Source organism: Saccharomonospora sp. NB11 (assembly GCF_015910535.1).
Taxonomy (GTDB): Bacteria; Actinomycetota; Actinomycetes; order Mycobacteriales; family Pseudonocardiaceae; genus Saccharomonospora.
Map to the genome: position 1 here is coordinate 112,603 of NZ_JACBJG010000005.1, position 114,791 is coordinate 227,393.

Consider the following 114,791-nt stretch of genomic DNA (forward strand, 5'->3'; position numbering starts at 1 on the left):
AGCGCCCGAGTTCGCCAACCTGCCGCGCAAGTTCAAGACCGCGATCTCCGGACTGGCCGACGTCGCCCACGAGATCCACGACGTCGCGTTCGTGGGTGTCGAGCACCCCGAGCACGGCCCCGGGTTCGACCTGTGGGTCGGCGGTGGGCTGTCCACCAACCCCATGCTCGGCGTGCGCCTCGGCGCCTGGGTTCCCCTCGACGACGTCCCCGACGTGTGGGCCGGGGTGATCGGCGTCTTCCGCGACTACGGCTACCGCAGGCTGCGCTCGCGTGCGCGGCTGAAGTTCCTCGTGAAGGACTGGGGGCCGGAGAAGTTCCGCAGGGTGCTCGAACAGGAGTACCTCGGTCGCGCCCTGCTCGACGGTCCGGCCCCCGCCGTGCCCGACCGCCCGCTCGACCACGTCGGCGTGCACCGGCAGAAGGACGGGCTCTACTACGTGGGCGCGGCCCCCGTCGCCGGGCGGGCGTCCGGCTCGATGCTGCTCGCCGCCGCGAAGGCCGCCGAACGCGCCGGGTCCACGCGGGTACGGCTCACCCCGCAACAGAAGCTCGTGGTGCTGGACGTGCCCGAGTCGCAGCTCGACGGTCTCCGCACCGCGCTGGCCGAGGCCGGTCTGGACACCGACCCGTCACCCTGGCGACGCGGCGTCATGGCCTGCACCGGCATCGAGTTCTGCAAGCTCGCGATCGTCGAGACCAAGGCCCGCGCGGCGGCACTGGTGGCCGAGCTCGAACGCCGCCTCGCCGACCTGCAGGCCGGTCTCGACCACCCCGTGAGCGTGCACCTCAACGGCTGCCCCAACTCGTGCGCGCGCATCCAGGTGGCCGACATCGGTCTCAAGGGCCAGATCGTCACCGACGCCGACGGCAACCAGGTCGAGGGCTTCCAGGTCCATCTCGGCGGAGGTCTCGGGCTGGACGCCGGGTTCGGCCGCAAGCTGCGCCGCCACAAGGTCACCGCGGCCGAACTGCCGGACTACGTGGAACGACTGGTGCGTACCTATCTCACCCAACGGGCGGACGGCGAACGCTTCGCCCACTGGGTGGCCCGAGCCGAGGAGGCGGCACTGGTATGAGCGATTCGCCCTCGCCGAGCCGGGCCGCACCGTTCTACTGTCCGTACTGTGGCGACGAGGATCTTCGACCGGAGGAGGACACGGCCTGGCTGTGCGTCGCGTGTCGGCGGGTCTTCGCCGTGCGATTCGTGGGTTTGCGGACAGCGGAGGTGAGTCGATGACGGCATCGCGGGCCGAACTCGCAGCAGTGGCGACCGAGGCGGCCGAGACACTGGCCGAGGCCGACGCCGACGAAGCCGTGCGGTGGGCGGTGGAGCAGTTCGGCGACGACCTCATCGTCGCCTCCAACATGCAGGACGCCGTGCTCGTCGACGTCGTCGCGAAGATCAAGCCCGACGTCGACGTGCTCTTCCTCGACACCGGCTACCACTTCGCCGAGACGCTCGGGGTCCGCGACGCGGTCGCTACCGTCTACCCGGACGTCCGCATCATCGACGCGCGGCCCGAACAGACCGTCGCCGAGCAGGACGCCGAGCACGGGCCGCGGCTGTACGAACGCGACCCCAACCAGTGCTGTCACCTGCGCAAGGTCGTTCCGCTGCGCCGCACGCTCGCGGCGTACTCGTGCTGGATCACCGGCGTCCGCCGGGTCGACGCACCCACACGCGCGAACACCCCGATCGTGGCGTGGGACGACCGCAACGGACTTGTCAAGGTCAACCCGCTCGCCGCCTGGACGGACGAGGAGTTCGACGACTACCTGCGGCGGCACGGCGTGCTGCAGAACCCGCTCGTCGGTGAGGGCTACCTGTCGATCGGCTGCGCTCCCTGCACCGCGAAGGTCGCCCCCGGCGCCGACCCGCGCAGTGGCCGCTGGGCGGGTACCTCGAAGACCGAGTGCGGCCTGCACGCCTGATCCCGGCCCCGAGCCCTCGACAGCCTCAGGAAGGAACCATGACGACTGCGCAGACCGCGACGGACGCGGCGCGGGACAACCTCGCCGCACTCGAGTCGGAGGCGGTGCACGTCTTCCGCGAGGTCGCAGGCGAGTTCGACCGGCCGGTGATCCTCTTCTCCGGCGGCAAGGACTCCACCCTGTTGCTGCACCTCGCGATCAAGGCGTTCTGGCCCGCCCCCGTGCCCTTCCCCCTGCTGCACGTGGACACCGGCCACAACTTCGACGAGGTCATCGCCTTCCGCGACCGCGTGGTGGAGAAGTACGGCCTGCGACTCGTCGTCGCCAAGGTGCAGGACTGGATCGACGACGGTCGCCTCCAGGAGCGGCCCGACGGCACGCGCAACCCGTTGCAGACCCAGCCGTTGCTCGACACCATCGCCGAACACCGCTTCGACGCCGTCTTCGGCGGTGGCAGGCGCGACGAGGAACGCGCCAGGGCCAAGGAACGCGTCTTCAGCCTTCGCAACGCCTTCGGGCAGTGGGACCCGCGCCGCCAGCGCCCGGAGCTGTGGAACCTCTACAACGGCAGGCACCGTCCCGGCGAGCACGTCCGCGTCTTCCCGCTGTCGAACTGGACCGAGGCGGACGTGTGGCACTACATCGCCCGCGAGCAGGTCGAGCTGCCGTCGATCTACTACGCCCACAAGCGGAAGGTGTTCCGCCGCGACGGCATGTGGCTCACCGAGGGCCCCTGGGGCGGACCTCGCGACGGCGAGCAGGTCGAAGAACTCATGGTGCGGTACCGCACCGTCGGCGACGGCTCGTGCACCGGTGCCGTGGAGTCCACCGCCACCACCGTCGAGCAGGTGATCGCGGAGGTGCAGGCCAGCAGGCTCACCGAGCGCGGGGCCACGAGGGCCGACGACCGGCTCTCGGAAGCCGCCATGGAGGACCGCAAGCGGGAGGGGTACTTCTGATGTCGAGTCTGCTGAGGTTGGCCACAGCGGGCAGCGTGGACGACGGCAAGTCCACTCTCGTCGGACGTTTGCTGTACGACACCAAGTCGGTACTCGCCGACCAGCTCGACGCCGTCCAGCGCGCGAGTGTCGACAAAGGTCTGTCCACACCGGACCTCTCGTTGTTGGTGGACGGCCTGCGCTCGGAACGCGAGCAGGGCATCACCATCGACGTGGCCTACCGGTACTTCGCGACCCCGCGACGCAGTTTCGTCCTCGCCGACACCCCGGGACACGTGCAGTACACCCGCAACACCGTGACGGGTGCCTCGACCGCCCAACTCGCCGTCCTGCTCGTGGACGCCCGCAAGGGCGTGGTGGAGCAGACCCGACGCCACGCCGCCGTGCTGGCCCTGCTCGGGGTGCCGAGGCTGGTGCTGGCTGTCAACAAGATCGACCTCATCGACCACGACGAGGCGGCGTTCTCGGTCATCGCCAAGGAGTTCACGTCCCACGCCACGTCGCTCGGCTATCCCGAGGACGCCGTGGTGACCATCCCGGTGTCGGCGTTGCACGGCGACAACGTGGCGACCCGCTCGCAGCACACGCCGTGGTACACCGGCCCCACGTTGCTGGAGCACCTGGAGAACGTGCCCGTGGCTCCGGACCCGCACGAGGCGGCGTTCCGGTTCCCGGTCCAGTACGTGATCCGCCCGCGCACGGCCGATTACCCCGACTACCGCGGCTACGCCGGTCAGATCGCGGCGGGCACGGTGCGCCCTGGCGACGAGATCGTCGTCCTCCCCGCGGGCCTGCGCAGCACCGTCGAGCGCATCGACACCGCGGACGGCCCGCTCGACGCCGCCGGTGCGGGCACGTCGGTGACCGTCCTGCTCGCCGACGACATCGACATCGCCCGCGGTGACCTCATCGCAGCGGCCTCGGCGCCGCCGAGGGTCACCGACGAGTTCACCGCGACCCTGTGCTGGCTGTCGACGAAACCGTTGCGTCCGGGCGCGCGAGTGCTCGTGAAGCACGGCACCCGCACCGTGCAGGCGCTGGTGCAGCAGGTGGACTCCCGCTTCGACGAGCAGACGCTGTCCACGGTCGAGGCTCCCGAGACTCTGCAGCTCAACGAGATCGGTGCCGTCGTCGTGCGCTCGTCCGAGCCGCTTCCCGTCGACGACTACTCCGACAGTCCCCGCACCGGTGCGTTCCTGGTGATCGATCCCGCCGACGGGGACACCCTCGCCGCGGGCCTGGTCGGCGAGCGCTTCGGCGTGCTGCGCGGCTCGTGACACCGGCCCTGGTCGTGGTGGCGCACGGCAGCCGCGACGCCCGCTCGGCGGCCACCGTGCGCCACCTCGTCGCGGAACTCCGGGGGCGCGCCGCCGGGGTCGACGTGCGGGAGGCGTTTCTCGACCTGTCGACACCGCGGGTCGACGACACCCTCGCGGCTCTGCACCGCGACGGACACCGACACGTCGTCGCGGTGCCGTTGCTGTTGGGCAGCGCCTACCACGCGCGGGTCGACCTCCCCGCGCTCGTCGCGGAGGTGACGACCCGCCTGCCTCGCCTGCGGGTCACCGTCGCCGACGTGCTCGGCACCGACCCACGGCTGCAACGCGTGGCTCTGGACCGGGTGGCGAACGCGGGGGTGGACCTCACCGATCCGGAGCTGGGCCTCGTGCTCGCGGCGGTGGGCTCGTCGCACGGCCCTGCCAACGACGTCGTGTGCGCGCTCGCCCGTGACTGGCACGACCGGCTCGGTATCCCGACCGTCGCCGCGTTCGCCACCGCGACGCGCCCGGACGTGTCCTCGGCCCTGGCCGCGCTGCGCGCACGGGGCGCCCGGCGCTTCGCCGTCGCCTCGTGGTTCCTCGCCCCCGGCCTGCTGCTCGACCGCGTGGCGGATCGGGCGCGAGAAGCCGAGCCGGACGTGGCCGTGGCCGCCCCGCTCGGCGCCGACCCGCGAGTCGCACGCGTGGTGCTGCACCGCTACGCCGAGGCCCTGGTGCGGGCCGCCACAGCCACCCGGCGAACGGCCTGATTCGGCTCCCGCCGTGCGGGACGTGCGAACACGCGTGCACAGGACGCGGACACGCCGCAACCGGGTTTTGTGCGAAGGTGTGGACCATGGCTGACGAACTGGTGCACTACACCACCGCAGCGGGAGTCGCCACGATCACGCTCGACTCCCCGCACAACCGCAACGCCCTGTCCGCCCAGCTCCGCTCGGAGCTCTCCGACCACCTCGACCGCGCCCTCGCCGACGACGCCGTCCGCGTCCTGGTGCTCGACCACACCGGCCCCGTGTTCTGCGCCGGCATGGACCTCAAGGAGGCCAAAGGCGCGGGTGCGGAGAAGCAGGGTGTCAACGAGTTCCCCGCGTTGCTGCACCGACTGTGGACGAGCCCGAAGCCGGTGGTGGCCAAGCTCGCCGGACCTGCCCGCGCGGGCGGGGTGGGTATCGTCGCCGCCGCCGACATCGCCGTGGCCGTCGACACCGCCACGTTCGCCTTCACCGAGGTCAGGCTCGGGGTCGTCCCAGCGATCATCTCCGTGACCGTGCTGCCCCGCCTCACCGCCCGCGCGGCACACGAACTGTTCCTCACCGGTGACGTGTTCGACGCCGAGCGGGCCGCCGCGATCGGCCTGCTCAACGCCGCGGTGCCCGCCGACGAGCTGGACGCCACGGTCGACCGTTACGTCACGTCCCTCACCCGGGGCGGCCCGAAGGCGCTCGCCGCCACCAAGGAACTGCTCCAGGGCGACACGGCCCGCACGATGAGCGAGACCTTCGAACGCATGCAGGAGCTGTCGGCCGGGTTCTTCGCCAGTGAGGAAGGCCAGGAAGGCATCACCGCGTTCGCCGAGAAGCGCACGCCGAACTGGGTGCCCGAACGGTCCTGACGACGACCTCGGGTCGGGTCCGTCCGCACGCCGTGAGACGGACCCGCCTCGACCTTCAGTCGGCGAGAACTACAGTCAGGCTGCGGCCGTCCCGCTGCCCGTGCCGGGGCTTGAGCGCCCGCTGGGCGTCCGACAACACCCCGTGCACCGCCAGGTACGACCGGGGGTCGGAGCGCTTGAGCACCTCCGCGGCACGCCAGATCAGCACGTGCTCGCCCGGCGGCAACCACGACAGGTCCGTCAGCCCGTCGTACAGGGTGTCGAGGTTGCGCCCGAAGTGCTCGGGCAGCGAGAGAGCCGCCGCGATGGCATCGAGCGTGCTCGCGCGGTCGGCGTGCTCCGCCGTGTCCACCACGTGGGGGTAGGCCCCCCGTGCCCGCGCCTGGTCGGCGAGCGTCTTCGAGTCGAGCATGGGTTTGACGGTCATCACTGCGCGTCCACCATGACGTGCTGCGGGGTTTCCACCTCGCAGTGACCGGCTGAAGTGTGCACCAACGTCTCCCTTGTGCCGAGGATCGCACCGTCCGCTCGCGGCACCACGAGGAGATCGCACCGCGGCGCGTTCCCCGTCGTCGATACCGCGCCCGGCAGGCTACCGCTGCCGGGGGCCGCATTTCCAACCCCGAACGCCTGTTGTGCGAACCATCCCACGAGCGCCAGCACGATCAACGCGACGAGGGCGATCCGGATGCGCCTACGAGACAGCATCGGTCCTCCCTTCACCGTCGTCCGTCGTGTTCTCGGCGCGCGACGGGGCGTTGCGCAGGCCGCCGACCTGGTCGGCCACCACGTCCACTCCGCGGTGAATCACCCACGCCATCACGGCGCTCAGCGGAAGGAGCACGGCGGCCACCAGCACGAATTGAATCGGGAACCACTGTTGAGCGAGCCACAGCTCGAAGCCGTCCCACCAGCGGGCCACTCCGTCGAACACGCCGTCGAGCCTACGCCAGGTAGGTTGACGCCATGTTCGCCGTCTACGCCAAAGAACCGAACGCCGACGATCCGCTGTCCTCGCTCGTCGTGGGCGAGCGGCCCGACCCCGAGGTGCCCGACGGCTGGGTACGGGTGTCGGTCCGCGCGGCCAGCCTCAACATGCACGACATCTGGACCCTGCGGGGCGTCGGGATCAAGCCGGACCAGTTCCCGATGATCCTCGGTTGCGACGGGGCCGGGGTGCTCGACGACGGCACCGAGGTGGTGCTGCACTCGGTCGTCAACGCCCCGGGCTGGCAGGGGGACGACACCCTCGACCCGAAGCGCACGTTGCTGACGGAGAAGTACCAGGGCACGTTCGCCGACAGCGTCGTGGTGCCCGCCCGCAACGTGCTGCCCAAGCCCGCCGGGCTGTCGTTCGCGGAGGCCGCCACGATGGGCACCGCGTGGCTGACCGCCTACCGCATGTTGTTCGTCAAGTCGGGACTGCGGCCCGGCCAGACGATGCTGGTGCAGGGCGCCTCCGGCGGCGTGTCCACCGCGCTCGTGCAGCTCGGCAGGGCCGCCGGGATGCGCGTGTGGGTGACCGGCCGCACCGAGGAGAAGCGTGCGTTGGCCGAGCAGCTCGGCGCCCACGCGACGTTCGAGCCGGGTGCCCGGCTGCCCGAGCGGGTGGACGCCGTGTTCGAGACGGTGGGCAAGGCCACCTGGTCGCACTCGTTGAAGTCGCTGAAGCCCGGCGGCATCGTCGTGGTCTCGGGCTCCACGAGCGGCCCCGACCCGAGTGCCGACCTGCAGCGGGTGTTCTTCCTCCAACTCCGCGTGGTGGGCTCGACGATGGGCACGCGCGACGAACTCGCGGACCTGCTCTCCTACGTCGACCTCACCGGCATTCGCCCGCAGATCGGGGCCGAGCTGCCGATGAGCGAGGCCGCGACCGGGTTCACCGACATGCTGGAAGGCCGCACCGCGGGCAAGATCGTCTTCACCCGCTGAGCGGAGGGCGCGACGCGGTCACCCCGTGCCGCGTCGCGCCCTCCCGGGACTCGCGAAGGGTCACGCCATGAGCACACCCCGCCATCCCCTGTCCGGTCCGCCCGCCCACGTGACCGTTCGTGCTCTGCGACCCGACGACTGGCCTGCCGTCCTGGCCATCTACCGCGAGGGCATCGCCACCGGACTCGCCACCTTCGAGACCACCGTGCCCGACCACGCCACGCTCGATGCCGCCTGGCTCCCGGCTCACCGCTGGGTCGCCGAACTCGACGGCGCGGTCGTCGGCTGGGCCGCCGCGCACCCCTTCTCCACCCGCGCCTGCTACTCCGGAGTCGCCGAGACCTCCGTCTACGTCGCTGCAGGACACCACGGCCGAGGCATCGGCAAGGCGCTGCTGCGGCGACTCGTCACCGCCGCCGACGACGCCGGGCTGTGGACCCTGCAGGCGTCGACCTTCACCGACAATCACGCGAGCATCGCGCTGCACCACGCCGCCGGATACCGCACGGTGGGTGTCCGCGAACGCATCGCCCGGCTGAACGGGGTCTGGCGCGACACCACACTCCTCGAACGCCGCTCAGCCTGCATGAGTGACCCGCTACTCGACGCGGCGGGCCGCTCGCCGCAGAGCCTCGCGCGCCTCGTCCCAGAGGGTGTCGACGATCTTCTCGGCGGGACCACCGTCGGCGAGCGAGTAGGTCTGTCCCGCCCACAGCGACATGGCCTCGGGGTCCCCGGCCTCGGCGGCGGCGGCCCGGACCGGCCTGGTCAGTCGGTGGAGCTGCGGGTAGGCGGCCGGCGCGTGGTCGGAGTGCTCCCGCAGGAATCGGTTGACCAATCCTCGCGCCGGACGACCGCTGAACGCACGGGTGATCTCCGTGAGCCGACCGCCCTCGTCGAGGGCCTTGCGCTGCACGGCGTTCGTGCCCGCCTCGTCGGCCCGCAGGAACGCGGTCCCCAACTGCGCGGCCACGGCCCCGGCCGTGAGCACGGCGGCCAGGTCGGCGCCCCGGACGATCCCGCCCGCGGCCACCAGAGGCAGATCGGTGACCGTCGAGCACAACCGCAGCGCCGCCAACAGTCCGAACAGCGGTCCGCCGCACGGGTCGTCGGGCCGGTCGCTGAACACGCTGCGGTGCCCGCCCGCCTCGAAACCCTGCACGCACAACGCGTCAGCACCGACCTCGGCCGCCTCACGCGCCTCCTCGGGCGAGGTCACCGTGACGACCACCGTGGTGCCGACCTCGTGGAGCCGGTCGACGTCGGAGTCCGAGGGAACACCGAAGGTGAACGACACCACGGGCACGCGCGACTCGACGAGCAGGTCGAGTTTGGCCGAGTAGCCGTCGTCGTCCCACCGCGGTTCCCCGGCCTGCGTGCCGTACCGCTGCGCTTCGTGCCGCACCCGCTCGACGTACCCACTCAGGTCCACTGTGGAACGGATACCGGGGACGAAGAGGTTCACCCCGAACGCAGCCGTCGACAGGCGTCGGACGGTGGCGATCTGCTCGGCCAGGCTCGCGGCGGTGAGGTACCCACCGGCCAGGTATCCGAAAGCTCCCGCCCGTCCCACTGCGGCGACGAGTTCCGGCGTGGAGGGGCCACCGGCCATGGGCGCGGCGATCACGGGCACGCGCAGGCTGTCGAACATGGCACCAGCGTACGAAGAGCGCCGAACGCCGCGTGACGCGCCCACCGGTTTCGCACAGCGGTCCTGACGGACAGGTGTGGACCAGTCGGCGGCCTACTTCTTGCCCTTGCCCTTGCCCTTGTCGGTCTTGTCCCCGTCACCGGTCGACAGCGCCGCCACGAACGCCTCCTGTGGCACCTCGACACGGCCGACGGTCTTCATCCGCTTCTTGCCTTCCTTCTGCTTCTCCAGCAGCTTCCGCTTCCGCGAGATGTCACCGCCGTAGCACTTGGCGAGCACGTCCTTGCGGATGGCGCGGATCGTCTCCCTGGCGATGATGCGCGAACCGATGGCGGCCTGGATCGGCACCTCGAACTGCTGCCGGGGAATCAGCTCACGCAGCCGCGTGGCCATCCGGTTGCCGTAGCTGTAGGCCGCGTCCTTGTGCACGATGGCCGAGAACGCGTCCACGGGCTCGCCCTGCAACAGGATGTCCACCTTGACGAGGTCGGACGCCTGGTCGCCCGCCTCCTCGTAGTCGAGCGAGGCGTAGCCGCGGGTGCGCGACTTCAGGGCGTCGAAGAAGTCGAAGATGATCTCGGCCAGCGGCAGGTTGTACCGCAGCTCCACACGGTCCTCCGAGAGGTAGTCCATGCCGAGCAGTTGCCCGCGCTTGCTCTGGCACAGCTCCATGATCGCGCCGATGAACTCCGAAGGCGCGATCACGGTCACCTTGCTGACCGGCTCGCGAACCTCCGCGATCTTGCCGCCGGACGGCCAGTCCGACGGGTTGGTGACGACGTGTTCGGTGCCGTCCTCCATGAACACGTGGTAGACGACGTTGGGCGCCGTGGCGATCAGGTCGAGTCCGAACTCCCGCTCCAGCCGCGCCCTCGTGATCTCCAGGTGCAGCAGGCCGAGGAACCCGCACCGGAACCCGAAGCCCAGGGCCACCGACGTCTCGGGCTCGTAGCTCAACGCGGCGTCGTTCAACTGCAGCTTGTCGAGCGCCTCACGCAGATCCGGGTAGTCGGAGCCGTCCACCGGGTACAGGCCCGAGAACACCATCGGCACCGGCTCCCGGTACCCCGCCAGCGGCTCGGCGGCACCCCGGCGCTCCGACGTCACCGTGTCGCCGACCTTCGACTGCCGGACGTCCTTCACGCCGGTGATCAGGTACCCGACCTCGCCGACACCGAGCCCCGCCGACGCCTTCGGCTCCGGCGAGATGATGCCGACCTCCAGCAACTCGTGCGTGGCACCGGTGGACATCATCTTGATGCGCTCGCGCGGCGTGATCTTGCCGTCCACGACGCGGATGTAGGTGACCACACCCCGGTACGTGTCGTACACGGAGTCGAAGATCAGCGCGCGAGGCGGAGCGTCGGCCTCGCCCGTCGGCGCGGGCACCTGCGCCACCACCTGGTCGAGCAGCTCGCGCACACCCTCGCCCGTCTTGGCCGACACCCGCAGCACGTCGCCGGGATCGCAGCCGATGATGCCCGCGAGCTCGGCCGCGTACTTGTCCGGCTCCGCCGCGGGAAGGTCGATCTTGTTCAGGACCGGGATGATGTGCAGGTCCTTGTCGAGCGCGAGGTAGAGGTTCGCGAGCGTCTGCGCCTCGATGCCCTGCGCCGCGTCCACCAGCAGGATCGCACCCTCGCACGCCTCCAGCGCCCGGGAGACCTCGTAGGTGAAGTCGACGTGCCCGGGGGTGTCGATCAGGTGCAGCACGTGGTCCTGGCCCTCGTACCGCCACGGCAGGCGCACGTTCTGCGCCTTGATCGTGATGCCTCGTTCCCGCTCGATGTCCATGCGGTCGAGGTACTGCGCCCGCATCGTGCGCTCCTCGACCACACCGGTGAGCTGCAGCATCCGGTCGGCCAGGGTCGACTTGCCGTGGTCGATGTGGGCGATGATGCAGAAGTTCCGGATGAACTCCGGCGGCGTGAACGTGGCGTCGGCTGACGGGCGTGGCTGTGTCACTCGTACCTCGGGGTCACTCGTGGCTGGTGAGCCCTATGTTCCCATGCCATCCCTCGCCTCGATCCCGGGGTGATCCCCGATGCGCGTCCGACGTTTTCGTGCTGACCTCGGACTATGAGCTCTCTCGGACAGGTACTCGACCGCGCCTTCGGACATCCGCGCGGCCCGCTCGGCCGACTCGGCGGCGTGGTGATGGCTCGGGGCAACGCGGCCACGGAACACCACGTCGTCGAGGTCGCCAAACCGACGGAGCAGGAGTGCGTGCTCGTCGTGGGACCCGGCCCGGGTGTCGGACTCGCGGCGGCGGCCGAACGCGCCCGCCACGTGATCGGTGTCGACCCCTCGCAGGAGATGCTCGACCTGTGCGCGCAGCGCTGCGCCGACGCCGTCGAGGCGGGAACCGTGGTGCTGCGACACGCGACGGCCGAACACACCGGTGTCGACGACGAGTCGGTGGACGTCGTCCTCGGGGTGAACACCCTCCACCTCTGGGAGGACCGCGCGGGCGCGTTGCGCGAACTGCACCGGGCGCTGCGGCCGGGTGGGCGCATGGTGCTCTCCGCGCACGAGAAGTGGCTGCCCGTCGGCCGCCACGCGCTGGCGAGGGAGACGGAGGCGGCAGGCTTCACCGACGTGCAGACGTGGGTGTGGCAACCTCCGACGCCGTTCGCCGGACGTGCCGTGCAGCTCCGGGCCTGGCGGCAGCACTGAAGCCGGTCCCGCCCGTCGCCGCGTGATCCGTCACGGCGTGCGCACGTCGACCCGCAGCGGGTGGTCCGCGGGGATCTCGACGAGCACGATCCGGGTGCCGTCCGGGTCCGACAACCACGCCTCGTCGAGCCCCCACGGCTCCCGACGCGGTTCCCGATCGAGCACGACTCCCTTGGCCCGCAGCTCGCTCACGGTGGCGTCGAGGTCACGCACCTGCAACCACAGCGAGACGTTCTCGGCGGGCACCGTGTCGCTGCGCCCCACGATTTCGAGGAAGCCGCCGCCGAGGAAGAAGACCGTGCCCCCGGGGAACTCCCGATAGATCGCCAGCCCGAGGACGTCGCGGTAGAACGCCGTGGTGACGGCCGGGTCCTTCGGATTCAGCAGGATTCGGCTGCTCAACACATCCATGTGTTCCACCGTCTCACGTCGACCACCAGGGTGCGCCGTTCGCGACCGCGACCGCGTTGCTAGGCTGTTGAGCTGTTGCCGTGCGGCATTCCGCAGGGGAGGAAACCCGGTCAAGGCCGGGGCCGACACAGCGCGGCGACGCGAACGCCGAGAGACGAAGGAGCGCCCTCGTGGCCAACATCAAGTCCCAGATCAAGCGCATCAAGACCAACGAGAAGGCTCGTCTGCGCAACCAGGCGGTCAAGTCCGCCGTGAAGACCGCGGTGCGCAAGTTCCGCGAGGCCGCCGACGCCGGTGACAAGGCCAAGGCCGTGGAGCTGCAGCGCGAGGCCGCGCGCAAGCTCGACAAGGCCGTGACCAAGGGCGTCATCCACAAGAACCAGGCCGCCAACAAGAAGTCGGCGATGGCGTTGCGCGTCAACAAGCTCTGACTCGCCTCGCGAGCCCGAACCCCCGGTGTGGACGTCTCCACCCGGGGGTTTTCGTATGCCCGGGGTTTGTATCCCGACGTGGCGTCGACGACGCCCACCGCGCCCGGTCCCGTTCGGTCACGGCACGGACCCCGGCAGCCCCACGGGCCCGTGAGACGTCCACCGAGACCGCCACCTGCTCCGGGCACGGCCGTCCCGCTCTGCACAAACCCCGCTCGCCGCTGCGCGCCGTGGTCCCGCTCGGCACAACCCTGCTCGCCGAGACTTCGCTCGGCATGCCCGTGATCACCGTGCCGCCGTCGGCATACCCGCTCGCGCCGCGCCCCTGGTCGGCACGCCTCGCGTAACACGTGCGCCGCGACCGGTCCTCACGCCGTTCGGCTCGGCCGGTTCCCGGTGAGGTCGTGTGCACGCGACCTCACCCGGTGACACGCGGACCAGCCGAACGTCGCCCCAGCTCGGGCCCCGCGGTGGGCAGCCGCAGTCAGCGCAGGCGCCGGGCGGCCACGATGTCGAGCACCGCTCGTTCCACGGCGTAACCGGGGTCGGCGGCAGCGCCCTTGACCTCGGCGTTCACCCGCGCCGCCACGCGCATGGCCGCCGCGAGACCTGCGGCGCTCCACCCCTTCGACTGGCCTTGGGCCTTGCGGATCTTCCACGGGGGCATCCCCAGTTGGCCCGCCATCTGGTTCGGGTTGCCCCGACCCGCCGCCGAGACACGGGCGATCGTGCGCACGGCATCGGCGAGCGCGTCGGCCAACAACACGTGGGCGACACCGATCTGCTGCGCCCAGCGCAACGACTCCAGTGCCGCCGCCCGGTCGCCGGCGACCGCCTTCTCCGCGACCTGGAACCCGGTCACCTCGGCTCGGCCCCGGTGGTAGCGGCGGACGGCCTCCTCGTCGACGGACCCTCCGGAGTCGGCCACGAGCTGTGCCGCCGCCGACGCCAGTTCGCGCAGGTCGGTGCCCACCGCGTCGACGAGCGCCACCACACCGGCGGCGTCGATCCGCCCACCTGCGCGCCGGATTTCGTTGCGGACGAACGCTTCCCGCTCGGCAGGCTTGGTGATCTTCGCGCACTCGGTGACGACGGCACCGGCCTTGCGGAGTGCCGAGGGCAGTGCCTTGGCTGCTTTGCTGCGCCCGCCTCCGCTGTGCACGACGACGAGCACGATGCCGTCGGCGGGGTCGGCGACGTAGGACAGCACGGCGTCGGCGTTCTCCTGGCTGATGTCCTGTGCGGCGTCGAGGACGACGACCCGCCCCTCGCTGAACAGGGAGGGACTCACCAGCTCGACGAACTGCGCGGGCGTGAGGTCACTCACGCGAACCCGGGTGGCATCGGCCCCCGGGTCGGCCAGGCGGGCGGTGTCGAGCGCCTCGCGCACACCCCGTTCGACGAGCAGTTCTTCCTCACCGAGCACCAGGTGCAGCGGCGGCGGCGTGGTGGCTGGACGACTCACGTCTCGATCCTGCCACGGCTGCCCGGTCGCCTCCGGGGCATGGCGTCCGTCGGGGTCCGTGCCGTACGCTACGTGGCGTCGTCCCGGCCTTCCGGGGCGCTCACAAGTGAATAGCTCATCCAGAGGGGCAGAGGGACCGGCCCGATGAAGCCCCGGCAACCGGCGTCAGCCTGTCATCTCGTTTCCCGCGAGGTAGCTGACGACAGCGGTGCCAATTCCGTCCCGCGTCAGCGGGAAAGATGAGGAAGGACCTCGCGATGACTGCTGTTGTGCCCACACCCTCCCGTCGTTCGGTCGAGCTCGGCCCTGCCGTCGAACTGGTGTCGAAGGAGGAAGGCCACCGCCAGCCTCTGGCACCCGAGTTCGTCTCCCAGCACGACTTCTCCCCGCTTGAGGTCGCCTACGACTTCGGGCGCGTGCGGCGGGAGGACATCGAGTCAGGGCCGCGCAACATCTGGCGTTACAAGAAGCTCCTCCCCGTTCCGTCGAACGTCGAGGAGATCCCCAACACCGAGCCGGGCTGCACGCGGCTGGTGCGTGCCGATCGACTGGCGAAGGCACTCGGCGTCCGTCGCTTGTGGATCAAGGACGACACGGGCAATCCCACTCACTCGTTCAAGGACCGCGTGGTGGCCGTCGCCCTGGCCGCGGCACGCGAGTTCGGCTTCGACACCCTGGCCTGTCCCTCCACCGGCAACCTCGCCAACGCCGTCGCCGCCGCCGCGGCGAGGGCGGGGTGGCGATCCGTGGTGCTGATTCCGTCGTCGTTGGAGCGGGCGAAGGTGCTCACCACCGCCGTCTACGACGGCGACCTGATCGCCGTGGACGGCAACTACGACGACGTGAACCGGCTGGCCACGGAGCTGGCCGCCGAGCACGAGAACTGGGCGTTCGTGAACGTCAACGTCCGCCCCTACTACTCGGAGGGTTCGAAGACACTCGCCTTCGAGGTGGCCGAGCAGCTCGGGTGGCGTCTCCCCGAGCAGATCGTCGTCCCCATCGCCTCGGGTTCCCAGTTGACCAAGGTCGACAAGGGCTTCCGGGAACTCGGGCAGCTCGGTCTGGTCGACGAGAGCCCGTACCGCGTGTTCGGCGCCCAGGCGGCCGGGTGTTCCCCGGTGTCGGCAGCGTTCCGCGAGGGCCACGACGTGGTGCGGCCGGTGCGGCCCGACACCATCGCCCGGTCGCTCGCGATCGGTAACCCGGCCGACGGTCCCTACGTTCTCGACACCGTGCGCCGTACCGGCGGAGCCATCGAGGACGTCACCGACGACGAGGTTGTCGAGGGCATCCGGTTGCTGGCCCGCACCGAGGGCATCTTCACCGAGACCGCAGGCGGCGTCACCGTCGCCACGGCGAAGAAGCTCGTCGAGTCGGGTCAGCTCGACCCGGATGCCGAGACCGTGCTGCTGATCACCGGCGATGGGCTCAAGACGCTCGACGCCCTCGGCGACCGCATCGGCCCGAAGGCCACCGTGCAGCCCTCGGTGGAGGCCGTGCAGTCGGCGCTCGACGCCTGATCTCGACGGCGGGCCCGGGCGGCGACGTCGGGGGTCCGGGCCCCGTCTCACCACCGCCGGGTGCCCCGCGTCGACCACCACGGCCGTGTCGCCGTCGGTGTCGGTGCGCGCCACGACGGCCCCGGCGTCACGCAACACACCCAGCACCAGCGGGCTCGGATGGCCGTACGGGTTGTCGGACCCCACGCTGGTGAGCGCGACACGCGGTGCCACGGCGGAGAGGAATTCCGGCAGCGTGGATCGACTTCCGTGGTGCGGCACCTTCAGGATCTCCGCCCGAAGATCGTCTTCCGCCGACAGCAGCGCTGCCTGCGCCCGCAGTTCCACGTCACCCGTCAGCAGGACCCGCCCCGCCGACGTCGTCGCGCGCAACACCACCGACGCGTCGTTGATGGCGCTGCCGTCGGAACCGCCCGCGCCGGCGACGAGCTCCACGTCGTCCGACGACATCTCTGATTCCTTGGGCGCCACCACGTCCAGTTCCAGCGCCGTCCACGTCAACCGGTCGCCCGCTGTCAGCTCGACCACGGGGACTCCGTGTGCCGCCGCCGTCTCCACCACGGCCTTCCACGCCCAGCGCGGCTCGCGTCCTGTCCCCACGGCCACGGCCCCAACTGCCCTCCCCTCGAACACCGCCGACAACCCCCCGACATGGTCGGCATGGAGGTGGCTCAACACCACCAGCGGCACCCGGTCGACGTCGAGCCGGTCCAGGCACCGATCGAGCGCCAACGGATCGGGCCCGGTGTCCACGACGACCGCCCGCCGCGCCTCCCCGGTCGCGAGAACGACCGCGTCCCCCTGCCCGACGTCGCAGGCGACCAACGCCCAGCCCTCGGGCGGCCACCCGGGGCGGAGCAGTCGGGCCGGCACGGCGAGTACCAGCACCAGAACGATCAGCAGCCCGGCGACGGACCTGGTCCGGCGATACCGCACACCACTGACGAGCAGCACCACCACGAGCGCGGCGAGCGCAGCACCCCACCATCCCGACGGCCAACTCGTCACCGCGCCTGGCACGGCGGCAGCCGACCGCGCGACAAGCACGAGCCACTCGACACCGGGACCGACGACGTGCACCACGATCACGGCGGCGTCGGGCCACCACGGCGCAAGGGCCGCCGCCACCGCCCCGAGCACGGTGATCGGCGCCACCACCGGACTCGCCAGCAGGTTCGCCACGATCGAAACCAGACTGACCTCGCCCGCCATCCCGGCGATCACCGGCGCGGTCACGAGGAACGCCACGGTCGGCACCACCAGCGCGTCGGCGACGAGCCTGGGCAACCCTCGATCCGCCAGCGCCCGTGACCACCGCGGCGCGACCAGCACCAAACCGGCCGTGGCCACGACCGACAACACGAAGCCCATGCTGACGGCCATCTCGGGATCGGCGATGCCGAGTACGCAGACGGCCACCGCCAGTGCAGGCAGCGCCGAACCACGCCGCCCCAGCACCAGCGCCAGCAGCCCCACGGCACCCATCACCCCGGCGCGAAGCACGCTCGGCTCGTACCCCACGACGGCGACGAATCCGAGCAGGGCCAGCCCGGCGAGCAAGGCCGCGACCTGTGGACCACACCGAAGCACCCGTGCCAACACCAGCACCGCTCCACACACGATGGCCACATTGGACCCGGACACCGCGGTCAGGTGTGACATGCCTGCGTCGAGGAATTCCTGCTCGACCCGGCTGGGAAGCTCGCTGGTGTCGCCCACCACGAGCCCGGGCAGCAGCCCCGCCGCGTCCGCATCCAGTGCCCCGGCGACCGTGCGGAAATCCGCCCGCAACAACTCGGTCCACCGCTGCCACCACGGCTCCGACACGACCAGTTCCGGAGGACCTCGCACGTAGCCGACCGCCACGGTCATCTCGTGGGGGCGAGCGACCGCGAGCCTTGCCCGCACCGCGACACTCTGCCCGGCGACGACGTCGGACAGGTGCTCCGCCGCACCGATCAACAGGACTCGTCCCTGCGAGTCGACCCGCTCGTCGCCGGACCGCGCGGCCACGACGTCGGCGGGGACGAGCACCGACCGCACGCCACCGGCACTTTCGCCGTAGCCGTCGCTGCGCACCGCCCTGGGCCGCTGCGCAAGCTCCACCGTCATCGTCACCTCGCTCCTGCTCCGCGCCCACTCCCGCAGTGGGTCGTGCTCGACGGTGTGCAGTCGCGTCGTCGTGAGCCAGGCCGTCGCCACCCCCACCACCAGCAGAGCGCCCGCCGCAGGCCGCCACCGGCGACGTCCGGCGCCACCGCGTGGGACCCACCACCGCCACAGCACCGTGGCGGCCACGACGCCGACCACCCCGCAGAGCAGACTCGCCCACCACCCCCACAGCAATCCCAGCGCCGAGCCCGCCCACACCGTCGCGGCGGACGGGACCAACCGCCAGTCGTGGCGCCCAGCAGCAGTCTCCGTCGCACCCTGTGTGGCGTGAAGCATGACGTCTCATCCCACGGAGACGTGCTCACGCAGACGCGCGAACCGCTTGTCGCCGATGCCGTCGATTTCTCGAAGCTGCTCCACCGAGGTGAATCCTCCGTGGCGCTCCCGCCACTCGACGATGCGTGAGGCCGTCACCTCGCCGACGCCCGGCAGCGTCTGGAGCACCGTGTGATCGGCGGCGTTCAGATCGACCTTCGTCTGGTCCGAGGTGGACAGTGGCGTGCCGTCGCTCCCCGCGGCCGACCCGGGCACACCGGGAGGCGGTGTGACGCCGACGTAGATCTGCTCGCCGTCCGCCAGCTTCCGCGCCAGATTGACCGTGTGCAGGTCGTCGGCACGACGCGCGCCACCGGCCCGGTCGATGGCATCAGCCACCCTGGCTCCGGGCTCGACGGTGATCAGCCCCGGCTTCGCCACCGTGCCGACGACGCTGACGACCAGCGACGTGGGCGTGGCGGTTGTGGAAGCGGGAGTCGGGTCGGCGGACTCGACCGACACGGGACGCACCTCGGGCAATGGCGGAGCGCGTTCCGGTTCCGGACCACCCGCGAGAGCCATGGCGGTGACGACTCCGGCCCCCAGGACCCCGACGACTGCCGCGGCCACGGCCGTGCGACGCCGAGGTGGTGTCGCCATGTGCCCGTGGTCCGGACTCCACCGCTCGATCAGCCGCGCCACCCGGCGGGAAGACGACCGATGTCGTGGTGACGATCGCTCCGACGGCTGGCCACGCGCCTCGGCGGCCAACTGGGCCAGCCGGACGCGCGGCGAGCGCTCACGGTCGTCCTCGTCGCCCTCTGTCAGGTCGTTGTCATCGACGAGAGAGCGGGACCGGACGAACCGGTGATGGTCAGTAGGCTTGTCTGCTGTCGCTTCGAACACACGAGCGACGCTACGGACCCGACCTGCCCGTCCGCGAGAGACGGCTCCCGCACCTGTGGACAACTCCGGCGCTGTGGACAACTCGTGTCGCCAGCGGCGCCGCTCGCCCGTCAGCCCGTGGTCAACGCCTTCCGCACGACGACGCCGACGACTCCCGGCCCCGTGTGTGCACCGACCACGGCACCGAGTTCCGACACCACACAGCCCGACGATCCGGGCAACCGCTCGTCCAGCCGCGTGGCGAGCTGCGCCGCGCGGTCCGGCGACGCCAGATGGTGCACGGCGACCGTGGCCTGCCCGTCTCCGGCGACCTCCGCGGCGAGATCCACCAGCCGGTTCAGCGCCCGCTGCATCGTGCGCACCTTCTCCAGCGCCTGGATCTCACCGTCCCGCACCTGCAGCACGGGCTTGACCGACAACGCCGTACCGAGCAGCGCCGCCGCAGACCCGATGCGTCCGCCACGACGCAGGTACTCCAGGGTCTCCACCGCGAAGAACGTCTCCGTGGCCTCGGCCGCCGCCACGGCCACGGCCTCGACCTCGCCGACGTCCGCGCCGCGTCGGGCTGCCTCGGAGGCCTCCAGCGCCGCGAAACCCAACCCCATGGCGATCGACCGCGAGTCGACCACCCGGACCAGCTCCGGACCGACTTCCTGGGCCGCGAGCAGCGCGGCCTCCCATGTTCCCGAGAGTTTCTTCGACAGGTGGATCGACACGACGGCGTCGGCGCCACGCTCCAGAGCGGCCCGGAACGCCGCCGCGAAGGCCGCGGGCGTCGGGCGCGAGGTCGTCACGATCTTGCGCCGATCGAGAGCCTCGGCCAGCGCCGCCGGACCGAACTCGACCCCGTCGAGCGCGGACGCCCCGTCGACGAGCACGTGCAACGGGACGATGTCGATGCCGTTCCTCTCGGCGAAGCCCTCGGGCAGGTGAGCTGTGGAATCCGTGACAACCGCGACCGGCACGCGGTCAGCCTACGTGGCCCCAGTCGGCCGCGTCCGACCCGACGTTGCCCGCTCGGGTGAGAAGGGGCCGCAGCAACGACGCCATCGCCCTGCCCACGACCTCGTGACCTTCCCACCCCCAGTGCATCCCGTCGGGATTGCCGTGACCACCGAGGACGTGGGCCCCCACATGGGCGGGCACGTCCAGCACGGGGACGTCGGCCTCCGCCGCCCACCGGGCGATCGCCGCCGCCGTCCGGGCTCGGGTCGTGTGCACCTGCCCGTACGACGCCGCGCGGTGCACCGAGGGCAGCCACCCGACCACGGGCAGCGTGGGCCGCAGCACGCGCAGCGCCGACACCGCCGTGTCGAGGTAGCGCACGGTCAGTCGGGTCGGCAGCGCCGAGGGACGCCCTCGCAGGGCGATCGACAAGAAGGGTTGCGCCGCGAGGTACGCGCGTCGGGCGGCGCGGCGCAGCGGATCGGGCCGCAGGTAGCGCAGCCCGGTCCGCAGGTAGGTCGGCAACGGTGACGGCAGGGTGTCCATGCTGCCCACCGCGAGCACGACGACGTCGGCGCGGTGCAGCTCCGCCCACACCCTCGGGTCGCCGATCATGGCCCACCACGCGTCGCGCGCCGTCCAACCGGCACCGGCAACCAGGTCCGCGCTGCCGCCGAGGGCGGCCGCCGCGATGTTCGGCCACAACCGTGGCTCGTCCGCCGGATGACCCCCTTCGGGGCCGTGGAAGCTCAGCGAGTCACCGAACACCAGAATCCGCGGCGAACGAGGATCGGTCACCCCACGATTCCCGCGTTGTACGCACGCAGCTTCCAGGAGTCGTCCTGGCGCTCCAACACCACCCAGTGGCAGTTCCCGATGCCACCCAACGACGGCCACAACGCCACGGGCAGGTTCAGCAGCCTCGCGGTCAGCGCGAGGATCAGCCCGCCGTGGGCAGCGAAGAGCACGGTCTCGACGTCGTCGTCGCCGTGCAGCAGGTCGGCGACCACCTCGTGTGCCCGCTCGGCGACCTCGATCCGCGACTCACCGCCGGGCGGCGCCCACGTGGCGTCGAGTCGCCACCGGTTCCGTTCGCCCGGTGCCCGCTCGTCGACGTCGGCACCCGTCAGGCCCTGCCACTCGCCGAGGTGGGTCTCCCTGAGGCGCTTGTCGAGCCGCAACGGCAACGCGAACGCTTCGGTGAGGACGGTGGCCGTGTCGGTGGCCCTGCGCAGGTCGGAGGCGATGACGAGATCCGGCTCGAACCGCGCCAGCGCGGGCGCGGCGAACTTGGCCTGGTTCCACCCGACCTCGGTCAACGCCGAGTCGAGCTGCCCCTGCATACGCCCGACGGCGTTGTAGTCGGTCTCGCCGTGCCTCCACAGCACGAGCCTGCGCAACGTCACGACGCGTTCGCTCCCTGGTCGCCGTCCGCGTCGTCGCTCGGCTCGTCCAACCCGTCGACCTCGATACGCGGGCAGTCCTTCCACAGCCGCTCGAGGCCGTAGAACTCGCGTTCCTCGGTGTGCTGGACGTGCACGACGACGTCGACGTAGTCGAGGAGAACCCAGCGCCCCTCGCGCTCACCCTCCCTGCGCACCGGCTTGTGCCCGGCGATCCGCAGCTTCTCCTCGATGTTGTCGACGATGGCGCCGATCTGCCGCTCGTTGGGCGCAGACGCGATCACGAAGACGTCGGTGATCACGAGCTGCTCCGAGACGTCGAGCAGCACCACGTCACTGGCCTTCTTGTCCGCCGCCGCGCGCGCGGCCGCGGTCGCGAGGTCTCGAGCTTCAACCGTCGCTACCACGGTGCTCCTTCATCTGAGTGGAACGGTATGCCGAACGAGCGTACCCGCCGTCGCAGGTCGGGCGCGTGCGAGTTCAGGACTGAGACGGCAGGTACAGCTTGCGCTTGCTGATGTAACGCACCACACCGTCGGGCATCAGGTACCACACGGGCTCGCCGTTACGGACGCGTTCCCGGCAGGCCGTGGAGGAGATCGCCATCGCGGTGACCTCGACGAGACTCACCCGCCCCTTCGGCAGGTGGTGGTCGTCCAACCGGTAACCGGGGCGAGTGACGCCGATGAAGTGGGCGAGGTCGAACAACTCGTCCACGTCGCGCCAGGTGAGGATCTGCTCCAACGCATCGGCGCCGGTGATGAAGTACAACTCGTCGTCGGGGTACTCCGCCCGCAGGTCACGCAGCGTGTCGACGGTGTAGGTCTGGCCGCCCCGGTCGATGTCGACCCGGCTGACCGAGAACACCGGGTTCGACGCCGTGGCGATGACCGTCATCAGGTAACGATCCTCGGCCTTCGACACCTCACGGTTGGCCTTCTGCCAGGGCTGCCCCGTGGGCACGAAGATGACCTCGTCCAGCCCGAACCGGTGCTGCACCTCGCTTGCGGCGACGAGGTGCCCGTTGTGGACGGGGTCGAACGTGCCACCCATGACCCCGAGCCGGCGTCCGGACATGACTACCCACCTTAGACGTTGCGGCACGCCACCGGCGGTTCCGGCGGCCCCTGCAATGCAACCACCGTGCTGGTCGAGACCTTTCCGTAGTCCATTTCGTGTGGCACAGTTCACCGCCGGACACGATCGAGCCGGTGGGAGGGCGCATGGTCGAGTCGGGCGTGGACATCACCGGCGGGAAGGGCCGGAGCGGCAGGCACCGGCTTCCCGTGCGAACGCTGTTCGGCGCCAGCGCGGGCAACGCCCTGGAGTGGTTCGACTGGACCGTGTACGCGACGTTCAGCATCTACTTCGCCAGCGCATTCTTCCCGGGCGACCTCGCGCAGATCAACACGTTCGCCACCTACGCGCTCGCGTTCTTCTTCCGCCCGCTGGGCGGGGTCCTCATCGGCCGGTTCGCCGACCTCCACGGACGCAAACCCGCCATGATCTTCACCATTTCGCTCATGGCGGGCGGCTCGGTGGTGATCGGGGTGGTGCCGACGTACGACCAGATCGGCTGGCTGGCCCCGCTGCTGTTGCTCGTGGCGCGAATCGCGCAAGGTCTGTCCCTCGGCGGTGAGGTGTCCAACGCCTCCGCCTACCTGGCCGAGGTCGCCCCACCCGAACGACGCGGCCGGTACTCCTCGTTCTTCTACATCTCCACGGGTACGGCGGTGCTGCTCGCGTCCGTCCTGGGCTTCGTGCTCGCCCGGTCGCTGTCCACCGAGGAGCTGGAGTCGTGGGGCTGGCGGCTGCCGTTCCTCCTCGGCGGCGTGCTCGGTGTGGTGGCCCTGTGGCTGCGCCGCACGCTGGAGGAGACCGAACAGTTCCGCAGCAACGCCCCGGCGGCACGACGAGTGCGTCGGCCGCTGCTCACCACCCTGCGACGTCACCCGAAGGCCGTCGGCCGGCTCGTCGGCTTCAGCATGCTCTCCACGCTCTGCTACTACACGTTCTTCAGCGCGTTGACGCCGTTCGCGGTGAACTCACGCGGCGCCGACGCGGTGGACGTGTTCCTGGCGCTGTCCGTGGCGACGGCGTTGTTCGTGGCGCTGCAGTACCCCATGGGGGCGCTGTCCGACCGCATCGGCCGTCGACCACAGCTTCTGGTGTGGTCGGCCGCCACCGCGGTTCTCGTCGTCCCGTTGTCGTCCCTCGTCCGGCCGGGGCTGGTGAACCTGCTGGTCGTGTTCTGCGTGGGGCTCGCCCTCTACACGGCCATGACCTCCATCGCGCCCGCGATCATGAGCGAGTTGTTCCCCACCACGTTGCGCGGCCTCGGCATCGGCGCCTGGTACAACCTGACCGTCGCTGTGTTCGGGGGCACGGCCCCGCTGCTGATCACGGCGTTGTCCGACGCGGGACTCGGGACGGCCTTCTTCTACTACGTCGCCGCAGGCGCGGCGGTCGCCTTCCTCGTCATCCGGCGGCTGCCGGAGACCAGCGGGTCGGAGTTGCGCTGAGTCGCGCCGAGCGCGAACACGTGTGCATGACGTCGGGACACGCGTTCGCGAGGTGGGGACACGCCCGGGCAGGGCTCAGCGGCGGCGGCGCAGCGGCACCAGGTCGTCGGCGTGCACGACCTCGCGGCGCTGTTCCGGCGGCAGCTCGTGCGTGGAACGGCCGATCAGCTCGGGCAGTTCGGTGACGTCGAACGCCACCACCCCGCGCGCGACCACGGTCTGTTCCGGGGTCACGAGGTCCACCACGTCGCCCGCCTGGAAGTCACCGTCCACCCCGACGACGCCCGCCGCCAGCAGCGACCGGCGATGCCGCACCACGGCCGTCACGGCACCGTCGTCGAGCACCAGCCGTCCCTGCGACCCCGCCGCGTACCCGAGCCAGAACCTCCGCGCGGACATCCGGCTGGGCGCGGGCGTGAACGCCGTGCCGACGTCGGCGGCCTTCAGCGCCGACGGAGCGTCCTGAGCCGCCGCGATGAGCACCGGGATACCCGCCGCGGCAGCCGTGCGCGCGGCGGCGACCTTGGACATCATGCCGCCGGTCCCCAGCCCGGAGCTCGACCGACCGACAGCGAGCCCTTCCAGGTCGGCTTCCGACGCCACCTCGGTGATCTTGCGGCTGGCACCGGAGCGGGGGTCCCCGTCGTACAGGGCATCCACATCGGACAGCAGGACGAGCCCCTCGGCACCGACGAGATGCGCCACGAGCGCCGCCAACCGGTCGTTGTCACCGAAGCGGATCTCCTCGGTGGCCACCGTGTCGTTCTCGTTCACCACCGGCACGGCTCCGAGCGCCAGGAGCCGGGAGAACGTCCGCTGCGCGTTGCGGTAGTGCGCACGCCGCACGACGTCGTTCGACGTCATCAACACCTGGCCGACGGTGAGTGAGTACCGGCCGAACGACTCCACGTAGGCGTGCGCCAGCGCGAGCTGACCGACACTGGCCGCGGCCTGCTGGGTCGCGAGGTCCTTCGGCCGGGTCCCGAGCGCCAACGGCGCCAGTCCCGCCCCGATGGCACCCGAGGAGACGAGCACGATCTCCGTGTCGCGCGACACCCGGTCGGCGATGGCATCGACGAGGGCGTCGAGCCGACCGACGTCCAACCCGCCGCTCGCGGTCGTCAGCGAGGACGAGCCGACCTTCACCACCAACCGGCGCGCCCCGGCGAGCGCAGCGCGGACCTCACTCATCGGGGTCCTCGACCGCGACTCTCCCGTCGGCAGCCTCGGCGTCCTCCGGGGCTCCCCCACGCCGCAGGCGACGGGCTTCCTTACGTTCGGCGGCCGTGATCCGGTCGGACCGGTCGAGACGCGGGTCGGTGCCGCGTCCGGTGAGCTTGCTCGCCACTCCCGGAGTGGACGGCTCCCACTCGAAGGTGACACCCGCGATGGTGACCGAACAGCCGGGCTGCGCTCCGAGCTTGGCGAGCTGGTCCTCCACGCCGAGACGGTTCAACCGATCGGCGAGGTAACCCACGGCCTCGTCGTTGGCGAAGTTCGTCTGCCTGATCCACCGTTCGGGCTTGGCACCCCGCACCACGAACGCGCCGTCCTCCTCGGGGTCGGGTTCCACCGTGAACCCGCCGTCGTCGACGGCCTTCGGGGTCACGACGACCTTCGTCGGGGTCGGCGGCGGCTGGGACGCCCGGTAGCTCTCGACGATCTCGCCGAGGGCGTAGGTCAGTTCGCGCAGCCCCTTGTGGGCCACCGTCGAGATCTCGAAGACCCGCAGGCCCCGCGCCTCGAACTCGGGCCGCACCAGCTCCGCCAGCTCGGCGGCGTCCGGAACGTCCAGCTTGTTGAGCACCACGACGCGAGGCCGGGAGGCGAGGTCGCCGCCCAGCGCTGGGGTGTACCGCGACAGCTCCTCCTCCAGAGCGTCGACGTCGGACACCGGGTCGCGGCCCGGCTCGTACGTCGCGCAGTCCACGACGTGCACCAGCACCGCGCAGCGTTCGATGTGCCGCAGGAAGTCCAGCCCCAGGCCCTTGCCCTGGCTCGCCCCGGGGATGAGACCCGGCACGTCGGCCATCGTGAACACGACGTCGCCCGCCGTCACCACACCGAGGTTCGGCACCAACGTCGTGAACGGATAGTCGGCGATCTTGGGCTTGGCGGCCGACAGCACGGAGATCAGGGACGACTTGCCCGCCGAGGGGAAGCCGAGTAGACCGACGTCGGCGACCGACCGCAGCTCCAGGACGAGGTCGCGCTCCTCCCCCGGCTCACCCAGCAGGGCGAAGCCGGGCGCCTTGCGAGCGCGTGACGCGAGCGCGGCGTTGCCGAGTCCACCACGGCCGCCTCGGGCCGCGACGAAGCGCGTCCCCGCGCCCGTGAGATCGGCGAGCACCTCCCCGTCCTCGTCGAGGACCACGGTCCCGTCCGGCACCCGCAGCTCCAGCGTCTCTCCCGCGGCTCCGCTGCGGTGACCACCCTGGCCCTGCTTCCCGTTGCCACCACGGGCGTGCGGCCGGAAATGGAAGTCGAGCAGCGTGTGTACGCCGGGGTCGACCACGAGCACGACGTCACCGCCGTGGCCGCCGTTGCCGCCATCCGGGCCGCCGAGCGGCTTGAACTTCTCCCGGTGCACCGACGCGCAGCCGTTCCCACCGTCGCCAGCGGCGACGTGGATCACCGCACGGTCCACGAAACGGGATGCCATTGGGGCCGCCTTCCTAGGGGCAGAGAAACACCTGTCAAGCAAAACGAGGGACGGGGCCGGATGTGTTCCGGGCCCGTCCCTCGTTTCGAGTCGTGTGCTGGTCGAGCCGGTCAGGCCTCGACCGGCACGACGTTGACCGTCTTGCGGCCACGCTTCGTGCCGAACTCCACCGCACCGGGGGCGAGAGCGAACAGAGTGTCGTCGCCGCCACGTCCGACGTTCACGCCGGGGTGGAACTTGGTGCCGCGCTGGCGGATGAGAATCTCGCCGGCCTTGACGACCTGACCGCCAAACCGCTTCACACCGAGGTACTTCGGATTGGAGTCACGGCCGTTGCGAGAGCTGGACGCGCCCTTCTTGTGTGCCATGGCTGGTCAGGTTCCTCACTTGTCGATGCCGGTGACCTCAAGGCGGGTCAGCTGCTGCCGGTGACCCTGGCGCTTGTGGTAGCCGGTCTTGTTCTTGAACTTGTGGATACGGATCTTCGGGCCCTTGGTCTGCTCGACGATCTTGCCCGTCACCGAGACCTTCGCCAGCGCGTCGGCGTCCGTCGTGACCTTGCCGTCGTCGACCACCATCACGGCGGGAAGGGTGTGCTCGGTGCCCGGCTCGCCGTCGAGCTTCTCGACCTCGACGACATCGCCGACGGCGACCTTGTACTGCTTGCCGCCGGTCTTGACGACTGCATACGCCGACACGGAAGTCTCCTGATTACTCGACTACTTGGGTTGGGGCTACGACGACCCGCCTGGTCGCGGGCCGCCTTACAGCGTACTGACTGGTTCCCCCGCGCGACGCACCGGGGTCCACCTGGGGCTCCGGCGCGTCGCGCGGGCGACGTCAGCTGTTCTCCCGGACGGGCACGGGCGGCCCGGCGGGACGACTCGCGGCGCGACGCGGGCGTCGGGCCGCGCGGGGGGCGGGAGTGGGCACCGTGGGTTCCTCACTCGTCGCCCCGTCGTGCGACGACTGTCGCACGTCCGATCGATCGGTGGACGCGCTGGGCGTGGCCGGCGCGGCACCGTTGCGCTTCTGCTCGGGCTCGCGACGCTTGCTCGACTCCGTCGACTCCGTCGGCGTCGTCTTCGTGCCGGAGTCCCGACGTTCGGTGGTCTGACCGGCCTCCGACTCCGGCGACTTGGCCGCCGCCTTGGACGCGTTGGCCATCGCCTGCACCGCCGAGACGGCCGACTCGCGCTGTTCCTGCGTCGGAGCCTGGGCGGCCTGCGCCGCCTGCTCGGCAGCCTTGGCGGCCTCCCGCTCCTCGGCCTTCGCCTTGTTCCGCGACCGGCGCGAGCCCTGGCCGCCGTGCTGCCCGTGACCGCCCTGGTGCCCGTTGCCGCCGTTGCCGCGGTGCGGCTCCGTCGACACGATGACACCGCGACCCTTGCAGTGCTCGCACGTCGTGGAGAACGCTTCCAGCAGGCCGGTGCCCACCCGCTTACGGGTCATCTGCACCAGCCCCAGCGAGGTGACCTCCGCGACCTGGTGGCGCGTGCGGTCGCGGCCGAGGCACTCGGTGAGCCTGCGCAACACGAGCTCGCGGTTCGACTCCAGCACCATGTCGATGAAGTCGATCACGATGATGCCGCCGATGTCGCGCAGCCGGAGCTGCCGCACGATCTCCTCGGCCGACTCCAGGTTGTTCCGCGTGACCGTCTCCTCGAGGTTGCCGCCCGACCCGGTGAACTTCCCGGTGTTCACGTCGATGACGGTCATGGCCTCGGTGCGGTCGATCACCAGGTACCCGCCGGAAGGCAGCCACACCTTGCGGTCGAGCGCCTTCATGAGCTGCTCGTCGATGCGGTAGTCGGCGAAGACGTCGCCGGTGCCGACGTAGCGCTTGACCCGGTCGAGCAGGTCCGGCGCGACGTGCTGCACGTACGCGTGGATCGTCTCCCAGGCGGTGTCGCCCTGGATCTCCAGCTTGCTGAAGTCCTCGGTGAAGAGGTCACGCACGACCTTGACGAGCAGGTCCGGCTCCTCGTACAGCAGGACCGGCGCGCTGCCCTTCTTGCCGTTGGCGGCGTCCGCCTTCTCCTTGATGACCTGCCACTGGGCTTCGAGCCTGCGGACGTCGCGGCCCAGCTCCTCCTCGCTGACGCCCTCGGACGCCGTGCGGATGATCACGCCGGCATCCTCGGGGACGATGCGCTTGAGGATGTCCTTGAGCCTGCGGCGCTCGTTCTCCGGCAGCTTCCGCGAGATGCCGGTGGCACCGCCCGAGGGCACGTAGACGAGGAACCGCCCGGGCAGGGAGATCTGCGTGGTCAGTCGAGCACCCTTGTGCCCGACCGGGTCCTTGGTCACCTGGACGAGGACGTGGTCGCCGGTCGACAACGCCTGCTCGATCTTGCGGGCCTTGCCCTCCAGCCCGGCGGCGTCCCAGTCGACCTCACCCGCGTACAGCACGGCGTTGCGACCCCGGCCGATGTCGATGAACGCCGCCTCCATGGAGGGCAGCACGTTCTGCACCCGGCCGAGGTAGACGTTGCCGACGATCGAGCCGCTGCCCGCGGAGGTGACGAAGTGCTCCACGAGCACGCCGTCCTCCAGCACGCCGATCTGCGTGGAGTCGCCGCGCTCGGCGACGACCATCGTGCGGTCGACCGACTCACGCCGCGCGAGGAACTCCGACTCCGACAGGATCGGGGCTCGCCTGCGGCCCGCCTCCCGGCCGTCGCGACGCCGCTGACGCTTGGCCTCCAGCCGGGTGGAGCCACGCACGCTGCGCACGCCGTCTCCGCTCTTGCCCTCCTTCTCCTCGGCGGGCTTGCCCTCGCGGACGTGCACGACCGTGTTGGGCGGGTCGTCCGACGAGGTGGCGTTCTCGGCGTTGTCGTCGTCCCCGCTCTTGCGGCGACGACGGCGACGGCGACGCTTGCTGGCCGTCTCGGTCTCCGCCGGGCCCTGGTCATCGCCGGTGGACGCGGTCTCGCCACCGTCCTGCTGCTCGTTCGACTTCTCGGCGGACGCCGCGCGCTCGTCGTTGGAGTCGGTGCCCGACGAGGTCGACGACTCATCACCGGACTGCTCGTCGTTGCCCTTGCCCCGGCCTCGACCACGGCGACCGCGCCTGCGGCGACGACGGCTGCCACCCTCGGAACCTTCCTGCTCGTCGGAACGCTCGCCCGACGGACGAGTCTCGGCCTCGGCCGCCTCGTCGGTGGACTCGGAGTCGGAGGTGCTCGCCGGAGTGGGCGCCACCGGGGTGGCCGCCACCGGGTCCGGCGGCAGGAACAGCGGCGAGGGGGCTGCGAAGACCGGGGTGTGCGGCGGAGTAGCCGGCTCGGCCTGCTTCACGGGCGCGGCGAGCGCGGGCGGCACGACCGGCGGAACCTGCGGCGGTCGCCTCCGCGACGCCTCGGTGTCCGTGTTCTCGCTGCCCTTGCCGTCCTTGCGACCCTTGTTCTCCTTGCCCTGCTGCTCGGGCTTCGCCTGGGGCTTCGTCGCGTTCTTCGCGGCGGGCGCGGACTCGGCGACGTCGTCACTCGCCGAGGTGTCCGCCGCGTCGGCGGGCGAGCCGGGCCGCTCGGCGTCGGTCTCCGGCTGCTCGGCGGCCTTGGGCGGCTCACCGGTCTCGTCCGATCCCGCTGCGTCGGGCGCGGGCTCGGCCGACTTCGTCTCGTTCTCGTCCGCCGCGGTGTCCTCCGTCACCACGACACCGAGCGCTTCCGCCACCCGCACCGCGATGTCCTTCGCCACACCGGACTGAGGGCTGCGGGCGTTGTGTCCGAGGTCGGCCAACGTGGCCAGTACCTGACGACTACTCGTGCCCAACACCTTGGCGAGCACGTGAACCCGGGTCTTGGCGGGCAACTCGGCCAGTGCCTGTGCGGGGGTAGTGGCGGCAGTCCCGCCAGCGTTCTCGGCGGGTGTCTCCGCGTTCGTCATACATCTCCTTCGCCCCCGGGCGCGTTCGTCACGCGGCCGCGCAGGGGCCGTTTCTCTGTTGTGTACCGCCCTGGTGAGTCACCGTGACGGGAATCCTTGCCTGTCATGTCACCGAAGGGCCGGGTGAACCGATACCCCGATGACGGGTCCCGCGACGACGAACCGGTCGACCCACGAACGCCTCGCAAAGCGTCGCCACGCCGTCGAGCCGCCCGGCACGGGATGTGCGTGACGGCGCCCGACCCGCGGTTCTCCCAGCGCATCGCCGGGTCGCCCAGAGCTGTCCGCCACCTCCTCGGCGGCGGCGCCAACTCGGCAACCGACATCCAGTATCCCATACGAGCCGCGAGTCAACGTTCGCGTTCGACAACGAAAGCCCCGACCTGCACGGACGCGTTCCGGTTGTCGGCCTCTGACCTGCTCGTTACCGTGCGCTGACGAGGAGGAACACGCGACACGCGGGCCGGGCGACGGAGGTGGCGAGTGCGCAGGAGCGCAGGTGTGTGCCTGCTCACCATCGCATTCGTGCTGGGCGGCGGCGCGGCCCCCGCAGCCGCGCGGTCGACGACGGAGGCATGTGACACGACAGGTCCGACCGAGCGATATCTGGTGCTGTTCCCTCCCGGCACGCCGGAACACGAGGCGACGGCCGAGGTGGCCGACGCGTGCGGCGACCTCGACACCTACCACTCCGCGATCTCGGTGGGCGTCGCCACGTCCCCCGACGACGGCTTCGCGGAGCGGCTGGGACCACGACGCGCCCTTCGCTCGACCCAGACCGACTCGGCCCCGGACACCGAACTGGGTGTGGCACCCGTCTCACCGTTCGTCGGCCTCACCGACGGACGGTCGCGCGACCTGACCGAGCGGCAGTGGAACCTCCGCGCGATCCACGCCGACCAGGCCCACACGCGACACCGGGGAAGCCCCGACGTGGTGGTCGGCGTCCTCGACTCCGGCATCGACCCCACCCACCCGGACCTGCGCTCCGCGGTCGACTCGGAACGTTCGGTGGGCTGCCTGTCGGGCCGCTACGACCGCGCCCCGGAGAGTTGGCGAGCCACGACGTCGGCCCACGGCACCCACGTCGCTGGCCTGCTCGCCGCCTCCGACGACGGACGCGGGGTGACGGGAGTGGCGCCCGGCATCCGGGTGGCGTCGATCCGTGTGGTCGACGACCACGGCCGGGTGAGTCCGGAGGCGGCCGTGTGCGGCGTGATGTGGGCCGCCGAACAGGGCTTTCCCGTGGTCAATGGCAGTTTCCTCGTGGCCCCCTGGTCGGCGTCGTGCGCCCACGGTCCGGGGCGTGACGTCGTCCGGGACGCGTTGAGCCGCGCTCTCCGCCACGCCCACGAACGCGGCACGCTCACCGTCGTGGCGGCGTCCAACCACGGCCGACGGGTGACCCCCTCCCACACCGAGTCGACGACGGCGACGTGCGAGGTGCTCCCCGCGGCGCTGCCGGAGGCGGTGTCGGTCTCGGCGTCCGACCGCCGGGGACTCAAGGCGGGCTACAGCGCCTACGGACTCGGGGTCGTCGACCTCACCGCGCCGGGCGGCGGCCACGGTGACTGCCTGCTGTCGACCGTTCCCGGTGGGTACGCGTCCCTCTGCGGCACGTCCATGGCGGCGCCCCACGTCACCGGAGTCGCGGCGCTGCTGCTCTCCGCACACCCCGACGTCACTCCCGAGCAGCTACGTGCCGCACTGACCAGCACGGCGACCTCCGTACCCTGCCCCGACGACTACGACCTCAGCGGCAACGGCTTCCAGGACGCCTACTGCGAGGGCTACACCGACTACAACGGCTTCTACGGCCACGGCCGGGTCGACGCCGACGCCGCACTGGAAGCGCTCGGCGCTCCCGGATCGCCGGACGGAGCAGCCTCACCACGCGCTCCCCGGTAGCCGCCGGCGTTCAGCTCTGACGACGCTCCAGCACGTCGTCGAGCACCAGGGACGCGCCGATTCCCAGCATCCACACGTCCTTCGCCAGGGACAGCCCGTCCTGCGTGGGGCGAAGGCTGCCCTCCATCCGCATGCCCGGCGTCTTGAGGTACATGCCGACCAGGCCCGCGGCGAACACCGTGAGGCTCGCCCCCGCCACCACCGACGGCACCACGGGCACCACGAGTGCTGCCCCGAGCGCCATCTCGCCCACCGAGAGCAGCCGCACGAACGTGTTCGGCGGCAGCTTCTTCAGCGGTGGATAGGTCCCCGCCGCGAAACCGTGCAACTGTCCCGCCGTCGCCTCGTCCGCTCCCCATTTCGAGTAGCCCGAATTGAGGATGAAGGCACCGGTGGTGATTCGCGCCGGTAGGTGCGACGGCCTCGGCAACAGTCGCGTGCGGGCCCGGCTCGACCCGCACGCGCGCAGACCCCGTTTCCTGCCCACGTCGTGCTCCGTTCGCGCTCACGTCGACTGTGCCGGGGGACTTCCCGCAGCCGCGGTGCCCCAATCACGACGGACGCGCGACGGTTCAGCGCAGCAACGTGTGCAGCCGCCGGGACACGCCGTAGACCCCGACGGCCGCGAGCGCCAGCAGGTACGCCGCGTGCCCCGCCATCGACCAGTCCAGCACTCCCGCGGCGAACCCCCGGCTCAGCTCGACACCGTGGTACAGCGGCAGACACTGCACGACCACCTGCAACGGCTCCGGGTAGACCGACAGCGGGAAGAACGTCGTCGAGAAGAGGAACAGCGGCATCACCGCGAGCTGGACGTAGTCGAACTGCGACGTCGTGCGCAACAGCGTCGCGCACACCATCCCGATCGCGGCGAACGCGAACGACACGAGCACCGCCACGGGGATCACGAGCACCGCCCACGGTGTGGTGACCAGTCCCATGACCGCCATGACCCCGAAGAAGGACACCGCGTAGAGGGCACCGCGCAGCACCGCCCACCCGATCTCCCCGAGTGCGATGTCGAACGGACCCATCGGCGTGTTCAACACGGCCTCGTAGGTCTTGTCGTAGCGGAACTTGAAGAAGACGCTGAACGTGGCGTCGAAGATCGCGCCGTTCATGGCCGACGCCGCGAGCAGAGCCGGGGCGACGAACGCCACGTAGTCCATCACCTGCCCACCCGGTCCGGTCACCTCGGGCACCAGCCGCCCGAAGCCGACCTGGACGGCGAGCAGGTAGAGCAGCGGCTCGACGACGCCCGAGACGAACACGAGCCACGCCCGCGAATACACGAGCACCGAACGCTCGATGAGTGCGCTGGCCCGGCCGACGTACAGCGACGGCGGGAGGATGCGCAGCAGAAGTCCCCCGGTGCGGGCACGAGAGCCGGGCACGGAGGTCGCGCTGCCGGTGACGACCATCGCCTACACCACCAACCTGCGATAGAAGAAGTGCCGGGCCACGAGACCCCCGACGGCGAACAACGCCACGAGCACGGCCGCGTGTCCCAGCGCGGGAAGCAGGTCGAGGCCGCCCAACGCGAGCCCACGGGCGAGCTCGTTGCCGTGCCACAACGGCGAGACCCACGCCAGCCACCGCAACGCGAGCGGAAGCTCCGACACGGGGAAGAAGGTTCCCGAGAACAACACCATCGGCATGACCACGAAGCGGAACAGCGCCGAGAAGCGACCGCCCTCGTCGTAGGTCGTGGCGGCCAGCGCCGTCACCGGGGCGGCACAGGCCAGGCCCGTCACCACGCCCACCAGGGCCGCGCCCACCACCCCCGGCCCGGTCCAGGCGCCGAAGAAGCTCGCCACCACCACGTACACCACCGCCGCGAGCGTGACCCGCAACCCGACCCACAGGAAGTGTCCACCGAGGACCTGTCCCGGGGTGATCGGTGTCGCGGTGATCGCCACGTAGCTCTTCTGCCACTTGAAACCGGACAACACCGGCCAGCTCGACTCACCCACGGCGAACTGCATGGACCCGGCCACCAACAGGGCGGGGGCGACGTACTGCACGTACGAGACCCCGCCGGTGAGCGCACCGGGTTCGACCTGGGAGCCGAAGCCCACGCCCATCGCGAGCAGGAACAACAGCGGCTGCAACCCGGACGAGTACAGATTGGACGTCCAATAGCGTCGGTACCACGTCCAGAGCCCCTCGACGCGCAGCCACGCACCACGCCACGCACCCACGACCCTGACCTCGCGCTCCACCGGGGTGGTCCGGAAATCGGTGGTGGTCATTCGATCAGACTCCGCCCCGTCAACCGCAGGAACACGTCCTCCAGCGTGCTGCGACGCACGAGGCTCGACACCGGACGCACACCGCGAGCGTGCACCTGCTCCAGCGCCGCATCGCCCGAATCGGCGTAGACGAGGATGCGGTCGGGCAGCACCTCGGTGCGCTGACCGAGCCCCGACACCACGTCGACGGCCGCATCCTTCTCCCCGGGCGGCAACCGCAGCTCCAGCACCTCGCGCGTCGAGTACCGCGTGATCAGCTCGGCGGGAGAGCCCTCCGCGACGATCCGCCCGCCGTCCATCACGACGAGCCGGTCGCACAATTGCTCGGCCTCGTCCATGTAGTGCGTGGTGACGAGCAGCGTGACACCCTGCGACTTGAGCCGGAACAACTTGTCCCACAACAGATGTCGGGCCTGTGGGTCGAGGCCCGTCGTGGGCTCGTCGAGCAGGATCAGCTCGGGGTCGTTGACGAGGGACCGCGCGATGGTGAGCCTGCGCTTCATGCCGCCGGACAGCGACTCGACCTCGGCGTCGGCGCGATCGGTGAGCTGGGCGAAGTCGAGCAGCTCCTCCGCCTTCGCCCGCGCCGTGGCCCGCGACAGACCGAAGTACCGGCCGTACACCTGGAGGTTCTGCCGCACGGTCAGTTCGACGTCGAGGGTGTCCTGCTGCGGCACCACCCCCAGCCTCGCGCGGATCCGGGGTCCGTCGCGGTCGGGGTCCATGCCGAGCACCGACAGCCGTCCCTCGGACCGGGGCGACGTCGAGGCGATCATGCGCATCGTCGAGGACTTGCCCGCCCCGTTGGGCCCCAGGAACCCGAAGAACTCCCCTCGGCGGACCTCCAGGTCGATGCCCCGCACCGCCTCGAAGTCGCCGAAGCGTTTGACGAGCTTCTCGGCCTGGACGAGAGGCCCGGACTCGTCGCCGTAGGCCGCTACGCTACTTCTTTTGGACACGCCGGAAACCCTGCCAGAAGGCTCCGACAAGACGTCAACACAATTCCCTCGCGCGCAAGAAGGCGCGCGGCCGGTGGACGGGTCGTCGAAGCCGCCACTCGACGTCGGCCGTCACCGACGACAGGCCGAGGTGACCGGGTTCGAAAAGAGTCCCCGGTCACCGTGCGGCCATGATGCTCAGAGGTTGGGGAACCAGAGCTTCAGCTCACGCTCGGCCGACTCCGGGGAGTCCGAGCCGTGCACGAGGTTGTACTGCGTCTCCAGCGCGTAGTCGCCGCGAATGGTGCCCGGCGTGGCCTTCTCGACCGGGTCGGTGCCGCCGGCGAGCTGGCGGAACGCGGCGATCGCGCGCGGGCCCTCCACCGCGATGGCGACGAGCGGGCCGGACGTGATGAAGTCGAGCAGGTCGCCGTAGAACGGCTTGTCCTTGTGCTCGGCGTAGTGCTCCTCGGCCACCGAACGCTCGGCGGTGCGCAGGTCCATGGCAGCCAGCCGCAGGCCCTTGCGCTCGATCCGAGCGATGACCTCGCCGACGAGACCGCGCTCGACGCCGTCGGGCTTGACCAGGACGAGCGTGCGCTCACTCACGGTGCGGTTCTCCTTTGGTGATCAGGTACGGGAAGGGTCGAAGAGGACCCGTTGTGCGCAGCCTAACGGGCTGGACCGCGCCCACCGTGTTCCGGGCGGCCCGGCGAGCGTGATGGGCGTCGACGTGTCGTCACCGCGGCACACCCGTACGGGAACTGCGGACACGCGTGCGCAGGTGGAGGACACGCCGTGCATGGTCAGGAAGACTGCTGGCTGGGCAGTCGTCCTTCCGCCATGCGGCGGGCGACGTCGCGGCGCAGCCACATGAGCCAGAGCCACACCGCGAGGAACAACACGCCGATCACCGTCACCCACGGCAGGGTCACGACGAACCCGATCAACGCGACGTTGAGCGCGAGGATCACCCAGATCGACCACGGGTACCGCAGCAGTCCACAGCACACGAGCAGGGCCACCGCGATACCGCCCACGGTCCATCCCTGCATGCTGCTCAGTCCGTCGCCCAGTTGCGCGACGACCGGCAGGGCGAGTCCGACGACGATGGCCTGCAACACCAGCGTCCCGGCCTGCACACCGCGGAACCCCTTCATCGGGTCCTTCGCAGGCGGCGCGGGCGTCGACGACTGCGCGCCGGACGAGGCTGACTCACTCATGCGGGCTCCTTGCCGAACAACGTGCGGGCTTCTCCGGCCGTGACCACCGAGCCCGTGACGAGGACACCGCCACCGGAGACCGGTTCCTCGGGGTCGTCCGGCTGCTCGACGAGCGTGACCGCGGTTTCGACGGCCGTGTCGAGCCGAGGCTCCACGGTGACACGCTCCTCGCCGAAGACCGACACGGCGAGGGTGGCGAGTTCGTCCACCGGCATGGCGCGCGGCGACGAGTTGCGGGTCACGACGATCTCGTCGACGACGGGTTCGAGGGCCTCCAGGATGCCGGAGGCGTCCTTGTCGGCCATCACGCCGACCACGGCCGCGAGCCTGCGGAAAGCGAACTCCTCGTCGATGGTGCTCGCCAACGCCGCCGCCCCGTGCGGGTTGTGCGCCGCGTCGAGCAGCACGGTCGGCGCGGCCTTGACCCGTTCGAGCCTGCCGGGCGTCTCCACCCCGGCGAAGGCGTCGCGCACGGACTCCAGCACGAGCTTGCGTTCCTTGCCCGCGCCGAAGAACGCCTCGACGGCGGCCAGCGCGAGAGCGGCGTTGTTCGCCTGGTGCAGTCCGTGCAGCGGAAGGAAGACCTCGTCGTAGGCCCCGCCGAGACCTTGCAGGTTCAGCAACTGCCCGCCCACGGCGATGGTGCGACTCAACACCCCGAACTCGCTGCCCGCCCTGGCCACGACGGCGTCCACCTCGACGGCACGTTCGAGCAGCGCGCGCTCGGCGTCGGGCTCCTGTTCGGCGAGGATCGCGATGCCCTGGGGCTTGATGATCCCGGCCTTCTCCGCGGCGATCGCGCGCAGATTCTCGCCGAGGTAGTCCATGTGGTCGTAGCCGACCGGGGTGATCACGGAGATCTGTGCGTCGGCGACGTTGGTGGCGTCCCACCGGCCACCGAGCCCGGTCTCCAGGACCGCGACCTCGACCGGAGCGTCGGCGAACGCGGCGAAGGCCATGCCGGTGAGCACCTCGAACTTGCTGAGCCGTGGCCCCTTGTCACCTGCCGCGGTGTCCACCATCGACACGAACGGCTCGATGTCACGGTAGGTGTCGACGTACTTCTCCGGGCTGATCGGAGCGCCGTCGATGCTGATGCGTTCGGTGACCAGTTGCAGGTGCGGGCTGGTGTAGCGGCCCACGCGCAGGCCGAGCTGGCTGAGCAGCGCCTCGATCATGCGGGCGGTGGAGCTCTTGCCGTTGGTCCCGGCCACGTGGATCACGGGGAACGACTTCTGCGGATCCCCGAGCAGGTTCATCAGCGTCGAGATCCGGGTCAACGACGGCTCGATCTTGGTCTCGGGCCAGCGGGTGTTCAGCTCGGCCTCGACCTCGAGGAGTTCCCGACGGGCCTCCGCGTCGATCGCGGCCTCGTCCACCGGCTCGGCGTCGGTCTCGTCGTCAGGCAACGGACCGGCGACGAAGTTCTCCCCTTCGGTCAGTTCGGGAGGAAACTCCTGGTCGTCGGACGGCACGCACTCTCCTCAGAACTCGCGGTGATGCCACCCGAGTCTACGTCCGAAGCGGATACCGTGACCGCGTGCCCTTCGACCACAACGACGTCTACCACCCGCTGTTGCTGCGGCTCGCTCCCGCCGGGGCGCGGCGCGCACTGGACGTGGGCTGCGGCACGGGCACGCTCGCCCGCAAGCTCGCCGCCCGGGGCCTCGACGTGGACGCGGTGGACCCGGCGGGGGAGGTCGTGGCCGTGGCCGAAGCCCTCGGCTCCCCGGGGCCGGGAACCGTGTCGTACCGGCGAGCCGACGTCACCGCACTGTCGCTGCCGTCCCGGCACTACGACCTGGTCACGTGCGTGGCGTCACTGCATCACATGCCGTTCGGGACGGTGACGGCGTTGCGCGAGTCGCTGTCGCCGGGCGGTGTGCTCGCCGTACTGGGTCTCGCCCACGCCAGCACAATGCTCGACCGGGCGGTCTGGCTCGGCTCCGTGCCGATCAATCTGCTCGCGACCGCCGTCGTGGCGGCTGCGGAGCGGCTCGGAGGCGGACGGGACCCGCTCCCGCGAGCACCGATCCGCGACTGGGACATGTCGCTGGCCGACGTCCGCCGCGAGTCCGCCCGCCTCCTGCCGGGCAGCCGGGTACGCGTGCTGCCCTTCTGGCGTTACCTGCTCACCTACCGTCGGGCGTGAAGAGCGCCGGAGGGGCACAGGTCCACCGCGAGCCGCACCGCCTCGGCGCGTTCGGCCACGGCGTCGGGGCCACGCACGATCGACCTCCATCACGACCACTCCACCGGCAACGCGTGCACGCCGTAGATCGCCATGTCGTGACGCAGCGGAACCTCGTCGGCGGGAACGGCGAGGCGCAGCGTCGGGAACCGCCGGAACAGCGCGGTGTACGCGACACGCATCTCGATGCGGGCGAGCTGCTGCCCCAGACACTGGTGCACGCCGTGCCCGAAGGCGAGGTGACCGCGGGCGTCCCGACCGAGGTCGAGGGTGTGCGGGTCGGCGAACCGCTCGGCGTTCCGGTTGGCCGCCGGGATGGACACGATCACCATGTCGCCGGCCGCGATGCGCTCTCCCGCGAGTTCCACGTCCCCCAACGCGGCCCGGCCCGTGCCGAACTGGATGATCGACAGATACCGCAGCAACTCCTCCACCGCGGAGTCGGCCGAGACCGCGCCCGTGCGCAACGCCTCGACCTGGTCCGGATGGCTCAGCAACGCGAATGTGCCCAGCGCGAGCATGTTGGCCGTGGTCTCGTGTCCGGCGACGAGCAACAGCAACGCGATGCCCAGCAACTCGTCGTCGTCGAGGGTTCCGCTCGCGACGAGGCCACCGAGGATGTCGTCGCCCGGATCGCGTCGCGTCCGGGCGATCAGGTCGGTGAGGTAGCCGAGCAGGGTGGCCATCGCCTCGCTCGCCTCGGCGTCGGAGGAGTCCAACCGCAAGAGCACCGCACTCGCGTTCTGGAACAGCTCGCGGTCGGCGTAGGGCACGCCCAGCAGTTCACAGATCACGAGTGACGGGACGGGCAGCGCGAAGGTCGACACGAGGTCGCTGCCCGGTCCCGCCTGCTCCAGCGCGTCGAGCCGATCGGCCACGATGCGCTCCACCCGAGGCCGCAACCGGTTCATGCGGCGCACCGTGAACTGCCCCGTCAACGCCCGCCGGTAGCGAGTGTGATCAGGCGGGTCCATCGCGATGAAGAACCCGGGCGGGGCCGCGCGACCGGCCTGGAAGTCCGAGACCGTCGGGCGGCGGATGGGTGAGCGTCGATGTTCGAGCCCGCTGGAGAACCGCGGATCGGCCAGCACCTCCCTGGCGACGGCGTGATCGGTGACGAGCCAACCGACGTGTCCGTCCGGGAAGGCGAGTGGACGAATCGGGCGGCCGTCGACGAGTTCTGCGGGCGGATCGAACGGATTCTGCCTGGTGATCGGCAGCGGGTCAGCCATGGTGCTCTCCCTTCGACGAGAACACCCAAAGATTACACTCAATGTAAAGTTACATGCGATGAAACGAAACGGTGCCGGATTACAGTGATCCCCATGGCCGAGGTCGGGTTGCGGGAGCGCAAGAAGGAGCAGACACGCCAAGCCCTCCGACGGGAGGCGATGCGACTGTTCCTGGAGAAGGGCTACGCGGAGACGACCGTGGCCGAGATCGCCGCCGCCGCCGACGTCTCGACGAAGACGTTGTTCAACTACTTCGGCAGCAAGGAGGACATCCTCCTGGCCCACCGGAGACGCCGCGTCGACCATCTGGTGGCCCGCCTGCGCGAGCACACGGCGGCCCTGTCGCCCAAGGACGCACTCCTCGCCGCCGCCGAGGACCTGCTGCGGTGGATCGTCGACGGCGACGGCGAGCGACTCAGCACCACCGACCAACTCGCCCAGGGGCGGCTCGTCCTGGCGGTGCCCGAACTCCGCAGCGGCGCGCTCGCCCTGCTGTACGACGCCCAGCTCCGGCTGGCCACGGTGCTCCACGACGCCTACCCCGAGGTCCTGTCGCGGACGCAGGCCGCCGCGGCCGTCGGCGCGGTGATCGGCGCCATGCAGAGCGCCGGGCTCGCCGCACTCGCCGAGTCCACGTCCCCGACCGAGGTCGTCGACGCGGCACGCGACGCCGTGCGGGTCGTCACCGGCGGACTCGACGCCCTTCCCGGGACATGACGAGGCCGGTGTCGAACGACCCAGCCGTTCGGCACCGGCCCGTCGCGGGAGCGGCCCGGCAACCGCCCCGCGTCTGTCACCGCTCCGTCACGCGCGCCAGTGCTCGATCACCGCCCGCGCGTCCCGGACCAGTACGTTCGCCACCTCCTCGTCGGACACGTGCCGCTCCACACCGTCGACGAAGGTTCGCAGCACCACCGACGCCGCGAGACCGCTGACGCGCGTGAGCCCGTCCGCCACGGTGAGCTTCAGCGTGAGAGTCCCGGCCGTCCGTGCCGGGATCCGTCCCTCGTCGGCGAAGCGGTCCACCAACGTCCGCAGGTCCTCAAGGGACGTCGTCACGGTGAAGGTGACCCTCTGCTCGGTCGTGTTGCCCGCCTTGTCGACGGCTGTGACCACCAGCTCGTGCACGCCCAGGGCGAGGGTGTGCAGGGGAATCTCCACACCGTCGGCCACGGACTCGCCGTCGAGCGTCGCCTCGACCGACGCCACCCCGGCGCCGTCGTCGGTCGCCTCGAAACCGACGGTGAGCGAGCCGGAATCGCCGTAGGACGCGCCGTCCTCCACACCGGACACCGTGACGGTGGGGCCGTCCTCGTCGACCTGTGCGACACCGTCACCGACGAAGGTCAACGAGTCGAGGTCGAACGGGCTCGTGCCGCCACGGAACACGACGAACAACTCCGTCGTCCCGCCCGGATCGGTCACCGCGACCCCGGGCAATTGGACGTAGTTGTCCCACCCGCCCGTGGAGGGCACCTCCACCTCGGCGACCAGCGGACCGTCCGTCGCGCCCGCGCGCAGCTCCACGGCACCACCACCGCCGTCCGGAGCCGACACGCGCAGCGACACCTCGTCGATGCCCGTGAAGTTCACCGGGGTGAAGGCGATCCAGTCACCGTCGTCGATGTCGCCGATGCGCTTGCCGTTCTCCGCGCCCTCCTGAGCGACGACGCGAATGCCGTCCGAGGAGGTGAAGTACTCCGCCTGCTTGTGCTTCGGCTGCAGCACCACCGTGTCACGGCCGGTCAGTGCGGGCGCCCCGTCGCCGCCGTGGTCGGTATAGCTCGCGTCGACGGAATAGAAGATGTTCGCCCCGGCGTGCCCGTCGTCCACGATGGTCTCGATCGTGCCCTCACAGGCGTTGATCGGGTCCATCGGGTGCGCGTGCGCGTCGTGTCCCAGCGCGGGCTGGACGACCACCTCACCGCAGTCGATCTCACCGTCCTCCGGGTCGGTGACGTCGACGTCGAACGGCACCGCGTCGCCGAACTCGAAGAACCCACCGTCGACCGGCGTGGTGACGGTGACCGACGGGGCCGTGTTGCCCACCGTCACCGTCGTGTTGCCGACACCGCTCTTGCCCGTCGCGTCCGTCACCGTGAGCTGGACGTTGTACTGCCCGTTCTCGGTGTAGGTGTGCGTGGGGTCGGCCTCGGTGGACGTGGAGCCGTCTCCGAAGTTCCACGTGTAGGACAGCTCCGTCTCCTCGGGGTCGTACGATCCTTCGCTGCTGAAGGAGACCTCCAGCGGCGCGTGACCCGAGGTCGGCTCGGCGCTGAGGGACACGATCGGCCTGCGGTTGCCCTGGTTGTACTCGATGCGGTACAGCCCGGAGTCGGGGTTGTCACGCCCGTAACCGCCGCCCCATTCGAGCAGGTACAGCGCCCCGTCCGGCCCGAACCGCATGTCCATGGGCGCGAACGTCTCCTGGCTGGTCAGCCACGGGTCGAGGGTGAGCACCTCGCCCTGCTCGTCGAGCGTGATCGTGTAGATCCGGTTGCGCGCCCATTCGTAGAAGAACGGCTTGCCGTCGTAGTACTCGGGGAACTTGACCTCGGAGTCCAGGTCGGGGTCGTACCGGTACACCGGGCCACCCATCGGCGCGGCACCGCCCGTCTCCAGGATCGGGAACTCCTCGGACTCGCCGTAGCCGTACCAGACGTCGGCGGCCTGTGCGGGAGGCAGCTCGGTGAGACCGGTGTTGTTCGGAGAGTCGTTCACCGGGTTGTCGCAGTCGAACTTCTCCCCCGACGTGTTCGTGGCGAAGTCGTAGTCGTTGTAGGGAATGTTGTCGCCGATGCAGTACGGCCAGCCGTAGAAACCGGGCTCGGTCACGATGTTCCACTCGACCTTGCCGTCCGGACCGCGGTTCGGGTCGGCCGCGTTGGCGTCCGGACCGTAGTCGGCCAGGTAGAGCGTCCCGTCGACGTCCACCGTGAACCGGAAGGGGTTGCGGAAACCCATCGCGTAGATCTCGGGCCGGGTGTTCTCCGTGCCGGGAGCGAACATGTTGCCCTCGGGGATCGTGTAACCGCCCTCGGGTCGCGGGGTGATCCGCAGGATCTTGCCCCGCAGGTCGTTCGTGTTGGCCGAGGTCTTCTGCGCGTCGTACAGGTCGCGCCCGTCGCGCTCGTCGATCGGCGCGTACCCGCCGGACTCGAAGGGGTTGGTGTCGTCCCCGACACCGACGTAGAGGTCGCCGTTCGGCCCGAACGTCAGATAGCCGCCCGTGTGGCCGGGCTCGGCCCGGCGCGACGCCGGGATGTCGAGGATCTGCACCTCGCTGTCGAGCGCGATCGTGTCGCCCTCCACCGTGAACCGCGACACCCGGTTGATCTCCTCGTCTCCGGGCGGCGAGTAGTAGAGGTAGACCCAGCCGTTGTCGGCGAAGTGCGGGTCGAACGTCAACCCGACGAGACCGTCCTCGCCACCGGAGTACACCGGAAGCTCCAACGCCGTCGACGTGCTGCCGGACTCCGGGTCGTACACCATCACGCGGCCGAGGATCTCGGTGTAGAACACCCGACCGTCGGGCGTGACGTCCATCGCGGTCGGCGCCTGCGTGTTGGTGTCGAGTGCCACCTTCTCGAAAGCACTGTCCACAGTGGCCGAACAGTCGGCCTCCACGGTGCGCGCCGCCGTGCGCAACCCACCCAGGACGTGCTGGGCGAACAGCTCCTCGCTGTAGGCCGCCGTGTCGTGGCCCATGGCCGTGGCCCAGACACGCGCCAGACCCACGTCGCGGCACCACGAGATCGGGTGGTCGGCTCCCATCGCGTCGGGGCCGGGATCGTAGGTCGACTCGTCCGCCGAGACGAGGACGTGCACCTCGCCGCGCATGCTCTTGTCGAAGTTGTACCACTCCTCGGCCCGCTCCCAGCGCGCCGGAAGCCCCTCCGTCGACGGATGGTGGTGGTCGGTCACCAACGCCGTCCCGTCGAGCACCCCCGGGGAGTGCGACGGCATGTGGGCACCCGCGTTCACGAGGTCGTCCCAGTACGGGAACTCGTCCTCGATCCCCATGTCCGTGGCGTTGTGGATGGCAGCGACACCGCCACCGCCTTCCACGTACGCCTGCATGGCCTCGCGTTGCGCGTCGTTCTCCCAGACCATGCCGGAGGTCTGGAACATGACGATCACGTCGTACTTCGCGAGGTCGGCGTCGTTGAAGACGGCCGAGTCCTCGGTGTGGTCGAACGTGAAGTCGTTCTCCTCGGCGAGTCGTTCGAACATCGCGATCCCCGCCGGGATCGAGTCGTGCCGGTAGCCTTCGGTCTTCGTGAACAGCAGGGCGTGGAACTCGGCCTCCTGGGCCACCGCGGTCCCGGCGGGAAGCATCCCGACGGCGAGCACGCCGGCCAGCGCCGTGGCGCCGATACGCGACAACAACTTCTTGCGTCTACTCATGACATCCTCACGGTGCAAGGGGAATGAGTGATCACGGCGTGCCGGCGCCGTCGACGGTCGGTCGAGCTCAGGTGGTTCGGTCGAACATCACCTCCTTCAGGAACGCGAGTCCGTCGACCGCCAAGGCGTCCTGACTCGTGGCGAGCGGACGCCAGATCGAGGCCGCCGTGGCGATGCTGTCGTTGTGGGCGGTGAAGGACTCGATGCACAGCGGTCCGGTGTAGTCGGCCTCCTCGATCGCGGCGAGCAGCTCGGGCCAGTCGAAGTGGTCCCGCCCGGGTGAGCCGCGGTCGTTGGCACACACCTGGACGTGCGCGATCCGACCGTGCGCCGACCGGATGGCCGCGGCGACGTCGCGTTCCTCGATGTTCTGGTGGTAGACGTCGAGCGCGACGCCGCACGCGGGAAGCCCCGCCAGCGCACGCAGGGTCTGGTCCACGGTGTTGAACAGGCTCGTCTCGTACCGGTTGAGCGGCTCGACCCCGAGCGTCACCCCGACGTCGGTGGCGTGCTCCAACACGGGAGTGACGTTGTCCCGCCACTCCCGCACGCACTCCGCGCGTTGCCGCTCGGTCATCCGCCACGTGCGCCCCACGGACGCATAGGCGGGGCCGCTGAGCGCCGGCGCCCCGAGCAAGGCCGCGATATCGAGACACCGCCGCAGGTAGTCCTGGGTGGCGACGACAGTGCTGCGGTCGGCGCACACCAGCTCCCGTCCCTCGGGCATGACGAGCACGACCGACGCGTCGAGCCCGTGATCGGTCAGCAACCGGGCCGCCTCGGCGGGGTCCCAGTCCCCGAGGTTCTCCACGGGGAGTTCGGCGACGTCGAACCCCGCCGAGGCGATCGCCGGGATGCGATCGCGCAGGGCGGCGTCGTCCAGTGGTGAGGTCCAGACCCAGGTGTTCACCCCGACGGGATGCACGATGGACACTCGTGTCTCCTCGTCACTTCCAGCGCTGCGGGAAGTCCGGCATCTCCTGACAACCGCAGAGCGCGTAGTGCAGCGGCGGCATGCCCTCGACGAGGTAGTCGTCGATCGTCTCCGCCGTCACCACCGGCTGCGGCAGGATCCACTCGCTCGGCACCTCCTCGCCCCGGAGGATCTTCAACGCCGCGATCACCGGCGTGCGCCACTGATAGGTGGGATAGGTCGGGGCCTGCGCCGTGAGTCCCTCGGCCTTCCACTTCTCCAGGAACTGCTGCTGGTCCTCACCGGAGATCGCCGGGGCCTCCATGCCCTGGTCCTCGAAAGCCTCCAGCACCGCGACGGCCGCCGTGCCGTCGTCCATCCAGATACCGTCGATCCGGCCTTCCCGCTGGAGGTAGTCGCTCACGATGTTCTTGGCGCCTGCGGTGTCGTTCCCGGTGAATTCGACTCCCACGACGTTCACACCCCGCTCCGCGAAGATGCGCTCGGCCGCGGCCCAGCGGTGTTCCAGCACGTCGACGCCCGGCAGCACCCGCAGGGCCAGCACCGTGCCGCCCTCACCGACCTCGTCGGCGAGGAAGTCCGCCGCCGACGCACCGAACGCGTAGCCGCCGATGGGGTGAATGAAGGTCGTCGGGCAGTCGGTGTTCACGCCCCGGTCGAACACGATCACCGGAATGCCGGTGTCACACGCCTGCTCCACGGCGGGCGTCAGGGTGGACGTGGTGTTCGGCGACACGATCAGTGCGTCACAGCCCTGCGACGTCAACGACGCGATGTCGCTGATCTGCTTGTCGTCCTTGGCCTCCGCGTCGAGCACCGTGAACGTCTCGATCTCGTCATGCAGGTCGACCTCGGCCTGCATGGTCTTCCACCCGACCTGCCGCCACGGGTTGTCGACCGACGCATTGGAGAAGCACAGGTGGTAGGGACCGTCCTTGGCGTGGGACGCGGTGTCCACCATCTCCGGTTCGAGTGCCTGTTCCCACGGTGCGCCCTCCGGACCCTCGGGTGTGGCGTCCCGGAGCGCGAGCTGCCGCTCGTACTCGGCCTGGTCGAAGAACTCGCTCGACTCCGCCGACCGCGACGTGTCCCCGGGTCCGCTCTCGGCGGGGAGATCACTGGTACAGCTCGTCAACGCGAGCGCACCCACCGCCGTGACGGCGGTCAACCAGGTCCTTCTCATGTCGCTCTCCTTCTCCGGAACTTCGACCGCCCCAACGCCGCGTAGGCCACGGCGGCGATGATGATCACGCCCTGTACCGCCGACTCCAGTCCCCCGGACACACCGAGGAGGTTGAGCAGGGAGAACAGGGCTTCCAACGTGAGCGCACCCGCCATCGCGGCGACGACGGACCCGCGTCCACCTCCGAGCACGACACCACCGAGCACGACCGCGGTGATGACCTGGAACTCCAGTCCCTCGCCGACCTGCGCCGACACTCCGGCGAAGCCGCCGAGCAGGATCGCCGCCACGGCTGCCGACAACCCCGACAGCACGAAGGCCAGCGTGCGCGTCCCCTCGACGTTGCCGCCGCCGAGCCGCACTGCCGTCTCGTTGTCCCCGACCGCGACGAGCGTTCGGCCCCGACCACTGCGCATGAACAGCACCGCCGCGACCACGATCACGGCGAGCAGGAGCACCGACCACGGCACCTGTCCCACCAACGGCACCTCGAAGCCCTGGCGCCCCACCACGCGGAACGCCTCGGTGAGCGACCCTCGTGGGGCTCCGCCCGTCCAGAGGAACACCGCCCCGTCGAGCACCAGCAGCATGCCGAGCGTGACGATGAACGACGGCACCAGCAGCCGGGTCGTGACGAGCCCGTTCACCAGCCCCACCAGGGCACCGAGGACCAGCAGCAACGCGACGACCCACAGCGTCGCGGACTCGTCGCCGTCCAACAGCCGCGCGGCGATGACCACCTCCGCGGTCACCAACGAACCCACCGACAGGTCGAAGCCCCCGCTGACGATGACGAAGTACTGTCCGATCGCGAGGATCATCAACGGCGCAGCCCGCTTGAGCAGCGCGAGATAGCCGGACGGCTCGCTGTAGGCGGGGCCGACGAAAGCCAGTGCCACCAGCACGATCGCCAACACGGCCAGCACCGGACCGGTGCCGTCGGTGAGCCTCGGCAGGCGGCGGGTCGGCGTCTCGGTCTGCGTCATCGGACGGCCCTCCTGCGTCGGGCGTAGAGCGCCACGGCCACGATCAGCACCACGCCGCGCACGACGTCCTTGAAGAAGGAGTTCATGCCGAGGTCGTCGAAGACGGTGTCGAGCGTGGCGAGGATGAGGACCCCGCCGATCGTGCCCGCGACCCCACCTCGACCTCCGGCGAGGATCGTCCCCCCGAGCACCACGGCCGCGATCGACTCCAGGTCGTAGCCGCTGTCGGCACCCACCCACGGCGCGCCGGCACCGAGCCGACTCGCCAGGAACAACCCCGCCAACCCGGCCGCCACCGCACACAGCACGTGCACCATGACCACCGTGCGGTCGGTGCGGATGCCGGAGGAGCGCGCGACCTCCTCGTCACCGCCCACGGCGTAGACGTGGTAGCCGGGCCGAGTGCGATCGAGGAACCACCATGCGAGCACCGCCAGCCCCAGCATCATCAAGGCCGCCACGGGAACGGGCCCGATCCGGTCGTAACCCAGGTGCTGGAAGCTCTTCGCCACCTCACCGGCGGGGCCTTCGTAGTTGCTCTCCAGATAGCCCCGGATCACCAACCCGGTGCCCAGCGTGGCGATGAACGCGTTGACCTTCAGCTTCGTGACCACCAGGCCGTTGACCAGCCCCACCCCGGCCGCACACGCCAAGGTCAACAGCACGGCCGGCAGGATCATCGTCCCGTCCCCCGCCATCGTCTCCGCCGCGATCAGCGAACAGAGCCCGACGACGTAGGCCACCGACAGGTCGAGCTTGCCGGTGAGGATCACCATCGTCTGTCCGATCGCGACCAACCCGAGCGCCGTGCTGCGCGTGAGGATGTTCGTGATACCGCCCTCGTCGAGCAGCACCCCGCCCCGCAGTCCGACCAGCACGCTCCCGACGATCAGCACCAACACCAGAGCGGAGTAGACGGCGACGACCGGATTCCTGAGCTGTCGAGTCCACTGCGGACGCCGACGTCCCGGGGCTGACGGTGGAGCCGCGACGACGCTCACACGGCCTCCTTCGTTCCCGCGGTGGGGGCGTCCGCCGCCTCCACCGCGTGGCCGGTGGCCAGCCTCATCACCGCCTCCTCCGTCGGCCCCGCAGGCAGCTCCCCCGCGATGCGCCCGTCGTGCATCACGAGCACCCGATCGCTCATGCCGATCAACTCGGGCAGCTCGGACGAGATCATCAGAATCGCCACGCCGTCGCGGGCGAGCCCGCGCAACAGCTCGTACACCGCCTGCTTCGCCCCGACGTCGATGCCGCGCGTCGGCTCGTCGACGACGAGCACCCGAGGTTCGACCGCCAACCACTTCGCGAGCACGACCTTCTGTTGGTTCCCGCCCGACAGGAACCGCACCTCCTGATCGGGCGAGCGCGCCACGACGGCCACCGACTCCAACAATGTCCCGATCGACGTCCGCGGCCTCCGGCTACGGGGGAACGCCGCGCGCCGCACCAGCAGCGCGTTGTCCCGAACCGACTGTCGGAGAGCCAGTCCTTCGCCCTTACGGTCCTCGGTCACGTGCGCGACACCGAGCCGAACCGCCTTGCGAGGCGAGGAAATGCGTACCTGTTGACCGTCCACTTCGATCGTTCCGACGCGGAAGGGCTCGACACCGCAGACCGCTCGGGCGACCGCCGACCGTCCCGACCCCTGCAACCCCGCCAGTCCCACGATCTCGCCCGCGCGGACGCCGAGGTGGATGTCGGACAACCGCGCGTTGCCGCAGCCGGACAGCCGCAGACGGACACCGCCGATCTCGCGCGCGTCGGCCCGGGCCGGGAACAGTGCGTCGAGCGATCGCCCCACCATGTGGCGCACCAACTCGTCGCTGGTCAGCTCACCGGTGGGGCGTGACGTCACCAACGCGCCGTCCTTGAGCACGGTGATGCGATGACTGAGGTCGAACACCTCCACGAGACGGTGCGACACGTACAGGATCGCGATGCCCCGGGCGCACAACCGCCGCACGAGTTCGTACAACAGCTCGACCTCGTGGTCGGCCAACGCCGCCGTCGGCTCGTCCATCGCGAGCACCCGCACGTCGCTCGACAACGCCTTGACGATCTCCACGACCTGACGCTGCGCCACCGACAACAGCCGGACGGGATCGCGAGGGGACACCGTTCCCGCGCCGAGATCCTCCAGCAACGCCGCGGTGTCCGCCTCCATCCGACGCCGGTCGACCATGCCGCGTCGGACCGGCTCCGACCCGAGGAAGACGTTCTCGGCCACCGTGCGGTCGGGGAGCAGGTTCAGTTCCTGGTGCACGATCGCGATGCCGGCGGCCTGTGCCTGTCGCGGAGAGTGGAAGGTCACCGGACGACCGTCGAGCTCGATCGTCCCGTCGTCGGCAGGCTGCACCCCGGCCAGGATCTTCATCAGCGTGGACTTGCCCGCACCGTTCTCCCCCACCAGCGCGTGGACCTCACCGGCGTGAAGGTCGAGGTCCACACCACGGAGCACCGGGTTGCCCAGGAACTGCTTGGCGATCCCGCGCATCCGGACGACCGACGCACCGTCGGTGAGGCCAGTCACAGTCATGACTGGGCACAATAATGTCGAGCTTTTGCGTATGTCAAACAAAAGTTACGACTCGCAACACCTAAGCACGCGCGCAGTACACCCAACACTGCTGATCACGTCTGGCGAAAACTCACCCGTTCGGAAGATCCACCTCCGCGAGTGAACAGATAGAACTAGGTCATGCGCAGCCGCCGGAGCCTCGCCGCCGTCGTTCCCCTCGTCACCGCCCTGCTCTGGGGCCTCACGGCGGGTGTGGCGGCCAATGCGAAGGAATCGTCGTCCGCCGACTCGACACAGCAGACGTCGAGCCAGGCCACGCCGCAGTCCGACGACAGGACGCACTACGTCGCGCTCGGCGACTCGTACACGTCCGGACCACTGATCCCGCTGCAGCGCCTCGACCCGCTCGGTTGCCTGCGGTCGACCCAGAACTACCCGTCGGTCGTCGCGGCGCGCCTCGACAACACCTCGCTCACGGACGTCAGCTGCGCCGGCGCCGACACCACCGACATGACCGAACCGCAGAAGATCGTCCTCGGCCACAACGCGCCGCAGTTCGACGCCCTGCGCCCCGACACCGACCTCGTCACCCTCGGCATCGGCGGCAACGACCACGGAGTCTTCGGCAGCATCATCGACACCTGCCCCGGACTGCGCGCGAGCGACCCGACCGGCAATCCCTGCCAACAGCACTTCACCGTCGACGGCGTCGACACGCTCGAAACGGCCATCGCGCAGACACGCCAGAACGTCGAGACCGTCCTCCACGGAATCCGGGAACGCTCACCGGAGGCCACGATCCTGCTGATCGGCTATCCCCGCATCGCCCCGCCGACCGGCACGTGCCCCGACGTCCTGCCGTTCGCCGACGGCGACTACGTCTGGCTCAACCACATCGAGGAAACGCTCAACGCCGCGCTTGCCACCGCCGCCGCCAACCACGGTTCGACGACGTTCATCGACACCTACCCCGCGTCCCTCGGACACGACGCCTGTGCCGAGCACGCCTGGATCCAGGGACAGCATCTGAACCCGATCGGCGCGGCGCACTACCACCCCAACCGGTGGGGCATGGAAGGCGTGGCCGAGGTGATCCTCGACCACCTCGCCGAACGCGGGTGGTGACGGACGCGCCGCCACCACCCGCCACGTCAGGACCCGAGCTGCTCCAGGCGAGCCGTGATGCGCTCGATGTCGGCGGCGGCGACCTCACGGCGGCCGCGGATCTTCTCCACCACGGCGGCCGGAGCCTTCTCCAGGAAGGACTGGTTGCCGAGCTTGGCCTCGGTCTGCTTCAGCTCCTTCTGCGCGGCGGCCAGGTCCTTCTCCAACCGCTTGCGCTCGGCCGCGACGTCGATCGCCCCGGAGGTGTCGACCTCCACCGTTGCCGTGCCGGTCGAAAGCGCGACCTCCAGCGACGCCGTCATCGCGAAGTCGTCACCCGGCTCGCTCAACCGCGCCAGCGCCCGGATGGCGTCCTCGTGCCGGGCGATCGTCGCGAAACCGTCCCCGGTCAGCCGCGTCGTGACCCGCTGCCCCGGCTTCAGACCCTGGTCGGACCGGAACCGCCGCACCTCGGTGACGAGCTTCTGCACGTCCGCGATACGGGCGTCGGCCTCGGGATCGGACGGCCGCGTCCACTTCTCGCCCACCGGCCACTCGGCCACCACGAGCGACTCCCCGCCCGTGAGCGTGGTCCACAGGCGCTCGGTGATGAACGGGACGAACGGGTGCAGCAGCCGCAGCACGACGTCGAGCACGTGTCCCAGCACGGCGCGGGTCGCGTCGGCGCGGTCGTCCGCGAGCTGCACCTTCGCCAGTTCCAGGTACCAGTCGCAGAACTCGTCCCACGTGAAGTGGTAGAGCGCGTTGGTGGCCTTGGCGAACTGGAACTGCTCCATCAGCTCGTCCACTTCGGACACGACAGCCGACAGCCTGCCGAGAATCCACCGGTCGGCCTCGGTCAGCTCGCTCGCCTCGGGCACCGGTGTCGCCACGGTGGCGCCGTTCGACAACGCGAACCGCGTGGCGTTCCACAACTTCGTGCAGAAGTTCCGCGATCCGGCGGCCCACTCCTCCGCGAGCGCCATGTCCGCGCCCGGGTTGGCACCCCGCGCGAGCGTGAAACGCGTGGCGTCCGCGCCGAACCGGTCCATCCAGTCGAGCGGGTCGATGACGTTGCCGCGCGACTTCGACATCTTCTTGCCGTGCGCGTCGCGGATGAGCCCGTGCAGGTAGATGTGCTCGAACGGGATCGACCGCTCCGGGCCGTTGTCCCGCATGCCGTACAGGCCGAACATCATCATCCGGGCGACCCAGAAGAACAGGATGTCGTAGCCGGTGGACAACACGCTGGTCGGATAGAACTTCGCCAGGTCGGCCGTCGGCTCCGGCCAGCCCATCGTCGACATCGGCCACAGGCCCGACGAGAACCATGTGTCGAGCACGTCCGGGTCCTGCGTCCACCCCTCGCCCGTGGGCGGCTCCTCGTCCGGCCCGACACACACCGTCTCGCCGTTCGGCCCGTACCAGACCGGGATGCGGTGGCCCCACCACAACTGGCGCGAGATCGTCCAGTCGTGCATGTCGTCGACCCAGTCGAAGTAGCGCTTCGCCAGCTCCGGCGGGTGGATCTTCACGCGACCGTCGCGCACGGCGTCGCCCGCGGCCTTCGCCAACGGCTCGACCTTCACCCACCACTGCAGCGACAGCCGCGGCTCCACCACCGTGTCGCACCGCGAGCAGTGGCCCACCGCGTGGACGTAGGGGCGCTTCTCGGCAACGATGCGGCCCTGCTCCCGCAGCGCCGCCACGATCGCGGGCCGCGCCTCGAAGCGGTCCATGCCCTCGAACGGACCGTGTTCGGTGATCACACCGCGCTGGTCCATGATCGTCGGCATGGGCAGGCTGTGCCGCTTGCCGATCTCGAAGTCGTTCGGGTCGTGCGCAGGCGTCACCTTGACCGCGCCCGTGCCGAACTCCGGGTCCACGTGGGCGTCGGCGACGACCGGGATACGGCGCCCGGTCAGCGGCAGCTCCACCTCGGTGCCCACCAGGTGGGCGTAACGCTCGTCGTCGGGGTGCACCGCGACCGCCGTGTCACCGAGCATCGTCTCCGCCCGCGTGGTGGCCACCACGATCGAGTCGTCGCCGTCGCCGTAACGGATCGAGACGAGCTCGCCGTCGTCGTCGGAGTGGTCGACCTCGATGTCCGACAACGCCGTCATGCAGCGCGGGCACCAGTTGATGATGCGCTCGGCGCGGTACACCAGCCCGTCGTCGTAGAGCCGCTTGAACATCGTCTGGACGGCCCGCGACAGGCCCTCGTCCATCGTGAAGCGCTCGCGCGACCAGTCGACGCCGTCACCGAGCCGCTTCATCTGGTCGAGGATCTTGCCGCCGTACTCGGCCTTCCACTCCCAGACGCGCTCGACGAACCGCTCACGGCCGAGGTCGTGGCGCGAGAGGCCCTCCTTGCCCAGCTCGCGCTCCACGACGTTCTGGGTCGCGATGCCCGCGTGGTCCATGCCCGGAAGCCACAGCACCTCGTAGCCCTGCATCCGCCGACGGCGGCTCATGGCGTCCATGAGCGTGTGGTTGAGCGCATGCCCCATGTGCAGGCTGCCCGTGACGTTGGGCGGCGGGAGCACGATGGTGAACGGTGGCTTGTCCGACGCCGCGTCGGCCTCGAAGTAGCCAGCCGATACCCAGCGCTGGTAGAGGGCGGCCTCTTCCTCGGCCGGGTTCCAGGCGTTGGGCAGGTCGGGGGTTCTGGCTGCGGATTCCGTCACGATGAGTAAGTCTACGAAGGGCCTCGTCGCGCCTCTCACCGGCTCTCACCGGCGGCCTCCCCGATCCGCCGGTCAGGACAGCGCCGCCCCCACCATCGCGGGCACGATCGCGGCCGCCACGACGATCTCCGCGGTGGCCTTGCGCAGAGCGTCGCTCGCCCAGTCGCCCTTCGCGATCTCCCTGGCCCGACGTTGCGCGACGCGCGCGTCGTCTCGACCGACCACGTGCTTGGCGTGCACCGTGTTCGCCATCAGCCCGATGAGCGCGGCGGTGCGCTCGTCGGGCTGTTCGCCGTCGACGAGCACGCGACGCAGGCGCGCCTTCAGCTCCTCCTCGTGCCGGGAGTCCTCGGCGGGCCAGCGGGTCAGGGGGAAGATCCCGAGCACCCGGTCGTTCTCCCGGCGCAGGATGCCGCGATCCGCCAGCCCACCGAGCACGCGCTTCACCAGGCCGCCCTTCGTCAGTGGCAGCAGCACGTCCTTGGGTTTGCGCCCGGCGAGGCGGTCAAGCCGCCGCAAGGCCGTGTCGAGGAGGTCGACGCCGGTCGGGGTGTCGTCGATGACGACGATGCGACCGGTCTTGCCCTGCTCCGTCGTCGTGACGTCCACGCGCTCGCGCAGCACGAGGTCGACGAGCAACGCCCCCGCCATCGCGTACTCCAGGTGGGAGATCAGTCCGACCGGTTTGCCCGTCTCGTCGTCGTGGACGAGCAGCAACAGGTCCTCGGCGATCATCATCCGCCCCACGATACGGCGTGGCCCCCTGCTGCGGCCACCACGTGACGCGGCCCCGCGTCCGTCGCCCTATGCGGATCCCACACCCGGAACGTCATCATGGAACTGCCGACCGCGACAGCACGCATTGGCGAGCCACGACGAGAGGCAAGGAGTGGTGCCCATGGGCCGAGTCACCGTCCGCAGACCCGTCCGCAAGGTGACTCCCCACGGGGAGCGACGCCGCTCCGACACGCTCGCCGGTGAGGAGCCGCTGGAACTCCGCGTCTCCGGCACCGCGCTGGCGGTGACGATGCGAACCCCCGGCCACGACGTCGAACTCGCGCACGGATTCCTGCTCTCCGAGGGCGTCGTCACCTCCCGGGACGACATCGCTCTCGCTCGCTACTGCGACGGCGTCGACGACACCGGCCGCAACACCTACAACGTGCTGGACGTGACACTCGCCGACGGCGTGGCGGCCCCGGACGTCGGAGTGCAACGCAACTTCTACACCACGTCGTCGTGCGGTGTGTGCGGCAAGGCGGCATTGGAGGCCGTGCGGCTGAAGACCATGTTCCCCCCGGCGAGCACGCCGTTCAGGATTTCCGCCGACGTGCTCGTCGGTCTCCCGGAGGCGTTGCGCGCCCGACAACGCGTGTTCGCCCTCACCGGCGGCCTGCACGGCGCGGGACTGTTCACCTCCGACGGCACGCTCGTCGTCGTGCGCGAGGACGTCGGCAGACACAACGCCGTCGACAAGGTGCTCGGGTGGGCGTTGCAACAAGGCCGGATTCCCGCGCACGACCTCGGTCTGCTGCTGTCCGGACGGGCGTCGTTCGAACTGGTTCAAAAAGCCGCGATGGCGGGTATATCCCTCGTCGCCGCGGTGTCCGCACCGTCCTCACTGGCCGTCGAGCTGGCCGAGGACCACGGCATGACGCTGGTCGGCTTCCTGCGGGACAACAGCATGAACCTGTACACCGGAAACGGAATCGCGTAAGGACGGACGTGGTCTCCGACAGCGCAACACCACCCGTCGACGACGGCGCGGCGAGCGCGAACGGTCGACGGCGACGTATCAGCAGGCGCACCGCCCTGCTCGGCGGCACCGGTGTGGCCACCCTCGGGATCACGTCGTTGTGCGTCGCGTCGTCGACCGCGCAACCGACCGACATCGAGGGCTCCGTCCACGTCGAACGCCGTTACTCCCGCCACCGCAACCAACACGTCGACGTCGTCTACAAGCTTCCCCGGCAACTGCCCTGGCCCGGGCTGCCGATGGTGCTGCTCCTGCACGGCCGAGGCGGAACGGCACGCCGCACCGGCCCACCGGGGCTGACGTCCGCACTGGGCAAGGCCGTGAGTTCCGGCCGCACTCCGCCGTTCGGGTTCGTGGCCGTCGACGGCGGCAACACGTACTGGCACGAACACGACCACGGCGACGACCCGATGGGCATGCTGCTCGAAGAGGTCCCGGCCTGGCTTCGGGAGCACGACCTCGGTGACTCCCGCGGGCTGCCCTTCGCCGTGGCCGGAACGTCGATGGGCGGCTTCGGCGCGTTGCTCTACGCACGACGGCGGTCGGAACGCCGGCAACCCGTGTACGCCGCCGCCGCGCTCGCGCCCGCGATCATGCCCTGGCGCAAGATGCGGACCCGCAACGTATGGCGCAACCAGGCGCAGTGGCGGTCCATGGACCCGCTGGCCAACGTCGACAAGCTGCGCGGCATCCCCACCGGCATCTGGTGCGGAGACGACGACCCGTTCGTCGACGGCGTTCGCGCGTTCATCCGCCGGGCCCACCCGGAGGTCGCCCACATCGACAACGGCGGGCACAACAACAAGTACTTCCGCACCACCGTGCCCGGCCTGCTGCGGTTCCTGGGGCGTTACGCGCCGCGTCGCCACCGGTACCTCACCTGACGGTGAGCACTCAGGTGCGACGTAGGTGGATGTGGGTGGTCAGCCCGTCGTCGGCGACATGGGTCCGGATCAGGTCCGCCACCTGGTGCACGAGGTACAGACCACGCCCGTCGTACTGCTGGACCGAGGTCAGTCGGCGACCGGCCAGGCGGTCCAGCAACCGGCCTCGATCCGACACCTGACAGACCACCATGTCGTCCCTGCTCCACACCGCCAGCTCGCCGTGGCCACCACCGTGTTGGACGCTGTTCGCGCACACCTCGCCGACCGCCAGCGCCAGATCGGCGAGGCGAGCCTCGGTGGTTCCGCACCGCGCCGCGAACTCGGTCGCCGCCCGACGCGCCGCCGCCAACGTCTCGATGTCGAACGCGACGACGGGCACGTCGGCGGGCGCGAACAACGGCTCGTTGTAGCGCTCGTACGCCTCGTCGGGCGCGTACCGCGTACTCTGCCGCACCTCGTGTCCGTCGGCGTCGAGGATCGACGGGTGCGTGGCCTCGACGTCCCGCACGACCTCGGGTCCCAGAGCGGCGACGTCGTAGGGACACAGCAGGTCGGCCGTCCGTCCCTCGAACGCCAGATTCACCAACGCCTCGTGCTGGACGCACGCCGGGTACTCCTCGGCGGAACGGCCGCTCCACACCGGTTCGCCCAGAATGCGGCACGTCTGTCCGGCATGCTGGTCCACGAAGGCCTGCAACACCGCCGGGAGCAGCCTGCCAGGGTTGCGACCGACCTCTTCCATCTCGATGAACTCGACGTCCTGCGCGAGCAGTCCCAATGTGCTCGCCAGCAACCGTCGCTGCCGCGCGGGAACCGCCACCGCCACGGGTTGATCCCGTGCGAGTCCGTCGAGCACGAACGGGACAGCACCAGCTTGGTAATCACGCGCGTTCCGGTAGAACAGCGCCTGGTGCGAGAACGCCCTCTCCGTCCCGTGGAGCTCCGACCTCACACGAACCCCTTGCCCTCAATGCGATAACGCTTTCGGGTTATCCCGGGGCGGAGTTCGGCAAACCCTCACACAAGGTTGCGGGCGACGAAGGACATGGTCCACAGCGCGACCGCGACGGCGCAGCCGAACACCGTGACCTGCGACAGCAACTGCCGGTCGGTCGTCGCGATCCGGGCGCGCCAGACGGCCAGCCCGGCCACGGCCACTCCCACGAGAGGCAACAGCGGAGCAGCCGAGGCCCGTGTCACCGTGGCCAACACGCAGACGACCGTGAGAACACAAAGCGTGACCACGAGACCGAGGTGAACCCGTGGGCTCCGGAGCCGAGCAGTCGCCACCAGCTTGGCGATCAGGTCGTCGAAGTCGACGTGTCGCTCCCCACCCGGGACAGGCGGGGACTCCTGCGTTGTCGCGTTCATAAGTACAGACAGTAGCGGTCAGGAAATCAGGCGGACTTCTCGCCACGCTCCCGCTGTCGCCTCGTCGGCTGACGCGACACGATGGTGGGATTGACGTTCTCGCGCACGGTCTGCTCGGTGATGACCACCTTGGCGACGTCCTCACGGCTCGGGATGTCGTACATCACCGGCTGCAGGACCTCTTCCATGATGGCGCGCAACCCACGGGCCCCGGTGCCGCGCAGCAACGCCTGGTCGGCGATCGCCTCCAACGCCGTCTTGGTGAACTCCAACTCGACGTTGTCCATCTCGAAGAGCTTCTTGTACTGCTTCGTGAGCGCGTTCCGCGGCTCGGTCAGGATGCGCACCAGGGAGTGCTTGTCGAGGTTCGTGACACTGGCGACCACGGGAAGCCGACCGATGAACTCCGGGATCAACCCGAATTTGATCAGGTCTTCCGGCATCGTGTCGTTGAAGATGTCGGTCTCTTCGATCTCGCGCTTCGTGCGAATCTCCGCGCCGAAGCCGAGCCCCCGCTTGCCGATGCGGTCGTTGATGATCTTTTCCAGACCCGCGAACGCGCCCGCCACGATGAACAGCACGTTCGTCGTGTCGATCTGGATGAACTCCTGGTGCGGGTGCTTACGGCCACCCTGCGGAGGCACCGACGCCGTCGTGCCCTCCAGAATCTTCAGCAGGGCCTGCTGCACACCCTCGCCCGACACGTCGCGCGTGATCGACGGGTTCTCCGACTTCCGCGCGATCTTGTCGACCTCGTCGATGTAGATGATGCCCGTCTCGGCTCGCTTGACGTCGTAGTCGGCGGCTTGGATGAGCTTGAGCAGGATGTTCTCGACGTCCTCGCCCACGTAGCCGGCCTCGGTCAGCGCCGTCGCGTCGGCGATCGCGAACGGGACGTTGAGCATCTTCGCCAACGTCTGCGCGAGATAGGTCTTGCCGCATCCCGTCGGACCAAGCATGAGGATGTTGGACTTCGCCAACTCGACCGGCTCGTCCTTGGAGTCCTTCGGCGACTTCGCTTCCGACTGGATGCGCTTGTAATGGTTGTAGACGGCCACGGCCAGCGTGCGCTTGGCCTCGTCCTGGCCGATGATGTACTGCTCGAGGAACTCGTGAATGTCAGCGGGCTTGGGAAGCTCGTCCAGCTTGACGTCGTTCGTCTCGGCGAGCTCCTCCTCGATGATCTCGTTGCAGAGCTCGATGCACTCGTCGCAGATGTACACGCCGGGCCCGGCGATGAGCTTCTTCACCTGTTTCTGGCTCTTGCCGCAAAATGAGCACTTCAGCAGGTCTCCGCCGTCGCCGATCCGTGCCATGACCGCTGACCTCGTCCCCTCCGGTGTCGATGACACCCTTGTCGTGCGTTGCCACTGACGGTACCCGCCCCGCGCGTCCCGTGGGAGTTTTACCAGCCATCGGGCGGCGGGGAAGGCCAAGCCTAATGCGAGAAACGGGCGGGGGCCCACCATGACGGCGTCGACCCTCCGCCCGCTCGCACGTCGGCCTCAGTCCTGCGACGCCTTGCGGTACTCCAGCACCTGGTCGATGATGCCGTACTCCTTGGCCTCCTCGGGCGTGAGGATCTTGTCACGCTCGATGTCGGCCCGCACCTCGTCCGCCGACTTGTTGGTGTGCTTCGCCAGCGTGTTCTCCATCAGGCGACGGACGCGCTGGATCTCGGCGGCCTGGATCTCCAGGTCCGAGACCTGCCCGTAAGCGCCCTCGGTGGCCGGCTGGTGGATGAGCACCCGCGAGTTGGGCAGCGCGAGCCGCTTGCCCTTGGTGCCCGCCGCCAACAGCACCGCCGCGGCCGAGGCCGCCTGGCCGAGGCACACGGTCTGGATGTCCGGACGCACGTACTGCATCGTGTCGTAGATCGCCATCAACGCGGTGAACGAGCCACCGGGCGAGTTGATGTACAGGATGATGTCGCGGTCCGGGTCCTCGTGCTCCAGGTGGAGCAACTGCGCCATCACGTCGTTGGCCGAGGCGTCGTCGACCTGGACACCCAGCATGATCTGCCGTTCCTCGTACAGCTTGTTGTACGGGTTCGACTCCTTGATGCCGTAGCTGGTGCGTTCCACGTACGACGGCAGGATGTACCGGGACTGCGGAAGCTGAAAACCGTGCATGATTCTCCTCCTAGCCTGCCCGGTCAGTTCACGTTCGGGGTGGGGTTCTCACGGGTGAGAACCTGGTCGACGAAGCCGTAGTCCTTGGCCTCGGCCGCCGTGAACCAGCGGTCGCGGTCACCGTCGGCGATGATCTGCTCCACCGTCTGACCGGTCTGCTCAGCGGTGATCCGAGCGAGCTCGTACTTCCACTTGCTGAACACCTCGGCCTGGATGGCGATGTCGGAGGCGGTACCACCGACACCCGCCGACGGCTGGTGCATGAGGATGCGCGCGTGCTGCAAGGCGTAGCGCTTGCCCGGCGTGCCCGACGACAGCAGGAACTGACCCATCGACGCCGCGAGACCCATCGCGTAGGTCGCCACGTCGGGCTCGATCAGCTGCATCGTGTCGTAGATGGCGAAGCCGGCGGTGACGGAACCACCCGGCGAGTTGATGTAGAAGCGGATGTCGGCCTGCGGGTCCTCAGCGGCCAACAACAACAGCTGCGCGGTGATGCGGTTGGCGACCTCGTCGTTCACCTCGGAGCCGAGCACGACGATGCGCTCCTGGAGCAACCGCTCGTACACCGAGTCGGTCAGGTTGAGGCCGGCTGTGCCGGTCCGCCCCTCGGGCATGTGCTGCGTCACGTCTGCCTGCCTTTTCGGGAGTTCGAAGATCTTGTCACCGACCCTAACGAACTCGGGCGGCGCAGAAGTCCTGACACCGCCCGAGTTCGCTCAGAGCATGAGAAAAGGTCACCGGTCGGTGGTCGAAGCCGACTCGTCACCGGCCTTCGACGCACTGTCCTCAGTCGACCCTTCAGTGGCAGTCTCGTCGGCTTCGGCCGAACCCGCAGCCTGGTCGGCCTCCTCGGTGCCGAAGAGCTCGCTCAGGTCGAGCGTCTCGCCGGAGGAGTCGGTGACGGTCACCTCACGCACCACGGTGGCGAGCGCCTTGCCACGCCGCACGTCGGCGTAGATGGCGCCGAGCTGACCGGCCTCCTGCGCCCGCCGCACGTACTCGTCGGGGTTCATGCCGAAGCGCTGAGCCTGGTAGATGATGCGCTCGGTCAGCTCGGAGTCGTTGACCGACAACTCACGCTCGTCGGCGAGGGCGTCGAGCAGCAGCTGCGTGCGCACCGACTTCTCGGCTTCCTCGCGGACCTCGTTCTCCCACTCCTCGGGGTTGCCGCCCTGCGCCTCCAGCGAGCGCTTGAACGCCTCCTCGTCGTGGTCGAACGGGTGGATGGCGTCGTGCTTGCGGTTGGCGATCTCCGACTCGAGCACCTTCTCGGGGATCGGCACCTCGACGCGCTCCAGCAGGACTTCGAGCACCTTGTCCCGCGCCTGCACGCCCTGCTGCACCCGCTTCATGCGCGTCAGCCGCTCACGCAGGTCGGCCTTCAGCTCGTCGAGCGTGTCGAACTCGCTGGCGAGCTGGGCGAACTCGTCGTCGGCCTCGGGCAGCTCGCGCTGCTTGATGGTGTTGACCTTGACCGTGACCTCGGCGTCCTTGCCGGTGTACTCACCGGCGACGAGCTTGGTGGTGAAGGTCTTGGTCTCGCCCTCGTTCGCGCCGATGATGGCCTCGTCGATGCCCTCCACGAGCTGGCCGGAGCCGATCTCGTAGGACAGGCCGGTGGTGGAGGCCTCGGGGACCTCCTCGCCGTCGACCGTGGCGGACAGGTCGATCGAGACGAAGTCGCCGTTCTCGGCAGGCCGGTCGACGCCGACCAGGGTGCCGAAGCGAGCGCGCAGCTGGTCGAGCTGCTCGTCGACCTCGGCGTCGTCGAGCTCCACGTCGTCCACGCTGACCGTGACGTCGCCGAGGTCGGGCAGGGTGATCTCCGGGCGGACGTCGACCTCGGCGCTGAACTCCAGCACCTCGCGGTCCTCCAGCTTGGTCACCTCGAACTCGGGCTGACCGAGGGTGCGGACCTCACCGCTGCGCACGGCTTCCAGGTACTTCGCGGGGATGGCCTCGTTGACGACCTCGTCGAGAACCGGGGCCCTGCCGATGCGGCTCTCGAGAACGCGAGCCGGGGCCTTGCCGGGACGGAAGCCGGGGATCCGGACCTGCTGAGCGATCTTTCGGTAGGCGCGGTCGAAGTTCGGTTTGAGCTCGTCGAACGGCACCTCGACATTGATCTTCACGCGCGTCGGGCTCAGCTGCTCGACGGTGCTCTTCAACGTTATCTCCTCGCCGGGACTGTGAGTCTGTTTCGGTAACCGGTCCAGCGACCGCAGGCCAAGCAGGGACCGGACGTCCGAGTCTAGGCCACCGAGTGCACCCGCTCGTGGTGCGGGTCGCCTCAGCCGAGTGGGTCCTCACTGGAGGACCGCCCCTGGTAGATGTCCGGAATTCCGTCGCGGTCCTCGTCCTTGGTCTCCTTCTCGTAAACCTTGCGGTAGTGCGTGTTGCGGAAGCGCAGCAACACGGTCGCGACGAGCGCCGAGAGCAGCGATCCACACAACACACCGATCTTGACGATCTCCCCGCGTTCGTCGCCCTCCGCGAACGACAGCTCGCCCACCAGCAACGACACGGTGAACCCGATGCCGCCGAGGATCGCGATGCCGAACACGTCGATCCACGCCACGTCACTGTCCAGCTCGGCCTTGGTGAACCGGCTCATGACGTAGGTGGTGCCGAAGATGCCGATGGCCTTACCAGCCAGCAGACCCGCGATGATGCCGAGCGCCACCGGCTCGGTCAGCGCCTCGGCCAGGCCGTCGAGCCCGCCGAAGGCCACCCCGGCGGCGAAGAGGGCGAAGATCGGCACAGCGACGCCCGCCGACAGCGGCCGGAGCCGGTGTTCGAAGTGCTCGGCCATCGACACGGCCTCACCGCGACGTGTCAGGGCGGGCACGGCGAAGCCGAGCAGCACCCCGGCGACGGTGGCGTGGATGCCCGAGGCGTGCACGAGCGCCCACGTCACCACGGCCAGCGGCAGGAGCAGCCACCACGACCGCACGCGCCGCTGCACCAGCAGTGTGAACAGGCCCAGCGGGATCAGCGCCAGCAGCAGCGGCACCACGGCGAGTTCAGCGGTGTAGAAGATCGCGATGATGCAGATGGCGATGAGGTCGTCCACCACGGCGAGCGTGAGCAGGAACATCCGCAGCGCGGACGGCAGGAACCGGCCGATGACCGCCAGCACCGCGACGGCGAAGGCGATGTCCGTGGCCGTGGGGATGGCCCACCCGTGCAGGGCACTGGAGTCGCCGAGGTTGATCACCGCGTAGATCACGGCGGGCACGACGACACCGCCGACCGCCGCCACGATCGGGATGGCGGCCTTGCGCGGGTCACGCAGGTCGCCGACGACGAACTCCCGCTTGAGCTCCACGCCCACCACGAAGAAGAAGATGGCGAGCAGCCCGTCGGCGGCCCACTGCCCCACGGACAGGTCGAGGTGCAGCGAGTGCGGCCCGAACGTGAAATCCCTGGCCGCCGTGTACGCCTCCGACCAGGGCGAGTTCGCCCAGACGAGGGCGACGACCGCACCGGCGAGCAACAGCATCCCGCCGACCGTCTCCTGGCGCAGGATGTCGGCCACGCGTTTCCACTCGGTCCAGGACGAGCGGCCGAACAGCTTCGATTTCGCGGGAGGATTAGTGCTCATACGGGTGTCGTCGACCTCCTGGAACGCACGGGCCGGGCAAATGCCCGTCACTCTATCTGCTGATTCACGGACATTACGGGCCTCGAATCCCGGGCGGAACGTCCGAATGCACCACACTCCGCCACCACCGCACGGCCACCGGCACGGGCACACCCACGGCGAGTGCCACGCCCACGACGCTGACAGGCCAGGAGCCGCGTCGTGCGCCCTCGGCGACGAGCGCCAGTCCCGACACCACGCACGCACAGACCGCGACGAAGGTCACGAGCCACCGAACGAGCCGGGCTGCCCCGAGCCACGTGAACCGCCGCGCGAACCGGGGGTCGTCCTCCCGCAGCGAACGCTCGATCTCCTTCAGCCGCCGACGATCCTGGTCGAACGACGCCATGCCCGGCACCACCACTTCGCTCGGCGACGACCGACGGTCCGCTGCCCGCTCACGGGGTGACCCGTCGGACACGCACATACCCACGTGCGTGCCGATGTCCTCCCACGGGCCGATGCTCACCCTTTCCGGGGAGGCCGAGCCGCCGTTAGATTCCCCGTACCACCGACGTAGCTGGGAGGCCCATGTCGATGCCCGGAGGGCGGACGGCGTCCGTCTCGGCCCGGACCACGTCCCGACGCCGATGGCCGCTGCGCTCGCGCGGGCTGCGGGACCCCGGGCTCGTCCTGGAGACGACCAGGCACGTGACCGAGGACCTCGCCGACGGACTCTCCGGCCCCCGGGTCCGGGCCGCGGCCCGCGGCATCCGGCGGCTGCTCGCCGCCGACGCCGTCGGGCTGGCCGACCTGTCCGGCCATCTCGTGGTTGTCGGCACGATGCCGTCCGACGTGGACGTCGGGGCGATGGTCGACGAGGTCCTGCACACCGAGGACCGGTGCAGGCGGGCCGAGGTGGTGGCGCTGCCGCTGATCGTGCACGACGAACTGGCCGGGGTGCTGGCCGTCGCGGGCACGGCCAGGATGGCCGCGCTGCGCGAGGTCGCGCGACTCGGGGAAGCCGCACTGGAGCGCGGCAGGCTTGAAGCCTCCGCGGAGGAGGCGGCGGCGGCCGAACTCCGGGCCCTGCGCGCGGAGATCTCCCCCCACTTCGTCTACAACGCCCTCACGGTCATCGCCGGGCTGGTGCGGCCCGACCCCGACCGCTCGCGCGAGCTGATGCTCGACTTCGCCGACTACATCCGGTACAGCCTCGCCCGGCACGGCGAGTACACGACCGTCGCCGACGAGTTCCACGCCATCGAGACGTACCTGGCGCTGCAACGCGCCGTACTGGGCGAGCGGCTCCGGGTCCAGGTGCGGGTGGCACCTGAGGTGCTACCGGTCGCGATCCCGTACCTGGTGCTGCAACCCCTCGTCGAGAACGCCGTCCGGCACGGCATCGAACGCCGCCCGGAGGGCGGCACCGTCACCGTCCTCGGAGAGGCGGAGGGCACCGACTGCGTGATCAGCGTCGAGGACGACGGGGTCGGGATGGACCCCGCCGCGGCCGAACGGCTCCTCGCCGGAACCGGGGACTCGGGCAGCGTGGGCCTGGCCAACGTGGACCGACGATTGCGTAACGTGTACGGCTCGTGGTTCGGCCTCGTCGTGGAGACCGGGAAGGGTGAAGGCACACGGGTGATCGTGCGAGTACCACGTTTCCAGCCGGGAGTGATGCCGTGACCGCCGAGACCAACCCGACGCTGCGCGTGCTGGCCGTCGACGACGTGCCCGCCGCGCTGGACGACCTGTGCGGGATGCTGCGGGACGCGCCCGAGGTGGCGGAGGTGACTGCGGCGGGCGACGCCGTCGGGGCGCTGAAACGGCTGCAGTCGGAGGAGTTCGACGCGGTCTTCCTCGACATCGCCATGCCGGGCCTCGACGGGCTGGAGTTCGCCTCGCTGCTGACCAAGCTGGCGAAACCGCCGGTCATCGTCTTCGTCACCGCCTACGACGAGCACGCCGTGGCGGCGTTCGGGCTCGGTGCCGTCGACTACCTGCTCAAACCGGTCCGCCCCGAGCGGCTGGCCGACGCCCTCACCCGCGTCGTGCGCATGGTCTCGGCCGAGTCGAGCGCCCAGCCGACCCGACCCGCTCCCGACGCGCTCGCGGCTCTTCCCGTGGAGTCGGGAGGCCGCACGCGGTACGTCAGCAGGCAGGACGTGCGCTACGTCGAGGCGCACGGCGACTACGTCCGCCTGCACACCCGCTCGGGCGTCCACCTCGTCCGCATGCCGATCTCCCGCTTGGAGGAGTACTGGTCGGGGGCGGGTTTCGTGCGCACCCACCGCGGGTTCCTCGTCGCGCTGTCCGCCGTCCGCGAGCTGCGCAGCGACTCGGTGGGCGGGCTGCTGGCCCACACCGACATCGGTGACGTGCCGGTCTCCCGTCGGCATGCCCGGCAGTTGCGGGAGCGGCTGTTGCGCGCGGCGCAGCGCGGCGAGTTGCGTGGCACGGCGCCGTGAGCGGGTCACGTCGGGTGGCGGTGACCAGTCCGCAGACGCGCCTCGCCCACGCCCGCCGCCGTTACCGGGGACCGTGGCGGCCGACGACCCTCGACCCGGTCGAGGCCCCGCTCGCGGTGGCGCTCTACCGACGACAGCGGCGCCGCGCCGTCGTCGCCCTGACCGCCGCGTTCACGGTCGTGTTCGGGCTGCCTCTGGTGCTCGCCCTCGCCCCGCCTCTCGGGCAGGTGCGGGTCGTCGAGGTGCCGGTGTCCTGGCTCGCAGTGGCGGTCCTGCCCTTCCCCGTGATGGCGGTCCTCGCGTTCTGGCATCTCCGGCGGGCCGAGGCCGAGGAGGACGCCGTCGACGCCCTGGCGTCCGAACCGCGGGACCGCGGTGAGGACGGTCGGCGATGATCGTCGCGCTCGCCGTCGCGCCGGTCGTCCTCGTCACGCTCGCCATCGGTCTGCGCGGCGTCGCCGCGATGCGCACCACCTCGGATTTCCTCGTCGCCTCCCGACGCGTGTCGCCTCTGCTGAACTCCGCGGCCGTGTCCGGCGAGTACCTGTCGGCGGCGTCGTTCCTCGGCGTGGCCGGGCTCATGGTGCGCGACGGGGTGGGCGCGCTGTGGTACCCGGTGGGCTTCACGGCGGGCTACATCGCCATGCTCGCCCTCGTCGCCGCCCCCATGCGCCGGTCGGGCGCACTCACCGTGCCGGACTTCGCCGAGGCCCGCCTCGGCTCCCCCGCTCTGCGCAAGCTCGCGGCCGTGGTGGTGCTCGTGATCGGCGTGCTCTACCTCGTGCCGCAGTTCCGCACGGCCGGGCTCGTGCTCAGCGTCGTGAGCGACACGCCGTACTGGGTCGGCGTGCTCCTCTCCGGAGCCGCCGTCAGCGCCACACTCGCCCTCGGCGGCATGCGCGCGGCCACCTACGTGCAGGCCTTCCAGTTCGTGCTGAAGCTCGTACTGTTCATCGTCCCGGCGATCTGGCTGCTGACCCAGGTCGGTCCCGGCGTGCGGCACGAGGCCGTGCATCCGGCCGAGTTCACCCACTTCGAGACGCGCACGCCGGTGTCCTTCCGGGTCGACGCGACGCTGGACGTGCCCTCCGGGGTCCGCGTCGTCGACGACGGCGAGGTGACGCCGGTGCCGCCCGGGCGATGGCACGTCGCGGCGGGCTCCACGGTGGTGTTCGACGCGGGCAGCGCCGCGCCCGTGCCGGAGGGCGAAGCCGCTCCGGGCGGCCCGGACTGGAGCCGCCCGCTGTTGGACCTCGGTGGCACGGGACATCCCTTGCTCGCCACCTGGGCCGTCCTCATGGCGACCATGTTCGGCACGATGGGACTGCCGCACGTCATCATGCGGTTCCACACGAGCCCCGACGGCCGCGCGGCTCGCCGGACGGCCGCCCTCACCGTCGCCCTGCTCGGCGTGTTCTACGTCTTCCCCGGCATCTACGGGATGCTCGGCCGCGTCCTGGTGCCCCACCTGTACCTTTCGGGAGCCACCGACAGCGCCGTCGTGGCCCTGCCCGCGCAGGTGGACGCGGGCCCGCTGGGCGGCGTGTTCACGGGGCTGCTCACCGCAGGGGCCTTCGCGGCGTTCCTCGCCACCTCGCTCGGGTTGATGCTCGTGGTCTCCGGCGCGCTGTCGCACGACCTCGTCCCCGGTGGGCTGCGCCAGCTCCGCGTGGCCGTGGTGGGCGCCGGAGCCGTCGTGGTGCCGCTCGCGCTGACCGCACTGTCCTTCGACGCCAGCACACTCGTGACCTGGGGATTCACCGTGGCGGCCTCGACCTTCTGTCCGCTGCTCGTGCTGGGGATCTGGTGGTCGCGACTCACCGCCGCGGGCGCGCTGGCGGGCGTCAGCGTCGGCCTGGTGGCCTCCTGCGGCGGCTTCGCCCTGGGCGTCGTCGACCCGCCCGTGCCCGGGTGGCTGTCGATCCTGCTGCTGCAGCCGGCGCCGTGGTCGGTGCCGCTGGCCTTCGCCACGATGATCGTCGTGTCGTTGTTCGGCAGGCCGCCGTCGTGGTCCACGGCGGCGATGCTGCGGCTGCACCTGCACGAGCACCGCCGCTTCCCCTACGCCGATCGGTCGACCCTCGCACGTGATCTGGGCCACTCGTCGTGGTCGGCGCGCCGTTCGTCAGCCGTTCGTCGCATCACACGCCGCTTGGTCCGCTGACGATTTCGTCCGGTCCGTCCCCTGCCTACTGTGACGCACCACGCACTGCCTGTGTGACGACTGTCCGCGATGTGTCACTGACAAGGAGGTCAGGAGTGAGTGCCACCGAGCCCTCGACCCATCCGCCCGGGTCCCCGTCCTGGGACGAGATCCACGCGAGTGAGGACTTCCAACGACTCCGCCGACGGCTGCGGAACTTCGTCTTCCCCATGACCGCGGTGTTCCTCGTCTGGTACCTGCTCTACGTCCTGCTCGCGGACTACGCGCACGACTTCATGTCGATCAAGCTCGTCGGCAACATCAACGTCGGGCTGGTGCTGGGTCTGCTCCAGTTCGTCTCGACGTTCGCCATCACGGCGCTCTACGTGCGCTACGCCAACCGCAAGCTCGACCCCATCGCCGATCGCATCAGGCACGAGGTGGAAGGGGAGGACGCATGACCCTCGCCCAGAGCATCGAGGGCAACAACCCGGTCCTCAACATCACGATCTTCGGGCTGTTCGTCCTGGTCACCCTCGTCGTGGTGTTCCGCGCGTCCCGCAACACGAAGACGGCCTCCGACTACTACGCGGCGGGCCGGGCGTTCACCGGGCCGCAGAACGGCACCGCCATCGCCGGTGACTACCTGTCGGCGGCGTCGTTCCTCGGCATCGCGGGCGCCATCGCGGTGTACGGCTACGACGGCTTCCTCTACTCGATCGGCTTCCTCGTCGCGTGGCTCGTGGCGCTGCTGCTCGTGGCTGAGCTGCTGCGCAACACCGGCAAGTTCACGATGGGCGACGTGCTGGCGTTCCGGATGCGGCAGAAGCCCGTGCGGGCCGCCGCCGCGACCTCCACGATGGCTGTCTCGTTCTTCTACCTGCTGGCGCAGATGGCCGGTGCGGGTGCGCTGGTGTCGCTGCTGCTCGGCATCGAGGGCGACGTGGGCCAGGCCATCGTCATCGCCGTGGTCGGCATCGTCATGATCGTGTACGTGCTGGTCGGCGGCATGAAGGGCACCACCTGGGTCCAGATCATCAAGGCCGCGCTGCTCATCGCGGGCACGTTCGCGATGACGATCTGGGTGCTCGGCCGCTTCGGTCTGAACCTCTCCGAGCTGCTGGGCTCGGCCGCGGCGAGCGCGCCGGACGGCGAGGCGGTGCTCAACCCAGGCGCGAAGTACGGCGCCACCGAGACGTCCAAGCTGGACTTCCTGTCGCTGGGCATCGCGCTCGTGCTGGGCACGGCGGGCCTGCCCCACGTGCTCATGCGGTTCTACACCGTCCCGACGGCCAAGGACGCTCGCAAGTCGGTGGTGTGGGCCATCGTCCTCATCGGCCTCTTCTACCTCTTCACGCTCGTGCTCGGCTACGGCGCCGCCGCGATCGTCGGCTCCGAGCGGATCAGCAACGCGCCCGGCGGCGAGAACTCGGCGGCACCGCTGCTGGCGGAGGCCCTCGGCGGCCCGGTGCTGCTGGGCTTCATCGCGGCGGTGGCGTTCGCGACGATCCTGGCGGTGGTCGCCGGTCTCACCATCACGGCGTCGGCGTCGTTCGCCCATGACGTGTACGCCAACGTCATCAAGCGCGGCAAGGTCGACGACAAGACCTCCGAGGTGAAGGTCGCCCGGATCACGGCCTGCGTCATCGGCGCCGTGGCCATCCTCGGCGGCATCCTGGCCAAGGACCAGAACGTGGCGTTCCTGGTGGCACTCGCGTTCGCCGTCGCCGCCTCGGCGAACCTGCCGACGATCCTGTACTCGCTGTTCTGGAAGCGGTTCAACACCTCGGGCGCGTTGTGGTCGATCTACGGCGGCCTCGCGGTGACGCTCGTGCTCATCGTGTTCTCCCCTGCGGTCTCGGGCACCGAGAAGTCGATGATCACCGGCGCGGACTTCAGCTGGTTCCCGCTGCAGAACCCGGGTCTGGTCTCCATTCCCGTGTCGTTCTTCCTCGGCTGGCTCGGCACGATGCTGTCGAAGGAGCACCTGGAGGACAAGCACAAGGAGATGGAGGTGCGCGCCCTCACCGGCGCGGGAGCCGAGAAGGCGACCTCGCACTGACTCCGACTCGCTCGACGGCGGTCCGTTCCCGGCGGAGCGGACCGCCGTCTCCTTGCTCAGTCCGGTGACCGTGCCACGACAGTCCTCGAAGGACCGAAGTGGTTCGGACCGCGACAGGGGAACAGCGAAGACGGCGCACTCACCGCCGGACCCCGTCGCGAGCGTGAGCGCGCCGGGAAGGAGACTGGGACGACGAGTTCCGGGAAACATCGAGCGACGGGATCGACGGACGGCCAGCGGCCCACCGGGACCGGTGTTTCCGCTGGCCGGGCCATGGTCGGGGTGACAGGATTTGAACCTGCGACCCTTCGCTCCCAAAGCGAATGCGCTACCAAGCTGCGCCACACCCCGTCCGCCACAGGAGGGCGGTGTGCAGACACTCTAGCGGGTGCCGCTACACTACCCATGCAGCCGGGGTGATCCGGCCGCACGCGGGCGTAGCTCAATGGTAGAGCCCCAGTCTTCCAAACTGGTTACGCGGGTTCGATTCCCGTCGCCCGCTCTGATCGAAGGCCCCGGTCGCCGCTTCAGGCGCCGGGGCCTTCGTCAGTTCTCGGCGCGGGCCCGCGGCAGCCGCGCGACCCGCGGCACACCGCCAACACAGCGCGCTACCACACGCGCCGTGCCGCGTGACTCTCGGTCACACCTCGCCGTCGCGCGAGTCGACCGGAACCGCCCCTCAGCCCAGGATTCGCGCAGGTTCTACGCCTTCTCACCTGCCACCACACCGTCCCACACCCCGCAATGCCGGTGATGCACATCACATAAATCCCTGTGACCTGCATCACCACCAAACGTGGTCAATCGACCGCAGACCGTCACGAACCCGCAGGTCGGGCGCAAATCGCGACTAAACCCCTCGCAATTCGAATTCACTCAATGATGAACGAAGCGGCATTCCACAATTCGCATCCACCGCATTACCCGTGGTTACGGTTCTGTGTCGCTGAAAACCGGCGGCGAAGTGCTCAGAGGAGATCCGTGAAGACGCTATTGCACCCGGAGGCGAAAGGTGACGCACAGAACGTTCGCACGGTCGGTGGCCGTAGTGGCCGCCGCCGCACTGACGCTGGTCATGAGCCCGGGCGTCAGTTCCGCCATACTGATTCAGAACTCCACCAGCGGCGTCGAAAGCGGCGAAGAACCAGCTCCTCCGACCGTCGAAGTACCGGAGAAGAAACCGAATCCGCCAGCTTCGCCGAAGAATCCGGAGCCACCCGCTCCACCTCAGCACACGCCCGAACCGACCATCCCGCAGAAGCAGAAACCCGAGCCGGGAGACGAACCCGGCGAATCCACGACCTCTCTCGGGGACCGCATCGTCGACCTCGCCGCACGGCAGGCCGGTGCACCCTACATCTACGGGGCCGAGGGCCCCGACCAGTTCGACTGTTCCGGGTTGACCCAGTACGTCCATGCCCGACTCGGCATCGACCTTCCCCGGACGTCGCGTGAGCAGCGGGCCGCTCTGCCCGTTCTGCCGAAGAGCCAGATGAAGCCCGGCGACCTGTTGTTCTTCGCCGAAGGCGGGGCCGTCTACCACGTCGGCATCTACGCCGGAGACGGCAAGATGTGGGCCGCTCCCGAGCCCGGTGACGTGGTGCGCCTGCAAGACATCTGGACCCAGTCGTTCACCGTGGGTCGCGCCTGGTGAGACCGGTTCGGGAACTCCTCGGGTACTGTCCGCGTTGTCTGGTTCAGTGAGCCCAACAATCGGGAGTGACCCATGGGAACCGCGATCACGGTGATCGTGCTGTTGTTGATCGTCGTGGCCGGCACCGCGTACCTCGTCCGTTCCCAGGCCCAGGCCAAACGGCGTCAGCTCGAAGACGCCAAGGCCGACGCACGGCGCTGGATCGAGCGTCTCGGTGGCCAGGTCCTGAATCTCACCGGCACCGACACCGCCTCACAGCAGGCGTTGGCGGACGCCAGCGAGCGATACAACGCGGCAGGCTCCGAGATCGAGCGCGCGGAGACGGCCGAGCAAGCCCGGCTGGCCAAGCAGACCGCGTTGGAAGGCCTCTACTACGTCCGCGCGGCGCGCACGGCCATGGGACTCGATCCCGGCCCGGCGCTGCCCGAGGACCCCGAGCGCGAGCGCGCGGGCAAGGTCACCGAGCACCGTTCGGTCGACGTCGAGGGCCAGCACTACGAAGCCTCGCCCACGCCGACGTCGGCGACGCCGCACTACTACCCGGGTGGCCGCGTCGCGGGTCGGCCGGTGCCCCAGGGCTGGTACAGCGAGCCCTGGTGGAAGCCTGCGCTCGTCGCGGGCGCTTGGGGCTTCGGCTCCATGCTGCTGTTCTCGGCGATGTTCTCCGGCATGGCGGGCATCCCGAGCGCCGAGGCATGGGAAGCGGGCTACGACGCCGGTCAGGAGGACGCACTGGAGAGCGGCGACGCCGACGGCGGTGACGCCGGTGGCGACGGCGGCGACGTCGGTGGTGGCGACGACTTCGGTGGCGGCGACTTCGGCGGTGGTGATTTCGGAGGCGGCGACTTCGGCGGCGACTTCGGGTTCTGACGCACGAACGCAGAAGGGGTGTCCGGCCGTCGGCCAGGCACCCCTTTTCTCGTCCGCGGCCGCGGGCGACTCTCCACACGCGACCGTCGCGCCGCAGTGGCTACGCGGCTTGGCAGGTGGGACACCAGTACAGGTTGCGACCCACGAGTTCGGCGTGGGCCACCGCGGTGCCGCACACGAGGCATGGTTGCCCGGCGCGGCGATAGACGTAGACCTCTCCCCCGTGCCGGTCGTTGCGGGGAGCTCGTCCCGTGACCTCGGGCCGGTGTTCCCAGGCGACCGTGTCGATCCGGCCCACGCGCACACCGTCCCGCATGAGCTCGCACAAATCCGCCCAGATGGCATCCCACTGCTCCCGCGCCAGCGACTTGCCGGGCAGGGTGGGCGCGAGCTGTTGCCGGAACAGGACCTCGGCACGGTAGACGTTGCCGACGCCCGCGATCACCGACTGGTCCATCAGCAGGGCGGCCACCGACGTCCTGGACCGGCGGATGCGGTCCCACGCCCGCTCGGGATCGGCGTCGCGGCGCAGCGGATCCGGGCCGAGCCGCGCGACGATCTTCTCTGCCTCAGGCAGAGTGAGCAGCTCGCACCGGGTCGGACCGCGCAGGTCGGTCCAGTGCGTGCCGCCCACAATGCGCATGCGCACCTGACCGACGGGTTCGGTGGCGGGCAGGGTCTGCTCGGTGAACGCGCCGTACAGGCCGAGGTGCACATGGACGATCCCGTGTGGACCGTAGTGGTGGAACAGGTGCTTGCCGTGGGCCTCGGCCGCCGTCATGACGTGCCCGTCGACGACGGCGGCCTCGGCGGCGAAACGTCCCTGCGGGCTCGACACCTCGACCGGAGTACCGACGTAGCGGCGGTGATGCAGCCGCGCCAACCGGTGCAGGGTGTGCCCTTCCGGCATCAGCTCTCCGGCAGCTCGGGAGCCGTGCCGGTGCGCTCGTAGTCGCTGATCTGTCCGACACGCCGCACGTGGCGGGCGTCGTCGGACGCAGGCGTGGTCAAGAACGCCTCGACGATCTCGGTGGCCTCGTCGAGGGAGTGCATCCGCGCGCCCACGCCGATCAACTGGGCGTGGTTGTGCTCGCGGGTGAGCTTCGCCGTCTCCACGCTCCAGGCCAGTCCGGCCCGAGCGCCGGGCACCTTGTTCGCGGCGATCTGCTCGCCGTTGCCCGATCCGCCGATGACGACGCCGAGGCTGCCTTCGTCGGCCACCACCCGGCGGGCGGTCTCGATGCAGAACGCCGGATAGTCGTCCGCCGCGTCGTAGACGTGCGGGCCGACGTCGGTGACCTCGTACCCCTTCTCGCGAAGGTGGGTGGCGAGGTGGTTCTTCAGCTCGAAACCGGCATGGTCACTTCCCAGGTACACGCGCACGGCTGTCAAGTCTGCCATCCGTCGAGCGCATCGACGTAGCCACCCGAGTCCGGTGAGGGCCACGACACCGTACGCTTCCGGCCATGGACACCCGGTGGGCGGAGATCGGCGACGGCGTGCTGGTGCGTCGGTACGCGGAGCTCGATCTGTCGGTGGGTCTCGTCCTCGGCGACGAGCGTTGCCTGGTGGTGGACGTGCGCGGCGACGCGGAACAGGGTGCGGAATTCGCCGCCGCCGTCCGCGAGGTGACCCGCCTGCCGTGGACGGTGGTCCTCACGCACGACCACTTCGACCACGCCTACGGGCTCGGCGCGTTCCTGCCGTGCGACGCGTGGGCCCACCCGGCCTGCTGGGACGAGCTGGTGCGGCTCGACAAGGTCGCCGAGCCGGGACTTCCCGTGGCCGACCGGGTCGAGCTGGACCTCGGTGGCCGCCGGGTGGTGCTCGCCCACCCCGGCGTGGCCCACACCGCGGGCGACGTCGTGGCGTACGTCCCCGACGCCGACGTGATGTTCGCGGGCGATCTCGTCGAGCACGTGCCCGACGGGACCTTCAGCGCCGAGTCGTTCGGCACCGACACGGTCCTCTCCCGCTGGCCCGCCGCGTTGCGGCGGCTCGCCGCGTTCGACGCGGCCACGGTGGTGCCCGGACACGGTGCCCCGGCAGGTCCCGAACTGGTCGAGACCTGCCGGGCTCAGCTTCTGGCGCTGCTCGACCTCCGCGCCGAGGTGCAGTCGGGACGGCTCACCCCGGACGACGCACTCGCCCGCTCGCCGCTGCCCGCCGACGTCACCTCGGCCGCGTTGACCAAGCCCGCCGACTGAGCCGTCAGTCGAACTTCAGCGAACCCGTGCGCGTGCGCTTCAGCTCGAAGAAGTCGGGGTAGCTCGCCAGCATGCGGGCTCCCTCGAAGACCCGCACCGCGTCCTCGCCCTTCGGCACCGACGTCAGCACCGGACCGAAGAACGCCACGCCGTCGATGTGGATCGTCGGCGTCCCCACGTCCTCACCGACCGGGTCCATGCCCTCGTGGTGGCTGGCGCGCAGCGCCTCGTCGTACTCGGTCGACGAGCCCGCCTTGAGCAGGTCGGCCGACCCGCCGACCTCCTCGACGGCCTGCTTGAGCACCAGCTCGACGTCCTTGACGCCCTCGTTGTGGTAGCGGGTGCCGAAGGCCGTGTAGTAGTCGCGCAGCACCTCCTCGCCCCGCTCCTGGGCGAGCGCGACGGCGACCCGCACCGGAGCCCACGACTTCTGCATCAGTTCGCGGTAGCCCTCGTCAAGGTCCCTGCCCTCGTTGAGCACCGCCAGGCTCATGACACGGAACCGCAGGTCGATGTCGAGCTGCTTCTCGACCTCGAGGATCCATCGCGACGTGATCCACGCGAAGGGACACATCGGGTCGAAGTAGAAGTCGACCCTCGTGCGCTCGGAACCGGCACCTGTCGTCATCGCAACTCCTCGGCGTCAGTGATTGCCCCGGGTACGGGACGGGTATGCGACACCGACAACAACGTGATCCGTTGCGTTGTTCCCGTCGCCCTGCCCAGGCGCACATGATTGGATGCGCTGAGCACATCAGTTGCGATCACAGACAGAACCATCCACGACAGACGAACAGCGCAGAGGTGCCCGTGCCAGCCCCCAACCTGACCCGTGAACAAGCCCAGCAGCGTGCCGAACTGCTGGAGGTCTCCACCTACGACATCGAGCTCGACCTCACCGACGGCCGTGGCGGTCCCGGCGAGCGGACGTTCTCGTCGCGGACGACGGTGCGGTTCGCTGCGACCCGACCCGGGCAGAGCAGCTGGGTGGACATCGTGGCCGAGTCGGTGCGTGAGGCCACGCTCAACGGTCGGCAGTTGGACGTCTCGACGTACGTCGAGGACGAGGGTGTGGCGTTGCCCGACCTCGCCGCGGAGAACGAACTCGTCGTGCACGCCGACTGCCGGTACATGAACACCGGCGAGGGGCTGCACCGGTTCGTGGACCCCGTCGACGGCGGGGTGTACCTGTACTCCCAGTTCGAGACGGCGGACGCCAAGCGGATGTTCGCGTGTTTCGACCAGCCCGATCTCAAGGCCACCTACCGGCTCGTGGTGACCGCGCCGAAGGACTGGACCGTGGTGTCGAACGCGCCGGTGGCCTCGCGTGAGGACACGCCCGAGGGCGCGGTCCGCACGGTCTTCGCGACCTCGAAGCGGATGTCGACGTACCTGGTGGCGTTGATCGCAGGCCCGTACGCCGAGTGGCGCGACACCTACACCGACGAGCACACCACCATCCCGCTGGGCATCTACTGCCGGGCGTCGTTGGCCGATTACATGGACGCCGACCGGCTGTTCACCGAGACGAAGCAGGGCTTCGGCTTCTACCACCAGGCGTTCGGCGTGCCCTACCCGTTCGAGAAGTACGACCAGCTCTTCGTGCCGGAGTTCAACGCCGGGGCGATGGAGAACGCGGGCGCGGTGACCTTCCTGGAGGACTACGTCTTCCGCAGCCGCGTGACCCGCTACTCCTACGAGCGGCGGGCGGAGACGCTGCTGCACGAGATGGCGCACATGTGGTTCGGCGACCTCGTGACCATGCGCTGGTGGGACGACCTGTGGCTCAACGAGTCCTTCGCCACGTTCGCGAGCGTGCTGGCGCAGGCCGAGGCCACGGAGTACACGGGCGCCTGGACCAGCTTCGCCAACATCGAGAAGTCGTGGGCCTACCGCCAGGACCAGTTGCCCTCCACCCATCCCATCGCGGCCGACATCGTCGACCTGCACGCGGTGGAGGTGAACTTCGACGGCATCACCTACGCCAAGGGCGCCAGCGTGCTCAAGCAACTGGTGGCCTACGTGGGTCAGGAGAACTTCCTGTCGGGCCTGCGGGTCTACTTCGACAAGCACGCGTGGGGGAACGCGACCCTGGCCGACCTGCTGGCCGCCCTGGAGGAGGCGTCCGGCCGCGACCTGTCGTGGTGGAGCGCCCAGTGGTTGCAGACCACCGGTCTGAACACCCTGCGTCCCCGCTACGAGGTCGGCGAGGACGGCACCTACCGCTCGTTCACCATCGAGCAGGAGGGCGCCAAGCCGGGCGCGGGTGAGCTGCGCACCCACCGGGTCGCCGTGGGTGTCTACGACGACGACGGCTCCGGTCGACTCGTGCGCACCCACCGCGTGGAACTCGACGTCGACGGCGCCTCCACCGACGTCGCCGATCTCGTCGGTGTCCCCGCCGGCGCGCTGGTCCTCGTCAACGACGACGACCTCACCTACTGCGCGATGCGCCTCGACCCGACCTCCCTGACCACGCTCGTCGACCGCATCGCCGACATCACCGAGCCGCTGCCCCGCACCCTCTGCTGGTCCGCGGCCTGGGAGATGACCCGCGACGCCGAACTCAAGGCCCGCGACTTCGTCACACTCGTACAGCGGGGCATCCACGCGGAGACCGAGGTCGGCGTGGTGCAGCGGCTGCTGTTGCAGGCGCAGACCGCGCTCAACTCCTACGCGCAGCCGTCCTGGGCCGCCGAACACGGCTGGCCCGGGTTCACCGCCGCGCTGCTGCAGCTCGCGCGCGACGCCGAACCCGGTTCGGACCACCAGCTCGCCTTCGTCAACGCGTTGACCAACTCCGTGCTGGACGAGCCCACCCTCGACGTGTTGGCGGGCTGGCTCGACGGCTCGGCACCGCTCAAGGGGCTCGTGGTCGACACCGACCTGCGGTGGCGCCTGCTGCACGCGCTGGTCGCGCACGGCAAGGCCGGTGACGCCGAGATCGACGCCGAGCTGCAGCGTGACGACACGGCCACCGGCCGCCGTCACGCCGAGCGGGCCCGCGCCCTGCGGCCGACGGCCGAGTCGAAGGCTGCGGCCTGGGAACGCGCCGTCCACGACGACGAGTCGCCCAACGCCGTGAACGAGGCCGTCATCGCGGGCTTCGCGCACCCGGCGCAGAAGCACCTGCTCGGCGACTACGCGGAGCGCTACTTCGAGATGCTCGACGAGGTCTGGAGCCGCCGGTCCAGCGAGCGGGCGCAGCCGACCGTGCTCGGCCTGTACCCGTCGTGGGAGGTCTCCGAGGACGGCATCGCCAAGGCCGACGCCTGGCTGGCCGGTGCCCACGCGGCGGCTCTGCGACGGCTGGTCAGCGAAGGCCGGGCCGGAGTCGTGCGCGCGCTGGCCGCGCGGCGCTTCGACGAGAGCTGAGCCCGACACGACGAAGGCCGCCGTCCCCGCGTGGGGGCGGCGGCCTTTCGCTGTCGTGGCCGGACGATCAGGACTGCGGAGCGGAACCCGCCTGGTCGGCCATCATGCGCAGACCACTGACGAAGCCACCGGTCAGGTCGCCCTCCTTGAACGACGCGACCATGCTCATCACCGCGAGCTTGGCTCCCCGGTCCGACAGCCGCTGCTTGGCGTGAGCACCGGTGACCACCTCGACGACCCGCTCACCCGGCGACACGGCCACCAGCACGGCGTTGTCACCACGCTCGCCCAGGGTGTCGTGCAGGCTCTCCGCGCCCGCGCGCGGCTCGTCGCCCAGCTCGCCGACATAGATGCTGAAGTCGAGCCCCGTCTCCCGGCTCGCCAGGGTCAGCGCCTCGTCGATGCGCGCGAGCTGCGCGGTGGTGAAGGGGCCGGACGGAGCAGCCGGTTCGTACATCTGCGCGACCGACACACGCCCACTCGCCGTGACGGCTGCACCCGGCTGCAGCTCGGTTCCCTCCAGCCCGGTCGACGGGCTCTCCTGGGTCAGTTCACCAGTTGCCACTGGCACCTCCTCGAACCTTCGACGGAACGCTGCCGCCTTGCTCTGCGTCACCGGCGTGCCGCTGCCCGACGCCCTCCGGGTTGGCGGCCCACCACACGGGCGGGTAGTTCCATGCCTGCCCCGGCCGGTAGCGGGGCTTGCTCGCGAACTTCGACCGTAGCGTCACCAAGGCGAAGAAGCCGAAAACGGCCAGTGGTATCGCCACGAAGACCAGGATCGTCTCGAGGATGCTCACGGGCGCAGAGTAGCCGACCGCCGACGTACCTACTCACCTGCCACGGTGAAACGTCATGGTGACCACCGCAGACCCGGCCCCCTGGTCACCCGCTTGCCTCTCCGCTCTTCCCACGTTGAGGCGAAGGCGAGGTGGCGAAAGGTTGCACGCTCACGTACGTGCGGTGGCACCCGCGGTGAAAGTCTTGTTCAGCCAGACAGCCACGTCGTACGTTTTTCACCTGTACGGGCCATTGCGCCACCACGTGAGTCCCTATCAGGTCACCACGCGGTCACAGGAGGACCTGCCATGTTCACCGAATCGAGCGTCATTGCCGTCCCCGCTTCCACTCGGGGCACCCGAGTCACCGCGGGCACCCGGGTCACCTGCGTCGCGACGCGGGGTACGCGCGTCACGGCAGGTACGTGGCTCACGCGCGGCACGAGGGTCACCGCGGGAACCCGCGTCACCCGAGGCACCCGCGTCACCCGAGGCACTCGGGTCACGCGAGGCACCCGGGTGACCTGCGGCACCCGCGTCACCCGCTGAGCGACGCCGAGAACGGTTCAGGCAGCCGGAGCGCCCAGGTAGCGCTGCCAGAGCGGGTCGGCCTCCTTCGCGTGTGCGAGAAGTCGCCAGTGCGGGCCGCGCGGTTCCCTCGGCACGGTCCGCAGCCGCCACCCGAGTTCGGACAACATCTTGTCCGCCTTGCGGTGGTTGCACTTCGCGCAGCACGCCACGCAGTTCTCCCACGTGTGCCCGCCGCCCCGACTGCGCGGCACCACGTGGTCGATCGTCTCGGCCCTCCCGCCGCAGTAGGCGCACCGGAAGTGATCCCGGTGCATCAGACCTGCGCGCGTCAGGGGGACCTGCGCCCGGTAAGGTACCCGCACGTAACGGCTGAGCCTGATCACCGACGGCACCTCCACGGTCGCCGTGGCGGAGTGAAGCAGGGTCCCCGCGGGGTCCTCGTGGACGATCTCCGCCTTGCCGCAGACGAGCAGCACGATCGCTCGGCGCAGCGGTAACGCGGTGAGCGGCTCGAACGTGGCGTTGAGCAACAGAACCCGCCGCTTCCCCAACCCGGGGGACGTCGGCGTCGGCCCGGAACTCCCACCGGGATCTCGCGATCGTCGATGGTGGGATCGGGTGATCCGGCCGGTCCGCGGGGGCGGACCCGCCGCCGACGGCACGACGACGCCCGGTACGCAGGGCGCGAACGGCTCGGGCGCCGACCCGGCGGGCTGCCGGGTTCTGACGCCGTGAGGGCTGGGTTGTCGGTCTGGCACGCGACCACCTCCACCTGTGCAGCCCTCAGTCGACCACACTTCACCCCTTCAACGCACGCGCGTTTGGGCACCGGACCCGTCTGAGTACCGTGGCGGACGAACCGATTCGCCTGAATCGACCCCCGATCCGTGACCCGCGTGAACCGGATGTAATCCAGGTCACGCCGACAAGGAGTGCCCACCGCAGTGGAAGAGTTCCTCAGCGAGCCGCCGGCGTGCACCGACGAAGTCGGAAGCTGGTGCGCGCAGGTGTACCGCATCACCGGCAACGAATGGCTCGCGGCCTCCGCCGACTGGCTCGTGGCCCGGCCGCTGCGCATCGTGCTGATCCTGCTCGGTGCGTTCCTCGTCCGCTTCCTCGTGCGGAAGGTGATCGACCGCCTCACCCGCCCCCCTGCCGACGACCAGGGACTCGACTCGGAGAGCAAGGTCCCCGCGTTGCTGCGTCCGCTGAAGGAACGAGTCGCACCCGAGGTTCTCGGCCCGGTCGCGCTCGAACGCCGACGGCAACGCGCGCAGACCATCGGTTCGGTGCTGAAGTCGATGACCAGCTTCGTCGTGTTCGGGCTGGCGTTCGTGCTGATCCTCGGAGAGCTGGGCATCAATCTCGCCCCGATCCTCGCCTCGGCGGGCATCGTGGGTGTCGCCATCGGTTTCGGCGCGCAGAACCTCGTGCGCGACTTCCTGTCCGGCATCTTCATGATGCTGGAGGACCAGTACGGGGTCGGCGACGTCGTGGACGTCGGCGAGGCCGTCGGCACCGTGGAGTCCGTGGGTCTGCGCATCACGACGCTGCGCGACCTGAACGGCACCGTCTGGTACGTGCGCAACGGCGAGGTGCTGCGGGTCGGCAACTTCAGCCAGGGCTACGCCGTCGCGGTCGTGGACATCCCGCTCGGTTACGAAACGGACGTCACCAAGGCCACCAGCGTCCTGGAGGACGTCACCAAGGAAGCGGTGAACCTGGAGTCGATCCGCCCCGACGTCCTGGAAGCCCCACAGCTCCTGGGCGTCGAGAACGTGACGCCGGAAGCCATCCAGTTCCGCATCACGACGAAGGTCCGGCCCGGCCGCCAGTGGGCGGTGCAGCGTGCTCTGCGGGGCGAGATCATGCGTGCACTGGAGCGGGAAGGCTTCGACCCGCCGCTCGGACGGCTCTTCGGCACGGTACGCGGCCGTGACGGAGAGGCCGCCCAGGACTGAGACCCGGCAGAATGGAGACGTGACAGACGTGAGCAGTGCGCAGCCCTCGGCACCGCAACCGCAGTCGTTCTACGAGGCGGTGGGCGGCGAGGAGACGTTCCGCAAGCTCGTCGGGCGGTTCTACGCCGAGGTCGCCAAGGACGAGATCCTCAAGCCGATGTACCCGGAGGAGGACCTCGGCCCCGCCGAGGAACGCCTCCGGCTCTTCCTCGTGCAGTACTGGGGCGGTCCGCACACCTATTCCGACCGGCGAGGCCACCCGCGACTGCGCATGCGCCACATGCCGTTCAAGATCGGCCCGATCGAACGCGACGCCTGGCTGCGCGCGATGCGGATCGCCGTGTCCGAGGCCGACATCGCAGAGCCCTACCGCTCGCAGCTCTGGAGCTACCTGGAGATGGCGGCCAACTCGATGATGAACAGCTTCGAGTAGGAATCGCCCACACACGAACGGGCGCCGGCCCACCGTCAGCGGTGGTCACCGGCGCCCGTCGTCGTCTCCGGCCCTCGACCCGTCTCAGCGACGGCCGTAGGAGGGCTGGGTCTGCGGGTTGAACTCGTCGAACTTCACCGACTTCGCCGGAGCGGTCCGCGGGTCACGGATGTCCAGCACGTCGAAGCCCTTCTGGATGTCGGCCGAGTAGATGTAGCCGTTGTAGTAGTACGCCGACCACGATCCACCGGTGATGTTCTCGGTCTCCGACAACGGGCCACGCTCGAAGAAGGCGATCTCCTTCGGCTGCGTCGAGTCCGTGAACTCCCACACCGACACACCGCCCTGGTACCAGGCCTGCACCATGATGTCGCGGCCCTCGACCGGGATCAGCGAGCCGTTGTGCGCGACGCAGTTCTCGGTCTCGCCCTGGTGACGCGGGATCTTGTAGTAGCTCACGAACTCCAGGTGGGCTCGGTCGCCCTTGCCCTTGAGGTCGTAGATCCCGTTGGCGCCGCGCTCGGCGCCGATCTCGGCGTTGCAGGTCGCCATCCCGCCACCACCGAGTTCGTCGGTGAACACGACCTTCGTGCCCGCGTTGTTGAAGGTGGCGCTGTGCCAGAACGCGAAATTCTCCTCGTCCTGCACCCGGTCGATCACCCGCGGGTTCATGCGGTCGCTGATGTCGACGAGGATGCCGTCACCCATGCAGGCGCCCGCCAGGAGGTCCTTCTCCGGGTAGGCGGTCAGGTCGTGGCAGCCCGTGGTCTCCCGCGAGTAGCCACCACCGGGGTTGCCGCCGTCCGGGAACAGCACGGGCGTGGCGACGAGCTCGGCGTCCTCCGGGTGGTCGACCGGAACCTCGACGATCGAGATCTTGTCGTGCGGAGGCTGGCAGTTCGGCAGCTCCGGCGCGGGCGAGTACGACGACACGTACAGCAACACCGAGTTCCGCTCGGGAGCGGGCACCATCGTGTGCGTGTGCGAGCCGCAGTCGGTGCGCACGGACGCCACGTACTCGGGCTTCGACAGGTCGCTGATGTCGAAGACCTTCACGCCCTCCCACGCGTTCGGGTCCGCCGCCGACGACGGTTCGCTCGTGCACGAGTCGTTCGTGCGGGCGTAGTCGGTGGACAGGAACAGCAGGTCGCCCGACACCGACACGTCGTTCTGCCCGCCCGGGCAGTACACCTGGCTGACGACGCGGGGCTTCCTCGGTTTCCTGACGTCGTAGACGGTGAAGCCGTCGTAGTTGCCGACGATGGCGTGTCCGCGGGTGAACGCGATGTCGGTGTTGAACGCCTCCAGGCTCGCGAACGGGCCTTCCTTGTCGAGGTGCGCGATGTGGTCGATGTTGCGACTGTGCACCACCTCGTCGACGTCCGGGATGTCGTCCTGCTGCGCGGAGGCAGGCGCGCCGAGGCCCGCGACCGCCAGCGCTCCGGCCGCGATCAGCGCTCCGGCGCGTAGTCCGCGTCTGCGCGTTGTGGTCACGACTTCTCCTTCCCCCCATGGGGTGGGTGATCAATCGAGTCATTGTGGTCAGAACCACCCACTCGGCGGTAGCGGGCAATCGGACGACCCGCATGCGACTCAGGGTGATCACTTGACGCGAGAGGTGTGAGGCCGGTTGGCTTGGCAGCCATGCGAGGTGCTCTGTCGGCCGGCGTGGCCGCTTTCCTGTTGCTCGTCACCGGTTGCACTGCCGAACCCGCGTCCGAGTCGTCCGAGCAGGCACCACCGGACGTGATCGTTCCTCGGGGCCCCGGGGAACAAGCCGACGTCCTCCCCGCCGACCGCGCAGCCGAACAAGCCGGTGACGTGCGGGTTTCCGCCGCCGACGTCGAGTACATGCGCATGATGATCCCCCACCACGAGCAGGCGATCGTGATGACGGACCTGGTCGCCGACCGAGCCGAGAGCTCACGCCTGAAGACCCTCGCGGGCCGAATCGCCGACGCCCAGGAGGGCGAGATCTCGATGATGGAGTCGTGGCTCGACCGGTACGAGGACCGGGTCCCCGACCACGAGCGTGACCATGAAAAAGGGCACAACGAGCACGGCCACGATCACGCCCACATGCCGGGAATGGCCACGGACGAACAACTCGACGCACTCCGCGCCGCGTCGGGAACGGAGTTCGACCGGCTCTTCTGCGAACTCATGATCACGCACCACGAGGGCGCGCTGACCATGGCCGAGGACTACCTGCCGCGCGGGATCGAGCCCCAGGCACTCGCGATGGCCCAGGAGGTCGTGACCACCCAGACCGCGGAGATCGAGCACCTGCGCGACATCATGCCGTGAACCGCGCTCACAGCAGCAACGGCAGCAGCGCGTGTCGACGCCGCAGCACGGCGCCGTAGCGGGCGTCGAGCCGGAACCACGCGTCCGTCGCCGACACCCGCACCACGTCCTCGTCGAGGGACGAGTCGACGAACCCCATTCCGGACAGCGCGAACAGGCACCGCATGGGGACCTTGACCTCGTCCTCGTCGCCGGACACCGTCAACACGGTCTGATCCATCAACGACGCGGGTGGGGTCCCGTGCGGGCCGACGTTCTCCCGCGCGAGTTCCACTCCCCGCTCGGCCAGGTCGCTGACGACACCGACCGGCAGCGAGTCGACGGAACGCCACCGCGTCCCCGACGGCAGCTCCGACCGCCACAACAGGTCGCGCGGCGGACCGGGGTCCATCACCTCGCCCCGGGCGACCGTCAACGCCGCCAGGAGTTCGTTGCCGGACACGGTGACGTCGGACGGAGTCACCTCGCCCACGACGGCCCGCGTGGCGAGCACCTCGAACGGGGTGGTCGCCCACGCCTCCACGACGCGCTCGTCCCGCTGCCGCAGCCGCACGGCGCACGCGGCGTCGAGCCGCACCGCCCTGGCCACGAACGCTCCCAGACTCTCCCGGTCGGCGACGTCGGGGATACGCAGTGTCGTCACGCCCGTCCTCCACTCGGTACGTGTGTGGCCAGAAAGTCGCGCTCGCTCTCGGTGAGCCGACGCGGTCTCCCTCGTTCGAGGTCGTAGGGAGCAAGCACGGTGGTGGCCGTGGCGGCCACCGGGTCCTCCTCGGACGGCCCCGTCCGCACCCGGTAGTCGAGGGTGAAGGAAGCGTACTTCAGGTCGGCGAGTGCGATCTCCACGCGGATCTCCCCGCCGTCGACCACGATCGGCGCCCGGTAGTCGACGTGCAGCCGCACCACGACGATGCCCTTGGCGAACTGGGCGATGCCGCCCGTGCTGCTCTCGGAGGCCCCGGTGTCGCCGAACAACAGCGGCACCCGAGCCTCCTCCAGCAACGTCACCAACCGCGCGTGGTTGACGTGCCCGAACGCGTCCATGTCCGACCAGCGCGGCCGAACCCGCACGACGTACCGGGTCGCCTCTCGTGTCGTCACGTCGTCCGTCCTCAGCGCACCGTGCCGCGGATCTGGCGCACCGCCACCGACAGGGTCGCCAGGTCGAGCCTGCCGGACGCCTCGATCTGGTCGAGCGTGACCCGCGCGCGGGCCAGCGCCGACGAGTTCACCTGCTCCCACTTCGCGATCTTCTCGTCCGCGCTGTCGCCCGGGTCGCTGTGGCGCAGGGCGTCCAGCGTGAGCGCGCGCAACGACGAATACAGATCATCGCGCAGGGCGAGGCGGGCCAGGGCGTGCCACCGGTTGCCGCGTTCCAACGCGTTGACCGAGGTGAGCATGCGGTCCATGCCCAGGTGGTCGGACAACGCGTAGTACAGCTCCGCTGTCTCGATCGGACTGCGTTCGGCGGTGAGTCCGACCTCGCGTTCGGCCAGCTCCGCCACGTCGACGATGTCGAGCAGCGAGTAACTGGTGAGCAGCAACGCCACACGCCTGGCGAGCTCGGCGGGGACGCCCTGCGACACCAGCGACTCGGTCTCCCGCTGGAACGCCTCGGCCTCCTGCCCGCGCAGCAGCTCGCCCAACGCCGGGGCGAGCGCCGCGATCGGCTCGGCGAACCGGCTGATCTCCGCGCCGACCGCGAGCGGCTGCGGCCGGTTGGTGAGGAACCACCGCGCCGCGCGGTCGAGCAGCCGACGACTCTCCAGCACCATCGTGTCGGCGACCTCGGTGGGCACCACGTTGTCGAGCGCGTCGATGCCCGCCCACAGCGAGTGCAGGTCGTACACGCCGGTGACCACGGCGAAGGCCCGCACAGCGTCCGTGCCCGTGGCGTTCAGTTCCTCGGCCAGGCGGAACGCGTACGACACGCCCGCACCGTCGACGACCTCGTTGACCAGCATCGTCGTGGTGATCTGCCGACTCAGCGGGTGCTTGGCGATCTCGGCGGCGAAGTCGCGGCGCAGCGGGGTCGGGAAGTACTCCGGCAACCTGCGGGCGAAGACGTCCGCGTCCGGGAGGTCGCTGTCGAGGATCTCGTCTTTCAGATCCAGCTTGACGTGGGCGAGCAGCGTGGCCAGCTCGGGCGAGCTGAGCCCCTCGCCCGACTTCTCCCTGGCGGCGAACTCGGCCTCGCTCGGCAGAGCCTCCAGTTCCCGATCCAGCGCGCCCTTCTCCTCCAGGGCCGCCACCAATCGGCGGTGCACCGAGGTCATCGGCCCGGCGTGGGCCCGGCTGACGCCCAGCACGGCGTTCTGCCGGTAGTTGTCGGCGAGCACGAGCGCACCGACCTCGTCGGTCATGTCCTCCAGCAGCCTGTTGCGCTCGTCGGCCTTCAGCTCCCCCTTCGCCACGAGCTGGTCGAGCAGCACCTTGATGTTGACCTCGTGGTCGGAGCAGTCGACGCCCGCGGAGTTGTCGAGCGCGTCGGTGTTGATCTTGCCGCCGTTGCGGGCGAACTCGATCCGACCCCGCTGGGTGAAGCCGAGGTTGCCGCCCTCGCCCACGACCTTGACGCGGAGCTGACCACCGTTGACGCGCACGGCGTCGTTGGCCTTGTCGCCCGCGTCGGCGTGGGTCTCGGTCTCCGCCTTGACGTAGGTGCCGATACCGCCGTTCCAGAGCAGGTCCACCGGCGCGAGCAGGATCGACCGGATCAGCTCGGCCGGAGCCATCGACGTCACGTCGTCGGGGAGTCCGAGCGCTTCCCGCACCTGCGGGCTGATCGGAATGGTCTTCGCCGACCTCGGGTAGATGCCGCCGCCCTCGCTGAGCAGCGACCGGTCGTAGTCGTCCCACGACGACCGCGGCAGCTCGAACAGCCGCTTGCGTTCCCGGTACGACGTCGCGGCGTCCGGGTTGGGGTCGAGGAACACGTGCAGGTGATTGAACGCGGCGACCAGCCGGATGTGCTCCGACAGGAGCATCCCGTTGCCGAAGACGTCACCACCCATGTCGCCGATGCCGACGACCGTGAAGTCCTCGCTCTGGGTGTCCTTGCCCAGCTCACGGAAGTGGCGCTTGACGCTCTCCCACGCACCGCGGGCGGTGATGCCCATCGCCTTGTGGTCGTAGCCGCGGGAACCGCCCGAGGCGAAGGCGTCGCCGAGCCAGAACCCGTAGCTCGCGGCCACCTCGTTGGCGATGTCGGAGAACGTCGCCGTGCCCTTGTCGGCGGCCACGACGAGGTAGTTGTCGTCACCGTCGTGCCGCACGACGTTCTTCGCGGGCACCGTCACACCGTCGACGAGGTTGTCGGTCAGCTCCAGCAGACCGGAGATGAACATGCGGTAGCACGCCACGCCCTCGCGCTGGTGGTTCTCCCGGTCGATGCCGGGGTCACCGGTCGCCTTCGGCGGCTTCTTCACGACGAAGCCACCCTTGGCGCCCACCGGCACGATGACGGAGTTCTTGACCGCCTGCGCCTTGACCAGGCCGAGGATCTCCGTGCGGTAGTCCTCGTGGCGGTCGGACCACCGCAGCCCGCCACGCGCCACCGAACCGAACCGCAGGTGCACACCCTCGACCCGGGGCGAGTACACGAAGATCTCGTACGCCGGGCGAGGCTCGGGCAGGTCGGGGATGCGCTGCGGGTCGAGCTTGAACGCCAGGTAGGGACGAGGCTCACCGGACTCGTCGGTGACCCAGTAGTTGGTCCGCAACGTCGCCGTGATCACCGACAGCAGCCGTCGCAGGATGCGGTCGGTGTCGAGGCTGGTGACCTCGTCGATCATCGCGTTGATCTCGTTGACCTGGGCGTCGACGTCCTCGATGCGGTGGCTGTCGTCGCGGTCGGGGGCGAAGCGCAGCTCGAACAACCGCACCAGGGCCTTGGCGACGTCGGTGTGCGCGAGCACGGCCGACTCGATGTAGCCCTGCGAGTACTGCGAACCCGCCTGCCGCAGGTACCGCGAGTACGCCCGCAGCACCGCGGCCTGCCGCCACGTCAGGCCCGCCTTCAACACCAGTGCGCTGAAGCCGTCGGTCTCCGCGAGCCCGTGCCACGCCGCGGCGAACGCCTCCTGGAACCGCACGCGCAGGTCGTCCTCGGCCCCGTCGCCGAGCCGGGCCAGCACGCCGGGCTCGATCCGCATGCCGAAGTCGTAGATCCAGCAGCGGTGACCGTCCTGGGTCTGCACCTCGTACGGCCGCTGGTCCACCACCTCGACGCCCATCCGCTGCAGCATCGGCAGCAGCGTGGACAGCGTGACGCCCTCCCGCAGGTAAAGCTTGAACCGCCGCTCCCCCGGCGCCGCGTCCACCGGCAGGTAGTACGCCATGTCGATGGCGTCGTCGGCGTCCAGCGCTTCGAGCTTGCGCAGGTCGGCCAGCGCCGTCTCGGCGTCGAAGTCCTCCTTGTACGCCTCGGGGAACGCGGAGGCGTAGCGCTGCGCCTGTTCGGTGGCCGACTCCTCGCCCGCCAACGTGACGGCCTTGCCGTCGCCCGCGCGCAACCGCCGCTCGGCGAGGATCGCCTCGACCAGCGAGTCGTCCCACGTGCGCACGGCCTCGTTCAGCCGCTCCTGGATGCGGAGCGTGTCGGGCTCGCCGACCGACTCCGGGTCGGTGTAGACGGTGAAGTGGATCTGCGCGAGCAGCGTCTCGCCGAGCCGCGTGCTGTACTCCAACGACGTCCCGTCGAGCTCGTCCAGCAGCACCTGCTGCATGGCCAGCCGCGACCACGTGGTGTACCGGTCACGGGGCAGGAACACCAGGCACGAGTAAAAGCGTCCGTACGGGTCCTTGCGGAGGAACAGCCGCAGCCTCCGGCGGTCGGCAAGCGTGATCGCCCCCGTGGCCGTGGCGTAGAGCGAGTCCGCGTCGGCCGAGAGCAGGTCGGCCAATGGCCAGTTCTGCAGCACGTCCAGCATCCGCTGCCCGGAGTGCGACTCCATGGGGAAGCCCGCGCGATGGATGACCTCACGCACGCGCCGGTTCACGACGGGGATGTCGAGGACGTCCTCGTGCAGCGCCGACGAGGTGAACATGCCGAGGAAACGGTGTTCCCCGGTCACCTTCCCCTGCTCGTCGAATGTCTTGACGCCCACGTAGTACGGATAAATCGGACGGTGCACAGTGGACGGAGAACTCGCGTGCGTGAGCACCAGCAAGGTCGGCGAGAGCACGCGCGCCGCCGTGTCGGGCCCCTGGGTGAGGCTTCGCGAGGCGAAGCTGTCCTGCCGAAGCACACCGAGGCCCGACGCGAGCACCGCCCGCAGCGCGGGCTCGTCACCGCTCTGCGAGTCGGGCACCACCTCGTAGTGCCGGTAGCCCAGGAACGTGAAGTGGTTGGCCGCCAACCACCGCAGCAACGCCGCCCCCTCGGCGACCTCCTCGGACGGCAGCGGCGGCGGGTTCTCCTCCAGCGCCCGCGCGATGTCGAGCGCGGCCTGGGTCATCTTGTCGGTGTCCTCGACGACCTCGCGGACGTCGCTGAGCACCGAGACCAGCTTGTTGTCGAGGTCCCTCGCGCGCTCCGGATCACCGATCGGATCGATCTCCAGGTACATCCACGACTCGGCGGACGCCCCGGGCGGCGGGTCGGCGACGTCGGCCTTCGGGTGCACCTCCTGCAGCGCTCCCGTGACGTCCCTGGTCACGACCACGATGGGGTGGACGATGCGCTGCACCTGCACCCCGCTACGCGACAACTGCGCGGCCACGGAGTCCACCAGATAGGGCATGTCGTCGGTGACGACCTGCACCACCGTGGCCTCCCGCGCCCAGCCGTCGTGGGCGGCGTTCGGGTTGAACAACCGCACCGCCGGCCTTCCGGGCACGCGCTGCGCAGCGAGTTCGACATGTGACCTGACCGCACCGACCAGATCGGTCGGATCGTCACCCAGAATCTCCTCGGCGGGCACGAGCCGGTAGTACAACCGTACGAGTTCGGCGATGTCCGGTGCCTGCGCCGCAGCGGCCTCGACGAGTTCGTCGCGGATCTGCTCCGGGCTGCGAGGACGGCCGGGCGGCTCGGTGTTCACGCCCTCCGTGCCGGGGTGGATGGATGTTCCGGTCGAGTGTATGTCAGACAACCCAACTCTCCACTGTCCTGGCTAGACCCCAACGTCACGCCTCTCGACGCTACTGTCCCACGACACCGAAGAGCGATCGCCATGCCCCCTGTGGTCACTCAGCCGTCGCCGCGATGCCTGCCGTTGACCCGCGGCTCATCGTCCTCCATCTTGAGCTGCTTGACCAACGCCGCGGCACTCGCCGTGCCCGCCTGGTGCTCGGCCAACGCCCGCGCGAGCAGTTCGGCGAGCCCCGCGTCCGGCGGCGGGTCGTCGGTCGGCACCCCGTAGAGAGGCGGCGTGCCGGTGAAGGACTCCTCAGCCGACGTGTCCTGCGCCGAGTCCTTCGACCCGCTCGTCGACTCCGTGGTCACGGTCGTTGCGTTCACGTCGTCACCGGCATCGGACGTGCTCGTCTCGTCCGGCGTGCTCGGCACCGCCGAGAACTCCGTCGTCTCCGGTTCGTCGCGCACGGGCGCCAGCGAGGGCGGCAACTTCAGGCGAGGCAGCCAGCCCGCTCCGTCGGAGGGAGAGTCCGACACGCGCTCGGGCTCGTCGGTCGTGGGCTCCGGGGAGGACTGCGGCACCGACGTCGCGGTGGTCTCCGTGGTGGCCCCGTCGGTGGTGGAGTCGCCCGCCGACCGGTCGGCGGGTCTGGCGTCGTCGGCGGCACGCCGCCGTCCGCCGCCCTTCGGCGAGATCCCGAGCCGGTCGAGCACCGACCGAGCGGCGACGGAGCCGTGCTCGGCGTCGTGCCGGGTCTTGCGACCGCTCGACGGCGTCTCCTCGTCGTCCGGCTTGCGCCGTCGTCGCCGTGGCTCGGGCGACGGCGTGCTGTCGGTGATGATCGGGGTGATGGCCGTGACCTCGGTGGCCGAGACGTCGTCCTCCGAACTCGCCCTCGGCGCCGGGGTCGTCGGCACGCCGTCGTGCGTCTGGGTCGCGGACCGTTCGGCGGCCTCCGCCGCACTCGCCCGACCGTTGAGGGCGGAGGTCCGTCCGCGTCGGCCGGTCTCGGGCGTCTCCTCGGCCTGGTCGACCGCCGCGGGCGCCAGTCGCAGCATCGGCAGGACCACTCTCGGCCGCGAGGAACCGGGCCGCTCGTCCGCCCTGCGCCTGCCTCCGGAACGTCGCTCGCCCGACGTCGCCGAGTCCGTCCCCGGGGACGACGTGCGCTGGGCAGGAGGAGGCGGCGCGTCGGACGCAGCCGCCGACGCGGCCTGCGCCGCCGCGGCCACCATCTCGGCGAGGTCCACGGGTGCCTGTTCCCCCGCGCCGAACGCGCCGGTCAACAACGCCCGGGCCTGACTGCTCACCCGCGTGTGCGCGTGCTCGGCGGACCGCGCGCGGTAGAGACACTGAATGGCCTCGCTCGCCTCGCCGATGCGCTCCTCGACGTGCGCCAGCTCCAGCCAGAGTCGAGCAGTGAGCGCGTACAGCCCGTGCCTGCTCGCGGTGTGCACGGCCTCCCGCAACGTGCGGGCCGCCGTCTCGGCCGAGCCGTTGATCAGGTGCACCCGGGTCGCCACGGCCAGGCGCAACCAGGCCGTCGGCGCGACCGCGGCAGCACGTTCGGGTGCGTTCAACAGCGGTTCGGCGACTTCCAAAGCCAGGTCGGCGTCGCCACGGTCCAGCAGGACACAAACCAGTTCGAGCACCAACCGGACCCTGGCGAGACCGCCGTCCACCCCCGGGTCGCTCAGCTCCTCCAGGAAACCGAGGCCCGTCCGGGCCGCGTCCGCAGCACTCACCAGGTCGCCGTGTCGCCGCCGGTGGGCCGACACCCCGACCCGCAACGACGCCCTCGCGAGCAACCGCTCGTCCTCCGACAACGACTGGTCGCGGGAAATGAGCCGGTCGCCCTCCATCAGGACGCGGTCCAACTCGGCCTTGCGGCCGAACGTGCCGAGGCACCCCACGAGATGACACAACGCGGCCGCACGTTGGATCGACGACAACCCATTCACGGTGAGCACCGGCCGGAGCGCCGCCAAGCCGGTCAACGGAGCGCCCACGGACCGCGCGCACACCGCGAGATCGGTCCGCAACTGCGCGGCGATCACCGGATGTCCGGCGTCCTCGGCCGCCCGCAACGCCGTCACGGCGCGGCCGACCGTCGACGCCCGATGGCCCAGACGGACCTTCGCGTGCACGGCGAGACTCTCCGCCTTGACCCACAATTCGTTGTTCCCGGAGGCCTCCGCCAACGCGGCGGCCCGCTCACCGAGAATGAGCGCCAGCTCGGGCGACCGGGTCTGCAGTGCCGAAGCCTGCTCCACGAGTCGTTCGACCGAGCCCCCGCCGTGGGTCGTCGACGTTCTCCGGCCTCTCGCCGCGCTGTCGCCTGTCTGCTCAGTGGTCGCCACTGGGTCTGTCCTCAACTGTCGGCTCCGGGGCTCGGACTCGGTCGAAGCGCGACGCGGAGGGGCGGGGCGCGGCCGCCCCGCCTCCCCTTCCGTCACGCCGCGACGTCAGTCGCGGGTCAGTTTCCGATGAGTCACCCGGTGTGGCCGAGCCGCCTCGGCACCGAGCCGCTCGACCTTGTTCTTCTCGTAGCCCTCGAAGTTGCCCTCGAACCAGAACCACTTCGCCGGGTTCTCCTCGGTCCCTTCCCAGGCGAGAATATGGGTCGCGACGCGGTCGAGGAACCACCTGTCGTGCGAGATCACCACGGCGCAGCCGGGGAACTGCTCCAACGCGTTCTCCAGCGAACCGAGCGTTTCGACGTCGAGGTCGTTGGTCGGCTCGTCGAGCAGGATCAGGTTCCCGCCCTGCTTGAGGGTCAGCGCGAGGTTCAACCGGTTGCGCTCACCGCCGGAGAGCACGCCCGCGGGCTTCTGCTGGTCCGGGCCCTTGAAGCCGAACGCGCTGACGTACGCCCGCGACGGCATCTCGGTCTGCCCGACGTGGATGTAGTCCAGCCCGTCGGACACCACTTCCCACACCGTCTTCTTCGGGTCGATACCGGCGCGGTTCTGGTCCACATAGGACAGCTTGACGGTCTCACCGATCTTCACGGTGCCCGCGTCCGGCTCCTCCAGCCCCACGATCGTCTTGAACAGCGTCGTCTTACCGACACCGTTCGGACCGATGACACCGACGATGCCGTTGCGCGGGAGCGTGAACGACAGGTCGTCGATCAGCACGCGGTCGTCGAAGCCCTTGCGGAGGTTCTCCACCTCCACCACGACACTGCCGAGCCGCGGACCCGGCGGAATCTGGATCTCCTCGAAGTCGAGCTTGCGCGTCTTCTCGGCCTCCGCGGCCATCTGCTCGTAGCGCTCCAGACGCGACCGCGACTTGGTCTGGCGGGCCTTGGCGTTCGAGCGGACCCACTCCAGTTCCTTCGACAGCCGCTTGGCCAGCTTGGCGTCCTTCTTGCCCTGGACCTCCAAGCGCTCGCGCTTCTTCTCCAGGTAGGTGGAGTAGTTGCCCTCGTAGCCCTCGACCCGCCCTCGGTCGAGTTCCATGATCCACTGGGCGACGTTGTCGAGGAAGTACCGGTCGTGGGTGACCGCCAGCACCGCACCGGGGTAGGTCGCGAGGAACTGCTCCAGCCAGAGCACGCTCTCGGCGTCCAGGTGGTTGGTGGGCTCGTCGAGCAGCAGCAGGTCCGGCTTCGAGAGCAGCAGCTTGCACAGCGCGACTCGACGTCGCTCACCACCGGAGAGATGGGTCACCGGCTCGTCGCCCGGCGGGCAGCGCAGGGCGTCCATCGCCTGCTCGAGCTGCGAGTCGAGCTCCCACGCGTCGGCGTGGTCCAGCTCCTCCTGCAGCTTGCCCATCTCCTCCATCAGCTCGTCGCTGTAGTCGGTCGCGAGGAGTTCGGCGATCTCGTTGAACCGGTCGAGCTTCACCTTGATGTCGCCGAGGCCCTCCTCGACGTTGCCGCGCACCGTCTTCTCCTCGTTGAGCGGCGGCTCCTGCTGGAGAATGCCCACGGTCGCGCCCGGCTGGAGGAACGCCTCGCCGTTGCTCGGTTGGTCGAGCCCAGCCATGATCTTCAGAACGGTGGACTTGCCCGCACCGTTCGGCCCCACCACGCCGATCTTGGCGCCGGGGTAGAACGCGGTGCTCACGTCGTCGAGGATGACCTTGTCCCCGACGGTCTTGCGCACCTTCTTCATGGTGTAGATGAACTCGGCCATACCCCCGATCGTAGAGCGACGCCGCCGACACCCTCACCCCGGTCACCGCTGGGTCACCCACCGTGCCACGGGCGTGCCCGTCAGTCGCGCGAACCGCCTCGTTCGGCCAGTTGCTTCAGCATGGCGTTGTAGGCCGCGAGGTCCGCGTCACCACTCGCGTCCTCCCTGCGGTCCTGGCGCTTCGCCTCCCGCTCGTCGCTGCGGGTCCACTGCACGAGCAACGCGATCATGACGATGAGGACGGGCAGCTCCCCGGACGCCCATGCGATGCCACCCCCGACCCGCTGGTCGGCCAGCAGACCGTCGACCCACGGCAGGTCCAGCGCCCGGTAGAAGCCCTCCCCGATCACCGTCTGCATGTTCATCAGGATCACGCCGAAGAACGCGTGGAACGGCACCGACGCCATCAACAGCCCGAGCTTGCCCAGCGGTGGCAACGCCCGAGGCGCCGGGTCGATCCCGATGATCGGCCAGAAGAACGTGTACCCCACGAGCAGGAAGTGCGCGTTCATGGCCACGTGCGCCCAGTGGTGCTGCAACGCGACGTCGAACAGCCCCGAGTAGTAGAGGACGTAGAACGACCCGACGAAGAGCACCAACGCCACGATCGGATTGGTGAGCGCTCTCGCGACGGGTGAGTGCACCAGCGCCAGGATCCACTCGCGCGGCCCGGGCGGCCGGTTGCGGCCCGCCGGGGGCAACGCCCGCAGTGCCAGCGTCACGGGTCCGCCGAGCACCAGCAGGATCGGCACCAGCATGTTCAGCGTCATGTGCGTGATCATGTGGATGCTGAACATCGCCGGGGAGTACCGGCCGAGGCCCGACGACGTGGCGAGGAGCAGCACCGCGCAGCCGACCAGCCACGCCACGGTTCGTCCCACCGGCCAGGAGTCGCCCCGGCGGCGTAGCCTCCGCACCCCCGCGAGATACACCGCGGCGAGCACGATCGCCGCCGTGCCGTAGATCAGGTCGAACCGCCACTCCGTCAGCACGCCCGACGCCGTGAGCGCGTGGTCGAGGTCGTAGCCGATGAGCAGCTCGGTCGTCGACGGCTGGGCCGCGATCTCGCGCGGCGGTGGTGTCCTCGACAGCGCGGTCGCCAACCCGAAGGTCACGAACATGACCAGCACCTCGACGGCCGCCAGCCGCACCAGCGTGCCGCCACCCGCGCCGTCGGCGAGTTCCCGGACGCTGCGCTTGCGGTGCTGGTGGCCGAACACGCCGAGCACCGCGAGGGCGACGACCTTGGCCAGCACCACGAGTCCGTAGTCGGTGTCGAACAACTGGTCCGGAGCCACCCGCACCAGCGCGTTCACCACGCCGGAGACACCCAGCACGAGCCACGCCACGAGCGCGAGCGTGGAGAAGCGCGCGGCGGCAAGGGGCAGATGGTCACCGCGCCGCCGGGCGTGAGCGAGCAAGGCGATGAGCCCACCCACCCACAACGATGCGCCGACCAGGTGGAACAACAGGCTGTTGGTGGCCACGTCGTGCGAGCCGCCGCTCGCGGAATGACCCGTCGCGGCGATCGGCAGCAAACCGCCGAGCGAGCCCGCGAAGAGCACCACGGTCCAGCCCCACGACAGCACGAGTCGGGCACCGAGCGCGAGCAGCAACGCCACACCCGCGGTGATCAGCCAGCCCTTCGGCTGCTCGATGGCCTCGACGTAGTTCAACAGCACGACGGGGTCGAACACCTCGGTGACCGGCTTGCCCGCACCGTCGGCCGCCGTGAAGAAGACCGAGGCGATCGCGAAGCCGAACCAGAACCAGGCCGCCGTGCCCGCCGTGCGCAGCGCCGCATAGCCGTCGACGTCGAGCATCCCGGACTTCTGCGGTGGGACGAGGAACGCCGCCAACAGCAGCGAACCGACACACACGGCCGCGGCGAGGTCGGCACCCACACGCACGACCATGATCCCGTATCGGGTCACGTCGCCGGGGTCGGTCAGACCGGCGACCCCGTAGCTGAGCCCCCCGGTGAGCACGACGATGGCGACCGCCACCACGACGGCGAGGAGGCTGCCCACCAGCAGGAGCGGCCCCATCGCGGCGCGGCGACGTCGCGGCCCCTCCGGGTTCGGAACGCTCGGGGTGTTCCCACCATGGCCCGCACGCTCGGACGTGTTGTCGGGTGCGTCGGGTTCGACTTCCGCGGACACGCCTACGAGGGTATGCGCAGCTCGGTCGGGGTCCGTCGGCGGTGGGCGGCGGATGTGGGACGGCTCGCCCGGACTGCTCCGATACCACCTTTCCGGATGCCCGTCCTCCCCCTTCGGCCGCTGGGGACAACTCTCACCCGTCCGTGGCACTCTCGGGCACTTGTCCACAGGCCGCGTCCTTCCCCCTCGCCGCCTCTCCCTTGAACGGCCACTCTGAGATCACACCGATCACGACCCGGCCCGAACCGGGACGACGACGAGGGGGATCTCATGAAGCACACCGGCTCTGGCCGCCAGTCCGCCCACCACGACACCGCCGCGCCTGCCCGAACCTCCGGCCGCACGCGCGACCGCCGCCGCGCGCTCGCGGTGGTGCCGGGGCTGGCGCTCGCGGTGGTGCCGGGGCTGGCGCTCGCGATGCTGCCCGGCGTCGCCGCCGCGGAGCCGATGGCCGAGCCCAGCGGCACGGAGTCCGCCGTGCGCAGCGCTGCCGCGGACGTGTGCGAGACCGGAGAGTTCTGCCTGTGGCCGGAGGCCGACTACAGCGGAACCGTCGTACGGCTCGACCTGCGCAACACCAACCCGGACGAGTGCGCACCACTGCCCGACGGGATGTCGGCGAGGTCCTTCACCAACCGCATCGACCGTCACGTGACCGTCTATCAGGACGCGGCGTGTTCGACCGAAGGGGATTTCAGCACCTATCCCGGCCCGGAGACGTTCGTCCCGCGAAGTCCCTACGTGGTGCGCGCGGTGCAGATCTGGAACTAGCCACCCCGCTCGCCCTCCGGTCCGAGTCGCGACGTCACCACGGCTGGGGAACCCGTGTGCCGACGTCGCGCGCTCGGGGGCCGCGAACTCGCCCCGACGCGCGGCCCCGTTCCCGGGACGTCCGACCGCCACCTGACGTCACCGGGACACCCGCCCGGCCCGACGAGCCGCCGCCGCGCAGGGCGCCTCACGGCTTCGTCGGGCCGGGCTCGGGCGGCGAGTTGAGCGCGAGTGCACGAACTCGGGTGCGCGGGCTCGGGTGGGTCGGACTCAACGGACGGGTTGGCTCGTTCGGTGACGCGCTCATCGGCTCGGACCCGCGCCGCCGAGCGTCGCACTGAACCGCCAGTTTCAGTCACATAGCGGAACGGGTTCGTAACCCAGCGAGCGTTTCATCGGCGCGGGTCACGATTACGCTAACCGTGGGCGAAGATTCGGTCACCGGACCGGGTGAGGGGTGAAACGAATCTCCAGTGCCGAACGATCAACCGGGCAGTGGTGACTAAGCTGGGGTGACGTGCCGTGACCGCAGCGGTCGCCACAAGCCTCCGTAGCTCAGCTGGATAGAGCAAGAGCCTTCTAATCTCTAGGTCGCAGGTTCGAATCCTGCCGGGGGCGCAACGCCGTGGGTCGACGTCGACCTCGAACAGCGAAGCTGCCGCTTGACGCGGCGTGGAGTGCACAACCGTCCATAAGAGATCACGTACGGGACCGTCTTCGTGGCCACGTCGGCACTTCGGCTGGGCCATACCGACGACTCCAGAGCACCGGACTCGACTCCGGATGACTTCCTTGTGTGCCCTATCACGCACTTGCTGCCACGCTCATGGGTGATTCTCTTCGCAGAGATTCTGCTCTGACTCGGCCACCCGATGAGTTTCCGGAAGGAGAGCCCGACTCCTCGAACGAGGTGATCCCCTGCACGCCGAGAACGCGCCGGAAGATCCATTGGAGAGCGGAATCGAATTGCCCGAAGACGGTGGGGAGCGGCGGGGCGACGATTCGGAGAACGACCGAGCTACGTCGTCACCTGACTCGGATCGCTCCGCCGCATCCCGGAGTCTCCGTGTCAGTCCACCGGCTCGACCTCCGCGCGGTCGCTGGTACGGCGGGCGGCCACCGCGCTGGTGAAGGACGCGAGCTCTCGCTTCACCACCGGGGCAAGCAGGTAGAGGCCGATGATGTTGATGAACGCGAGCACGAACATCATCGCGTCCATGAAGCTCACCACCGCGTCGAGCGTCATCACCGCGCCCAGCACCACGAAGAAGCAGACGACGACCTTGAACACGATGTCACGCACCCGGCCGCGACCGAACAGGTACTGCCACGCCTTCTGGCCGTAGTAGGCCCAGCTCAGCACCGTGGAGAACGCGAAGAGCGTCACCGCGACCGCGAGCACGAACGGGAACCACGGCAGCACCGTCGCGAACGCGTCGGAGGTCAGCACGACACCCTCGGGCGCGGCCGCTCCCGACGACACCGCCTCGCGTGCGCTCTCCCAGCTCGGCGTGCTCGCGATGACGATGGTCAGTGCGGTCATGGTGCAGATGACGACGGTGTCGATGAACGGTTCGAGCAGCGCCACGAGCCCTTCGGTGGCGGGATGGCGCGTCTTCACGGCGGAGTGGGCGATCGAGGCCGAGCCGATGCCCGCCTCGTTGGAGAACAGCGCGCGCTGGAAACCGACGATCAACGCCCCGATCACACCACCGGCCACGCCCTCGGGCGCGAACGCGCCGGAGAAGATCTCGCCGATCGCAGCGGGAATGTGCGTGACGTTGACGGCCAGGACGGTAAGACATCCGGCCACGTAGACGACGGCCATGAACGGCACGAGCCGGGCGGTCACCGTCGAGATCGACTTGATGCCACCCATGATCACCAGTGCGACCAGGCCCGCCATGCCGCCACCGACGACCAGCGCCGCGCCGCCGCCACCGAGCAGTCCGTCCTCGCCACCCGTCACCGACTGCAACTGGGCGAAGGTCTGATTGGCCTGGAACATGTTGCCGCCCGCGATGCCGAACAGCAGGATGAGCACGGCCGCGGCGACGGCCAGCACCTTGCCGGGGAGCACACCACGTCGGCCGAAACGGTCGACCAGACCACGGCGCAGGTAGTGCATCGGACCACCGGAGACGGTCCCGTCCTCGTGCACCTCCCGGTACTTCACCCCGAGCGTGCACTCGACGAACTTCGTCGCCATGCCGAGGAAGCCGCAGAGAATCATCCAGAACGTCGCGCCGGGCCCACCGATCGTCACCGCGACCGCGACACCCGCGATGTTCCCGAGCCCCACCGTCCCGGACAAGGCGGCCGTGAGCGCCCGGAAATGACTCACCTCGCCCGGATCACGGCTGTCGGTGTGGTCACCCCGCACGACCTCGAACGCCAATCGCAGCCGGCGAATCTGGACGAAGCGGAAGTACAGGGTGAAGACCACCGCGGCGACCACCAGCCACAGGACGATCCAGGGCAACTCGGCGCCGAACACCGGGATCGTGGCGAACACGATGCTGTTCGCGACCTCCGATATCGGCCCGAACACGTCGTTGATCGCGGCTTCGACACCGGCCGTGCCCGTTTCCTCGGCGGCAAGAAAGCCCATTCCGCGTGGTGACATGCCGCCCGATCGAAGCACACATCCGAGCTCGGCACAGCCCCCTGTCTCGATGCGGGGCCGGCCGAGATGCCACCTGCTCGACCGGCGACGGCGACGGCTCGACAACCGTGTTGTGTGGCACAGCCGTTGTGTCACAAGGGAATTGGTAAGCGGAACGACACTCGGTCCGGCGTCCCCGCACCCGGTTCGAGCATGTCGACAAGTCCCCTTCTTTCGTCGGCGTCACGGCCACGGGAACCGACCCGCCTCCAGCGACTTGCAGCATGAGTCCTGAAAGTTACAGAAAGATTCTTGCTGCTTGCAGAAACCGCGGTTACCTTCATGCGCACCCCGTTCTCAGCGAGGAGAGCCATGACACGCAGCAGAGTGCTGGCGCTCGCCGCGGTGACCGCCCTGACGGTGACCGCGTGCGGCGAGTCCGCCAACGACCAGAGCAACGCCGCGGAGCAGGCGGCCAACGACCCGCAGTCCGTGACGGGCACCGTCACCTTCTGGGACACCTCCGACGCCACCACCGAGGCGCCCGCCTACAAGGAGCTGGCCGAGAAGTTCGAGGAGGAGTACCCGAACATCGAGGTCGACTACGTCTCGGTGCCCTTCGACGGCGCTGACGACAAATTCAAGACCGCCGCGCAGAATGGTGACGGCGCGCCGGACGTCATGCGCTCCGACGTCGGCTGGACGGCGACGTTCGCCGCGCTGGGCTACCTCCAGCCGCTCGACGGCACGCCCGCACTCGACGGCGCCGACGACTACCTGCCGGTGCCGATGGAGAGCAACGTCTACGAGGGCAAGACCTACGGCATCCCGCAGGTCACCGACACCCTCGCGCTGCTCTACAACAAGGAGCACTTCGCCAAGGCCGGCATCGACGAGCCGCCCGCCACGTGGGACGAGCTGCGCGAGGCCGCCGAGCTGTTGGAGAAGAAGGTGCCCGGCACGACGGGCATCTTCCTCAACGCCGACTCCTACTACCTGCTGCCCTTCGTCTACGGCGAGGGCGGCGACTACGTCGACGTCGAGGGTGAACGCATCACCATCGACAGCCCCGAGGTGAAGGCCGCGATCGAGACCGTCGAGGACCTCACCGCGGACGGCGTCGGCACCACCGACACGAGCGCGAACAAGTACACCAACATGCAGGACGGGTTCAAGAAGGGCTCCGTCAGCATGATCATCAACGGGCCGTGGTCGGTGTCCGACGCGCTGTCCGGGGAGGCCTTCGAGGACGCCGACAACCTCGGCATCGCGCCGGTTCCGGCCGGCCCGAAGGGCCATGGCGGTCCGGTGGGCGGCCACAACTACACGATCTACGCCGGGTCGCCCGACCTCGCGGCCTCGTACTTGTTCGTGGAGTTCATGAACCGACCCGAGAACCAGGCGTTCGTGGCGAGCCGGAACACCACGCTGCCCACCCGGGCGTCCGTGTACGAGGAGCCCGAGGTCGCGGAGAACGAGATCCTCGCCGCGTTCCAGGAACCGATCGAGCTGGCCAAGCCGCGGCCGGCCGCACCGGGCGCGGGCACGCTGTACGACCTGTTCAGCCCGTTCTACGAGCAGATTCTCGGCGGCCAGGCCACCGTCGACGAAGGACTCGCGCAGGCGCAGCGCAAGGCCAAGGGCGCGGTGCCGGGCTTCGAGTCATGACGACGACGGCCGTTCGTCCCCCCGCCGGGGCGGCACCCACGCCGGTGCCGCCCCGCGGGCGGTTGCGCGATTCCGCGAGCAGGCATTGGTACGCGTGGGCGATGGTGGCCCCGGTCGTGGTGGTCCTGGCGGTGCTCGTCTTCTACCCGTTGGTGCAGGGCGTCTACCTGTCCCTGACCGACGCGAACGAGATGAACAGCGCGCGCACGATCGGCGTCAACGAGATCGAGGCCACGTACGAGTTCGTCGGGTTGGCCAACTACATCGACGTGCTCTCCGGCGCCGAAGGGGCGTTCTACTCGCGCTTCGCCTGGACGCTGGTGTGGACGGTCACGTGCGTGGTGCTGCACTACTCGCTCGGTCTCGGGTTGGCCCTACTGCTGAACCGGGCGCTGAAGGGCCGGTCGGTGTATCGGATGCTGCTGATCCTGCCGTGGGCGGTGCCCCCGTTCGTGGCGGCGTTCGCGTGGCGACTCATCCTCAACACCGAGGGCGGGGTGCTCAACTCGGTGTTGAACGCGCTGGGTTTCGCGAGCGTGGACTGGCTCGGCGACCCGACGGCCGCCAAGGTCGCGGTCATCCTCGTCAACGTCTGGCTGGGCGTGCCGTTCATGATGGTGGCGCTGCTCGGCGGGCTGCAGACGGTGCCGAAGGACCTGTACGAGGCGGCCGAAGTGGACGGTGCGACACCGTGGCAGCGGTTCCGTGCCGTGACGCTGCCGGGCCTGCGACCCGTGTCCGGGACGGTGATCCTGCTCGGCACGATCTGGACGTTCAACCAGTTCGCCGTCATCGCGATGCTCACGGGTGGCGGACCGGGCGGTGCGACGAACATCCTGGTCACCGAGGCTTACGAACGCGCGTTCCAAGGAGTTCGCGACTACGCGGGTGCGGCGACGTACGGCGCGCTGATCGCGTCGATGCTCGTGGTGTTCGCGTTCTTCTACCGCCGCTGGCTCGACCGGCAGTCGAGTGAGGTGCTGTCATGACCGAGAAGGTGCGCCGCAGGGACCAGCGCAGCCTGCTGTCGTCGACGGCCCTGCACACGACGCTGGTACTCGCGAGTGTCGTCGCGGTGTTCCCGGTGGCGTGGGTGGTGTTGACATCGCTCAAGACCGACCGCGGCACCTGGACGCGGCCCGACGAGCTCGGGAAGCTCGGTCTGGACAACTACGTCCAGGTGTTCGGGCAGACGCAGTTCCTCACGTGGTTCGCGAATTCGTTGATCGTGGCGTCGGCGACCACCGTGTTCGCAGTGCTCATCGCGGCCACGGCCGGGTACGCGGCCTCCCGCATGCGGTTCCCGGGCAAACGTCCGCTGATGTGGTCGTTCCTCGTCACGCAGATGTTCCCGGCCGCCGTGTTGATCGTGCCGCTGTACAACGTGCTGTCGGAGCTGGGGCTGCTCGACTCCTACGGTGGTCTCGTCCTCGCGTCGTCCACGGTGGCCGTGCCGTACTGCGCGTGGATGCTCAAGGGCTACTTCGACACGATCCCCGTGTCGATCGACGAAGCCGGCCGGGTCGACGGGCTCAGCCCGTTCGGCACGTTCTGGCGGCTCATCGTGCCCTTGGCCAAGCCGGGGATCGCGGTGACGGTGTTCTACTCCTTCATCACCGCGTGGGGCGAGGTGGCCTTCGCGGGAGTCTTCATGCAGAGCGAGGCGCACTACACGCTCCCGGTGGGGATGGCGACGTTCGTCAGCGACTTCAAGGCCGAGTGGGGGCTGCTCACGGCCGGCTCCGTCGTGGTCCTGGTGCCGTCGGCCATCGTGTTCTTCCTCGTCCAACGTCATCTGGTCGCCGGACTCACGGCGGGCGGCGTCAAGAGCTGAAAGGAACTTCATGAGCAACGAGTGGTGGCGCACCGCGGCGATCTACCAGGTGTACGTGCGGAGCTTCGCCGACGCCAACGGGGACGGCATCGGCGACCTGCCGGGCGTGCGGTCGAAGCTCGACTACCTCGCCGACCTGGGCGTGGACGCCGTGTGGCTGACGCCGTTCTACACCTCGCCGATGGCCGACGGCGGATACGACGTGGCCGACTACCGCGACGTCGACCCGGTCTTCGGGACGCTGTCCGACGCCGAGGCACTGATCACCGAGGCGCACGACCGCAAGCTCAAGGTGATCGTCGACATCGTGCCCAACCACACGTCGTCGCAGCACCCGTGGTTCGTGGAGGCGCTGGCGGCGGAGCCCGGTTCACCCGCGCGTGACCGGTACCTGTTCCGCGACGGCCGGGACGGCGGTCCGCCGAACGACTGGGAGTCGATTTTCGGTGGTCCGGCGTGGACCCAGGTCGACGACGGCCAGTGGTACCTGCATCTGTTCGATCCGGGACAGCCGGACCTGAACTGGGAGAACCCCGAGGTGCGGGCGGAGTTCGAGAGCATCCTGCGGTTCTGGCTCGACCGGGGCGTGGACGGCTTCCGGATCGACGTCGCCCACGGCATGGTGAAGGCCGACGGGTTGCCGGACGCCGCGTGTTCCGACCAGGCGTCGCTGCTCACGTCGCGGGCACTGCCGTACTTCGACCAGGACGGCGTGCACGAGATCTACCGCGCGTGGCGCAAGATCCTCGACTCCTACCCCGGCGAGCGCATCGGTGTCGCGGAGGCGTGGGTGCCCAACGCCGAACGTCTGGCGCGCTACCTGCGTCCGGACGAGCTGCACCAGGCGTTCAACTTCCACTACGTCGAGGCGGACTGGTCAGCGACGGCGTTCCGGCAGGTGATCGACGACTCGCTCGCCGCCGTGGCCGGGGTGAACGCGCCGTCGACGTGGGTGCTGTCCAATCACGACGTCCAGCGGCACGTCACCCGCTACGGCGGCGGCGAGCAGGGCATGCGTCGTGCCCGCGCCGCCGCGCTGCTGACGATGGCGCTGCCCGGATCGGTGTACGTGTACCAGGGCGAGGAACTCGGGCTGGAGGAGATCACCGACCTGCCCGAGGAGGTGCTCGCCGACCCGATGTGGGAACGGTCGGGCCACACCGAGCGCGGCCGGGACGGCTGCCGCGTGCCGCTGCCGTGGTCGGGCAGCGAGCCGCCGTTCGGGTTCGGGGCGTCGTCGTGGCTGCCGCAACCCGCACACTGGGCGAGTCTCACCGCCGAGGTCCAACACGACGACCCGGACTCCATGTTGTCGCTGTACCGCACCGCGTTGCGGCTGCGCCGCACGCTTCCGGCGGACGGACTCGACTGGCTCGACGCGCCCGCGGGTGTCCTCGCGCTGCGACGCGGCGCGGACTTCACCTGCACCGTGAACTTCTCCGCGGCGCCGGTGACGATCGCTCGCCCGGGCTCGGTCGAACTGGCGAGCTGCCCCGTCGCGGACCTCGGCGTCGACGAGGACACCGTGACGTTGCCGCCGGAGAGTGCGGTGTGGTGGAGCGGAGACCGGGATGGCTAAGGGCCCGCTGGACGGCGTTCGCCTCGCTGACCTCGCCGAACTGGCGAACGTCAGCGAGGCGACGGTGAGCCGGGTGTTGAACGGCAAGCCGGGGGTCGCGGCGGCCACCCGGCAGGCCGTGCTCGCGGCGATGGACCGGCTCGGCTACGAACGACCGGCGCGGGCCCGGCAGCGCAGCTCCGGGCTCATCGGGTTGATCATCCCGGAGTTGGACAACCCGATCTTCCCGGCGTTCGCCCAGGTCATCGACCGCACGTTGGTGATGCGCGGGTACCGGTCGGTGCTCTGCACGCAGGCACCGGGCGGAGCCACCGAGGACGAGTTCATCGAGACGCTGACCGCTCGCGGCGTGTCCGGCATCGTGTTCGTGTCCGGCCTGCACGCCGACACCACCGCCGACCACGACCGGTACCGCCGTTTGATCGAGAGCGGGGTCCCGGTGGTGTTCGTCAACGGGTACGCGCCGGACGTGAAGGCACCGTTCTTCTCCGACGACGACGGGGCGGCCGTGGAACTGGCGCTCACTCATCTGCGGGAGCTCGGACACGAACGCATCGGCCTCGCGGTGGGACCGGCGCGTTTCGTGCCCGTGCAGCGCAAGGCCGAGAAGTTCCGCGAGCTCATGGCCCCCGTGGTGGGAGCCGGCGAGGTCGACGAGCTGATCGTGCACACGCTGTTCTCCGTCGAGGGCGGGCACTCCGCGGCCTGGACGCTGCTCGAACGGGACTGCACGGCCGTGGTGTGCGGGAGCGACCTGATGGCGCTCGGCGCGATTCGCGTGGCCCGTCGCCGCGGGCTGGAGGTGCCGAGGGACTTCTCGGTGGTCGGCTACGACGACTCGCCGCTCATCGCGTTCACCGATCCCCCGCTGACGACCATCCAGCAGAAGGTCACGGCGATGGCCACCGCGGCGGTGCGCACGCTGCTGGACGAGGTCGCCGGCGCGGTCCCTCCCGCGGAGGAGTACCTCTTCCAGCCGGAGCTCGTGGTCCGCGGCTCCACGGCCGCGGCCCCGGCGCGGTGATCCCCGGTTCGCCGTTCGGGCCTGTGGTGCGGCCCGAACGGCGAACCGGCCAAGGCGTCAGGATGCGGCTTCGAACGCGGCGCCGTCGCGCCAGGCTTCGGCGAGTTTCTCGACGGACACGCCGAGCGCGTCCGCGAGTCGCACCACGGTGCCGAAGGCCGGACTCGGCAGCCGCCCCGTCTCGATCTTGCGGAGGGTCTCCGGGGACATACCGGCCGCGCCGGCGACGTCGTCGAGCCCCCGGCCGCCTCGCAGTTCGCGCAGCAACGCCCCGAGCCGGGCTCCGGCCTGGATCTGCTCGGGAGTGAGCGGCAGACGCACCATGCGACCAGACTAGAACCGGTACAGAAATACCGCTACGTGTTACGCTGCACGCGACCGGTATTTTTATACCACTCAGGAGTGTCGCGTGATCGAGTTGAAGTCCCCCGCCGAGATCGAACGGATGCGCACCACCGGAGCGTTCGTCGCCGAGGTCCTCGCCGACCTCAAGGCGAAGGCCGCCGTGGGCGTGAACCTGCTGGACCTGGAACACCACACCCGGGCGTTGATCCGCGACCGCGGCGCCGAGTCCTGCTACTGGAATTACGCCCCGTCGTTCGGCCGGGGGCCGTTCCGCAACACGATCTGCCTGTCCGTCAACGACGCCGTGCTCCACGGCCTGCCCCACGACTACCCACTGCGGGACGGTGACGTGCTGAGCATGGACCTCGCCGTGTCGATCGACGGCTGGGTGGCCGACGCCGCCGTCACCATCATCGTCGGGACACCCACCGAGGCCGACGTCAGGCTCGTGCGCGCCACCGAGGACGCACTCGCCGCCGCCGTCGAGGCGGCACGCCCCGGCAACCGGCTCGGCGACGTCTCGGCAGCCGTCGCCGCCGTGGCGGACGACCGTGGTTACCGGGTCAACACACAGTTCGGAGGGCACGGGCTCGGGCGCACCATGCATGAGGAACCCCACGTCCCCAATCGCGGCCGTCCCGGCCGGGGCCTCCTGTTGCGCCCGGGTATGACGCTGGCGCTGGAGCCGTGGTTCACGGCGGGCAGCGCACGCATCGTCACCGACCCCGACGGCTGGACCATCCGCTCGGCCGACGGCTCACGCACCGCGCACTCCGAACACACCGTGGCCGTCACCGAGGACGGACCCGTGATCCTCACCCGACTCGCGGAGTGAACCACCGGGTGGCTCGGCGTCGAGTCATCCGGCACCCCGCACCGCGGCCTCCACGCGCCGCAGGGAGCGGCGCACGTTGTCCTCGGTGGTCAGCTCCCGCGCCTCGGGCAGGTTCACCCACCGAAGCGGCGCGTCGGGTCGTTCGGCCCGCACGTCGTCCGGCCGGTCGGTGACGAACAGAAACCGCAGGTCGGCGTGCTCGACCACGGTCGAGCCCGACGTCGCGACCGGCACGATCGCGACGTGCAGGAGCGCCGACGAGCCGGGCCGCACGTCGGTGAGCGCGGTCTCTTCCCGCGCCTCCCGCCGCGCGATCGCCACGGGATCGCCCTCCCCCGGGTCACCGTGTCCGCCGACGTGCAACCAGGCGCGCTGCCGGGGATGCCAGCGCAGGAGCACGCGGCCGGTGGCCGGGTGCACGACGAAGGCGGAGGCCGTGAGATGCAGCGGTGCGGCGCGATCCCACGGGTCGGTCGTGGTGTCGAGCCAACGGCGCACGCGGTCGAGGTCGGCATGCTCGACGTCGTCGGTCGGACGGTGGGAGTCCAGCAGGCGCGCCGGCGTCGACTCGGAGACCATGCGGCGCACGCTAGTGGCCGCACCACATCGCGGGCGATCGATTTTCCCCCTCCCCACCGCATCGGTCTCTGGTAGCCTCCCGGCCAGCGTCGCGTGTCGGTGGCAGACCGTGTCAGGCATGGAGGCGCCGGAGCCGAAGGAGCACGACGATGTTGACGTCGTTCCCTTCGCCCTCGCATGGCTGAGGGCGAGAAGACCAGGCTGATCGCCTGGAGTCGAGAACTGCACGCCGTCCACGAACGGCTTCGCGAGGCGCTGCGCGTCACGCGAGACACCCTCCACAGTGGTGGGACGCCCGACCCGCCGGTCCGAGAACTGCTGGTGTTCTGTCACGGCTTCTGCACTGCGTTGACCGGACACCACGAAGGCGAGGACCGGACGCTGTTCCCCGCGATCGCCGCCGCCCACCCGGAGTTACGGGACACGCTGCGCCGGCTCGAACAGGATCACTCGATGATCGCCTACCTGGTCGAAGGGCTGCGGGCGGCCTTGGACCGCGGCGCGTCCGACGACGAGCTCGAACGACATCTCGACGGCGTCGGCGCGATCATGGAGAACCACTTCCGGTACGAGGAGCGGCAACTGCTCGCGGTGCTCGACACGCTCGACCTAGACGTCGAACTCCGCGACGCCCTCGGACCGTTGTGAAGGCTCGGTTTCGGACGTTCGACGATGTTCTTCGCGTCGGCGCCTCTCTTCGCTACGCTCGGGCGCGTGGCCGACTATTCATCGCTCGACCTGAGCCGCCCGAGTTCCGGGCGCGTCTACGACTACTGGCTCGGCGGGACGAACAACTACGCCGTCGACCGGGAGTTCGCCGAGGCGCAGCTCGCCCGCGCTCCCGAGATCCGGGAAGCAGTCCGTGAAAACCGGGCGTTCCTCCGCAGGGCCGTCCGCTTCGCCGCCGCCGAAGGCATTCGGCAGTTCGTCGACATCGGGTGCGGTCTGCCGACCCAGGGCAGCGTGCACGAGGTCGCCGACGAGGTGGCGCCCGGTGAGAGCCGCGTCGTCTACATCGACAACGAGCCCGTGGCCCACGCCCACGCGCAGATCCTGCTGGAGGACACCGCCGACCCGACCCGGCATCGCGCCCTGGCCGGGGACTTCTTCGACGGTCCGGACCTCTGGGACCGCGTGCTGGCCGAAGGCATCGACCCGCGGGAGCCGGTCTGCCTGTTGACGGTGGCGCTGCTGCACCTGTTGCCCTCGGAGCGGAAGCCGGAGACCGTGCTCGCGTACTACCGCGACCAGCTCGCGCCCGGCAGTCTGCTGCTGCTCTCCCACGCGTGCCTCGACGACGGCGACGCGCAGACGCAGGAGGCGTTCGGCCGGATCAGCGACGACTATCGGACCCGGACCGCCAACAACGGCACCGGCGGCCTGCGCAGCCGCGCCGAGATCGCGGAGCTGTTCGGCGACTTCGACCTCGTCGAGCCGGGTCTGGTGTGGTTGCCGCAGTGGCGGCCCGAGACGCCGTTCGTCGGTGACCCCGCCCGCTCGCGTGCCGTGGCCGGAGTGGGTCGCAAGACGGCGTGACCGACGTCGGGTGGCCGATCCGCCTGGTTGCGGACCGGCCACCCGTTCAGTGCCGAGGCTCCCAGCGGAAGTAGCGCTTCGCCGCGACCACGCCGACGATCGCCCAGAGCACCAGCCCGCCGATCGCCGGGAGGGCCTGACCGGACGGCGCCTCCGCGTACGCCAGGTGCATCAGTTGCACCGTCGCGCCGCCCGGCGTGAGCAGTTGCGGCACGCTCAGTCCCTCGGCGAGGTCCATGCCCGCCCAGACGGCGGTGCCGATCAGCACGAAGAACGCGGGCATCGCCACCGTCTGGGCCTGCTCCCCCGACGACGAGAACCCGGTGGTGGCCATCCCGATGCCCACGCTGCACACCGTGCCCAGGACGATGGCGGCGACCACCGGCCCGAGGTCGCGCGGTGCCGTCCCGGCAACCACACCGACCAGCACGAGCATGAGCACGCACTGCACGAGCGTCACCAGCACCACCGGCGCGAGCACCCCGGCGAGGATCGTGGCGTCGGAGGCCTCCGAGCACCGCAGCCGCTTCAGGTACAGCTCGTCGCGGCGGTAGCTGAGGGTTCCCGCGGCGGCGATGCAGCCCGACATGCCGAACACCGACAGCAGCATCAACGCCACGAGGAAACCCCACTCCGGCTCCGACATGGTCTCCATGCCGGACACCACGAACATGCCTCCGATCACCAACGGCAGCAGCAGCGCGGACACCGCCACCGCGGTGTTGCGCACGAAGAGCCGCAGCGCGGCGGAGGAGACCGAGGTCAACGCGGTCGCGTTCATGCGGCCACCTCCAGAGGACTCGTCGTCGAGATGACGTCGCGGAACACCTCGTCGAGCGAGGCGTGTCGGGCGGCCAGACCGTGCAGGCGCAGATCGTGGTGGCGGGCCCACGCGAGTACCCGCTCCAGGTCGGCCTGCAGGTGTTCGGTGGCGACTGTGACGTACCCGTCGGGCGTGACGTCGGCGTCGCCGAGCAGCTCCGGCAACGCGGGTAGCGCCGCCGTCGACGTCACCAGCCGGAAGTCGATGCGAGCCCGGTAACGGCCGAGCACGTCGGCGAGGCTGCCCTCGACGGCGATCCGACCCTCGTGCATGATCGCCAGCCGATGCGCCAGCCGTTCGGCTTCCTCCAGGTAGTGCGTGGTCAGCACGACCGTGGTGCCGTCGGCGAGCAGTTCCTCGACCAGCTCCCACGTCGCCTGCCGCGACTCCGGGTCGAGTCCCGTGGTGGGCTCGTCCAGGAACAGCACCTCGGGCCTGCCGAGCGTGGCGAGGACGAGGTCCAGCCTCCGCTGCTCACCGCCCGACAGGTTCTTCACCCGCACGTCCACCCGATGCGCGAGGTCGAGCCGGTGAAGCAAATCATCCACATCGGACTTCCGGGAGATCACGCCGCTCCACATCCGGGTCGTCTCCCTCACGGTGAGGTCGCCTGCGAAGCCCCCGGACTGCAGCATGATGCCGCACCGCGCGTGCACCACCGACCGGTCCCGGTGCGGGTCATGACCCAGCACCCGGACCGTCCCCGACGTCGGCGCGCGGTGCCCCTCCAGCGTCTCCATCGTCGTGGTCTTGCCCGCCCCGTTCGTTCCCAGGAGCGCGAACATCTCCCCCCGCCGCACCGACAGATTCACGTCACCGACGGCGACGAAGTCGCCGTAGACGCAACGCAGACCCTCCGCGGCCACCACTATGTCAGTCATGTCTCCAGCGTGCTGCGACCGCGAAGTCCCCGGTAGAGCTGCCTGTCAACGGTCCACATGGGATTTCGCACGCGTCGCCCGTGACATCTGTCATCCGGGTGGGACGGGGCTATGCTCCGGGACGTGAGCGACGTCAGGCCCGAGTACGGGACGATGCTGCGGCGACTGCACAAGTACACGTGGTGGTCGCTGGCCGCGCTGAGCTACCTCGCTCTGATCCCGTGGCTGCAGCTCGCGGCCGACGATCAGGAACCACGACCGGTTCTGCTCATGACGACGATCGGCGCGGGAGTGGTGGTGGTCGTGCAGCGCACGCGCTTCGTCCACCACAGTCTGAGCCAGGACCACCGCGGTCCGACGGTCGAACACGTCCTCACGTTCGCGGCGGTCACGGCCGTCTGGGGCTACGCCGTGGCCGTGGTGGGCAATCCGACGTCGTGGGCGTTCCTGCCCGGCCTCGTCGCCGGTGGCGTGGTGCTCAACACCCCGAAGGGACGGCGGCTGCTCACGACCCTCGGGCTGGCGGTCGGGGCCGCCGGAGCGAGCCTGGCGGCGATCCCCGTCCGCGACGTCGACCCCGTCGGGATCCCGTGGTTCATGGCGCTGCTCGCCTCGGCGTTCGTGCTGTGTTTCGCGGCGCTCGATTTGACCCAGGTCTGGTTCTGGGACATGGTCGTGCAGCTCGACCGTTCGCGCGAACTCGCCGAGGAACTCGCCGTGGCGCGAGAACGCCTCCGCTTCGCCGCCGACCTGCACGACATCCAGGGTCACCACTTGCAGGCGATCATGCTGAAGGGCGAGCTCACCGAACGTCTCATCGGCCGTGACGACGAGGCGGCCAGGGAACACGCCGCCGAACTGACCGAACTCGCCAGAACCGCCATGACGGACACCCGGCGCGTCGTGCACGGCTACCGGAGCACCGATCTGCGGCGCGAACTCGCCAATGCCGTGGAGCTGCTCGGCGCCGCGGGCATCGACACCCACGTGCGGGGTGACGCGCGGGCCGTGCCGCCGCCCCTCCAGACGCTGTTCGGCGCCCTGATCCGGGAGGGGACGACGAACATCCTCCGGCACAGCGACGCCAGCCGCTGCGACGTCGTGGTGGAGGTCGACTCCACGACGGCTCGCATCCGGCTGGTCAACGACGGCATCACACCCCGGAACAGTGGCCCCGGCAGCGGGATCACCGGACTGCGCGAGCGGTTCGCGACACTGGGCGGTGACGTCGAGGGTCGGGTGATCGGAGACGGTGAGACGGCGGTGTTCGAGCTGGGCGGTCACGCGCCCACGCGGAGGCGGAACGACTGATGCGCATCGTGTTGGCCGACGACGAGGACCTGATCCGCGGAGCGCTCGCCACGCTGCTCGGGTTGGAGGACGACATCGAGGTCGTGGGGCAGGCCGGGGACGGACACACTGCCGTCGACCTGGTGCGGTCGACCCGGCCCGACCTGGCGGTGTTCGACCTGGAGATGCCGGGCTGCGATGGCCTGGAGGCGGCGAGTCGGGTCCGCGCCGAGCTCGACGTCCCCGTCGTGATCGTCACCCGACACGCGCGTCCCGGCGTGCTGAAGCGGGCACTCGCCAGTGGGGTGCGGGGGTTCGTGCCCAAGACGACGGCCGCGAGTCGGTTGGCGGAGATCCTGCGGGACGTCCACGCAGGCAAGCGGTACGTGGACCCCGAGATCGCCGCGACCGCGCTCACGGCGTCGAGCTGCCCGCTCACCGAACGGGAGTTGGAACTGCTGCGGTACGCGCACACGGGCAGCACGGTGTCGGCCATCGCCGAGCAGGCGCACCTCGCTCCCGGGACGGTGCGCAACTACCTGTCGTCGGCCATGTCGAAGCTCGGCGTGTCCACTCGCTACGAGGCGGCCCGCCGCGCCTGGGAGGAAGGCTGGATCTGACGTCGCGAGGTCGGGCGTGGCGACAGGACTAGGGTCGTTGCCGTGGTGACCTTGCAGTGCCGTGGCCGTGTCGTGGAACGCGACCGAGCGTTCGTCATGGCCATCGTCAACCGGACCCCCGACTCGTTCTACGACCGAGGTGCCACCTACTCACTCGACGCCGCCGTCCGGGCCGTGGACACCGCCGTCGCCGACGGCGCCGACATCGTCGACATCGGCGGGGTCAAGGCCGGGCCCGGCTCGGACGTGTCCGTGGCGGCGGAGATCCGCCGTGTCGCCCCTGTCGTCACCGCGGTCCGCGACCGGTATCCCGACCTGATCATCAGCGTGGACACGTGGCGGTCGGAGGTCGGCAGGGCGGTGTGCGAGGAAGGCGCGGATCTGCTCAACGACACCTGGCAGTCCGCCGACCCCGCGTTGGCGGAGGTGGCGGCCGAGTTCGGCGCCGGTTACGTCTGCTCGCACACGGGCGGGGCCGCCCCACGGACCCTGCCCCACCGCGTGGCCTACGACGACGTGGTGGCGGCCGTGGCGGAGGAGGTCACCCGGCGGGCCGAGCACGTGGCCTCGCTCGGCGTGCCTCGCGGTGGCATCCTCATCGACCCGACCCACGACTTCGGCAAGAACACCTGGCACGGTCTGGAACTGTTGCGGCGGCTGTCGGAGTTGACCTCGACCCCGTGGCCGGTGCTGCTCGCCCTGTCGAACAAGGACTTCGTCGGCGAGACCCTCGATGCCGAACTGGGCGACCGCGTCGACGGCACGCTCGCGGCGACGGCCGTCGCGGCGTGGGAGGGCGCGGCGGTGTTCCGCGCTCACGAGGTGCGCCGGACCCGGCAGGTGGTGGACATGGTGGCCAGCATCCGGGGCACCCGGCCCCCGTCGTTCGTCCTGCGGGGCATGACGTAGGTCGAGGGCGGTCCGTGCGGGACGGTCGGGCAGGTATAGCCCCGTCCGGGTGGGGTATGCCAGCGCCATGACCGATTTCGAGCACACCCGAGTCATCGACGCCGACCCCCGCGTCGTCTTCGACGTCGCCTCCAGCATCGCGTCGCTGGACAGTTGGACGCCCGAGGGCGTCGAGGTGGAACCGGAAGGGGACGGCACCCTGCACGCCTGGGTGGACAGCGGCAGCGAGGTCCGTGACGAGACCGGCTACGTCGACGCCGACCGCGACCGGATGCGCCTGCGGTGGGGCGGCGACGACACCGGCTACGAGGGCTGGTTGCAGATCGAACCCCACGGTGGCGCCGGGTCGCGTGCCGCGCTCGCCACCCTGCACGTTGGTTTCGCTGG

The 114,791-nt window shown here is 69.8% G+C and carries 104 protein-coding genes, 3 tRNA genes, 2 pseudogenes and 1 riboswitch (2 of these 110 only partly in view); of the genes and pseudogenes, 47 read left to right on the forward strand and 62 right to left on the reverse strand.

The window, feature by feature from the left end:
- The 7 genes from JAV51_RS09115 to JAV51_RS09140 form a co-directional block, all read left to right on the forward strand.
- Positions 1–1,078 carry the 3' portion of a nitrite/sulfite reductase gene (locus JAV51_RS09115; RefSeq protein ID WP_197320241.1) on the forward strand. It extends 605 nt beyond the left edge of the window, so 1,078 of the gene's 1,683 nt are visible here — the last part of the coding sequence; the start codon falls outside the window, past its left edge; it ends in the stop codon at positions 1,076–1,078.
- Positions 1,075–1,239 (forward strand): Insertion element protein, encoded by a 165-nt coding sequence (locus JAV51_RS20225; RefSeq protein ID WP_231641719.1) that lies wholly within the window; start codon positions 1,075–1,077, stop codon positions 1,237–1,239. The genes JAV51_RS09115 and JAV51_RS20225 overlap by 4 nt, the downstream gene beginning before the upstream one ends.
- Positions 1,236–1,934: a phosphoadenylyl-sulfate reductase gene (locus JAV51_RS09120; protein ID WP_197320242.1), complete on the forward strand. Its 699-nt coding sequence runs from the start codon at positions 1,236–1,238 to the stop codon at positions 1,932–1,934. The genes JAV51_RS20225 and JAV51_RS09120 overlap by 4 nt, the downstream gene beginning before the upstream one ends.
- Before the next feature lie 38 nt (positions 1,935–1,972).
- Positions 1,973–2,893: a sulfate adenylyltransferase subunit CysD gene (gene cysD, locus JAV51_RS09125; protein WP_197320243.1), complete on the forward strand. Its 921-nt coding sequence runs from the start codon at positions 1,973–1,975 to the stop codon at positions 2,891–2,893.
- Positions 2,893–4,170 (forward strand): sulfate adenylyltransferase subunit 1, encoded by a 1,278-nt coding sequence (locus JAV51_RS09130; protein WP_197320244.1) that lies wholly within the window; start codon positions 2,893–2,895, stop codon positions 4,168–4,170. The genes cysD and JAV51_RS09130 overlap by 1 nt, the downstream gene beginning before the upstream one ends.
- On the forward strand, positions 4,167–4,922 hold the full coding sequence (locus tag JAV51_RS09135; RefSeq protein WP_197320245.1) for a sirohydrochlorin chelatase: 756 nt from the start codon (positions 4,167–4,169) through the stop codon (positions 4,920–4,922). The genes JAV51_RS09130 and JAV51_RS09135 overlap by 4 nt, the downstream gene beginning before the upstream one ends.
- Positions 4,923–5,008: 86 nt before the next feature.
- On the forward strand, positions 5,009–5,785 hold the full coding sequence (locus JAV51_RS09140) for an enoyl-CoA hydratase family protein (protein ID WP_197320246.1): 777 nt from the start codon (positions 5,009–5,011) through the stop codon (positions 5,783–5,785).
- Positions 5,786–5,840: 55 nt separating this feature from the next.
- Here the strand turns inward: JAV51_RS09140 and JAV51_RS09145 are convergent, their stop codons facing one another.
- Genes JAV51_RS09145 through JAV51_RS09155 form a run of 3 tightly spaced genes read right to left on the reverse strand, consistent with a single transcriptional unit; the run spans position 5,841 to position 6,719 of the window.
- On the reverse strand, positions 5,841–6,212 hold the full coding sequence (locus JAV51_RS09145; RefSeq protein ID WP_197320247.1) for a barstar family protein: 372 nt from the start codon (positions 6,210–6,212) through the stop codon (positions 5,841–5,843).
- Complete coding sequence (locus JAV51_RS09150; RefSeq protein WP_197320248.1) at positions 6,212–6,493, reverse strand: hypothetical protein; 282 nt, start codon at positions 6,491–6,493, stop codon at positions 6,212–6,214. Before JAV51_RS09150 ends, JAV51_RS09145 begins: the two co-directional genes overlap by 1 nt.
- A complete protein-coding gene (locus JAV51_RS09155) occupies positions 6,480–6,719 on the reverse strand; it encodes a hypothetical protein (RefSeq protein WP_197320249.1) in 240 nt (79 codons plus the stop codon). The genes JAV51_RS09150 and JAV51_RS09155 overlap by 14 nt, the downstream gene beginning before the upstream one ends.
- A gap of 32 nt (positions 6,720–6,751) precedes the next feature.
- Between JAV51_RS09155 and JAV51_RS09160 the strand changes: the two genes are divergently transcribed.
- Both JAV51_RS09160 and JAV51_RS09165 read left to right on the forward strand, forming a co-directional pair.
- Positions 6,752–7,717, forward strand: a complete 966-nt coding sequence (locus JAV51_RS09160) for a zinc-binding dehydrogenase (RefSeq protein ID WP_197320250.1) — start codon at positions 6,752–6,754, stop codon at positions 7,715–7,717.
- Between the two features lie 100 nt (positions 7,718–7,817).
- A pseudogene (locus JAV51_RS09165) lies at positions 7,818–8,297 on the forward strand (N-acetyltransferase family protein); the annotation flags it as partial.
- A gap of 18 nt (positions 8,298–8,315) precedes the next feature.
- Here the strand turns inward: JAV51_RS09165 and JAV51_RS09170 are convergent.
- Positions 8,316–9,368, reverse strand: coding sequence for a nitronate monooxygenase (locus JAV51_RS09170; protein ID WP_197320251.1), 1,053 nt, complete (start codon positions 9,366–9,368; stop codon positions 8,316–8,318).
- Between the two features lie 93 nt (positions 9,369–9,461).
- The gene (gene lepA / locus JAV51_RS09175; protein ID WP_197320252.1) at positions 9,462–11,333 is read right to left on the reverse strand and encodes a translation elongation factor 4; all 1,872 of its coding nucleotides are present in this window, start codon (positions 11,331–11,333) and stop codon (positions 9,462–9,464) included.
- A 114-nt stretch (positions 11,334–11,447) separates the two neighbouring features.
- Between lepA and JAV51_RS09180 the strand changes: the two genes are divergently transcribed.
- Positions 11,448–12,044 carry a class I SAM-dependent methyltransferase gene (locus tag JAV51_RS09180; RefSeq protein ID WP_197320253.1) on the forward strand — a complete coding sequence of 199 codons (597 nt, stop codon included), beginning with the start codon at positions 11,448–11,450 and terminating at the stop codon, positions 12,042–12,044.
- 30 nt (positions 12,045–12,074) lie between these two features.
- On the opposite strand, the gene JAV51_RS09185 is transcribed toward JAV51_RS09180, so the two are convergent.
- On the reverse strand, positions 12,075–12,455 hold the full coding sequence (locus JAV51_RS09185) for a VOC family protein (RefSeq protein WP_197320254.1): 381 nt from the start codon (positions 12,453–12,455) through the stop codon (positions 12,075–12,077).
- Positions 12,456–12,625: 170 nt separating this feature from the next.
- Between JAV51_RS09185 and rpsT the strand changes: the two genes are divergently transcribed.
- Entirely contained in the window at positions 12,626–12,886 is a 261-nt protein-coding gene (gene rpsT / locus JAV51_RS09190) for a 30S ribosomal protein S20 (protein ID WP_197320255.1), read from the forward strand.
- Between the two features lie 484 nt (positions 12,887–13,370).
- Here rpsT and holA read toward each other — a convergent pair whose 3' ends face one another.
- The gene (gene holA / locus JAV51_RS09195) at positions 13,371–14,351 is read right to left on the reverse strand and encodes a DNA polymerase III subunit delta (RefSeq protein ID WP_197320256.1); all 981 of its coding nucleotides are present in this window, start codon (positions 14,349–14,351) and stop codon (positions 13,371–13,373) included.
- A 112-nt stretch (positions 14,352–14,463) separates the two neighbouring features.
- Positions 14,464–14,597: riboswitch (SAM riboswitch) on the forward strand.
- 11 nt (positions 14,598–14,608) lie between these two features.
- On the opposite strand from holA, the gene thrC reads away from it, so the two are divergent.
- Positions 14,609–15,871 carry a threonine synthase gene (gene thrC / locus JAV51_RS09200; RefSeq protein ID WP_197320480.1) on the forward strand — a complete coding sequence of 421 codons (1,263 nt, stop codon included), beginning with the start codon at positions 14,609–14,611 and terminating at the stop codon, positions 15,869–15,871.
- A 294-nt stretch (positions 15,872–16,165) separates the two neighbouring features.
- On the opposite strand, the pseudogene JAV51_RS09205 reads toward thrC, so the two are convergent.
- The 7 genes and pseudogenes from JAV51_RS09205 to nadD form a co-directional block, all read right to left on the reverse strand.
- Positions 16,166–18,319 (reverse strand): annotated as a pseudogene (locus tag JAV51_RS09205) (ComEC/Rec2 family competence protein); the annotation flags it as partial.
- Between the two features lie 6 nt (positions 18,320–18,325).
- The gene (locus tag JAV51_RS09210; protein ID WP_307845801.1) at positions 18,326–19,204 is read right to left on the reverse strand and encodes a ComEA family DNA-binding protein; all 879 of its coding nucleotides are present in this window, start codon (positions 19,202–19,204) and stop codon (positions 18,326–18,328) included.
- 110 nt (positions 19,205–19,314) lie between these two features.
- Positions 19,315–20,169, reverse strand: coding sequence for a DegV family protein (locus tag JAV51_RS09215; RefSeq protein WP_197320257.1), 855 nt, complete (start codon positions 20,167–20,169; stop codon positions 19,315–19,317).
- A gap of 4 nt (positions 20,170–20,173) precedes the next feature.
- On the reverse strand, positions 20,174–20,947 hold the full coding sequence (gene octT / locus JAV51_RS09220) for a diglucosylglycerate octanoyltransferase (RefSeq protein WP_197320258.1): 774 nt from the start codon (positions 20,945–20,947) through the stop codon (positions 20,174–20,176).
- On the reverse strand, positions 20,944–21,555 hold the full coding sequence (locus tag JAV51_RS09225) for a histidine phosphatase family protein (protein ID WP_197320259.1): 612 nt from the start codon (positions 21,553–21,555) through the stop codon (positions 20,944–20,946). Before JAV51_RS09225 ends, octT begins: the two co-directional genes overlap by 4 nt.
- On the reverse strand, positions 21,552–21,959 hold the full coding sequence (gene rsfS / locus JAV51_RS09230; RefSeq protein ID WP_197320260.1) for a ribosome silencing factor: 408 nt from the start codon (positions 21,957–21,959) through the stop codon (positions 21,552–21,554). Before rsfS ends, JAV51_RS09225 begins: the two co-directional genes overlap by 4 nt.
- A 73-nt stretch (positions 21,960–22,032) precedes the next feature.
- Positions 22,033–22,629: a nicotinate-nucleotide adenylyltransferase gene (nadD, locus tag JAV51_RS09235; protein WP_197320261.1), complete on the reverse strand. Its 597-nt coding sequence runs from the start codon at positions 22,627–22,629 to the stop codon at positions 22,033–22,035.
- Between the two features lie 146 nt (positions 22,630–22,775).
- Between nadD and JAV51_RS09240 the strand changes: the two genes are divergently transcribed.
- Positions 22,776–24,074 (forward strand): MFS transporter, encoded by a 1,299-nt coding sequence (locus JAV51_RS09240; RefSeq protein ID WP_197320262.1) that lies wholly within the window; start codon positions 22,776–22,778, stop codon positions 24,072–24,074.
- 75 nt (positions 24,075–24,149) lie between these two features.
- On the opposite strand, the gene proB is transcribed toward JAV51_RS09240, so the two are convergent.
- The 5 genes from proB to JAV51_RS09265 all read right to left on the reverse strand — a co-directional run bounded on the left by proB (position 24,150) and on the right by JAV51_RS09265 (position 30,630).
- Positions 24,150–25,265 carry a glutamate 5-kinase gene (gene proB / locus JAV51_RS09245; RefSeq protein WP_197320263.1) on the reverse strand — a complete coding sequence of 372 codons (1,116 nt, stop codon included), beginning with the start codon at positions 25,263–25,265 and terminating at the stop codon, positions 24,150–24,152.
- A complete protein-coding gene (gene obgE, locus JAV51_RS09250) occupies positions 25,258–26,736 on the reverse strand; it encodes a GTPase ObgE (protein WP_197320264.1) in 1,479 nt (492 codons plus the stop codon). Before obgE ends, proB begins: the two co-directional genes overlap by 8 nt.
- Before the next feature lie 110 nt (positions 26,737–26,846).
- Positions 26,847–27,104: a 50S ribosomal protein L27 gene (gene rpmA / locus JAV51_RS09255; RefSeq protein WP_197320265.1), complete on the reverse strand. Its 258-nt coding sequence runs from the start codon at positions 27,102–27,104 to the stop codon at positions 26,847–26,849.
- Positions 27,105–27,119: 15 nt separating this feature from the next.
- Entirely contained in the window at positions 27,120–27,434 is a 315-nt protein-coding gene (gene rplU, locus JAV51_RS09260) for a 50S ribosomal protein L21 (RefSeq protein ID WP_005444596.1), read from the reverse strand.
- Between the two features lie 142 nt (positions 27,435–27,576).
- On the reverse strand, positions 27,577–30,630 hold the full coding sequence (locus JAV51_RS09265; RefSeq protein WP_197320266.1) for an Rne/Rng family ribonuclease: 3,054 nt from the start codon (positions 30,628–30,630) through the stop codon (positions 27,577–27,579).
- Between the two features lie 483 nt (positions 30,631–31,113).
- On the opposite strand from JAV51_RS09265, the gene JAV51_RS09270 reads away from it, so the two are divergent.
- Positions 31,114–32,538 carry a S8 family serine peptidase gene (locus tag JAV51_RS09270; protein WP_197320267.1) on the forward strand — a complete coding sequence of 475 codons (1,425 nt, stop codon included), beginning with the start codon at positions 31,114–31,116 and terminating at the stop codon, positions 32,536–32,538.
- 10 nt (positions 32,539–32,548) lie between these two features.
- On the opposite strand, the gene JAV51_RS09275 is transcribed toward JAV51_RS09270, so the two are convergent.
- From JAV51_RS09275 to JAV51_RS09305, 7 genes are all read right to left on the reverse strand, one after another.
- Positions 32,549–33,025 carry a hypothetical protein gene (locus tag JAV51_RS09275; RefSeq protein ID WP_197320268.1) on the reverse strand — a complete coding sequence of 159 codons (477 nt, stop codon included), beginning with the start codon at positions 33,023–33,025 and terminating at the stop codon, positions 32,549–32,551.
- Positions 33,026–33,110: 85 nt separating this feature from the next.
- On the reverse strand, positions 33,111–33,959 hold the full coding sequence (locus tag JAV51_RS09280) for an ABC transporter permease (protein ID WP_197320269.1): 849 nt from the start codon (positions 33,957–33,959) through the stop codon (positions 33,111–33,113).
- 3 nt (positions 33,960–33,962) lie between these two features.
- Positions 33,963–34,790, reverse strand: a complete 828-nt coding sequence (locus tag JAV51_RS09285) for an ABC transporter permease (RefSeq protein WP_197320270.1) — start codon at positions 34,788–34,790, stop codon at positions 33,963–33,965.
- The gene (locus JAV51_RS09290) at positions 34,787–35,749 is read right to left on the reverse strand and encodes an ABC transporter ATP-binding protein (RefSeq protein WP_197320271.1); all 963 of its coding nucleotides are present in this window, start codon (positions 35,747–35,749) and stop codon (positions 34,787–34,789) included. Before JAV51_RS09290 ends, JAV51_RS09285 begins: the two co-directional genes overlap by 4 nt.
- Positions 35,750–35,926: 177 nt before the next feature.
- The gene (gene ndk / locus JAV51_RS09295) at positions 35,927–36,337 is read right to left on the reverse strand and encodes a nucleoside-diphosphate kinase (RefSeq protein WP_197320272.1); all 411 of its coding nucleotides are present in this window, start codon (positions 36,335–36,337) and stop codon (positions 35,927–35,929) included.
- 197 nt (positions 36,338–36,534) lie between these two features.
- A complete protein-coding gene (locus JAV51_RS09300) occupies positions 36,535–36,951 on the reverse strand; it encodes a DUF4233 domain-containing protein (RefSeq protein WP_197320273.1) in 417 nt (138 codons plus the stop codon).
- A complete protein-coding gene (locus tag JAV51_RS09305; protein ID WP_197320274.1) occupies positions 36,948–38,426 on the reverse strand; it encodes a folylpolyglutamate synthase/dihydrofolate synthase family protein in 1,479 nt (492 codons plus the stop codon). Before JAV51_RS09305 ends, JAV51_RS09300 begins: the two co-directional genes overlap by 4 nt.
- 65 nt (positions 38,427–38,491) lie before the next feature.
- Between JAV51_RS09305 and JAV51_RS09310 the strand changes: the two genes are divergently transcribed.
- The gene (locus JAV51_RS09310; protein WP_197320275.1) at positions 38,492–39,103 is read left to right on the forward strand and encodes a bifunctional 2-polyprenyl-6-hydroxyphenol methylase/3-demethylubiquinol 3-O-methyltransferase UbiG; all 612 of its coding nucleotides are present in this window, start codon (positions 38,492–38,494) and stop codon (positions 39,101–39,103) included.
- Positions 39,104–39,192: 89 nt separating this feature from the next.
- On the opposite strand, the gene JAV51_RS09315 is transcribed toward JAV51_RS09310, so the two are convergent.
- On the reverse strand, positions 39,193–40,374 hold the full coding sequence (locus tag JAV51_RS09315) for a cytochrome P450 (protein WP_197320276.1): 1,182 nt from the start codon (positions 40,372–40,374) through the stop codon (positions 39,193–39,195).
- A gap of 93 nt (positions 40,375–40,467) precedes the next feature.
- Between JAV51_RS09315 and JAV51_RS09320 the strand changes: the two genes are divergently transcribed.
- On the forward strand, positions 40,468–41,091 hold the full coding sequence (locus JAV51_RS09320; RefSeq protein ID WP_231641721.1) for a TetR/AcrR family transcriptional regulator: 624 nt from the start codon (positions 40,468–40,470) through the stop codon (positions 41,089–41,091).
- Between the two features lie 87 nt (positions 41,092–41,178).
- Here the strand turns inward: JAV51_RS09320 and JAV51_RS09325 are convergent, their stop codons facing one another.
- The 6 genes from JAV51_RS09325 to JAV51_RS09350 form a co-directional block, all read right to left on the reverse strand.
- Positions 41,179–44,781, reverse strand: a complete 3,603-nt coding sequence (locus tag JAV51_RS09325; protein WP_197320277.1) for a ThuA domain-containing protein — start codon at positions 44,779–44,781, stop codon at positions 41,179–41,181.
- Between the two features lie 67 nt (positions 44,782–44,848).
- Positions 44,849–45,715 (reverse strand): sugar phosphate isomerase/epimerase, encoded by an 867-nt coding sequence (locus JAV51_RS09330; protein WP_197320278.1) that lies wholly within the window; start codon positions 45,713–45,715, stop codon positions 44,849–44,851.
- Between the two features lie 13 nt (positions 45,716–45,728).
- Positions 45,729–46,898, reverse strand: coding sequence for a substrate-binding domain-containing protein (locus JAV51_RS09335; RefSeq protein WP_197320279.1), 1,170 nt, complete (start codon positions 46,896–46,898; stop codon positions 45,729–45,731).
- Positions 46,895–47,884 (reverse strand): ABC transporter permease, encoded by a 990-nt coding sequence (locus tag JAV51_RS09340; protein WP_197320280.1) that lies wholly within the window; start codon positions 47,882–47,884, stop codon positions 46,895–46,897. Before JAV51_RS09340 ends, JAV51_RS09335 begins: the two co-directional genes overlap by 4 nt.
- Complete coding sequence (locus JAV51_RS09345; protein WP_197320281.1) at positions 47,881–48,885, reverse strand: ABC transporter permease; 1,005 nt, start codon at positions 48,883–48,885, stop codon at positions 47,881–47,883. The genes JAV51_RS09340 and JAV51_RS09345 overlap by 4 nt, the downstream gene beginning before the upstream one ends.
- Complete coding sequence (locus tag JAV51_RS09350; RefSeq protein WP_197320282.1) at positions 48,882–50,423, reverse strand: sugar ABC transporter ATP-binding protein; 1,542 nt, start codon at positions 50,421–50,423, stop codon at positions 48,882–48,884. Before JAV51_RS09350 ends, JAV51_RS09345 begins: the two co-directional genes overlap by 4 nt.
- A gap of 162 nt (positions 50,424–50,585) precedes the next feature.
- Between JAV51_RS09350 and JAV51_RS09355 the strand changes: the two genes are divergently transcribed.
- Entirely contained in the window at positions 50,586–51,530 is a 945-nt protein-coding gene (locus tag JAV51_RS09355; RefSeq protein WP_197320283.1) for an SGNH/GDSL hydrolase family protein, read from the forward strand.
- Positions 51,531–51,556: 26 nt separating this feature from the next.
- Here the strand turns inward: JAV51_RS09355 and JAV51_RS09360 are convergent, their stop codons facing one another.
- Both JAV51_RS09360 and JAV51_RS09365 read right to left on the reverse strand, forming a co-directional pair.
- Positions 51,557–54,196, reverse strand: a complete 2,640-nt coding sequence (locus JAV51_RS09360) for a valine--tRNA ligase (protein WP_307845805.1) — start codon at positions 54,194–54,196, stop codon at positions 51,557–51,559.
- A 72-nt stretch (positions 54,197–54,268) separates the two neighbouring features.
- On the reverse strand, positions 54,269–54,934 hold the full coding sequence (locus JAV51_RS09365; protein ID WP_197320285.1) for a GPP34 family phosphoprotein: 666 nt from the start codon (positions 54,932–54,934) through the stop codon (positions 54,269–54,271).
- Positions 54,935–55,094: 160 nt separating this feature from the next.
- Here JAV51_RS09365 and fdhD point away from each other — a divergent pair, with 160 nt between their 5' ends.
- A complete protein-coding gene (gene fdhD / locus JAV51_RS09370; RefSeq protein WP_197320286.1) occupies positions 55,095–55,913 on the forward strand; it encodes a formate dehydrogenase accessory sulfurtransferase FdhD in 819 nt (272 codons plus the stop codon).
- 8 nt (positions 55,914–55,921) lie between these two features.
- Positions 55,922–56,836: an alpha/beta hydrolase family protein gene (locus JAV51_RS09375; protein WP_197320287.1), complete on the forward strand. Its 915-nt coding sequence runs from the start codon at positions 55,922–55,924 to the stop codon at positions 56,834–56,836.
- 10 nt (positions 56,837–56,846) lie between these two features.
- Here JAV51_RS09375 and JAV51_RS09380 read toward each other — a convergent pair whose 3' ends face one another.
- From JAV51_RS09380 to JAV51_RS09415, 8 genes are all read right to left on the reverse strand, one after another.
- The gene (locus JAV51_RS09380) at positions 56,847–57,791 is read right to left on the reverse strand and encodes an anti-sigma factor RsbA family regulatory protein (protein WP_197320288.1); all 945 of its coding nucleotides are present in this window, start codon (positions 57,789–57,791) and stop codon (positions 56,847–56,849) included.
- 65 nt (positions 57,792–57,856) lie between these two features.
- On the reverse strand, positions 57,857–58,210 hold the full coding sequence (locus JAV51_RS09385; RefSeq protein WP_197320289.1) for a hypothetical protein: 354 nt from the start codon (positions 58,208–58,210) through the stop codon (positions 57,857–57,859).
- A 26-nt stretch (positions 58,211–58,236) separates the two neighbouring features.
- Positions 58,237–59,526, reverse strand: coding sequence for an ATP-dependent Clp protease ATP-binding subunit ClpX (gene clpX / locus JAV51_RS09390; RefSeq protein WP_197320290.1), 1,290 nt, complete (start codon positions 59,524–59,526; stop codon positions 58,237–58,239).
- A 189-nt stretch (positions 59,527–59,715) separates the two neighbouring features.
- Complete coding sequence (locus tag JAV51_RS09395; protein ID WP_197320291.1) at positions 59,716–60,342, reverse strand: ATP-dependent Clp protease proteolytic subunit; 627 nt, start codon at positions 60,340–60,342, stop codon at positions 59,716–59,718.
- A 23-nt stretch (positions 60,343–60,365) separates the two neighbouring features.
- Positions 60,366–60,971, reverse strand: a complete 606-nt coding sequence (locus JAV51_RS09400; RefSeq protein ID WP_307845809.1) for an ATP-dependent Clp protease proteolytic subunit — start codon at positions 60,969–60,971, stop codon at positions 60,366–60,368.
- Between the two features lie 108 nt (positions 60,972–61,079).
- The gene (gene tig / locus JAV51_RS09405) at positions 61,080–62,513 is read right to left on the reverse strand and encodes a trigger factor (RefSeq protein WP_197320292.1); all 1,434 of its coding nucleotides are present in this window, start codon (positions 62,511–62,513) and stop codon (positions 61,080–61,082) included.
- A gap of 122 nt (positions 62,514–62,635) precedes the next feature.
- A complete protein-coding gene (nhaA, locus tag JAV51_RS09410) occupies positions 62,636–63,949 on the reverse strand; it encodes a Na+/H+ antiporter NhaA (RefSeq protein WP_197320293.1) in 1,314 nt (437 codons plus the stop codon).
- A gap of 73 nt (positions 63,950–64,022) precedes the next feature.
- Positions 64,023–64,337: a DUF3040 domain-containing protein gene (locus tag JAV51_RS09415; RefSeq protein ID WP_197320294.1), complete on the reverse strand. Its 315-nt coding sequence runs from the start codon at positions 64,335–64,337 to the stop codon at positions 64,023–64,025.
- A 188-nt stretch (positions 64,338–64,525) separates the two neighbouring features.
- Between JAV51_RS09415 and JAV51_RS09420 the strand changes: the two genes are divergently transcribed.
- The 6 genes from JAV51_RS09420 (at position 64,526) to JAV51_RS09445 (ending at position 70,604) form a co-directional block, all read left to right on the forward strand.
- Positions 64,526–65,617: a sensor histidine kinase gene (locus JAV51_RS09420; RefSeq protein ID WP_197320484.1), complete on the forward strand. Its 1,092-nt coding sequence runs from the start codon at positions 64,526–64,528 to the stop codon at positions 65,615–65,617.
- Entirely contained in the window at positions 65,614–66,399 is a 786-nt protein-coding gene (locus JAV51_RS09425; protein WP_197320295.1) for a LytTR family DNA-binding domain-containing protein, read from the forward strand. The genes JAV51_RS09420 and JAV51_RS09425 overlap by 4 nt, the downstream gene beginning before the upstream one ends.
- Complete coding sequence (locus tag JAV51_RS09430; RefSeq protein WP_197320296.1) at positions 66,396–66,794, forward strand: hypothetical protein; 399 nt, start codon at positions 66,396–66,398, stop codon at positions 66,792–66,794. Before JAV51_RS09425 ends, JAV51_RS09430 begins: the two co-directional genes overlap by 4 nt.
- Complete coding sequence (locus tag JAV51_RS09435) at positions 66,791–68,563, forward strand: cation acetate symporter (RefSeq protein ID WP_197320297.1); 1,773 nt, start codon at positions 66,791–66,793, stop codon at positions 68,561–68,563. Before JAV51_RS09430 ends, JAV51_RS09435 begins: the two co-directional genes overlap by 4 nt.
- A gap of 95 nt (positions 68,564–68,658) precedes the next feature.
- Positions 68,659–69,003, forward strand: coding sequence for a DUF485 domain-containing protein (locus JAV51_RS09440; RefSeq protein ID WP_197320298.1), 345 nt, complete (start codon positions 68,659–68,661; stop codon positions 69,001–69,003).
- Positions 69,000–70,604 carry a cation acetate symporter gene (locus tag JAV51_RS09445; RefSeq protein WP_197320299.1) on the forward strand — a complete coding sequence of 535 codons (1,605 nt, stop codon included), beginning with the start codon at positions 69,000–69,002 and terminating at the stop codon, positions 70,602–70,604. The genes JAV51_RS09440 and JAV51_RS09445 overlap by 4 nt, the downstream gene beginning before the upstream one ends.
- 274 nt (positions 70,605–70,878) lie before the next feature.
- Here JAV51_RS09445 and JAV51_RS09450 read toward each other — a convergent pair.
- Positions 70,879–70,955: transfer RNA gene (locus JAV51_RS09450), tRNA-Pro, on the reverse strand.
- Between the two features lie 80 nt (positions 70,956–71,035).
- On the opposite strand from JAV51_RS09450, the gene JAV51_RS09455 reads away from it, so the two are divergent.
- From JAV51_RS09455 to JAV51_RS09465, 3 genes are all read left to right on the forward strand, one after another.
- Positions 71,036–71,106: transfer RNA gene (locus JAV51_RS09455), tRNA-Gly, on the forward strand.
- A gap of 537 nt (positions 71,107–71,643) precedes the next feature.
- Positions 71,644–72,258, forward strand: a complete 615-nt coding sequence (locus JAV51_RS09460) for a C40 family peptidase (RefSeq protein WP_197320300.1) — start codon at positions 71,644–71,646, stop codon at positions 72,256–72,258.
- 72 nt (positions 72,259–72,330) lie between these two features.
- On the forward strand, positions 72,331–73,128 hold the full coding sequence (locus JAV51_RS09465) for a hypothetical protein (protein WP_197320301.1): 798 nt from the start codon (positions 72,331–72,333) through the stop codon (positions 73,126–73,128).
- Positions 73,129–73,228: 100 nt separating this feature from the next.
- Here the strand turns inward: JAV51_RS09465 and JAV51_RS09470 are convergent, their stop codons facing one another.
- Together JAV51_RS09470 and JAV51_RS09475 are read right to left on the reverse strand one after the other, a co-directional pair.
- Positions 73,229–74,038 carry an Fpg/Nei family DNA glycosylase gene (locus JAV51_RS09470; protein ID WP_197320302.1) on the reverse strand — a complete coding sequence of 270 codons (810 nt, stop codon included), beginning with the start codon at positions 74,036–74,038 and terminating at the stop codon, positions 73,229–73,231.
- Positions 74,038–74,511 carry a ribose-5-phosphate isomerase gene (locus JAV51_RS09475; protein WP_197320485.1) on the reverse strand — a complete coding sequence of 158 codons (474 nt, stop codon included), beginning with the start codon at positions 74,509–74,511 and terminating at the stop codon, positions 74,038–74,040. Before JAV51_RS09475 ends, JAV51_RS09470 begins: the two co-directional genes overlap by 1 nt.
- 83 nt (positions 74,512–74,594) lie before the next feature.
- Here JAV51_RS09475 and JAV51_RS09480 point away from each other — a divergent pair, with 83 nt between their 5' ends.
- Positions 74,595–75,335 carry an MBL fold metallo-hydrolase gene (locus JAV51_RS09480; RefSeq protein ID WP_197320303.1) on the forward strand — a complete coding sequence of 247 codons (741 nt, stop codon included), beginning with the start codon at positions 74,595–74,597 and terminating at the stop codon, positions 75,333–75,335.
- A 4-nt stretch (positions 75,336–75,339) separates the two neighbouring features.
- Here JAV51_RS09480 and JAV51_RS09485 read toward each other — a convergent pair whose 3' ends face one another.
- Positions 75,340–75,963, reverse strand: a complete 624-nt coding sequence (locus JAV51_RS09485) for a DsbA family protein (protein WP_197320304.1) — start codon at positions 75,961–75,963, stop codon at positions 75,340–75,342.
- Between the two features lie 182 nt (positions 75,964–76,145).
- On the opposite strand from JAV51_RS09485, the gene pepN reads away from it, so the two are divergent.
- The gene (gene pepN / locus JAV51_RS09490) at positions 76,146–78,710 is read left to right on the forward strand and encodes an aminopeptidase N (RefSeq protein ID WP_197320305.1); all 2,565 of its coding nucleotides are present in this window, start codon (positions 76,146–76,148) and stop codon (positions 78,708–78,710) included.
- Positions 78,711–78,777: 67 nt separating this feature from the next.
- On the opposite strand, the gene JAV51_RS09495 is transcribed toward pepN, so the two are convergent.
- The 3 genes from JAV51_RS09495 to JAV51_RS09505 all read right to left on the reverse strand — a co-directional run bounded on the left by JAV51_RS09495 (position 78,778) and on the right by JAV51_RS09505 (position 80,778).
- Positions 78,778–79,275, reverse strand: a complete 498-nt coding sequence (locus tag JAV51_RS09495; RefSeq protein WP_197320306.1) for a DUF5130 family protein — start codon at positions 79,273–79,275, stop codon at positions 78,778–78,780.
- Positions 79,262–79,510 carry a hypothetical protein gene (locus tag JAV51_RS09500; RefSeq protein ID WP_197320307.1) on the reverse strand — a complete coding sequence of 83 codons (249 nt, stop codon included), beginning with the start codon at positions 79,508–79,510 and terminating at the stop codon, positions 79,262–79,264. The genes JAV51_RS09495 and JAV51_RS09500 overlap by 14 nt, the downstream gene beginning before the upstream one ends.
- 545 nt (positions 79,511–80,055) lie before the next feature.
- Positions 80,056–80,778: an HNH endonuclease gene (locus tag JAV51_RS09505; protein ID WP_197320308.1), complete on the reverse strand. Its 723-nt coding sequence runs from the start codon at positions 80,776–80,778 to the stop codon at positions 80,056–80,058.
- A gap of 186 nt (positions 80,779–80,964) precedes the next feature.
- Here JAV51_RS09505 and JAV51_RS09510 point away from each other — a divergent pair, with 186 nt between their 5' ends.
- Both JAV51_RS09510 and JAV51_RS09515 read left to right on the forward strand, forming a co-directional pair.
- A complete protein-coding gene (locus JAV51_RS09510; protein WP_197320309.1) occupies positions 80,965–81,981 on the forward strand; it encodes a mechanosensitive ion channel family protein in 1,017 nt (338 codons plus the stop codon).
- A gap of 28 nt (positions 81,982–82,009) precedes the next feature.
- Positions 82,010–82,414 carry a globin gene (locus JAV51_RS09515; RefSeq protein ID WP_197320310.1) on the forward strand — a complete coding sequence of 135 codons (405 nt, stop codon included), beginning with the start codon at positions 82,010–82,012 and terminating at the stop codon, positions 82,412–82,414.
- 84 nt (positions 82,415–82,498) lie between these two features.
- Here the strand turns inward: JAV51_RS09515 and JAV51_RS09520 are convergent, their stop codons facing one another.
- Positions 82,499–83,908: an LVIVD repeat-containing protein gene (locus JAV51_RS09520; RefSeq protein WP_197320311.1), complete on the reverse strand. Its 1,410-nt coding sequence runs from the start codon at positions 83,906–83,908 to the stop codon at positions 82,499–82,501.
- A gap of 150 nt (positions 83,909–84,058) precedes the next feature.
- Here JAV51_RS09520 and JAV51_RS09525 point away from each other — a divergent pair, with 150 nt between their 5' ends.
- Positions 84,059–84,721: a DUF305 domain-containing protein gene (locus JAV51_RS09525; protein ID WP_197320312.1), complete on the forward strand. Its 663-nt coding sequence runs from the start codon at positions 84,059–84,061 to the stop codon at positions 84,719–84,721.
- Between the two features lie 7 nt (positions 84,722–84,728).
- Here JAV51_RS09525 and JAV51_RS09530 read toward each other — a convergent pair whose 3' ends face one another.
- The 6 genes from JAV51_RS09530 to JAV51_RS09555 all read right to left on the reverse strand — a co-directional run bounded on the left by JAV51_RS09530 (position 84,729) and on the right by JAV51_RS09555 (position 96,991).
- Complete coding sequence (locus JAV51_RS09530; protein ID WP_197320313.1) at positions 84,729–85,364, reverse strand: hypothetical protein; 636 nt, start codon at positions 85,362–85,364, stop codon at positions 84,729–84,731.
- Positions 85,361–85,765 carry a thioesterase family protein gene (locus JAV51_RS09535; protein WP_197320486.1) on the reverse strand — a complete coding sequence of 135 codons (405 nt, stop codon included), beginning with the start codon at positions 85,763–85,765 and terminating at the stop codon, positions 85,361–85,363. The genes JAV51_RS09530 and JAV51_RS09535 overlap by 4 nt, the downstream gene beginning before the upstream one ends.
- Before the next feature lie 68 nt (positions 85,766–85,833).
- The gene (locus JAV51_RS09540) at positions 85,834–90,816 is read right to left on the reverse strand and encodes an NAD-glutamate dehydrogenase (RefSeq protein WP_197320314.1); all 4,983 of its coding nucleotides are present in this window, start codon (positions 90,814–90,816) and stop codon (positions 85,834–85,836) included.
- A 98-nt stretch (positions 90,817–90,914) separates the two neighbouring features.
- Positions 90,915–93,161, reverse strand: coding sequence for a hypothetical protein (locus JAV51_RS09545; protein ID WP_197320315.1), 2,247 nt, complete (start codon positions 93,159–93,161; stop codon positions 90,915–90,917).
- Between the two features lie 105 nt (positions 93,162–93,266).
- Positions 93,267–94,943, reverse strand: a complete 1,677-nt coding sequence (gene ettA, locus JAV51_RS09550; RefSeq protein ID WP_197320316.1) for an energy-dependent translational throttle protein EttA — start codon at positions 94,941–94,943, stop codon at positions 93,267–93,269.
- A gap of 80 nt (positions 94,944–95,023) precedes the next feature.
- Positions 95,024–96,991 (reverse strand): cytochrome c oxidase assembly protein, encoded by a 1,968-nt coding sequence (locus JAV51_RS09555; RefSeq protein WP_197320487.1) that lies wholly within the window; start codon positions 96,989–96,991, stop codon positions 95,024–95,026.
- 384 nt (positions 96,992–97,375) lie between these two features.
- Here JAV51_RS09555 and JAV51_RS09560 point away from each other — a divergent pair, with 384 nt between their 5' ends.
- Together JAV51_RS09560 and JAV51_RS09565 are read left to right on the forward strand one after the other, a co-directional pair.
- Complete coding sequence (locus tag JAV51_RS09560; RefSeq protein WP_197320317.1) at positions 97,376–97,876, forward strand: peptidase inhibitor family I36 protein; 501 nt, start codon at positions 97,376–97,378, stop codon at positions 97,874–97,876.
- A gap of 544 nt (positions 97,877–98,420) precedes the next feature.
- Positions 98,421–98,494 (forward strand) — tRNA-Arg (locus JAV51_RS09565).
- 451 nt (positions 98,495–98,945) lie between these two features.
- Here JAV51_RS09565 and JAV51_RS09570 read toward each other — a convergent pair.
- Complete coding sequence (locus JAV51_RS09570; RefSeq protein ID WP_197320318.1) at positions 98,946–100,502, reverse strand: sodium:alanine symporter family protein; 1,557 nt, start codon at positions 100,500–100,502, stop codon at positions 98,946–98,948.
- Positions 100,503–100,853: 351 nt separating this feature from the next.
- Between JAV51_RS09570 and JAV51_RS09575 the strand changes: the two genes are divergently transcribed.
- The 5 genes from JAV51_RS09575 to JAV51_RS09595 are packed head-to-tail and all read left to right on the forward strand — an operon-like array spanning position 100,854 to position 106,586.
- Positions 100,854–102,149, forward strand: coding sequence for an extracellular solute-binding protein (locus JAV51_RS09575; protein WP_197320319.1), 1,296 nt, complete (start codon positions 100,854–100,856; stop codon positions 102,147–102,149).
- A complete protein-coding gene (locus JAV51_RS09580; protein WP_197320320.1) occupies positions 102,146–103,138 on the forward strand; it encodes a carbohydrate ABC transporter permease in 993 nt (330 codons plus the stop codon). Before JAV51_RS09575 ends, JAV51_RS09580 begins: the two co-directional genes overlap by 4 nt.
- Positions 103,135–103,983: a sugar ABC transporter permease gene (locus JAV51_RS09585; protein WP_197320321.1), complete on the forward strand. Its 849-nt coding sequence runs from the start codon at positions 103,135–103,137 to the stop codon at positions 103,981–103,983. Before JAV51_RS09580 ends, JAV51_RS09585 begins: the two co-directional genes overlap by 4 nt.
- Before the next feature lie 10 nt (positions 103,984–103,993).
- Positions 103,994–105,562 carry a glycoside hydrolase family 13 protein gene (locus tag JAV51_RS09590; protein WP_197320322.1) on the forward strand — a complete coding sequence of 523 codons (1,569 nt, stop codon included), beginning with the start codon at positions 103,994–103,996 and terminating at the stop codon, positions 105,560–105,562.
- Entirely contained in the window at positions 105,555–106,586 is a 1,032-nt protein-coding gene (locus JAV51_RS09595) for a LacI family DNA-binding transcriptional regulator (RefSeq protein ID WP_197320323.1), read from the forward strand. The genes JAV51_RS09590 and JAV51_RS09595 overlap by 8 nt, the downstream gene beginning before the upstream one ends.
- A 57-nt stretch (positions 106,587–106,643) precedes the next feature.
- Here JAV51_RS09595 and JAV51_RS09600 read toward each other — a convergent pair whose 3' ends face one another.
- Complete coding sequence (locus JAV51_RS09600) at positions 106,644–106,910, reverse strand: helix-turn-helix domain-containing protein (RefSeq protein ID WP_005444461.1); 267 nt, start codon at positions 106,908–106,910, stop codon at positions 106,644–106,646.
- A gap of 85 nt (positions 106,911–106,995) precedes the next feature.
- On the opposite strand from JAV51_RS09600, the gene map reads away from it, so the two are divergent.
- Complete coding sequence (gene map, locus JAV51_RS09605) at positions 106,996–107,766, forward strand: type I methionyl aminopeptidase (RefSeq protein ID WP_197320324.1); 771 nt, start codon at positions 106,996–106,998, stop codon at positions 107,764–107,766.
- A gap of 24 nt (positions 107,767–107,790) precedes the next feature.
- Here the strand turns inward: map and JAV51_RS09610 are convergent, their stop codons facing one another.
- Complete coding sequence (locus tag JAV51_RS09610) at positions 107,791–108,345, reverse strand: NUDIX hydrolase (RefSeq protein WP_197320325.1); 555 nt, start codon at positions 108,343–108,345, stop codon at positions 107,791–107,793.
- A 177-nt stretch (positions 108,346–108,522) separates the two neighbouring features.
- Here JAV51_RS09610 and JAV51_RS09615 point away from each other — a divergent pair, with 177 nt between their 5' ends.
- Positions 108,523–108,993 carry a hemerythrin domain-containing protein gene (locus JAV51_RS09615; RefSeq protein ID WP_197320326.1) on the forward strand — a complete coding sequence of 157 codons (471 nt, stop codon included), beginning with the start codon at positions 108,523–108,525 and terminating at the stop codon, positions 108,991–108,993.
- Positions 108,994–109,059: 66 nt separating this feature from the next.
- Positions 109,060–109,881 (forward strand): SAM-dependent methyltransferase, encoded by an 822-nt coding sequence (locus JAV51_RS09620; protein ID WP_307845814.1) that lies wholly within the window; start codon positions 109,060–109,062, stop codon positions 109,879–109,881.
- A 46-nt stretch (positions 109,882–109,927) separates the two neighbouring features.
- Here the strand turns inward: JAV51_RS09620 and JAV51_RS09625 are convergent, their stop codons facing one another.
- The gene (locus tag JAV51_RS09625; protein ID WP_197320328.1) at positions 109,928–110,662 is read right to left on the reverse strand and encodes an ABC transporter permease; all 735 of its coding nucleotides are present in this window, start codon (positions 110,660–110,662) and stop codon (positions 109,928–109,930) included.
- Positions 110,659–111,585 (reverse strand): ABC transporter ATP-binding protein, encoded by a 927-nt coding sequence (locus JAV51_RS09630; protein ID WP_197320329.1) that lies wholly within the window; start codon positions 111,583–111,585, stop codon positions 110,659–110,661. The genes JAV51_RS09625 and JAV51_RS09630 overlap by 4 nt, the downstream gene beginning before the upstream one ends.
- Positions 111,586–111,708: 123 nt before the next feature.
- On the opposite strand from JAV51_RS09630, the gene JAV51_RS09635 reads away from it, so the two are divergent.
- The 4 genes from JAV51_RS09635 to JAV51_RS09650 all read left to right on the forward strand — a co-directional run.
- Positions 111,709–112,896, forward strand: a complete 1,188-nt coding sequence (locus JAV51_RS09635; RefSeq protein WP_307845817.1) for a histidine kinase — start codon at positions 111,709–111,711, stop codon at positions 112,894–112,896.
- Entirely contained in the window at positions 112,896–113,495 is a 600-nt protein-coding gene (locus JAV51_RS09640; protein ID WP_197320331.1) for a DNA-binding response regulator, read from the forward strand. The genes JAV51_RS09635 and JAV51_RS09640 overlap by 1 nt, the downstream gene beginning before the upstream one ends.
- Positions 113,496–113,537: 42 nt before the next feature.
- Positions 113,538–114,404, forward strand: a complete 867-nt coding sequence (gene folP / locus JAV51_RS09645) for a dihydropteroate synthase (protein ID WP_197320332.1) — start codon at positions 113,538–113,540, stop codon at positions 114,402–114,404.
- 67 nt (positions 114,405–114,471) lie between these two features.
- A protein-coding gene (locus JAV51_RS09650; protein ID WP_197320333.1) for an SRPBCC family protein crosses the window boundary here: on the forward strand, positions 114,472–114,791 show its 5' portion. The gene runs 115 nt beyond the window's last position; 320 of the gene's 435 nt are visible here — the first part of the coding sequence; it begins with the start codon at positions 114,472–114,474; its stop codon lies off the right edge, out of view.

What these genes read in the sequence shown, in the direction of transcription:
- JAV51_RS20225 (WP_231641719.1), top strand. Translation starts at nt 1,075, where the DNA reads ATGAGCGATTCGCCCTCGCCGAGCCGGGCCGCACCGTTCTACTGTCCG.
- JAV51_RS09120 (WP_197320242.1), top strand. Translation starts at nt 1,236, where the DNA reads ATGACGGCATCGCGGGCCGAACTCGCAGCAGTGGCGACCGAGGCGGCC.
- cysD (WP_197320243.1), top strand. Translation starts at nt 1,973, where the DNA reads ATGACGACTGCGCAGACCGCGACGGACGCGGCGCGGGACAACCTCGCC.
- JAV51_RS09130 (WP_197320244.1), top strand. Translation starts at nt 2,893, where the DNA reads ATGTCGAGTCTGCTGAGGTTGGCCACAGCGGGCAGCGTGGACGACGGC.
- JAV51_RS09140 (WP_197320246.1), top strand. Translation starts at nt 5,009, where the DNA reads ATGGCTGACGAACTGGTGCACTACACCACCGCAGCGGGAGTCGCCACG.
- JAV51_RS09145 (WP_197320247.1), bottom strand. Translation starts at nt 6,212, where the DNA reads ATGACCGTCAAACCCATGCTCGACTCGAAGACGCTCGCCGACCAGGCG.
- JAV51_RS09150 (WP_197320248.1), bottom strand. Translation starts at nt 6,493, where the DNA reads ATGCTGTCTCGTAGGCGCATCCGGATCGCCCTCGTCGCGTTGATCGTG.
- JAV51_RS09160 (WP_197320250.1), top strand. Translation starts at nt 6,752, where the DNA reads ATGTTCGCCGTCTACGCCAAAGAACCGAACGCCGACGATCCGCTGTCC.
- JAV51_RS09170 (WP_197320251.1), bottom strand. Translation starts at nt 9,368, where the DNA reads ATGTTCGACAGCCTGCGCGTGCCCGTGATCGCCGCGCCCATGGCCGGT.
- JAV51_RS09180 (WP_197320253.1), top strand. Translation starts at nt 11,448, where the DNA reads ATGAGCTCTCTCGGACAGGTACTCGACCGCGCCTTCGGACATCCGCGC.
- JAV51_RS09185 (WP_197320254.1), bottom strand. Translation starts at nt 12,455, where the DNA reads ATGGATGTGTTGAGCAGCCGAATCCTGCTGAATCCGAAGGACCCGGCC.
- thrC (WP_197320480.1), top strand. Translation starts at nt 14,609, where the DNA reads ATGACTGCTGTTGTGCCCACACCCTCCCGTCGTTCGGTCGAGCTCGGC.
- nadD (WP_197320261.1), bottom strand. Translation starts at nt 22,629, where the DNA reads ATGTCCGGACGCCGGCTCGGGGTCATGGGTGGCACGTTCGACCCCGTC.
- JAV51_RS09240 (WP_197320262.1), top strand. Translation starts at nt 22,776, where the DNA reads ATGGTCGAGTCGGGCGTGGACATCACCGGCGGGAAGGGCCGGAGCGGC.
- proB (WP_197320263.1), bottom strand. Translation starts at nt 25,265, where the DNA reads ATGAGTGAGGTCCGCGCTGCGCTCGCCGGGGCGCGCCGGTTGGTGGTG.
- obgE (WP_197320264.1), bottom strand. Translation starts at nt 26,736, where the DNA reads ATGGCATCCCGTTTCGTGGACCGTGCGGTGATCCACGTCGCCGCTGGC.
- rpmA (WP_197320265.1), bottom strand. Translation starts at nt 27,104, where the DNA reads ATGGCACACAAGAAGGGCGCGTCCAGCTCTCGCAACGGCCGTGACTCC.
- JAV51_RS09265 (WP_197320266.1), bottom strand. Translation starts at nt 30,630, where the DNA reads ATGACGAACGCGGAGACACCCGCCGAGAACGCTGGCGGGACTGCCGCC.
- JAV51_RS09280 (WP_197320269.1), bottom strand. Translation starts at nt 33,959, where the DNA reads ATGGTCGTCACCGGCAGCGCGACCTCCGTGCCCGGCTCTCGTGCCCGC.
- JAV51_RS09285 (WP_197320270.1), bottom strand. Translation starts at nt 34,790, where the DNA reads ATGACCACCACCGATTTCCGGACCACCCCGGTGGAGCGCGAGGTCAGG.
- JAV51_RS09300 (WP_197320273.1), bottom strand. Translation starts at nt 36,951, where the DNA reads ATGAGTGAGTCAGCCTCGTCCGGCGCGCAGTCGTCGACGCCCGCGCCG.
- JAV51_RS09315 (WP_197320276.1), bottom strand. Translation starts at nt 40,374, where the DNA reads ATGGCTGACCCGCTGCCGATCACCAGGCAGAATCCGTTCGATCCGCCC.
- JAV51_RS09320 (WP_231641721.1), top strand. Translation starts at nt 40,468, where the DNA reads ATGGCCGAGGTCGGGTTGCGGGAGCGCAAGAAGGAGCAGACACGCCAA.
- JAV51_RS09325 (WP_197320277.1), bottom strand. Translation starts at nt 44,781, where the DNA reads ATGAGTAGACGCAAGAAGTTGTTGTCGCGTATCGGCGCCACGGCGCTG.
- JAV51_RS09335 (WP_197320279.1), bottom strand. Translation starts at nt 46,898, where the DNA reads ATGAGAAGGACCTGGTTGACCGCCGTCACGGCGGTGGGTGCGCTCGCG.
- JAV51_RS09340 (WP_197320280.1), bottom strand. Translation starts at nt 47,884, where the DNA reads ATGACGCAGACCGAGACGCCGACCCGCCGCCTGCCGAGGCTCACCGAC.
- JAV51_RS09350 (WP_197320282.1), bottom strand. Translation starts at nt 50,423, where the DNA reads ATGACTGTGACTGGCCTCACCGACGGTGCGTCGGTCGTCCGGATGCGC.
- JAV51_RS09355 (WP_197320283.1), top strand. Translation starts at nt 50,586, where the DNA reads ATGCGCAGCCGCCGGAGCCTCGCCGCCGTCGTTCCCCTCGTCACCGCC.
- JAV51_RS09365 (WP_197320285.1), bottom strand. Translation starts at nt 54,934, where the DNA reads ATGATGATCGCCGAGGACCTGTTGCTGCTCGTCCACGACGACGAGACG.
- fdhD (WP_197320286.1), top strand. Translation starts at nt 55,095, where the DNA reads ATGGGCCGAGTCACCGTCCGCAGACCCGTCCGCAAGGTGACTCCCCAC.
- JAV51_RS09385 (WP_197320289.1), bottom strand. Translation starts at nt 58,210, where the DNA reads ATGAACGCGACAACGCAGGAGTCCCCGCCTGTCCCGGGTGGGGAGCGA.
- clpX (WP_197320290.1), bottom strand. Translation starts at nt 59,526, where the DNA reads ATGGCACGGATCGGCGACGGCGGAGACCTGCTGAAGTGCTCATTTTGC.
- JAV51_RS09395 (WP_197320291.1), bottom strand. Translation starts at nt 60,342, where the DNA reads ATGCACGGTTTTCAGCTTCCGCAGTCCCGGTACATCCTGCCGTCGTAC.
- nhaA (WP_197320293.1), bottom strand. Translation starts at nt 63,949, where the DNA reads ATGAGCACTAATCCTCCCGCGAAATCGAAGCTGTTCGGCCGCTCGTCC.
- JAV51_RS09415 (WP_197320294.1), bottom strand. Translation starts at nt 64,337, where the DNA reads ATGGCGTCGTTCGACCAGGATCGTCGGCGGCTGAAGGAGATCGAGCGT.
- JAV51_RS09420 (WP_197320484.1), top strand. Translation starts at nt 64,526, where the DNA reads ATGCCCGGAGGGCGGACGGCGTCCGTCTCGGCCCGGACCACGTCCCGA.
- JAV51_RS09435 (WP_197320297.1), top strand. Translation starts at nt 66,791, where the DNA reads ATGATCGTCGCGCTCGCCGTCGCGCCGGTCGTCCTCGTCACGCTCGCC.
- JAV51_RS09445 (WP_197320299.1), top strand. Translation starts at nt 69,000, where the DNA reads ATGACCCTCGCCCAGAGCATCGAGGGCAACAACCCGGTCCTCAACATC.
- JAV51_RS09465 (WP_197320301.1), top strand. Translation starts at nt 72,331, where the DNA reads ATGGGAACCGCGATCACGGTGATCGTGCTGTTGTTGATCGTCGTGGCC.
- JAV51_RS09470 (WP_197320302.1), bottom strand. Translation starts at nt 74,038, where the DNA reads ATGCCGGAAGGGCACACCCTGCACCGGTTGGCGCGGCTGCATCACCGC.
- JAV51_RS09480 (WP_197320303.1), top strand. Translation starts at nt 74,595, where the DNA reads ATGGACACCCGGTGGGCGGAGATCGGCGACGGCGTGCTGGTGCGTCGG.
- JAV51_RS09485 (WP_197320304.1), bottom strand. Translation starts at nt 75,963, where the DNA reads ATGACGACAGGTGCCGGTTCCGAGCGCACGAGGGTCGACTTCTACTTC.
- JAV51_RS09525 (WP_197320312.1), top strand. Translation starts at nt 84,059, where the DNA reads ATGCGAGGTGCTCTGTCGGCCGGCGTGGCCGCTTTCCTGTTGCTCGTC.
- JAV51_RS09535 (WP_197320486.1), bottom strand. Translation starts at nt 85,765, where the DNA reads ATGGACGCGTTCGGGCACGTCAACCACGCGCGGTTGGTGACGTTGCTG.
- ettA (WP_197320316.1), bottom strand. Translation starts at nt 94,943, where the DNA reads ATGGCCGAGTTCATCTACACCATGAAGAAGGTGCGCAAGACCGTCGGG.
- JAV51_RS09555 (WP_197320487.1), bottom strand. Translation starts at nt 96,991, where the DNA reads ATGGGGCCGCTCCTGCTGGTGGGCAGCCTCCTCGCCGTCGTGGTGGCG.
- JAV51_RS09560 (WP_197320317.1), top strand. Translation starts at nt 97,376, where the DNA reads ATGAAGCACACCGGCTCTGGCCGCCAGTCCGCCCACCACGACACCGCC.
- JAV51_RS09570 (WP_197320318.1), bottom strand. Translation starts at nt 100,502, where the DNA reads ATGTCACCACGCGGAATGGGCTTTCTTGCCGCCGAGGAAACGGGCACG.
- JAV51_RS09575 (WP_197320319.1), top strand. Translation starts at nt 100,854, where the DNA reads ATGACACGCAGCAGAGTGCTGGCGCTCGCCGCGGTGACCGCCCTGACG.
- JAV51_RS09580 (WP_197320320.1), top strand. Translation starts at nt 102,146, where the DNA reads ATGACGACGACGGCCGTTCGTCCCCCCGCCGGGGCGGCACCCACGCCG.
- JAV51_RS09585 (WP_197320321.1), top strand. Translation starts at nt 103,135, where the DNA reads ATGACCGAGAAGGTGCGCCGCAGGGACCAGCGCAGCCTGCTGTCGTCG.
- JAV51_RS09590 (WP_197320322.1), top strand. Translation starts at nt 103,994, where the DNA reads ATGAGCAACGAGTGGTGGCGCACCGCGGCGATCTACCAGGTGTACGTG.
- JAV51_RS09595 (WP_197320323.1), top strand. Translation starts at nt 105,555, where the DNA reads ATGGCTAAGGGCCCGCTGGACGGCGTTCGCCTCGCTGACCTCGCCGAA.
- JAV51_RS09600 (WP_005444461.1), bottom strand. Translation starts at nt 106,910, where the DNA reads ATGGTGCGTCTGCCGCTCACTCCCGAGCAGATCCAGGCCGGAGCCCGG.
- JAV51_RS09610 (WP_197320325.1), bottom strand. Translation starts at nt 108,345, where the DNA reads ATGGTCTCCGAGTCGACGCCGGCGCGCCTGCTGGACTCCCACCGTCCG.
- JAV51_RS09615 (WP_197320326.1), top strand. Translation starts at nt 108,523, where the DNA reads ATGGCTGAGGGCGAGAAGACCAGGCTGATCGCCTGGAGTCGAGAACTG.
- JAV51_RS09625 (WP_197320328.1), bottom strand. Translation starts at nt 110,662, where the DNA reads ATGAACGCGACCGCGTTGACCTCGGTCTCCTCCGCCGCGCTGCGGCTC.
- JAV51_RS09630 (WP_197320329.1), bottom strand. Translation starts at nt 111,585, where the DNA reads ATGACTGACATAGTGGTGGCCGCGGAGGGTCTGCGTTGCGTCTACGGC.
- JAV51_RS09640 (WP_197320331.1), top strand. Translation starts at nt 112,896, where the DNA reads ATGCGCATCGTGTTGGCCGACGACGAGGACCTGATCCGCGGAGCGCTC.